This is a genomic window from Paraburkholderia sp. SECH2 (assembly GCF_030464795.1).
GTDB lineage: Bacteria > Pseudomonadota > Gammaproteobacteria > Burkholderiales > Burkholderiaceae > Paraburkholderia > Paraburkholderia aspalathi.
The window spans coordinates 1-102,357 of the sequence record NZ_JALPRH010000029.1; the positions used below are offsets into that span (position 1 = coordinate 1).

Consider the following 102,357-nt stretch of genomic DNA (forward strand, 5'->3'; position numbering starts at 1 on the left):
GGGGCAACGCTAATAGACCACTAACAAATCAAGGAAAGGCCAAAGCCCCAGGAACGTGGCCAAAAAAAGCGCCGCAAAGGCAAAAAAACCAAAATCACTTCCGTAAGGAATCCAGATCAACAACAAACCGATACTTAACATCACTCTTAAGCATCCGTTCAAAAGCGTCATTAATCCCCTGCATAGGAATCACCTCAATATCCGAAGTAATCCCATGCTCGCCGCAAAAATCCAGCATTTCCTGCGTCTCAGCAATCCCGCCAATCAACGACCCAGCCAGCCGGCGGCGCTTAAAGATCAGATTGAATACCTGCGGCGACGGATGGTCATGCTCCGGCGCTCCAACCAGCGTCATCGTCCCATCGCGCTTGAGCAGATTCAAAAACGGATTCAAATCATGCTGCGCAGCCACCGTATTCAGAATGAAATCGAAGCTATTGGCATGTGCGCCCATCTCCTCAGCATTCTTTGAAATGACAACCTCATGCGCACCAAGCCGCTTGGCATCTTCAATCTTCGACGGGGACGTCGTGAACAACACGACATGTGCGCCCATCGCACGGGCCAGCTTCACGCCCATGTGACCCAGGCCGCCAAGGCCGACAATCCCGACCTTCTTGCCAGGACCGGCGCCCCACGTGCGCAGCGGCGAATACGTCGTGATACCCGCGCATAGCAACGGCGCCACACCCGCCGGGTCGAGGTTCTCCGGCACGCGCAGCGTGAATGCTTCATCTACTACCAGTTGCGTCGAATAACCGCCGTAAGTGATTTGACCGTCAACCCGGTCCACGCCGTTGTACGTGCCGACAAAACCGTTTTCGCAATACTGCTCGAGACCTTCCTCGCAACTCGCACACGTGCGGCACGAATCGACCAGGCATCCCACGCCCACCAGATCGCCTGCCTTGTACTTCGTCACGTCCGGACCAACTGCCGTTACGCGGCCGACAATTTCGTGGCCCGGCACCACCGGGAAAACCGTGTTCTTCCATTCGTTGCGCGCCTGATGCAAGTCGGAATGGCACACGCCGCAAAACAGGACTTCCATCTGCACGTCATGGGCGCGCAGTTCGCGGCGCTGGATTTCGAACGGAGCGAGCGGCGCGGTCGCGTCGGTCGCTGCATAGGCGTAAGTCGTGCTCATGGGTAACTCCAGCAAAGAGGATGACGTCGCAAGGCGCCGGCGATGGGCGACACGCGTCGCCGATGCGGCCAAACCTTGTCATGGACCGGGATCAGGGCGCAGGCGGTGGTCGACGCTTTCACCGAAACGGTGAATGGATAACCGAGCCCGGCGCAGCGTGGAAATAGATGATCCGGTAGGGTTCCCATAGTAGGGGCCGGGAGCAAACCGGGGAATACCTGAATATCTTGAAGATTTGCCTAAAACTCCTGGCGATGAGCGCAGTAGGTCGTTTGGTGCTAAATTTCAAGCATTATTCTCTTGCGCGTCACTATACCGTCATGTCAACCCGTTCCGCTGAACCCGCCTCGGTCACTCATGATCCGGCCGAGCGCGGCCAGTCCGCTGGCGGCCCGGCCGATTCCGCCCAGCAGCGTCTGGTCGACCTGTTCGATTTGCTCGCGCCCAAACCGGGCGTGACGCGTTCGAGCTTCGAAGGCGTCAACCTGTTGCGCGCCAATAGTCCGATGCCGCGTATGCCCGTGATGTACGAGCCGAGCATCGTGATCGTCTGTCAGGGCCGCAAGCGCGGTTTTCTCGGCGATCAGGTGTTCCAGTACGACGCACAGCAATACCTGGTGCTGTCGGTGCCGCTGCCGTTCGAATGCGAAACCGAGGCGAGTCCGGAAGAGCCGTTCCTCGCGATCTCGGTGCGCGTCGATCTGACCATGGTGGCTGAGTTGCTGATGGCGCTGAACGAAACGCAAGGCGCGACGCAGAACGAGCCCCTCGGCATTTATTCGACGCCGCTCGACCCGGCTCTCTCCAATGCCGTGCAGCGTCTGATGGACGCGTTGGCCTCACCGCTCGATGCGCGGATTCTGGCGCCAGGCGTGGTCCGCGAAATCTGTTATCGCGTGTTGACGGGCGAGCAGGGCGATGCGATTCGCGCGGCACTCACGCATCAGAATCATTTCGGTCGCATCGCCAAGGCGTTAAGGCGCATCCACGCCGACTATCAGGGGCAACTCGACGTCGATACGCTCGCCTCTGAAGCGGGCATGAGCCTCGCCGTCTTTCATGCGCAATTCAAGGCCGTGACGGCGACCTCGCCGATGCAATACGTGAAGACCACGCGTTTGCATCACGCGCGTTTGCTGATGGCGCACGATGGTCTGAATGCAGGTGCGGCCGCGGCACGCGTCGGTTACGAAAGTGCGTCGCAATTCAGCCGCGAGTTCAAGCGTCTGTTCGGCCTGAGCCCGGTTGATGAAGTCAAGCGTATGCGCACCGTGTACGACGCACCGCCGCCGCCGCGCGTAGTCAAGCCGGTCCCGCGTTATGTGACCGCCGTATAAGCGCGCGTCCTCACGAAGCGTTATAGCCCGCTGAACCAGTTGTACCCCTGGTCTTCCCAATAGCCGCCAGGGTTCGTGTTGGTCACGAAAATCGCCGCGATGTGCTTCGGATTCTTGAAGCCCAGTTTGGTCGGTACGCGCAGCTTCAGCGGGTAGCCGTATTTGGCCGGCAGCGGCGCGTCGCGGAAATCGAGCGTGAGTTGGGTTTGCGGATGCAAGGCGGTCGCCATGTCGAGGCTCGAGTAATAACGGTCTGCACATTTGAAGCCGACATAGCGTGCGCTCAGATCGGCGCCGATGCGTTCGAGGAACGTGCGAAACGGCACGCCGCGCCATTGTCCGATCGCGCTCCATCCTTCGATGCAGATGTGCCGCGTAATCTGTGACGCCTGGGGCAAAGCGCGTAGTTGATCCAGATTCCACGTGCGCTTGTCCGACACCAGACCCGACACTTCCAGTTGATACGTCGAACCGTCGATATCCGGCGCGTCGAACTCCGGATAGAACGCGTTGAACGGGAACGGGTCGGTGATCTCTTTCGCCGAGTAGGTCGGCGCGAGCTTGTTGCGATCGAACAGCCACCCCTGCACCCGATCGTTCCAGCGCGACATGGCCCACAGCACCTTGTCGACCGAATCGCCGTCCTGCATGTTGCAACCCGAGAGCATCGCCAGCGCGCCGATCGAAAGCGACGAGCGCAGGAACAGGCGCCGTTGCAATCGTTCGATTTGCGGTTTGTGGTCGGCGAGGACAATGCGCGTGCCGCGCGAGTCTTTGCGTTCTGTGTCGCTCATGCCTCGCTCCTTTCGTGCGTGGACAGTGGGGCGCGGCCGGTCAACATCGGCAGCAACGTGCGCGGCACCAATAGCACCAGCGCCAGATGCACGACGACGAAACCCACCACGCCCGCCATCGCGACAAAATGCACGCGACGCGCGAAATCGAAACCACCGAATAGTGCGGTAAGCCACGAGAATTGCACCGGCTTCCAGATCGAAAGCCCCGACGCCACCAGCAGCACGCCAAGGAACAATACGAAGAGATAGAGCGCACGCTGCACCGCGTTATATTTGCCGGTATCGTGCGGCAGCTTGAACTGCATCGCCAATGCGGCATCGTGTACGACGTCGCGCGGATAAACAGGCAATAGCTTGCGACGAAAATGCCCGCGCCCGATGCCATACGCCAGATACAGCAGGCCGTTCGCGCACAGCAGCCACATGGCCGCGAAGTGCCATGCAATCGAGCCGCCCAGCCAGCCGCCTACGGTCGCCCACACCGGAAACTTGAACGGAAAGAAGGGCGACGCGTTATAGATCGCCCAGCCGCTCATCACCATGCAGACCATGGCAAACGCGTTGATCCAGTGCGTAATTCGTACGACGAGTGGGTGAACGATGAAGCGCGCTTGCGGTTCGGGCATGGTCAGAGATGATGAAACAGGGAAAAATATGAAAGCCGCGTCATTGAGGCACGCGGCTGTTCGAATGGCTAAAAAGCGAACGGTCGAAGAAACGCCGTATTACATCGGCGGCGTTACACCGTGCTCGCCCGCGGAGATGAAATTAGCCGCCATCGAGCCATCAGCTTCCTTGTGGGCGAACAGCACGACCTTCGCACCTGGCACCAGCAGCGCGCGATCACCCGGTTCGAGCGCGACGATAGGCACGTCTTGCGGAATCACGATTTTCTTTTCGCCGTCCTTGTACTTGACCGTGATCGTGCGGCCGTTGCTAACCACGAGCGAGCCCACCGTGCCGTTGGTCATCGTGCTGTTCGTGCCGAGGTCCCACGGGCGATGACCTTCGCCGGAGCCACGCATGCTGGCGGGGAATACGTGCACTTCGAGCGCCTTCAACGAGCCGTCGGGCTGCGGGATCGCGGCGGTGCCAACATAGCTGTCCGGCTTGATGTCGTTCACGTCGGCAATCGTCACGCCGCGAATCGGCGTGTCTTTGGCGAGCTTCACGTCGACGTCCTTGCCGTCGCGCGTGTGGACCTTGAGCACATCGCCCGAGAGCGATGTCACGGTGCCACGTACGCCGGTGGGCGCCGCGGTCTGAGCTTGTGCGGCGGATCCTGCTGCGAACAATGAGGCGGCGACGAGCGCGGGGGCAACGAAGGCGCGCATCGCATTAGCGGAGACAATCTTCATGAGTCTGCTCTGGGTGGGTGAAAGATAGCGTCAGGTTAGGCGCGCGATCGGCTCCGCCAAGTGACAGACGGATGACAAAAACGTCATGAACGGCGCGCCGCAGCCACGTAGAATGGCCGCCATATCCACGTCCACATTCATGACCCACGCCCACGGCGGCGCTCGGGGTCGGAAACCAGGCAATGAGCATCCTCGTCATCGAAGACGACCCGAAAACCGGCGACTACCTGAAGAAAGGCCTGCGCGAAAGCGGCTATGCGGTCGACCTTGCGCGCACCGGCACCGATGGGCTGCACATGGCGCTCGAGCACGCGTATGACCTCGTGGTGCTGGACGTGATGCTGCCCGGCATCGACGGTTGGGAAATCATGCGTGCGTTACGGGCGCGGCGCGATCTGCCGGTCATTTTTCTGACCGCGCGCGATCACGTCAGCGACCGCATTCGCGGTCTCGAGCTCGGCGCCGACGATTACCTCGTCAAGCCTTTCTCGTTCACCGAGCTGGTGTTGCGCATCCGCACGCTGTTGCGCCGTGGCGTGATCCGCGAGAGCGATGTGTTCGAGATCGCCGACCTCAAGCTCGACGTGCTGCGCCGCAAGGTGACGCGCGAAGGCGTCGAGATTCCGCTGACCAATAAGGAATTCATGCTGTTGCATCTGCTGGTGCGCCGGCAGGGCGAGGCGTTGTCGCGTACGCAGATCGCCTCGGAGGTGTGGGATATGAACTTCGATAGCGACACCAATGTGGTCGACGTGGCGATCAAACGGTTGCGCGCGAAGATCGATCATCCGTTTGAAAAGAAGCTGATTCATACGGTGCGCAGCATCGGCTACACCTTCGGCGACGGCGCATGAAACTGTGGACCGAACGTTCCTTGACGGCTCGCACCACGGTGCTGTTCGCCTCGATTGCGTGCGTGGTGATCGGCACGTTGGGCATGTATTTCTACCACTCAGCCGAGTTGTCACTGCAGCGCCGCGCGGACGTGGTGCTCACCGGCCGTGTCGAGCATTTCAGCCGCATCGTGCACGACCTCTATTCGGTCAGCGACTTGAAGAGCCGGCCGTTGCTGTTCGAGAGCATGCTTGGCGCGGAGCAGGACGTGCTGCTGTTTCGCCGTCCGGGCGAAGCGCCGTTTATCGACGTGAACCCCGGCAATGTCGCGGTGCCTGCGCTGCAGGCCGGCACCGCGGAGCACTTGCCGACGCTCTCGGACATTCGACAGACCATGCTGCCGGACGGCGTGCCGGTTCATTGGGCAATCGCTACCGTCAAAGCGCGTGAGGATGGCAGCGAAGTCGAAGTGATCGCCGCGCATCCGATGACCCAGGAAATGCGGATGCTGGCCGCCTACCGCAACCGGATTGTGCTGGCCACGCTGACCGGCATGCTGGCTGCCACGCTGCTTGCCTATTACGTGCTGCGCCGCGCGTTGCGGCCGGTGCGCGAGATCGCCACGCGGGCGGCGCAGATCAGTCCGGCAAGTTTGTCGGTGCGGCTCGACAGCGAGGCCGCGCCAGTCGAATTACGCCAGCTCACGCATGCCTTCAACGCCATGCTCGACCGTCTTGCCGATGGCTACCAGCGCCTCTCGCAGTTCTCCGCCGATCTGGCGCATGAGATTCGCACGCCGGTGGGCGCCTTGATCGGCCAGACCCAGGTCACGCTCGCCAAACCGCGCGACGTCGATGAATATCAGCAACTGCTCGAATCGAATCTCGAGGAGCTGAGCCGCCTGAGCCATATCGCGGAGAACATTCTGTTTCTCGCGCACGCGGACCATGCGGCGCTTTCCATCGACCGTGAGCCGGTCGATCTGCGCGATGAACTCGTCAGGATCGCAGACTATTTCGAAGGCCCCGCCGATGAACGCGGCATGCGCTTTACCGTCGAGGCCCAGGGCGTGGTGTCGGCCAATCCGATGTTATGCCGGCGAGCGATCAACAATCTTGTCGTGAATGCGGTGCGATACGGCGCGGACGATACGGTAGTGCGGTTGAGGGGCACACAGGACGAGCAGGGCGCGACTGTGGTGGTGGAAAACGACGGTGCGCCAATTCCCGGTGAGCAACTGGACCGCCTGTTTGACCGTTTCTACCGCGGAGATGCGGCACGCAGCGAGTTCACCGAATCGAGCGGGCTGGGGCTCGCGATCGTCAAGGCAATCATGCATCTGCACGGCGGCACGGCGCGCGTGGTGTGTCCGGTGCCGGGCGTGGTGCGCTTCGAATTGCGCTTTCCGGGCGCTTAGCTTAGCGGGTTGTTTGCGTGGCTGACGTTGGGTCCGGCGCATGGCAGCACACGCAGAGCTTGTTGCCATCGGGATCGCGAAAGTAGGCGCCGTAATAGTCCGCGTGATACTGCGGTCGCAAACCCGGCGGACCTTCGCAGGCGCCGCCGTGAGCAAGCGCCGCAGCATGCGCGCGATCGACCGTGGCGCGGTCCGTGGCCAGCAGGGCCAACATCTGGCCGTTGCCGACGGTGGCAGGACGACCGTCATGGGGCCCGCTGATCACGAACAGCGGCCGCGGCGCGTCTGCTGGCATCCAGCCGGCCCAGCACGCATCCTCATCACGGAACTTGAGCCGCAGTCCTAGTGTTTCCATCAGCACGCCATAGAAGCCGAACGCGCGCTCGAAATCCGTAATGCCGACGAATACGTGGGAAAGCATCAGTGTCGCTCCTCGTTTGTTTTGCAGGCCGACCCAGGCCGGGCCGGATACCGTTACAGCGCAAACCGGTAATGCCGATACCGGGATGATCGCGCAACTGGTTGCGGCAGCGCGCGGCGGATACGATGAAACATCTCATCCTAATCGTCGGGAAAACCGCTATGAAACGCTTCCACATTGCTTTGGCCGTTACCAGCCTCGAGGCTTCCGTCGACGATTACAGCGCCCGTCTTGGCCAGCCGCCCACGGCCGTGGTGCCGGGCCGTTACGCGATGTGGCGAACCGAACTGCTCAATTTTTCGATCAACGAGATGCCGGACAAAGGTGGGCAGCTTCGGCACGTCGGCTTCGAGGACGACTCTGTAGACGGTTACTCGAGCAGCAAGGACGTAAACGGCCTCGAATGGGAGCTGTTTTCGGCGGAAGAGCAGGATCGGCGAATCGTCAGCACTTACGGCGAGGCCGTGCGAACCGACAAAGGCTGACATGCTTTTCTGCGCGGATGCAACCTGAATGCCTGTGCCTGATGGTGCCTCGCGCGACCCGATGTGCCCCCATGCTCTTCGGCACAGCTTCACGACCGCCGCCCTATACTTGCTGAAGTGCTTGACGAGCCGATGCCTTTCACAGCGCTTTGCCGGCCCGGCAAAGCGGATCCATTGTCCTCACTTCACCCAGGGAGTCGCGCCATGGTCAAACTCGCTCTGTACGTTCGTCTTGAAGCCAAACCCGGCAAGGAACAGGATGTCGAGGCCTTTCTGCTGAGCGGCTTGCCGCTCGTCGAGGAGGAGCCTGCTACCAGCGCCTGGTTCGGTCTCAAGCTTGGACCGACCACCTATGCCATTTTCGACGCTTTCCCCGACGAAGCTGGCCGCGAGGCGCATCTGAACGGCAAGGTGGCCGCTGCGCTAATGGCGAAGGCCGGCGAGCTATTCGCCACGCCGCCCAGCATCCACAAACTCGATGTGCTGGCATCCAAATTGCCAGGCTGATTGAGCTGCCAATCCGCTGACACGGCGCGGCCTTTTCAACAATCGAATTACACCGTACCAACGTGCGAGGCCGTCGGGCGTTAGTCGCTCGACGCGTCCGCAGACGGACGGTTCGCATAGTGCGCGTGCTTTTCCTCATACATCAGCAGATCGGCGCGTTGCACACCGGCTTCGAGACGGTCGCCGCGCTGGCATGTCGCCGCACCCATCGAAAGACTCAGCAGCGAGCCCGGATAAAACTGGTTGTTCAGATCGACCAACTGGCGGATTGCATCGACCATCGCGGCGCCGCCACGCTCGTCGGTGTCCGGCATCAGGATCGCAAACTCGTCGCCGCCGATGCGCGCGGCGTGAAACGGCGCGTCCGTCGCTTTGGCGAGGACTTCGCCGGCTCGCCGTAACAGCGCGTCACCGGCCGCGTGGCCGAGCTGGTCGTTCACGCGTTTGAGGCCATTCAGATCGGCCATGATGATCGTCACCGGCCACGGACCCTTGCGCTCCAGCCGGTTCAGTTCATCCACGTAAAAGGAACGGTTGCGCAGCTTGGTCAGCACGTCATGCTTGCCAAGGAACTCCAGATAAGCTTCGGCCTTCTTGCGCGCCGTGATGTCGGTGAGGGCCACCAGCACCAGGTCCCAATTCTTTTCATGACCCGGTAGTACGGAGAACTGCAGGTGCACATGCACCTCGTTGCCGTCGAGCGAATAGTTGAGCACTTCGCGCTGCTGGAACAGCTTGCCGTCCCATAGATCGATCAGCTGCTCGCGGAAATGTGGCCGCATATCGTCGCGGAAAACGTCCGGCAGGCGCGCCAGCAGCGTTTTCTTGTCTTTTGCCACGAACATGTCGAGCGTGTGCTGGTTCACGTCGAGTACGTGGATTTCCTGCATGCAGCGCTCGACAAACTCGGGATGCACGTCGGTAAACACGCGGAAATCGCTGATGCCGGCGGAGCGCGCGTCGTCGAGCAGACGCTTGACCGCGCTGAAATCTTCCACCCACAACGAGACCGGCGAATATTCGAACAGACCGCGCACATACTGTTCGGCGAGCGCGACGCGATGCCGCGCGCCTTCGAGTTCGGTAATGTCTTCGACCGATACGAGCACGCGGTCCCAGCGGTCTTCATGACCGGGTAGCACGGCGCCCTTGAGCAGCACGTCGAGGCGGCGTCCGCCGAGCGTGTAGTTGACCGTCTGGCTCGTGAAATGCGCCTGGCCAGCCCACAGTTGACATAGCTCCTCGAGGTGAGTCTTGAGCATGTCGTCGCGGAACACGGAGGCGAGATTGCTGGTGAGCGCGTCGAAATCGGCGGCCTCGAATTGCGTCAGCGTTTTCTGGTTGACCTTGATGACGCCGATGCTATGTGCGCATTCGGCGACAAGGGCTGGATATTGGGCGAAATGGGCACGCAGATCGGTCACGCCTTCTGCCCGCCATTTGTCGAATAGCGCGCGCACGCCGCTGAAGTCTTCGAGCCAGAGCGAGACAGGCGCGAGTTCGAACATTTCGGAATCGTCGTTGGCGGGCGCTGAGCCGCTTCGGAGGGTGTCCTGCATGAGATTCCCGTGGTCGGAGTTCCGGCTATTCTAAAGCGGCTTGGATTCGGCTCAAAAGAAAGACGCATGGCGCATATTTTTCGCGCCGATCCATTCACGAAGATAACGGCGTGGTTCGCAGGGACTTTAGACTGCGCGGCGGCATGTTCGCAACAGGATCTTTTGACTGTGACCGCCCGTGATCGACCGCCAGCAGGGCCGCGGGCGGCTTGTTACACTCACTGGTCGCATCCTCCGTCCCTCGTCGTCTTAAGAAAAAACACCCGTCATGAAGCCATCCCTGCTGGTTCTGATCCCCTTGAAAGACGCAAGCCGCGCCAGCGTCGAGACTGTTTTCGACGTCGTCTATGCACCCGATGGCGCCCAACGGACCGCCGCGATCGCCACGCATGGCGAGACGATCCGCGCCGTACTGACTAACGGCACAACCGGGCTGACGGCCGCGGAAATCGACCAGATGCCGCAGCTCGAGTTTGTCAGCGCGCTCGGCGCCGGCTATGAAAACCTGGCCGTCGACCACGCCCGTTCGCGCGACCTCGTGCTCGTGAACGGCGCCGGTACCAACGATCACTGCGTGGCCGATCACGCGTTCGCCTTGCTGCTTGCGGTGGTGCGCGACGTGCCGCAACTCGATCAGGCCACCCGCAAGGGCGCCTGGCGCGACACGTTGCCGATGCACCCCAACGTGTCCGGCAAGCGGCTCGGCATAGTCGGGCTCGGCAATATCGGCGAGAAGATCGCGCGGCGTGGCGCCGGGTTCGATATGGAAATCGGTTATCACAACCGCAAACCCCGCGAAGGCTCGCCGCTGCGCTATTTCGACAGCGTGCAGGGTTTGGCGCAATGGTGTGACTTTCTGGTGGTCGCGACGCCCGGCGGCGCCGGTACGCGTCATCTGATTGACAAGCCGGTGCTGGACGCACTCGGGCCGGACGGTTTCGTGGTCAACGTCTCGCGCGGCAGCGTGGTGGATACCGCTGCTTTAGCGGATGCGCTTGCCACCGGCGCGATCGCCGGCGCGGGTCTCGACGTCTATGAGAGCGAGCCGCATCCGCCTGAGGCCTTGCTGACGCTGCGCAACGTAGTTCTGACGCCGCATGTGGGCGGCCGCTCGCCGGAGGCGATCACGGCTTCGGTCGACAATTTCCTCGCCAACGCCAGACGGCACTTTGCCGGCGAGGCGGTATTGACGCCGATCTGACATTTGAAGGCAAACTGAAACCATCAGCCCAGCGGATAGTTTCTCTCACAAATCGCGATTTCCCTTGTAGGCCCGTGGCGAATAGGATGGTCGGTATCAAACCCACCTCGCTTCGACACAGCCGGAGCCGCGACGGAGATCCCGCATGGAACACCACGCCCGCACGCAGGACGAACGGCTCGAGATCAAGACGACCACCTGCTACATGTGCGCCTGCCGCTGCGGCATCCGCGTGCATCTGCGTGAAGGGGAAGTTCGCTATATCGACGGCAACCCCGAGCATCCGCTGAATCAGGGTGTGATCTGTGCGAAGGGCGCCTCGGGCATCATGAAGCAGTACTCGCCCGCGCGCCTGACCCAGCCGTTGATGCGCAAGGCCGGCGCGGAGCGGGGCAGTGCGCAGTTCGAGCCGGTGTCGTGGGAGGTCGCGTTCGACGTGCTCGAAAAGCGCCTCTCCGCGATTCGCGCCACCGATCCGAAGAAATTCGCGCTGTTCACCGGCCGCGACCAGATGCAGGCGCTGACCGGCCTCTTCGCCAAACAGTTCGGCACGCCTAATTACGCGGCGCATGGCGGCTTCTGCTCGGCCAATATGGCGGCCGGGATGATCTATACGATCGGCGGCTCGTTCTGGGAGTTCGGCGGCCCCGATCTCGACAGCGCGAAACTCTTCTTCATGATCGGCACGGCGGAAGATCATCATTCGAATCCGCTCAAGATCGCCATTTCGAAGTTCAAGCGCGCGGGTGGGCGCTTTATCGCAATCAATCCGATCCGTACCGGCTATGCGGCGATTGCCGACGAATGGGTGCCGATCAAACCCGGCACCGACGGTGCGCTGTTCATGGCGTTTCTGCACGAACTGATCGCGGCCGACGCCTGGGATCACGAGTTCGTGCAGCGTTATACGAACGCGGCGGAGCTGGTCGATCTCGATGAAGCCAGCGAAAACTTCGGCCTGTTCGTGCGCGATCCGGATAGGCCGGTTGGCAATCCGCTGTTTCCGCAGAACCATCTCTGGTGGGATGCCGCAGCCGCGCGTGCCGTGCCGCACCATGCACCCGGTGTGACGCCCGCGCTCGACGGCCGCTATACGCTCGCGGACGGCACGCCGGTCACGCCGTCGTTCGCCTTGTTGCGCGAACGCGTGGCCGATTGCACGCCCGAGTGGGCCGCGGAGATTACGGGCATTGCCGCGGACACGATCCGGCGCCTCGCTGGCGAAATGATTCAGACGAGCCGCGATCACCGGATCACGCTGCCGATCCAATGGACCGACGCGTGGGGCAAGTCGCACGAGACCGTCACCGGCAATCCGGTCGCTTTTCACGCGATGCGCGGGCTAGCCGCGCATTCCAACGGCTTCCAGTCGATCCGCGCGCTGGCGGTGCTGATGTCGCTGCTGGGCACGATCGACCGCCCTGGCGGCTTTCGTCACAAGTCGCCGTTCCCTCGCGCGGTGCCGCCATCGGCGAAACCGCCGAACAGTCCGGATGCCGTCAAGCCGAACACGCCGCTTGCCACCGGCCCGCTCGGCTGGCCCGCCGCGCCCGAAGACCTGTTCATCGACGAACACGGCGGTCCGGTTCGCATCGACAAGGCCTTCTCCTGGGAATATCCGCTTGCCGTGCACGGCGTGATGCATAGCGTGATCACCAATGCCTGGCGAGGCGATCCCTATCCCATCGACATGCTGCTGATTTTCATGGCCAACATGGCCTGGAATTCGTCGATGAACACGATGAAGGTGCGCGAGATGCTCGCCGACAAGCACGCGAACGGCGAGTACAAGATTCCGTTTCTCGTGGTGTGCGACGCGTTCCAGTCAGAGATGACGGCATTCGCCGATCTGATCCTCCCGGACACGACCTATCTTGAACGGCACGACGCGATGTCGATGCTCGACCGGCCGATCTCCGAATTCGACGGTCCGGTGGATTCCGTGCGCGTGCCGGTCGTGCCGCCGACGGGTCAATGCAAGCCGTTTCAGGAAGTGCTGATCGAACTCGCTTCGCGCCTCAAGTTTCCGGCCTTCACGACGGCCGAGGGCACGCGCCGCTTCCGGGACTATCCCGACTTCATCATCAATCACACGACGACGCCTGATTCCGGCGTGGGCTTTCTGATCGGCTGGCGCGGCAAGGACGGCGACAAGGCGCTGGTCGGCGAGCCGAATCCGCAGCAGTGGGAACAATATGCAAAGAACAACTGCGTGTTCCATTACCGCTTGCCGGAGACGCTCCAATACATGCGCAACTGCAACGGGCCGTATCTCGACTGGGCAGTGAAAAACGGCTTCCGTAAATTCAACGAGCCGATCCTGATCCAGTTGTACTCCGACGTCATGCAGAAGTTCAGGCTTGCAGCGCAAGGCCGCAGGAGCGGCAGGCAGCCGCCTGAACACCTGCGGGCGCGGGTCGAAAAGTATTTCGATCCGCTGCCGTTCTGGTATGCGCCGCTCGAAAGCGATTCGACCGATCTCACGCGTTTTCCGCTGGCCGCGGTGACGCAACGGCCGATGGCGATGTACCACTCGTGGGATTCGCAGAATGCGTGGCTGCGGCAGATTCATGGCGAGAACTATCTCTACATGAATCCGTTGATGGCAGCCGAAAACGGCATTGTCGACGGCAGCTGGATCTATGCCGAATCGCAATGGGGCCGCGTGCGTTGCATGGCGCGCTTTAGCGAGACCGTCGAGCCGGGGACTGTGTGGACCTGGAATGCGATCGGCAAGGCGTCGGGCGCATGGAACCTCGGCGCGGGGGCGAACGAATCGCAGCGCGGCTTCCTGCTCAATCACCTCATCACCGACGAGTTGCCCGGTCGCGACGAAGCCGCCGCGCGTCTCTCGAATTCGGACCCGGTGACAGGCCAGGCCGCGTGGTACGACGTGCGCGTGCGCGTCTATCCGGCGGAAGCGGATGCGCGCCATACGCTGCCGCAGTTCGGTGCGATGCCCGCGTTGCCGGGATCGAACGGAGTGATATCGCGGGTCGTGCAGACCTATTTCGCGGGGCGCGGCGAATTCGCGGCACGGCTGCGCGGTGCGGTGGGGCGCAAGTGATGCAGGATTCGCACGCGAGCAAGGCGAAACCCGGGCACGGCAGAACCGCGGGCAGCGCGCGAATAACGCAGTAAAGCAGCAAGGAGCCTTCAATGACTCAAATGGCGTTAGTGATCGACCTGAACGTGTGCGTGGGATGCCAGGCTTGCGTGACGAGCTGCAAGGAGTGGAATACGTCGGGTGAGTCGGGCAGTCTCGCCGATCTCAATCCGTACGACGCCGATCCGTCCGGCACCTTCTTCAATCGCGTGCAGAGCTTCGAGGCCGGCAGCTACCCGAACGCCGACACGATCCACTTCCCGAAGTCGTGCCTGCACTGCGAGGACCCGCCGTGCGTGCCGGTGTGTCCGACCGGCGCCAGCTACAAGCGCAAGGAAGACGGTCTCGTGCTGGTCGATTTCGACAAGTGCATCGGCTGCAAATACTGTGCGTGGGCGTGTCCATACGGTGCGCGCGAGCTCGACGAAGCGCGCAAGGAGATGACCAAGTGCACGCTATGCGTCGATCGCATTCACGATGAAAACCTCTCCGAGCGCGACCGGCAACCCGCGTGCGTGCTCGCGTGCCCGACTTCAGCGCGACTGTTCGGCGATATTCACGATCCGGAGTCGGTGGTGTCGAAGGCAATTGAGGAACGGGGTGGGTATCAGTTGATGCCTGAGTGGAACACCAAGCCGGCGAATCACTATTTGCCGCGCATTACGACGTCGGCATCGGGTTGCGGCAGCGATGCATGCTCGTGCAAGGGCGCGGGCACGGCGCTTGAGACGCCCGAATCGCTCGAATCACTTGATGCGCCACTCGAACACGGCCAACTGCATCTTGCGTCGATGGCGACGCGTATCTAAAGGACCTCGCGATGAATCCGGCTTTTTCAGTGGTTTTTCTCACTACATTGAGCGGCGCGGCGCAGGGCCTGCTGATCGCGCTCGTCGGCGTGGAGACGGCCGCGCATCTGGGACTCGTCACGGCGCCCGCGGATGCGTTCTATGTCACTGGCGCGGGCGTGTCGGTCGTGTTGGGTGGCCTTGGGCTGATCGCCTCGTTCTTCCATCTCGGGCATCCGGAGCGCGCATGGCGCGCGGTCGCAATGTGGCGGACGTCGTGGTTGTCGCGTGAATGTCTGTGCCTGCCGGCGTTTCTCGCCTGCGCGTTTTTCTACGGCGTCGCGCACGAGTTCGGCTCGCCGTGGTCGCTGGCGATAGGTTGGCTCGGCGTGCTGGCGAGCGCCGCGCTGTTCGTCTGTTCGGCGATGATCTACGCATGCCTGCGCTTCCTGCAGGAATGGGCCACGCCGCTTACGCTGGTCAACTTCGTGCTGCTCGGCTGCGCGTCCGGCTTCACACTGGCGACGGCGCTGACCGCGTGGTTCGCGCCCGCGCTGACAGTTGGGCTCGCGGTCTGTGCCTGCGTGTTGACGCTCGCGGGCTGCGCGAGCCGCTCGGCATCGCTCGTGCGCAATGCACGCTTACGGCCGAAGTCCACCGTGCAAAGCGCGACGGGCATCCAGAATCCGAAGCTCGTGCAAATCTCGCGCGGCTTCACCGCCGGCGCGTTCAATCTGCGTGAGTTCTTTCACGGCAAATCGGCGGGGACGCTGCGCGGCGTCAAGTGGGGGTTCCTCGCGGCCGCGTTTGCCGTGCCAGTTGTGCTGATGGCGCTGGGCGCGGGCCTGCATTCGATCGGTGTCTCACTCGGCTTGCTGGCCGCCGCATGCCTGGTGCAATACGCCGGCCTCGTGGCGGAACGCTGGTTCTTCTTCGCCGAAGCGAAGCATCCGCAGAATCTGTATTACGCGCGAGTCGGTTGACGCGTGGGTTGGCGCGGCCGTCCGATATCGGCGGCCGCGTCTGCGTAGCGGCGAGCTGTCATTCACCCGCACGCGCCGACTTCACCACACGCGGTACAGAAGTCGCAGCCATCCTTGCGAATCACCGCATTCGCTCCACACGAACCGCATTTTCGACCGAGCATGGTGTGCAAGCCTTGCATACCGCCGGGTTGCAGCAAGGCGGCTTCGTTAGCCTCGCCAGGCGGCGGACGGATGCCGAAATCCGCCGGTAACGCAGTCTCGGCCTTCATCTGCCCGCGCGGCAAACGCGCCAGCATGCGCGACGGCACCTGATTGCCTTCGGCATCGAGAAAGCCGCGACGATGCAGAATCTGCTGGATCGCAAAGGCGAGCGCCGCCACTTCGGAGTCATGCCAACGCGGCGTGCGGTGACCGTCGAGACGTTGCACCTCGCCGAGCCGCACCTGCCCACGATCCCATGACACCTTGCGCATATCCTGCAGGTTGCGCGCGACAAAACCCCCGCGTGCCGCGAGCGACAGCGAACGCATCGTCGCCGTGATCCATTGCTGCGATTCGTCGCGCTGCCCGGTCGGAATGAAGAATTCGATGGGGCGTTCAATCGTGACTTCTTCACCGCCCAGCCGTCCCGTCACTTCGATGAACGACACCGCCACGTAAAGCGACTTCTTGCCGGCTTGTGTCAGGTACTCGACCTTTTCGATGATCGCCGGCAATTCACCCTTGGGCCGGTGATCGATCGCGATCCGCAGCGGATCCTGATCGGTTTCGGTCAGCGTATCGTCTGCTTGCGGCGGCGGGCTGACGCTCAGCACCGCGCCGAGCGTTTCATTCGGACGGTAGGTGGCGAGACCTTTGAGACCGTTTTTCCACGCGTCGAAATAGAGGCTTTCGAACGCTTCGAACGGATAATCCGCCGGCACGTTCACCGTCTTTGAGATTGACGTGTCCACGTACGGCTGCACGGCGGCCATCATGTCGAGGTGATCGCGTGCCGACATTTCGAGTGCGCTGACGAAGTAGTCCGGCAGGTTTTTTACATCGCCGCCGAGCTCGCGATAAAGGCGATACGCGTAGTCTTCGACATCGAACGACTCGCGGCCCCCGTCGGCCATCACCTTCATGCGCGTGTAGGTCCACGAGAAGGCCGGCTCGATGCCGTTCGAGGCGTTGTCCGCGAATGCGAGACTGACGGTGCCCGTCGGCGCGATCGATAGCAAATGGCTGTTACGGATGCCGTCCTGGCGTATCGCATCCTTGATGTCGTCAGGCAGGCGCGAGGCGAACGTGCCTGCTTCCAGATAGCGTGCGGCGTCGAACAACTCAAACGCGCCACGTTCGCGCGCCAGTTCCACCGACGCCCGATAGGCCTCGTCGCGCATCAACTGGGCGATGCGCACCGCGAAGTCGCGGCCTTCCTGCGAGTTGTAGCGCAGGCCGAGCATCACCAGCGTATCGCCCAAGCCGGTGAAGCCCACGCCGATGCGCCGCTTGGCACGCGACTCGTCATATTGCTGTTGCAGCGGCCATAGCGTGACGTCGAGCACGTCGTCGAGAAAGCGCACCTGGATGCGGGTGCGCTTGGCGAGCCCGTCCCAGTCGAACGAAGGCTTGCGGCCTTTCATTTGCGCGAACGGATCGACCACGAAACGCGTGAGGTTCAACGGTCCGAGGTTGCAGCAGCCGTAGGCCGGCAGCGGTTGTTCGCCGCACGGATTGGTGGCGCGGATGGTTTCGACGGCCCGTAGATTGTTGTCCTCGTTCATGCGCGAGATGAATACGATGCCGGGCTCGGCGACGTCGTACGTGGAGCGCATGACGCGGTCCCAGATCTCGCGTGCCGGCCGTTCGCTATAGACCCACAGGCCGTCCTCGCGTTGCCGCACATCGCCGGCCGCGCGTAGCGCAGGCGAAGGCTCGGCACGGTGCACGAGGGGCCAGGGCTGATCTTCTTCGACAGCGCGCATGAATTCGTCGGTGACGCCCACCGACACGTTGAAGTTGTTCCAGCGGCCTTTCGAATGCTTCGCCTCGATGAACTCGATCAGATCGGGGTGATTGCAGTCGAGCACGGCCATTTGCGCACCGCGCCGCGAGCCGGCGCTTTCCACGGTCCGGCACGAGGCGTCGAACACGTCCATATAACTGCACGGTCCGGACGCCGACGAACTGGTGGTATGAACGCGGGCGCCCTTGGGCCGGATCGCGGAGAAGTTGTAGCCAACCCCGCCGCCGCGGCGCATCGTCTCGGCGGCTTGCAGCAGCGCCACGTAGATGCCGGGCAGGCCCTGTTCGTCGACCCCCTGAATCGCGTCGCCGACCGGTTGCACGAAGCAGTTGATGAGCGTGGCGGCGATGCCCGTGCCCGCCGCGCTCATGATGCGCCCGGCGCCGAGCGCGCCGTGCCGCAGATTGTCGGCAAAGAGCGCTTCCACCGACTCGCGCAGGGCTTCCGGTTCCGCCTGAGCGACGCCGCGGGCGACGCGTTTGAATACGTCGTCGGCCGACTGCTCGTCGCCTTTGGCGTATTTCTCGAGCAGGACGTCCAGAGAGAATTGTTGCGGTGCAACTAGCGGGGCGGGAGAAACCGCTGCGGCGCGGGGTTCGTGCGTGTCTTCTGCCATGGTGTCGCCTCTCGTTTGCCGCGAGACGGCTGCGGCGCGTTCGAATGGGATGCGGGGCATTCATTTAACGCTGCGCGTCTGACCGGCGTGGTGGCCTGGCGCATCGAGGGTCACCTTAACGCACGTGGCCCGGGGCCGCAATCGGGCTTTTGGGGGCGGGACTGCAGAGTGGCTGCCGGCCAATGCCAGCGGCCTTTCGCAGCAGCGTTATGACATACAGGCAGTGAGTTGACGAGCGGCGCCGGGCGTGTTGGAGAGCGGCTGAAAAAGCAGATAGCGCGACGGTGAGCCTGCGCCAGTAAATTTCGAAGGGGGCCTACGACGGCAGCGGCCGTAAGCTCACGGCAGCCACATGTCGTCGAGGCAAAGGCAGAAAAACGTCAGGCTTCAACCAGTTCGCCCAACACTTCAGCACAAATCATTGCAGAAGCATTCGAAGGCGCCGGCCGTTCAGCCGGTTTGAACACCGCGTCGCCGCGGCGAATCTTGCGGCGTGTCACCGCGCACGTTCCCGACGTATGCGCCGAGCGCCGCCGCCAACGCTGCTCGCCGTAATGACAGCGCCCCGGTTCGACCCAGCGGATCACCAGCGTGGTGTCGGAGCGCTCGAGAATTTCGATGCGTACGCCATTGGTTCCGTCAAGGGGGATGGACTCTAAGGTCATCATCGTCGGCTCCGTATTGTGGTGTGCCGAATGTAGTCCCGCGCGCGGCGGATAGCCATTGTGCCGCGGTTGAAACACTGTTCCCCAAATAGCAACAATGAAACTTGACATTCGCGCTTACCCGAAACGGCGGGGCTTTGCGGGCGATATGCGCGGTGAATTTGCGATAGCGTGGATTTTTGCAACGCAGTGTTGTACGCAGTGCGACGAGCATGCGGCCTGCGAAGGGCGCCGGTGCTTCCTTTAAGATGTGGTTATTGATGAGCAACCGTGCGACGCAAGTGTAGCGGGTTTGGATTTTTCTGGTCGGCACGCGCGCATATCCACAAGAACTCAAGAGCCCACATGATTTCACGCCCCCCCGTAGCGCCACCCGAATCGCCGACACCGCCTGATTGCCTGAAAAAGCAGAAAGCGGCTTCACTCGTCCTGTATATCGCACTCGTGTTGCTGGCGCTGTGGGTCGTGCGCGAGTTCATCGCGGTGGCGGCCTGGGCGGGCGTCATTGCGATCGCGCTATGGCCGCTTTTGCAAAAGGCGGAAGGCTGCCGCTGGCTTGCCGGCCGCACGACGCTGATCGCCGCGGCGCTAACCCTTGCGATCGCATTGCTAGTGGTCCTGCCGGTGGGTATCGGCATTGCCCAGGCGTTGCGCGAAGCCCATGACATGAATGAGTGGTTCAAGGCCGCGCAGGAAAACGGTATTCCGATGCCGGACGTCATCCAACGCTTGCCGTACGGCGTGCAACAGATCTCAGCCTGGTGGCAGGCCAATCTCGCCCAGCCGCTGCGCGATTCGGCGGCAATGAAGGGGCTGCACAGCACCACGGTGATGACGCTAGGCCGCCACTTCGGTGCGCGCGCGGCGCACGGCGTGATGGTGTTCGCGTTCATGCTGGTCACGCTGTTCGTGATCTTTCAGGCGGGGCCGCGTCTGTCCGGCTCGCTGATGAAGGGCGTGCGGCGCGGCTTCGGCGAGGACGGCGCGCAGTTGCTCGCGCGCATGGCCGCGGCAGTACGCGGCACGGTGTCGGGGCTGGTGGTGGTCGGGCTCGGCGAGGGCGTGCTGATGGGCGTCGCCTATTTCGTGACCGGCTTACCGCACGTCGCGCTGCTCGCGCTCGTCACGGCGATTGCCGCGATGCTGCCGTTTTGCGCGCCGCTCACGTTCGGCCTCGCGGCCCTGTGGCTGTTCTCGCAAGGCTCGGTGGCCGGGGCCATCGGGCTTGCGGTGTTCGGCTCGGTTGTGGTGTTCGTCGCCGAACACTTCGTGCGGCCGGTGCTGATCGGCAACTCGACGCGATTGCCTTTCCTGCTCGTGCTATTCGGCATTCTCGGCGGGGCGGAGACGTTCGGTTTGCTCGGCCTTTTCATCGGGCCCGCGCTTATGACCGTTCTGGTGGTGCTGTGGACCGACCTCGTGCAATAGTTGCACGCACTTGTTGCACGCACATTGCCGGCGCAATCAGGATTGCTGATTTGCCGGCTTATTTTTCCTGATTACTTGTCCTGATCGCGCGCCGACTGTTTGACGCAGCCCAGCGTGTATTTCAGCGCGGCAGGCAGTAGTGCGCTCCAGACATCCCAGGTGTGGCCGCCGTCGATGATGCGCAGCGCCGCCGGATTCCCCGCCAGCCGAAGATGCGTGTAAAGCGATGACGCGTCGGCCTGGATCGCCAGGTCGTCGTCGCCGGCGGCGATGAACATCGGCAGACGATACGGCTGGCTCATGTAGCGCTCCCATTGCGCCGGATAGTTGAGCGCATGCCAGACGTGCGGATCGAACTGCCGGTCGCCGAACACGCCGACGCGGCGCGCCGCCGAAGCAAGCGGCGGCTCGTTCGCATAGATCGCGGGGCTCAGCAGGAGCGCACCGCAAAAGTGCTCGGGTTGGGTCATGGCGTAGCGCAACGCGCCGAAACCGCCCATCGAAACGCCGCCGATCATCCGCCCGCTTCGCTGAGTCGCGACCGCGTAGCGCGTTTCGATCTCAGGCAGCAGATCGCTGAAGAACGCCGTCTCCATCTTCTCCTTGCGATCAACGTACCAGTCCGTGCCGCCCTGCGGCATGACGATCGCGACCGGCGGCATCTCCTTGTGCTCGATCAGTGCGTCGGCGGTGGTTTGCAAATGGCCTTGCGTGAGCCAGTCGTTGGCGTCGCCATTGTTGCCGTGCAGGAGGTAGAGCACGGGAATGCGTGCGGCGTCGTGACGATAGCCGGTGGGCAGATAGATCGTGTACGCCCAGTCGCGGCCGAGCGCTTCGGAATGGAAGCTTCGGCTGATGACGGTGCTGGCGCTCGCCGGCGCGCCGACAGTGGTGCATAGCGCCAGGAGCGCGGAATGTAGGAATAGACGCATGTCAGAGTAAGAGGCCGCCGCGCAGGTCGCGCGCGGCCGTCATGCTATCAGGATCGGCAGTGAAAAATTGGCAGGCGGCAACACAGCAAAAGCTCGCGCGCGCATGCGCACGCCGCTTACTCAGGGCGACGTTCTGAGACGCAAGCTCCAGAGGTGCGTCGCGAAGCGCTTGAGCGGCTCAGATGCTCTCGCAACGGTGAACAGCGCACCGACTGCACATGCATCCGCTATCAGCCCGAGGGGATAGTTCAGATAGCCGTCAGTCGCCGCATACAGCACCGAGTCGACCACCAGCGAGATCACGGCGCCCGCGATAAAGCACAGCAGCCCTTTGCGGCCGATCATGCCGACCCACGGCATCCATTGAGCGAGCTTTCTTGCCCAGCCGAGCTGGATCAGGTTCGCGACGAGCCAGGCAATCGCCAGAAAATTGACCGCGCGCAGATAGGAGAGGTTTTGCTTGAAGCTGGCATCGAGCGGCTCCCGTTCGATAAAGAGCTTGTAGTAGGCCGCGGCGGCGACCACGGCGAACGCCAGCACGCTGACCAGCCAGCCGAGACGGTGCGCGCTGATCCGCTGATAAACCGGCTGGCAACGTGCCAGCACGCCGAGCACGAACAGCAACTGCCAGGCAAACGGGTTGAAATCCCAGTGCATGTCCGGCGCGGCGGGCAGGTAGGCGTCGATCGCCGGTGCGCCTGCCCACAGCGCAACGCTGCCGGCCAGCAGCAGCCACGGCTTGCTGCGCGCGAGCGGCAGGATCATCGGCACCAGCAGCGCGAAGAACGCGTACATCGGCAGCACGGAAGCGAGATAGGGCTGACGGCGGAACAGCAAGATGTCGCGCAGGGCGGCCACGGGGGTATCCATCAGATCGTCGAGATCCGTGGTGGCGAGATTCGGGCCGTCGATACTGAACGCGGTCAGCACCGCGCTGACCAGCAGCATCAAGCCGGCCGTGATGAGGAAGGCGCGATAGATTTCGAGCGAGCGCCGCAGGAAGCGGCTGCGCGCGGTCGCCTCGTTACGCCGTTCGGCGAGCGCCGCGTAGGCCGTCGCGGTGGCGAAGCCGCCGAGGAACACGAAGACTTCAGCGGCATCGCACAGTGCGTAGGCGTGCAGCGTGACGCGCGACAGAATGCTGCCGCCGATGTGATCGACGACGATGATCAGGAGGACCAGCCCGCGGAAAAAATCGAGCTCGATCAAGCGGGATTGCGACTTTTGCATTGTGTAGTGCCAAAAGCAGCCCCGTGCGACGGCGCGCTAGTTCAGCGCAGCAGGCGTCTCACAAAGCTTTTGAAATTGGATTAGGTGTTGCGGCGGGCGGCGGACTGATGGATGCGCGACCCGCGGGGCGGTCATCCGTGTCGCCGCTTGAACCGGCCATGCCAGGCGCGGCTTCAGAGGCCAGTAAAAATGACCCATTTGAGGGCGCAGAGTTCCGCTGCAGCGCCGCAAAAGCTTTCGATTATATTTCCTTCCATGACAAAACTGCTGCGAAACCCGCAAGGCCGACGCGCCTAATGCGGCACCCAGCTTAAGTCCCGACGGCGCGGCGCCGTTTACCTGAATAAGCGTTGCGAAAAAAGGGGCTGCCCCAGGCAGTGGAGATTTCGCAACGTTTTGAGATATGCGCGCGACACCTGATGGACGGCGACGTAACGGCGTGTGAGGATTTCTTCAAAGCGCGTCGGGGTCGCTAAACGCCTCGAGAAGCGTCAATAAGAAAGCGGTCGGATCGAGTTGTCCCATTACTCGAGCTCAGGGAGATCTTCATGAACAAGCAAGTGTTCGCGCTGGCTGTCTCCACTGCTTTGTCCGCCACTTCGTTAGCGATTTTCTCCCTGCCTGCTTTTGCCCAGACGAGCGTGACGCTGTACGGCGTGCTCGATGAAGGCATCAACTACACCAACAATGTCGGCCGCGGCCATGTCTATGAACTCGCGAGCGGCTATGCGCAAGGCAGCCGCTGGGGTTTGAAGGGCGCCGAGGAGCTGGGCGGCGGCCTGAAGGCGATCTTCCAGCTTGAAAACGGCTTCGACGTCAGTTCCGGGCGGCTCAACCAGGGCGGCCGGATGTTCGGCCGCCAGGCGTTCGTCGGTCTGAGTTCGGAGCCATACGGCACCTTGACGTTCGGCCGCCAGTACGACTCGGTGGTGGACTATCTGGCACAGACCACGGCCAACGGCAACTGGGCCGGTTCCCTGTTCTCGCACCCGTACGATAACGACAACACCGATAACTCGTTCCGTCTCGACAACAGCGTCAAGTACACCAGCCCGTCGATCTCGGGCTTCCAGTTCGGCGGCGTCTACAGCTTCAGCAACGACACCGGCTTCGCCAACAATCGCGCCTACAGTTTCGGCGGCCAGTACACCTATGGCGGACTGCTGGTTGCCGCGGCCTATCTGCAGGCCGACAATCCCGGCAACGGCTCAAACGGCGCGATCACCGCGAACGACGCCAGTTTCATCGCCGCCCGCATGCGCGTGTTCGGCGGCGGGATCACTTATACCTTCGGCCCGGCCACGGCGGGCTTCGTGTACACCAACTCGAACTATCTGGATCCGACCGGCAACGGCTATCTCGGCGTGACGCCGCTCGTGCCGCCGGGCGTGCTGTTGAACTCGCTGAAGTATCAGAACTTCGAGGTGAACGGCAAGTATCAGATTTCGCCAGTGCTGTTCGTCGGCGCGCAGTACGTCTACACGATGGAAACCTACGACGCCACGAGCGGCGGCGTGAAGCCGAAGATTCATTCGTTCGGCCTGATGGCGGACTACAACCTGTCTAAACGCACCGATGTGTACATTCAGGGCGAATACCAGCAGGTGACCGGCGACCCCACCTATTCGATTCTGGACGACGCCTTCACGCCCGGCACGCAGTCGCCGTCATCGACGTCGAAGCAGGTCGTGGTGCGCGCGGCGATACGGCATAAGTTCTAGGAGATGGCAGGGCTCGCCGGTGGTGGGCTGAATGATGACTGCTGAGCCCTGGCGCGATGGATATCGCTTCCCGTACGACGGGAGATCAATTCATCACGTAGTTCTGAATCAGAATCCCGACTGCCACGCCGGCGGGAATGCCGAACGTTCTACCGCGAATAGTCGCGGTTAGATCTTCATCGAGTACGAAACTGCAGCGGCGTTCACGCCAGACGGTCTTATAAGCCAATGGTTTTGCATCGACGATAACGAGCGAAATGAGCACGGTGAGGATGACCTGTTCCAAAGCATGCAGTTTCGCGATAAACGGCGAAAAATCACCAGCATTGCACAGCAATACCATTACGACTGCAGCGATCAGGGCGCCGAAAAAGAAGCCACCCATGAATCTGTTCGCTGAATTAAGAGAATCCACTTAAACCTCAAATCATTCGCCGGCTTTATGAAGCTGACGAAGTAAAAAAATATACTGACGGAAATGGTTTGCCCGTTCAAAGACCTGCCTCGCAATGACCGGGAGGCAGGTAGGCTTTAAAAGGACCCGTAAGGATATTTTTTTGACGTTCGCCGACATATCGTCCTTTTCCCAAAGTCGCGTGGGATTAGTCTGAAATGCCGCGGCTTGTGGCGAGGCAACGCTTACGCGCAGAACAGATTCAACTTTGCGTACTGCAACAACATGATTGTCTTCCCGTCGACGATCTCGCCGCGCTCGACCATCGCCAGCGCTTCGTTCACCGGTAGCTCCAGCACCTCGATATCTTCGCCCTCGTCGGCAATGCCGCCGCCCGCGCTGACTTTCGCCACCGCATCATATTCAGCGACGAAAAAGTGCAGCTTTTCTGTCACCGAACCCGGGCTCATGAAGGCTTCGAACACCTTGCGCACTTCATGCACGCGGTAGCCGGTTTCCTCTTCGACTTCGGCGCGAATCCGTTCTTCGGGCGAGGCTGCTTCCAGCAGACCCGCCGGCGCCTCGATCAGCATGCCGTGATGACCGTTGACGAACGCCGGTAGTCGGAATTGCCGCGTCAGCACCACCGTGCGGCGGCGCGGGTCGTATAGCAACAGCGTCGCGCCGTTGCCGCGATCGTAGGTTTCGCGGCTCTGGCGCTGCCAACGGCCGTCCGCGCGTTGGTAGTCGAAGGTGGTTTTCTTCAGCACGTACCAGTCGTCCGATAGCACTTTCACGTCGACGATCCGCACCCGCCCGGCGATTTCGTTCATGGCTCGCATCCTGTTCCATTGGGAAACGCGGTCTGCACCGCATGCAATTTATGGTATCGTGCAATATCGTGCAAAAACAAGAAATTTCGTGCAGTTAGTCAAAATGCTTCCGGGATGACCACCGTGCTCACATCGCAAAGAAAACAGTTGATCCTTGACGCGCTCAAGCGTGACGGGCAGGTGATCGCCAGGACCTTGAGCGTCGAGTTCGACGTCTCGGAGGACACCATCCGCCGCGATCTGCGCGAGCTCGCCGCCGAGGGGCAGCTTCAGCGCGTGCATGGCGGCGCCTTGCCGGCGTCGCCGGCAGCGGTGGATTTTGCCGGGCGCGAGCGCATCGAATCGGCGTCGAAAGCGGCGATCGGCCGGGCGGCGGCGGGCATGATCGCGCGTGGGCAGATTGCGTTCATCGACGGCGGCACGACGGCCGTGCAACTGGCGCGTCACTTGCCGCGCGACTTGCGGGCGACGATCGTCACGCACAGCCCGAGCATCGCCGTCGAACTGGCTGAGCACGCCGAGCTTGAGGTGATCATGATCGGCGGGCGTCTGTTCCGGCATTCAATGGTCAACGTGGGCGCGGCAGCTATCGAATCGCTCAGCCACATTCGCGCTGACTTCTACTTCATGGGCGTCACGGGCGTGCATCCGCAAGCGGGCCTGAGCACCGGCGATATGGAGGAGGCCTACGTGAAGCGCGCGCTCGCGGAACATGCGGCGGAAACCGTGGTGCTGGCGTCGGCGGAAAAACTCAATGCGGCGTCGGCGTACAAGATCGCGGACGTGTCGGCGGCCAGCACGATCGTCGTCGAGCGGAACACACCGGAGGTGCTGACCACGCCGTTCGAAGCATTGGGGATCACGATTCTGCGTGCTTAGTAGGTACGTTTTAGTAAGTACGCTCGCGACAAAATAGCGGCCATCGTTGATCAGCGACAGATAACAGAAAGTGCAATAAACCCACTGTTATAACGATTCATACCCAATCCGTTATTTGCGAGATAGCTGACAAAAAATGACGCACCGTGCGTCTAAACAGCGAGATAATCCCGGCCCTTGGCCCTCTGTCGGGCAGGGAAAAGGCAACTCACGGTAGTTCAAGGTCAATCAGATCGACTGCGGCAGCCGAAGTGATGGCTACTGCACGTCGCCGGTACGCCCGGGCTCAAGCAAGCGCCCGCGGTTCGAACACCTCCCTCGTGGTTATCGCCGTCCAGCGCAGGTTCGCCACGCGCGAGCAAGCGTGTGGTCTCGCGCGAGACCTGACGTTTTCCACGATCGTCCTGCTCACGAGTTGCCGCTGTGTTCACTAAAGGAGAAGTCCATGGGGAAACTCGACCTTTCGCGTCGTAGTTTTCTGAAGGCCAGCGTGTTGGCGGGTGTGTCGGTGTATATCGCGCCGATGGGCAGCCGCGCATTTGCTGCGTTGTTCGAAGACAAAATTCTGACGCCGGTTCAGTGGGACGCCGCCGATGGGCAGGCGAAATTCCGCATCGACGGTATCGCCAAAGTGACGGGCTCGAAAGTGTTCGCGCGCGACATCCGCGCCGCCGACATGCCGCACTGGCCGCAGCAGCAATCGCATGCCTTCATCCTGCGTACGACGCAAGCCGACCGCAGCTATGAAGGCTTTGACCTGTCGCTGCTCGGCGACGATCTGAAACCCGACCGCGTGGTGACGGCGGCCGATCTGGTGCGCGACGGCCTGATCTTCCCGGCCTTCTACGGCGACGACATGTTGCTGCCGCCGGGCAAGACGCCCGCGTATCTCGGCCAGGCGGTCGCGATCCTGATCTATCACGACTTCGCGCGCTTCCGCTTCGCAAAAGACAAGCTCAAGTTCCAGGATCAGATCATCCGTTACGGTGCGCAAACCGGGCCGCTCGAGCGCGATCCGTGGGGCACGTTCCGTTTCGTGCGCGTCGGCGGCAAGACGCCGTATGACGACGATATCTTCTCCAGTCTGAAAGACGCGCCGGTGTTCCCGAGCATGATGCGCAAGCACCAGCCGGTGTGGCCGGACGGCGTCGAACACGGCAAGCTCGACGAGCAGGGCATGTTCCACGCCGGTCAAATCCAGCAGGAACTGGATCATCCGTCGGCGGACTGGCTCGTCATGGAGCGCGAGTACAACACGCAGTCGATCGACACGGCCGCGCTCGAACCCGACAACGCGAACTGCTGGTACGACGCGGCGACGCAATCGCTGCACATGGTCGTGCCGACCCAGGCGCCGTCCGAAGTTGCCGACAGCGCGGCCGGCATGGTCGCGAAGTGCGCGTTTCCGGTGAAGAACCTGTTCATTCACCCGTGCTACACGGTGGGCTACGGTTCGAAGGATCACTTCAACGTGCCGTTTTACGGCCTCGTCTGCGCGATGTATGCGGACGGCCGCCCGGTGCGTCTTGCGAACGATCGCTACGAGCAGTTCCAGACGTCGTTGAAACGCCATGCGTTCAAGATGAACTACCGGATCGCCGTCGATAAGAACACCGGTCTGATGCAGTCGTTCAAGGCCGCGATGGAAGCGGACGGCGGCGGGCGGTGCAACTTCTCGCCGTCGGTGGCGATGGTCGGCGCGACGGCTGCGCAATCGATCTATTACTTCCCGAAGAACGATCTCTCGGCGGTGGCGATTGCTTCGCGCGCGATCGACGCTGGTTCGGCGCGCGGTTACGGCACGCTGCAAAGCATGGCCGCGACCGAGATGATGGTCGACGAAATCGCCGCGGAGCTGAAACTCGATCCGATCGACTTCCGCCTGAAAAACGCGCTGCGCTCGGGCATGAAGAACACCCAGGGCGCGGTGCCCGCAGGCGCGATTCGTGTCGACGACGTATTGCAGAAAGCGAAGGTTCATCCGCTGTGGGTGAATCGCGCGAAGCGTAAGGCCGAGTTCGAAGCCGCGCATCCGGGCAAGCGGTATGGCGTCGGTTTTGCGTGTGTGCAAAAGGACTTCGGCACGGGCGCGGAAACCTCGTTCGCCAAGGTCGAGTTCAGCGCCGACGGCAAGATCGGTTTGCAACACACGGCAGCCGAAATCGGTACCGGCATGTCGACCTCGCAGGCGATCGCGGTCGCGAAGTGGCTCGGCAAGCCGGCCACCGACGTGCATGTCGCGATCACCGATTGGCCCGATCTGCCGGTCGTCACGAGCGGCGATCCGTACATGATGTCGCAAGCGGACCAGGACAAGCTGGCCGCGAATCCGCGCTGGTCGCCCGGTTATGCGTCGCCGTCGAGTGCGACGAATTCGGCGTTTTATTTCACGCACAGCACGCGCGAAGCGGCACGCGTCGTCTTCGCGCACGGTTTGTGGCCGGCGGCGATGGCGATCTGGAGCCAGGGTGGCGGCGGTGGTCAAGCCGCGCCGCTGGTGGTGCGCATGGAGGACGCGCGTTGGGTCGACGGCAAGCTGTCCGCGGCGGGGCTCGTAGCGTTGCCGTTCGAACAGCTCGCGAAGAAGGCACACGAGTTGGGTCTGGTCACCGGCGCGACGGTGCATGTGTTCAATCGCTGGCAATGGACCGAGTCGGACTTCGAGATCGACGGCAATGTCGAGCGCTTGCCGCTCGATGGGCTTGCGCTGAGATATGGCGACAACGCTTCGGCCGATAAAAAGAAACTGCAAACCACGCCGAACCATTACCGCGTGCTCGATCGTCAGCGCGTGTTCATTCCGCCGGTTCAGCGCAACAACGCGGCCGTGACGTATTACAGCGCGGTCGGGACGCTGGTCGAGTTGTCGGTGCATGAAGCGAGCGGCAAGGTGGATCTACTCGCCCATCACTCGATCATGGAGTGCGGCAATCAGCTCTCGCCGCAACTTGTGTCGGGCCAGCTGCAAGGCGGCCTTGCGATGGGCATCGGTCACGCATTGCACGAGTATCTGCCGCTCTATGAAGACGGTCCTGGCAACGGCACGTGGAACTTCAATCGTTACCACTTGCCACGCGCGACCGACGTCGCCGTCTGGACCCAGACCGGCGAAGTGCTGCCTCCGCTCACCGAGACCGATCCGCCGAAGGGCATCGCCGAAGTGGTGATGATTCCGGTGGTCGGCGCCATCGTGAATGGTATCGCGCACGCGATTGGACATCGATTTACCGACCTGCCGGTCACCCCGCAACGTATTCAGGAGGTGCTCGCATGACGGCCCCTACTCAAACTTCCGCTAATGCTGCGAGCGCCGCTGTTGCCTCGAGCACCGTTCCTGGCGCTTCCGCTTCCGCCGCAGCTACTGCGGCCTCCAGTCCCGCGGGCGCTGCTTCTGGTGCCACGGGCATTGTCGCCAGCGCGTCAGCCGCAACCGTAGTCGAGCGTCCGTTGACGCACTTCCGCACGCTGCCGGTATCGGTCAAGGTGAACGGCGAAATCGTCGGCCCGACCGACGTGCCGGCCGGTCTGATGATGATCGACTTCCTGCACGAGTATCTGCACCTGACCGGCTCGCGACTCGGCTGCGGCCAGGGCATCTGCCACGCGTGCGTCGTGATCGTCGACAAGCCGGACGGCACCAGCGAAGAAGTGCGTACCTGCATCACGGGCGCGAATTTTTTCCACGGCAAAACCATCCGCACGATCGAAGGCCACGCGAAGCGCAACGAGGCAGGCGAGGTCGTCGAACTGTCGCCGATCCAGCAGAAGTTTCTCGAACACTTCAGTTTTCAGTGCGGTTACTGTACGCCCGGTTTCGTCAATGCGGCGACCGTGCTGATCGAACGTCTGAAGCGTCAGCCAATTGCCAAAGACAAGGTCGAGCAAACCATCACCGAGGCGCTGAACGACCATATCTGCCGCTGCACGGGCTACGTGCGCTACTACGAAGCCGTGAAGGAGGTTGTGATGACCACGCCTGGCCTCGTAAAGGACGCGGCATGATGACTCCCTCGATGAATGTGCGTCGCGCGTTGCTGCTGCTCGGCACGGCCGCTTTGCTAAGCGCTTGCGGCAAACAGGACGACTCCGCCGCAGCGATGCAGGCCGCTGCCGCAATGGGTCCGCAATCCACCGCCGCCGATCCGCTCGCACGCGGCCGTTACCTCGTGAAAGCCGCCGATTGCGCGGCCTGCCACACCACGTCGGATGGCGCGCCGTTCGCCGGCGGCGTGAAGCTGGCCTCGCCGTTCGGCACCTTCTATGGCACCAACATCACGCCGGACAAGGACCACGGCATCGGCAACTGGAGTGCGGACGATCTCTACAAGGCGCTGCACGACGGCGTCACACCGACGAAGCAGTTGTATCCGGCCATGCCGTACACGTCCTACCGCCAGTTGTCGCGCGCGGATAGCGATGCGATCTACGCATACCTGATGGCGCAGAAGCCGGCGGCCGTGGCGAACCACGAGCCCGAGTTATCGTTCCCGTTCAACATGCGCTTTGGCGTGCGCTTCTGGAACTGGGTGTTCCTGAAGGACACGTTGCCGGATGCGTCGAAAGGGCAGTCCGCAGATTGGAATCGCGGACGCTATCTGGCGTGCGCACTCGGCCATTGCGCCGAATGTCATACGCCGCGCGGCAAGTTCGGCCAGCTCGACGGCGCCAAACCGCTGACGGGCGCGGCGCTGGGCAGGATCGCCGCACCGGACATCACGCCGCATGGTTTGGCAGCACGTGGCTGGACCGCCGCGGACCTGCAGACATTCTTCGCCACGGGCATTGCGCCGCAAGGCTCGGCTTTCGGCGAGATGTATCCGGTGGTGCATCTGAGCAGTCAGTACATGACGCATGACGATCTGCGCGCGATGTCGACGTATCTGCTCGGCGATCAGGGACCGGCGCCGCAACCATTGCAATCGGTCTCCGCCGATGCCGCGCAACTCGAGGCGGGGCGCAATGTGTATCTCGCGGTGTGTGCGGGCTGTCACGGACTGAGCGGCGAGGGCAAGCCGCACGTCGCGGTGCCGATGCACGGCAACTCGACAGTGCGTCAAAGCGATGCGCACAACCTGATCGTGGCGATGCTCGACGGCATCGGAGCGCAGGATTTCCCGGGCCTCGAGCGGATGCAGGAGATGCCGGGCTTCGCCACGCAACTCAGCGACACGGAACTCGCGCAGCTTGCTAACTATCTGCGCGCGACGTACGGCGGCCAACCGGCCGATGTGACAGCCGATGCGGTGAAGGCGTTGCGTTGAAGCATGCCATGCGTTGGGCGTTGGAAATGAAGCGCTAATCGTTGTGTAAGAAAGAGCCGGTGCCGATATGGGCACCGGCTTTTTTTATGTGCTCGCCACGGGGCAACCAAACCGCCAGGCCAACGATTGACGTCTTTTCACGCCGATCCTCGTGTCTCCCGCGAATGGCGCGCAATGAACTCGCGCCTAATGGTCTGCTCAAACGGTATCGCGTCGTTGCTGTCCGGCGGCGTGCCGTACGTTTCGCCGTAGACCGATCCGATGTCCTTCACGGAGACTTCATGAGCAATCTCGCAACGCAGGTTCTTCCTCATCATAGTGACCCTCATTCGGTGGGCGCGCCGCTGGCTTGCGTACAGGGTACGATCAGCAAGGTTTTCCTCAGCCCGGAATTTCACCACGCCGCCGAACATCAGCAATTCGTCATCAAGATCGACAGTGTCGTGAAGTTCGAAGGCGGTACGCAGAACCTGGTGGGTACCGAAGTATTCGTTGCCGTACGCTACGGCGACAGCGAAGGGCTCGCGCAGGAAATTCCCGGTCTGCAGGTCGGGCAGCCAATCGAGGCGCAAGGCGAATACATCGCCCAGGCCAGCGCCTATCCCACCGCCGATAACAACAACCCCGTTCTGCCGGTGCTGCATTTCACGCATCATCCGGTCGGCTTCGTGCTGTATCAAGGTCATACCTACAGCTAGGTCGGGCCAGTCGCTGGGAGCCGGGCGGGCGCACGCCTGTCCGTCCGCTCGCCTTCGCATTTCCCCATCCCCGCTCCTCGTCTCGCATACTGGCAATTCAAGTTCTCGCAGCGTTCTGCCGATAAGCAAGCGTTATCGTCCGTTCGTCGGGTGGTGCGGCCGTTTACGGGTCTTCGCGATCATGCGCGTTGAGACGCGAGGCCGGCACCGCGCGTGAGGACTGGTTGTGGACGCAGCCGTGTCTGCATCACCGTACGTAAGGTTTGTATCTGTTTGTGTGGACCGGGACGTTTTTTGCAAAACGCACTTTACAATTCCGCGTGAATTTTAATCGGCAATCTGGCCCTTTTCGCGGAAGATCGGCTGTTTTCGGGCATCCGGCGTCTGGGCATTCAGCATCTGGGCATCCAGTAAGGCGAAAGGGATTGGGTTGGACGGCAGGGCACGGGTGGGCGCCGCACGAGGCGGCCTCGCTGTGTCGCGGCAGAAAGCAGCGCTTCGTCAGAATGCGCGCATCGCACGCGACAGGGCAGCATCCGGCTCGCCAATAAAAAGCAGGAGTCGAACATGTTGGGAAAGCGTTTCGACAGAACAATGATGGCCAGTCTGGCTGGCGTGTGGGTCGCGCTGGCGGTCAGCGGTTGTGCGAATGTGGGACAGCAGGACGCGCAAACTGGCGCGGCATCGGGCGCATCGGCTGCGTCCGGTGTGCCGGCAGCGGCTGCCGCGCCGGCCTCCGGTGCGCTTGCAGGTTCGTCGGTCCAGTCGGCCGCCGACGACGGCACGCCGCTTAAGAAGTCGCCGCCGTTGGTGTATCGCGTCAAGCGTGGCGACACGTTGGCGCGCATCGCGCAGCATCATCATTGCAGTGTCAGGCAGTTACAGGCGTGGAACGGGCTCAAGCCGTCCTCGCGATTGAAGCTTGGCCAGGTGCTACACGTCGCATCGCCGGAAACGGTGCGGGCAGCCAATGCGGCAGCCGCCGCTGCGAAGGCTGCGGCGGTGTCCGCGCCAGCTGCTCCGCTTGCCGCGCAGCAGGCGCCGGCGGCAACCACGTCGCAGACAACGGCGCAGTCCGCTACGCCATCAGCCGCGCCTAGCGCCGCCGAGGCACGCGAAGTCGCGCAGCAAACTTCGCGGCATGCGAACGGCGTGTCGCTGGCATGGCCTGCAGGTGGCCGTGTAGTCGAAGCATTCCAGCCGGGCGAAACACGCGGCATCGAAATCGGCGGCAAGCCCGGCGATCCGGTGCGGGCCGCGGCCGACGGCAAGGTGATGTACGCCGGCACCGGTTTGAACAGTTACGGCAGTCTGATCATCGTTCAGCACAACAAGGACTTTTTGACCGCGTACTCGCATAACCGCAAGCTACTGGTCAAAATCGGCGACATCGTGCGGCAAGGCCAGCAGATTGCCGAGATGGGCGATGAGAACAACTCGCGCGTCTCGGTCGGCTTCGAGTTGCGCCGCGACGGCAAGCCGGTTGATCCGATGCCGTATTTGCCGCAAGGGCGCGGTTAGGCGCGCCTAAGAATCAGCCGGCGATTTTTCGCCAACACCAAACAAGCAGCGATCCCGGCCAGTCATTTGCCGGGATCGCTGCTTCGTCACATCCTCGCATTCGAGTCCTCCGGGTCCTCCGGGTCCTCCGGGTCCACTACCGGGCAGATCAGACCGGCTACCCATGACGCGCCTTCCTTCAATCGAACCAGCGCAGCGCCGCTGCAACGATCGCTTCGGGCGCATCTTCCTGCACCAGATGACCGGCCTTGGGCACCGCCTGAAAGCGTGCCTCGGGTATGACTGCCGCCAGTTGCCGGCCGCGTTCGAGCGGAATCCATTGGTCGTCTTCGCCCCACAGGATTTGCGTCGGGCAACGCATCTGCGAATAACGTGTTTCGACCGCATCGGTATAGCGCTGATCCATCTGGGCGATCTGGCGGTAGAACGCGGCTTGTCCCGTTGCGCCGAGCCACGGCGTCACATAAGGCGCGAGTTCTTCGTCCGGAATATCGCGAGCAATCGCGCCGCGCACGTACGCTTTCACGACCGCTTCGTGGATATACGGCGGTAGCCCGGCGAACGCCGCGCCGTGTTCGCGCACGTGCTGCACGAACGGCGAACCCCATGGCGCGACTGCCACCGGATCGATCAGCGTGAGGCTTCGATAGTCGCACCCATCAATGAGATGCGCGCGCAAGGAAGTCGCGCCGCCGAAATCGTGCGCGATGATGTCCGGATTCGTCAGGTCCCAATGCGCGAGCAATTCCGCCAGCAGCACGTTCTGCACGCCGAGCGAGACGTCCTGAGCGTCGCGTTGCTCGGATTGGCCGTAGCCAAGCAGATCGTAGTAATACACGGTGCGCACTTGCGCGAGATGCGGGGCGATGCGATGCCACACATACGAAGAAAACGGTGTGCCATGAACCAGTACCAGCGGCGGGCCATTGCCGGTCACGCGAAAACGCACGGTTTGATCACGGAACGTATAGCTTTCAGGAAGCGGCCAGGTTTGCATGATGATGAGCGTCGCGAGAAAGTCTGCTTACCTTAGCAGGGTGCTCCGAAGCGCGCTGATCGGCTTTTCGTAGCATCCTCCGAGTGCCTCCCGCAAAAGCTCACCTTTGTTTTATTCAGCAAAGCCAGGCAAATTGAAAAGATTGTGAAGCACGGCGTCGCTGCATTGAATGGTGGGTGGCGCGGATATAACGCACTGTTACGAAACGCGCATAAATCACCTTGAAACAAGGTATTTTTGTGCTGGCAGGATTCGGGAAGCCTGGTAATCGTCGAGGACGCGTCGATTCGGTATTCAACGAAACGACGCGTGATTGACCAGAATGTGCGCGCAGCAATGGTGAGCGAATTCGGGAGCCGAAGCCGCAATCAATACCGGATGGCGCGCTGCTGCGTTCCACCCCAGCGACAACCTTCGGCTAACACCAACGAAGCCCAACGAGCCCCAGACGAAGTAACGCGCCGCCGGCTACTTTGCTTCAGCGCCACGCAGCAATTGCGAAACCTGGCCGTGGTGATGCAGGATCGCCGGGTCGACTTGCAGGAGGGGCAAGTAGCGCGGCAGGAATGCGTTATTGGGCTGGTCGGGAGAAAAGAGGCCGGAGACGGCTTCGGCTGCGGCGAGCCGATCGGCAGCCTCTGCTTCCTTGTCGTCGAGAATCTCGTCGACATTGGCAATGACCGTGGAGAGCGGCGTAAGCCAGCGGAACGCCGAACCGTTAATGAGCACCTGCAGGAAGGCCGCCGGAGTCACAGGGCCGAATTCCTTTTCGTACGCCGCGCGCTCGTGATCGAGAATCGATTTATGCAACGCCAGTAGCGGTTTGCGAATTTCCGAGAGGAATTGAATGCATTGCTGGTCGTTCATCTTGCCGCTCCTTCGGATAGTCAAACTAATGCCGCAATGGTAACGCATTGATTTGAATCTCGTTTCACTTCCGGCAAGCGCCGCCGCGAAGTCCTTTTCGCCGTGTGAATGCGCACGCGGACATGTCACGTTGTCGGCGAACTTCTTTATCCACGGCTACAATTTCCCGGTCCCTTCCAGCGCACGCGCGCTGCGCATCATTTACTGTACTCATTGACCTGCAATTGAACAGTAGCCGCATGACGTATTAGCACGGCGTGTCGAATAAACACGGCAAGTCTTTGCGTTTTGGTTCGACGTCTCTGTCTAAACAGCCTGACAAACAATAAACCCCACCCGGAGCCGCCCATGACAACGTTCAACATCAACGGCCAGACTCATACCGTCGACGCACCCCCCGACATGCCCCTCTTGTGGGTCTTGCGCGACCTCGTCGGCTTGACCGGCACCAAGTTCGGTTGTGGTATCGCCCAATGCGGCGCGTGCACCGTACATCTCGATGGCGTCGCGGTGCGCTCGTGCGTGCTGCCGGCAGCGGCTGTCGGCGATAAGAAAATCACCACCATCGAAGCGGTCGGCAGCACGCCAGCCGGCCAGAAGGTGCAGCAGGCGTGGCGTCAGCTGGACGTCGTGCAATGCGGCTACTGTCAGTCCGGGCAGGTGATGTCGGCGGCTTCGCTGATCGCGAGCAACCCCAATCCAAGCGATGCGGATATCGACGCCGCCATGGCCGGCAACATCTGCCGCTGTGGGACGTACAACCGCATCCGCGCGGCGATCAAGCAAGCCGCGAAGGGAGCCTGACATGTCCCAGGGATTGCTCGATTCACAAGACAGCGCGCAGCCGACGAAAGGCGGCATCTCGCGCCGCACCTTCCTCAAATTCGGCGTCACGGTAAGCGCGGCAACCGGCGGCGGCTTGCTGCTCGGCTTCAGCATGCCGGCCGTCAGTCAGGACCAGAAGGCCGGCAAATCAGTAATCGGCGGCGATGGCGATGAAGCGCCACAAAGCGGCGTGTTCGCGCCGAACGCTTTCATCCAGATCGACACCGCGGGCAAGGTCACGCTGGTGATCCCGAAGGTCGAAATGGGGCAAGGCGTCTACACATCGATCCCGATGCTGATCGCCGAAGAGCTCGAAGTGCCGCTCGATTCGGTCACGCTCGACCACGCGCCGCCGAACGAAAAGCTCTTCATGGATCCGCTGCTCGGCGGCCAGCTCACCGGCGGCTCGACGTCGATCCGCTATGCCTGGGAGCCGATGCGCCGGGCTGGCGCGACTGCACGCACCGTCTTGATCAGCGCCGCCGCGCAGCAATGGCAAGTCGATCCGGCGAGCTGTCATGCAGAAGCCGGGCAGGTGATTCATGCGGCGAGCAATCGCAGCATCGGCTACGGCCAGCTGGTGACGGCCGCAGCCAAACTGCCCGTGCCGCAGAACGTCAAGTTGAAAGATCCGAAAGACTTCAAGGTGATCGGCACTGCGGTGAAGCGCCTCGATTCACCCGAGAAGGTCGACGGCACGGCGATGTTCGGACTGGACGTGCGCGTGCCGGACATGGTCTACGCGGCCATCGCGAACTGCCCGGTGTTCGGCGGCACGCTCGCGAGCGTCGACGATACCAACGCGAAGAAGATTCCCGGCGTGCGCCAGGTCGTCAAAGTGGATAACGCGGTCGCCGTGATCGGCGATCACACGTGGGCCGCCAAACGCGGTTTGCAGGCGCTCGATATCAAATGGAACGAAGGCGCGGGCGCGCAGATCGGGATGAGGCAGATCGTCGACGATCTCGCCAAGGCCGCGCAGCAAAACGGTGCGGTGGCGCGTAAAGACGGCGACGTAAACAACGGGTTTTCAAACGCGAAGACGCGCGTCGACGTCGTGTATCAGCAGCCGTTCCTCGCGCACGCCACGATGGAGCCGATCAACTGCACGGTGCACGTGCGGCCCGACGGCTGCGATGTCTGGCTCGGCTCGCAGGTGCCGACGCGGGTGGTGGACGCCGCGGTTGCCGTCACCGGTTTGCCGGCTGACAAGATCGTCGTGCACAACCATCTGATTGGTGGCGGCTTCGGCCGGCGGCTGGAGTTCGACATGGTCACGCAGGCGGTCAAGATCGGCAAGCAGGTGTCGACGCCGGTGAAGGTAGTGTGGACGCGCGAAGAGGACATCCAGCACGACATGTACCGGCCGTATTACTACGACAAGATCTCCGCCGGCCTCGACGCGAACGGCAAGCCGATCGCGTGGCAGCATCGGATTGTCGGCTCGTCGATCCTGGCGCGTTTCGCGCCGCCCGCGTTCAAGAACGGTATCGATCCAGATGCGGTGGAAGTCGCCTCGGATCTGCCGTACGACTTGCCGAATCAGCTGATCGACTATGTGCGCCAGGAGCCGCACGCGGTGCCAACTGCATTCTGGCGCGGCGTGGGGCCGACGCGCGGCACCTTCGTGGTCGAGAGTTTCATCGACGAGCTCGCCACTCAGGCGAAAATCGATCCGGTGAAATATCGCCAGGATCTGCTGGGCAAAACGCCACGCGCGCTGAACGTGCTCAATACGGCCACGCAAGCGGCGAACTGGGGCAGCGCGGTGCCGAAGGGGCAGGGGCGCGGCGTGTCGGTGATGCATGCGTTCGGCAGCTTCTTTTCGATGGTGGTCGACGTTGCGGTCGATCAGGGCGAGGTGGCCGTCAAGCGGGTCGTGTGCGCGGTCGATTGCGGGATGGTGGTGAATCCGAACACGATCGAAGCGCAGGTACAGGGCGGCATCATCTTTGGCATCACGGCGGCGCTCTACAGCGAGATCACGATCAAGGACGGTCGCGTGGAGCAGAACAACTTCACCGACTACCGGATGCTGCGCATCGATCAGGCACCGCCGATCGAGGTGCATATCGTGAAGAGCAGCGAGGCGCCTGGCGGCATCGGCGAACCGGGTACGGCGGCGCTCGCGCCGGCTTTGACGAACGCGATTTTTGCGGCGACCGGCAAGCGGCTGCGGCAATTGCCCGTCGGCAGTCAACTACAAACCGCCTGAGAGCCCAACATGAAAAACACACTCAAGGGTTTCGGTGCAGCGCTGTGTGTGGCGTTGCCGTTCCTCACCCAAGCTCCGGTACAAGCGGCGGATCAGGCACTGGTGCAACGCGGCGCCTATCTTGCGAAGGTGGGCGATTGTGTCGCTTGCCATACGGCGCCGAAAGGCAAACCGTTTGCGGGTGGCCTGCCGATGACCACGCCGATGGGCCAGATCTACACCACCAACATCACGCCGGATCAGCAGACCGGCATCGGCAGTTACACGGAAGAGGACTTTGCGAAAGCGATGCGCGAAGGCGTCGCGAAAGACGGGCACAACCTGTATCCGGCGATGCCGTATCCGTCGTATGCGAAGGTCAACGACGACGACATGAAAGCGCTGTATGCGTACTTTATGAGCGGCGTCGCGCCGGTGTTGCAGGCGAATCGCGAGCCGGACATCAAATGGCCCTTGAACATGCGCTGGCCGTTGAAGTTCTGGAACATGGTGTTCCTGGAGAAGGGCGCCTATCAGGACAAGCCGGGCAAGGATGTCGCGTGGAATCGTGGCGCGTATCTGATTCAGGGCCTGGGGCATTGCGGCTCGTGTCATACGCCGCGCGGCATCGCGTTCCAGGAGAAGGCGCTGGACGAAAGCGGCAGCGCGTTCCTGACGGGCGGCGTGCTCGACGGCTGGTTCGCCGCGAACCTGACGGGCGAGCACAACGTCGGCCTCGGTCGCTGGAACGATCAGGATCTGCAGGCGTTCCTGAAGACCGGCGCCAATCGCCATGCGTCGGCATTCGGTTCGATGACCAGTGTGATCAACAACAGCACGCAGGGCATGAACGACACCGACATCGCCGCGATGTCCACCTACCTGAAATCGCTACCGCCGGCGGGCGGCAGTGGCTCGCCGCCTTATACGTACGATCCACAAGCGACGAAGGTATCGCTGAACCGTCCCGCGAACGATGCCGGTGCGCGTGTTTATACGGCGTATTGCATGCACTGCCATGGTGTCGACGGACGCGGCTTTGCGCCAATGCTCGCGCCGTTGGCTGGGAATCCGAACGTGCTGGAGAAGGATTCGTCCTCGCTGATCAATGTGACGCTGAACGGTACGGAGGATCTGGTGATCGGCGGCATTCCCGCGCCGTATCCGATGCCGAAGTACGCACCGGTGCTCAACGACCAGCAGATCGCCGATGTGCTGACCTTCGTGCGAGCCGGGTGGAATAACGGTGGGTCGCCTGTCACGGCGGGTGACGTAGCGAAGTTGCGAAAGTCGACTCAAGCGGCTCGATAGAAGTGTCGGGCTGACAACAAAAAAACGGCAACCGTGTAAAACGGTTGCCGTTTTTTATAAACCCGTAGAAAAGATAGCGTTAGCGGTGCTGCCCCACCTTCTGTCGCTTCTCCAGCACCCGCGCGTACCAGGTCAACGGGAAACACATTGCGAAGTAAATCATCGCGACCATGCCGTAGATCGGGAACGGGCGGAATGCTGCGTTGGTGATCATCGTGCCGGTCTTGGTCAATTCCGTGAAGCCGATGATCGACGCGAGCGCCGTGCTCTTCACCACTTGCACGAGGAAGCCGACCGTCGGCGCCACGGCGATCTTCAGCGCCTGCGGCCAGATGATGTAGCGCAGTTGCTGGCTGAACGTCATGCCCAGACTCGCGCCCGCGGCCCATTGACCACGCGGTACGGCTTCCACGCAGCCGCGCCAGATATCGACCAGATACGCGCTGGTATAAAGCGTCAGCGTGACGGTTGCCGCGACCCAGGGCGAGACATCCACACCCAGCAAGGGCAGGCCGAAGAACGCCAGAAACAGCTGCATCAACAGCGGCGTGCCTTGGAACACTTCCACATACACCACCACGATTCGCCGCAGCCATGGCAACGGCGACACGCGCATCGCGAGCAGGATCAGCCCGACAATGCCACCACCGACAAACGCGATCAGCGACAACAACACCGTCCAGCGGGCGGCGAGCAACAGATTGCGGGCGATGTCCCACAGCGTGAATTCGACCATGATCAGCGCTCCGTCGGCAAAGTGCGGGCGGCGGTGCGCCACATCAGGCGGGTGCGCCAGTTACGCGGCGCGCTGTCGCTGCTGCCGCCGCGAGCGACGCGGCCCGCGAAGAGGCCACGGCCGAGCCGGTTCATGAGTTGCCGCAATACGATCGACAACACCAGATACGTCGCGGTGATGATCACGTAGCTCTCGAACGAGCGGAAATTGCGCGACTGGATGAAGTTGGCCGCATAGGTCAGATCGGGCACCGAAATCTGCGAGACCACCGCCGAACCGAGCATCACGATCAACACCTGGCTCAGCAGCGCGGGAAACACGTTGGCGACCGCCTGCGGCAGCACGATGTAGCGGAACACCTGCCGTCCATGAAGGCCGAGCGCTTGCGCCGCCTGCACCTGACCGCGCGGGATCGAATCGATACCGGCGCGCACGATTTCGATCGCGTACGCGCCGAGATTGACGGTCATCGCCAGAATCGCGGCCTGCACCTCGTCGATATGAATGCCGAGGCTCGGCAGGCCAAAAAAGATGAAGAACAACTGCACGATGAAGGGCGTATTGCGAATCAACTCGACGTAAGTCGCGACCACCCAGCGCGCCCACTTCGGCCCGGCGACCGCAATGCTCGCGCCGCCAATGCCAACGAGACCGCCGAGAACGGTGGACACGGCGGTCAGCCCCAGCGTGACGGCGACGCCGCGCGCGAGCAGCCCCGCATAGAGGCCGAAGCCGCTGAAATCGAACGCATAAGTCATAGCGTGGCGCTCATCGTGTGGTCAAACTCCGGCGCGGGCCGGCCTTGCCGGTCCGCGCAATAAAGGTTCAGAGGTCGGCCGGCAGCGGCGCACGCAGCCATTTCTGCGAAATCGCGTTCATGGTGCCGTCCTTGCGGGCCTTGGCAATCGTTTCGTCGACTTTCTGCTTCAGACGCGGCTCATTCTTGTTCAAACCGACGTGATCCGGCGAGCTGAATAGCGAGAACTTCTGTTCGGGATCGTTCGCCGGATGACGCGCGAGAATGGTTGCGCCGACGTCGTTGCCGACTACCATCAACTGTACCTGACCAGAAAGAAACGCCGAAATTGCGCCGTTAGGATCGTCGAATCTTTTGATGTTCGCGCTGGGGGGCGCGATTTTGGTCACGCTCAGGTCTTCCAGCGTGCCGCGCGCGACCGAAATCGACTTGCCGGCGAGGTCGGCGGCGTTCTTCACGGGCAGCGTTTTCGGGCCGAAGACGGCGAGGTAGTAGGGCGCGTAGGGCTGCGAGAAGTCGATCACCTTTTCGCGTTCCGGCGTCTGGCCGACTGAAAGCAGCATGTCAGCCTTGTGGTCGGCGAGGTAGGCCATGCGGTTGTCGCCCGTCACCTGCACAAGTTCGACCTTTGCATTGAGCGACTTGCCGATCAGGTTGGCGACGTCGATGTCGTAGCCCATCGGTTTCATGTCCGGGCCGATCGAACCGAACGGCGGGTAGTCCTCGAATACGCCGATGCGAACCGTGCCGGACTTGGCGATGTTGTCGAGCGCGTCAGCATGCGCGGCCGACGAAAAGGCGCACAGTGCGCCGAGGCCAGTGAAGGCGAGTGTCGCGGCGAGGGTCGCGAAGACACGGCGCGCGTTCGATTGAGCAACTTGGGGCTGATTCATGGTCTTTCCTCTGTCGAAAACTCGGTATTGGAATGGGTTTCAGTGAACGCTTCAGCGACGCGTTTCGATGCCTTGCGTCAGCGACACGTTTCAGTGCGCCGCACGGGCGGCGATCAGTTTGCACGCGTGCGGTGGCAATTCCGCGAACACCGGCATGCCGAGCGTGAGGCCCGGCGTTTCGCGCGGCGTGGTCGCGGCAGTCAGCGTGAATCCTGCGCAATCGATCGTGGCTTCCAGCGACGCCCCCACGTCACGGATAAAAGTCACCGTGCCCGCGAGCCGGTTCTGCCCGGCGTCACCGGACGCTGTTTTGACGCACACGTCTTCCGGCCGGATCAGCAGACGGATATCGCTGCTGGACTCCGGTATCCGCGCCGGTTGCGCAACCGCAATGCGCGTTCCGCCCGGCAGGCTGACGCTGCCTGCGCCGTCGTAGCTGACTGGCAGGATGTTGCCGAGGCCGATGAAGTCAGCAACGAATTCGCTGACCGGATCGCGATAAATATCGAGCGGCTTGCCGACCTGCGCGATCCGGCCTTTTTCCATCACCACGATCTCGTCGGCCATCGTCATCGCTTCACGCTGGTCGTGCGTGACCATGATCGTCGTGATGCCGAGACGCTGTTGCAGCAGGCGAATCTCGACCTGCATCGCTTCGCGCAGTTTGGCGTCGAGTGCGGAGAGCGGTTCGTCGAGCAGCAGCAGTTTCGGTTGCGAGGCGATCGCACGGGCAATCGCCACGCGTTGCCGCTGGCCGCCGGAGAGTTGCGTGACCGGCCGGTTCGCCATGTGCGGCAACTGGATCAGCTCCAGCAATTCAGCGACGCGGCGCGCTTGCGCGTCTTTCGCCGTCTTGCGCAACTTGAGCGGATACGCGACGTTCTGCGCCACTGTCATATGCGGGAACAGTGCGAGCGACTGGAACACCATGCCGAAGTCGCGCTGGTTCGCAGGCAGATGCGTGATGTCGCGGCCGGCAAAATTGATGCTGCCCGAGCTCGGCGTTTCCAGCCCCGCGATCATCCGCAGGAGCGTGGTCTTGCCGCAGCCGGACGGCCCGAGAAAGCACACCAGCTTGCCGTCGGGCACGCTCAGATCGACGCTGTCGACGGCATAGGCCGCGTTGAAGCGCTTGGTCACGGCCTGCAAGGTCAGATGGGTCATCGAATGCTCCAGCAAAAAGGCGTCAGCGCAGCGCGAATCGAAAGGGCGGTCAAAGCGCCACCCCTTCGTCGCCGATCAGCTTTTCGAGCAGCCAGATCAGCGCGAAGTCGATCGCGACGATGAATACGGCAAAACAGAATACGGTCGGATCGAGCGACGACACCGTGCGGCTGTAGAGCCACACCGGCAGCGTCATCGTGTCGATGCCGTACAGGAAGAAGGTCACCGTGAATTCGTTGAACGAGACGATGAACGCGAACAGCATGCCGGCGAGAATGCCGGGGCGCATCAGCGGCAGGATCACGTCGATCAGCGCGCGGCTCGGGCTCGCACCCATCACGCAGGCCGCTTCCTCGAACTCCGGGCCAATCGAGGCCACTGATGCCGCGCAATTTTTCACGGTGAACGGCAGCGCCAGAATCACGTGCGCGATGATCAGGCGGAATACGCCGAGTTCGATCGGCAGCACGTTGAACACCAGCAACAGCGACAAACCGAGCATCACTAGCGGATAGACGAGCGGCAAGGCCACCAGTTGTTCGACCGCGGGTTTGCCGCGAAAACGGTAGCGGCTCAGTGCGTAGGCGGCGGGCACGGAGACGAGCGTGGCGATGACCATCGTCGAGAGCGCGACGATCAGGCTCGTGCTGAGCGCGGCGCCCATCGAGAGGGAGTCGCTTGCATCCGGCGAGACGAAGCTGTGCCACGCCGCGCGGTACCAGTGCAGGCCGTAGGCGTGCGGCGGGAATTCGAGCGTGTCGGCCGCGCTGAACGACATGGTGATCATCGTCAGGATCGGTAGTGCGGCGAGGAACAGCACGATGGCGGCGAGCAGCGCGGTGGCTTTGCCGAGCTGGCCGGGCATGGTCATCGGCAAACGCGGCAGGCGCAGGGATTGAAGTGGCGTGCTCATGCGTGAGGCTCCTCGGCGAGACGTTGTGTGCGGCGCACGAGGCGCTGCGACAGTGCCATCACGGTAAGTGTCGCGACCATCAATACGACGCCCGATGCGGAAGCGGCGGGCCAGTTCAGCAAGGGCGCGACCTGGTCGTGGACCAGTACGGCGAGCATCGGCACGCGGCGTCCACCGAGCAGCAGGGGCACGGCGAAAGCGCTGGCGTTGTACGCGAACACGAGCAGAGCGCCGGACACGAGCCCCGGCATGGCAAGCGGCAGCAACACATGACGCAGCGTCTGCCAGCGCGTCGCGCCGAGCGTGGCCGCGGCTTCTTCATACGAGCTGGAAACTGCGCGCATCGCGCTCGACAACGGCAGCACGGCCAGAGGAAACGCCGTCTGAATCAGGCCCAGCAACACGCCGTGTTCGCGATACAGCCACATCACCGGGCGGTCGACGAGGCCGCTGCCGAGCAGCGCGTGATTGAGCAGACCGGCCGGACCGAGAATGATCAACCAGCCATAACCTTGCAGCAGCAGATTGACGAGCAAGGGCAGCAACACACCCGCGAGCAACAGCCGCCGCGCGAGCCGCGACTTGGTGCGCGCCATCGCGAGAGCGACGGGAATCGCCAGCAGCACGGCGCAGACCATGCTTTGAAATGCGAGCCGCAGCGTGAGCCACAGCGACTTCAGGAAATAACCGTCGACGAGATCGGCATAGTTCTGCAGCGTGAACCCGCGCCATTCGTTGCCTTGCGTACCAAAGCTCATGCGCAGCACGACGAGCGCTGCCGCGCCGAGAATGGCCAGAAACAGCAGAATGGGCGCGAGCAGAATCCAGGGGCGGGCTTTCGCGAGCGCCGTGGACGCTTGCTCGTCCGGTGCGCGGGAAGCGGCGCCGGGCGAGCCGGAAGCCGCGCCCGACGCATCACCCGACGCAGCGTCAGACGCCGATGAGGCACGCCGCGAAAAACGCGCGAGCATCGCGGTCATGCCGAGAAAATTTCGGTGTAGCGTTTGATCCACGCAGGCTGCACGACGGCGAGCGCCTTGTCGTCATGCAGGATTGCTTTCTCGGCGATCTGTTTCGGGCTCGGCACGAATGCGCGGCTCTCGGCCGGAATCACCGCTTTCGAGTTGACCGGTCCGTTCAGCACGTCGGCAGCCATGCGGCCTTGCACGCCGGCATCAAGCGAATGGTTGATGAAGGCGTGGATCAGATCGCTGTCGGCGGGGTGCGACTTCGGGATCACCGTGAACATCAGTTGCGTGGCGAAGCCTTCCTTCATGCCGTAGGTCACGCCCATCTTGTACTCGGGCTTGCGGATCTGGTCCGGGAAGAAGGCCGGCGAATAGATGCCGCCGATATCGAGCGAGCCGGTGCGGAACAGATCGGCTACCTGATTCGGGTTCTCGCCGAGCGTCATCACGTGATCTTTCAGTTCCATCAGCTTCTTGAAGCCCGGCTCGATGTTCTGTTGCGAGCCGCCGTTCATTTTCGCGGCGATGATCGCGAGGTCCACCGCTTCGGCCCACTCGGGCGGCGGCAGGAACAGGCGTCCGGCGTACTTCGGGTCCCACAGTGCTTCGTACGAAGACGGCGCCGTCTTGACCGTCGACGTGTTGTAGATCAAGCCATCCGACCACAGCAGATAACCCACGCCGAAGCCATTCGCGCCCGTGCGGTATTGCGGCGCGACCTCCTTCAGGTTCGGCAGCTTGTCGAGATCGGGCTTCATCAGCAGACCTGCGTCGCCGAGACCCGCCGCGCCGACGCCGGCCAGCGTGATGACGTCGTAAGTGGGACGATCGCCCGCGGCCTTGACCTTGGCGACCATGCCGGAGGTGCCGTCGGCGCGGTCGGCGATCACCTTGGCGCCGGTCTTCGCCGTGAACGTGGCGGCGATGTTGCGCAAGGCGGCGGCGCCGGTGTCGTCCGACCAGGTCAGCAAGCGCAGTGTCTTGCCGGCGAAGTTGTGCTCCTGTGCCCGCAGATTGACGAACGGCATCGGCAAACTGGACGCCGCGAGTGCTGCGCCGATTGCCTTGATGGCCTGCCTTCTACCCCGTTTGATCTCTTGCATGGCGGTCTCCTGTGTTGAACGCCTGTTGCCTGGTGATATTCGCTCTGACCGCTGCCGCTGCATCGCCCATTTGCGCTGCCTGCCTTACTCGACCCCACGTACCCAACCTCACGCGCTACCGGCTGCGTTGCGTGTTGATGCACTCTAGGTTTGTCAAAATCCCTCAACAAACGAAATATGCGCATGGAGCGCATGACGGAATCTCATGGGCTGGCGCTTGTGCGACGCTAGCGGCGGCTTGGCTGCGATCCGTGGGAACGCCAATCCAGTGGCGTATCGGGGTTAACGTCCATGATTTTTTCGCGCGGGCGGCCCGCTGGGAGGTATGAGGAAAGCTCGGTTCTGGTGCGGTGTCTGGCGGCATCTGCCCTGAGTCGGTGCAAGCGAGCGCGCTCAGGCCGGAATTGACAGCCCTGTCATGAGCGAAATGCATGCATATTTGCTCGCGCGCAACGCGTGAAAAATATTCTTATCGCGTATCCTGTTGGTTCAAGGGGCGTGACGGCACGTAACGTCGTCCGCCCGCGCAATGACTTTTCCTGATCCCTGACCGGACTCATCCAGATGCGACGTCTCCCGCCGCTCAATGCGCTGCAGATTTTCGAAACCGTGGCGCGGCATCGCAGCTTCACACGCGCCGCTGACCACCTATGCCTGACACAGGGCGCGGTAAGCCGGCAGATCATCGCGCTCGAGGACTACTACAAGTTTCCGCTCTTCAAGCGCCATGCGAAAGGCCTGACGCTGACCGCCGAAGGCGAATTGTTGCTGCCCGCGGTAAAGGAGAGCTTCGCGCGTATCGAAGAGATATCGCTGCGGCTCACGCGTCAGCGTACCGATCTCGCGCTGAAGGTGCCGACCTGCGTGATGCGCTGGATGTTGCCGAAGATCATGCGCTTCCAGGCCGAGTATCCCGAGCTGCATGTTCAGATCACCACCACCTGGCAGCACGACGTCGACTTCCAGCTCGAGCCGTTCGACGCGGCGATCATCTACGGCTCGTCACCGGGCGCGGACGTGCAGGCGGTGCCCTTATTCGAGGAACGTCTGACGCCGGTGTGCGCGCCGGATCTGTTGAAAGACAAACCGTTGAAGGAGTTGGCGGATCTGGCGCGCCACACGCTGCTGCATCCAACGCGCGACCATCGCGACTGGAAGATGTGGCTTGCCAGGGTGACCGAGGTGGATGCTGCGAATGCGCCGGCGATCGACGCTGAACACGGCCCGAGCTTCGACACGCTCGACATGGCGACCAACGCCGCCTTGCAAGGCTTCGGTGTCGCCATCAGCGATCTTGCCCTGATCGACGAAGACGTCGCGGCCAAGCGTCTCGTGCGGCCGTTCGATACGGTGCTTAAGACCGGCTGGCGGTACTACTTCGTGTATCCGGATTCAGTCGCGCATCAGCAGAAGCTGAATCTGTTCCGCGACTGGATTGCGGAACATTGGGAGGAGTAAGGAGAGGGGCCGCTCGTTTGCGTAGAGCGTGGCCCCGAGCGTTATCGTCACGGCGCGAAGGACAGAAACAGATACGCCGCGAACAGCGACAGATGCACGGCGCCTTGCAGGATCGTCGTGCGTCCGGAACTGAGCGTCAGGGTGCCGACGATCAACGTGAGCATCAGCAGTACGGTTTCCTTGCCGTCGATGCCGAGAATGAGCGGCTGAGCAGTCCACAAGAACACGGCAGCGACCGTCGGAATAGTCAGCCCGATACTGGCCAGCGCGGAACCGAGCGCGAGATTCAGGCTGTTCTGCAAGCGATCGGCGCGCGCCGCGCGCACGGCGGCGAGCCCTTCCGGCAGCAGCACCAGCGCCGCGATGATAATGCCGACCACCGCCGGCGGCGCACCCGCGTTCTTGACCGCGGTTTCAACCACAGGCGAGAGCACTTTCGCGAGCAATACGACGGCGACGAGGCACACCACCAGCAAGCCGCCCGCTGCCAGCGCGACACCGATGCTCGGCGGGGCGGCGTGGACGTCCTCGTCGGGAACGTCGGCAAGAAAGTAGTCGCGATGCCGCACGGTCTGAACGAACACGAAGACCCCATACAGCACCAGCGACGACACCCCCGCGAACGCCAGTTGCGACGACGACAGAACCGGGCCGGCGCTAGTCGTCGTGTAGTTCGGCATCACCAGAGTCAATACGGACAAGGACGCGAGCACCGCCAGCGCGGCCGCCGCCCCACGACTTTGAAAATCCTGCTCGCGATGCCGGATGCCGCCCACCAGCAGGCAGATGCCCACGATCCCATTACAGACGATCATTACCGCGGCGAACACCGTGTCGCGCGCAAGCCCGGCCTTTTCCGGGCCGGAGGTCAGCATCACCGAAACGATCAGCGCGACCTCGATCACCGTGACGGCCACCGCCAGCACCAGGGTACCGAACGGCTCGCCGACGCGATGCGCGACCACTTCCGCGTGGTGCACCGCTGTGAACACGGCGGCGCACAGCGCGACGCCGATCAGCGCGAGCAGCAGCCCGTTGCCCGGCACGGCATACGCGATGCCCAGCACGATCCAGGCAACGAAGGGCGCGGCGATGGTCCAGCGGGGCAAAGCGGTCGCGGGCGTAGTCATTCAGGACTTCCTTTAGTTGCGTGTTCTTGTTGCTTGTACGGGACTCATGCGGCGTGCACGCACGGTGTTGACGAGACCTGGGAGCGAGCGAAGATACTAAACCAACTTGTCAACAACGTGCTCTAACGCATTAAATTATAAAGGATAATTCTAGGCGGTCCGGATTTTGTCATCCGGCACTACAGACGATTGTGCCGACGCACTGGCGAAGGTGACAAGGCAATCGGCGGCTGTTCCGCATCTGAAGGATTGAGTGACGCAGGATTGCGCGGACAATGCGGCGCGGTTTTGATGAGTGAAACACCATCGGCAGACTAAAACTGCCGGGTTGGCAGCGTCAGGCGTCAGGGAAGGAAACCGGATGTTTCGGTCCGGACACACCGCCTCGTGATGAAGCGGTGCGTCCGGGTATAGCGTTACGACTGACCGACGCGGTTTATTGGCCGACCGGACGGATCGAGAGGGCGTTCTTGACCGACGTCACGCCCGGCACGGCTTGCGCGGCCTGGGTTGCCAGGTCGACTTGCGGCTGCTCAGGCACCGTGCCGGCCAGCGTCACTGCGCCGCCACGTGCGCGCACGGTGATGTTGGTCACGCTCAGGCCCTTGGTCTTCGACAGCGCGCTGCGCACTTTACGACCCAGTGCACGGTTGGCCGCCTTGTCCGCCTTGGCGCTATGAGCGGACGAAGCCGCGGGAGCCGCCGGAGCTGCAGCGTCGCTGCTTTGCGCGTACGCATTGATGGACGCCAGAACGATCAGCGCACCGCCGACCATCTTGATTGCCTGGAATGCTTTCATTCAACTCTCTCCTATTGTCATGAATACGACGGCCCCGGGATGGGCCGGTGTACTGCACCAGCGGGTACTTCGGGATCAAATCTGAATGGAACGTTGCTGCGGTCGAGCGACTTCTTGCAATCTATAAGCGGATCAGGCGCGCCTAAGCACACGCATGCCGGCAAAGGCTGTCCTGCAAGCCGGAAACACACGATACTCCAATTAGTGCCATGGTGAATGCGTCGGTGCCTGGAAATGAGGTTTTGGTACAACGAATGGTCCGATGAAGGCAGGCCGATGGCGCTCTACCGCTTGATGCGGCGCGGGTGGTACGCCCGTTGGCGTGTCCGCTGCGCGGATAGGCCACGCATCTATCGAATCCAGTGCATTGCGCTTAACGACTCGTCCGGATTGCATGCTGAATCAGCCTCTACCCATCCTCCCATTGCTTCGTGACGATTTACCGCTCGATACCGTCGCGCTGGCGCGTTTCATGATTGGCAAATATCTGGTGCACGACCTTCCCGAAGGCCGTATCAGCGGCCGCATTGTCGAAACCGAGGCGTACCCGCTCGGCGATTCGACCAGCCACGCATTTGCAGGCCGGCGCCCGTATAACGGTTCGATGTTTCTCGCTCCCGGCCACGCTTATATCCGGCTCACGTATGGGCTTTCGTACATGCTGAACATGTCTGCGGAAGCGGAAGAGGTTGGCGCGGGTATTCTGATTCGCGCGATCGAGCCGCTGGAAGGTTTGCCGCTGATGGAGGCGCGGCGGCCTGGCGTGCCGCTGCGCGATCTCGCGCGCGGACCCGGCCGGCTCACCATGGCCTTGGGAATCGATCAGTCGTTTGACGGCCGCGATCTTTGCAGCGGACATGGCCTGTGGATCGGTGTGATCGAGACGGGCGATGTGCCGATCGGCGTGACGACCCGCATCGGCTTGTCGCGCGAGATGCATCGGCCGTTGCGGTTTTTCGAACCCGGTAGTGCGTTCGTCAGCGGACCGCGAAAATTGCTGCTGCCACCGCATGCTGAAGCGTTGACGAGTCCGTCAATCTGACCATCAGCGTCAGGCAATGCGGCAAAACACGTTCTGTGGAGACGCATTTTCGAACCATCAGACAGAAAGGTTACGATCCCGACAATTATTACGGTAAAACGAAGCCTTCAATCGTCTTTGGCGGTAAGTTTCGCCACACTCTTGCGTTTTGAACAATTATCTATCTCACAATTAAGGGTTTTCCCGCGATGATTGGGTGACTAGACTGAAATCACTCGCTTCTCACATGGTGTGGCAAGCGAAGCTAAAAAACAGATCTGGAGGTAAGTCATGAAATCGCTCATCAAGGCAATCGCCGTTGCAGCCGTTCTCGCCGTCCCAGTAGCTTCGTTCGCTCAATCGGGCGATCAGCCCGCGACCCGCGCAGAAGTCCGCAGTCAGTTGATTCAGCTTGAACAAGCGGGCTATAACCCGGCCGCCAGCAACGACACGAACTATCCGAGCGACGCTCAAGCCGCCGAAAGCCGTGTGCAGGCGCAAAATCCGGCAGTCGCGCAAACGCAGGAACCCGTCGCGGATACCAGCGGTTATGGTGGCGCGGTGAGCGGTTCGTCACAAGCGGGTGGCGTCTTGCAACCGACGTCCGGCCCGAAGTCGGTTTATTTTGGTAACTAAGTTTGGTAACTGAGTTTGGCAACCAAGTTTGGAGGCCGGCTGGTCCGGCCGGCAGTTGATGTGACCGAAGCGGGGCGTGCGTAAATTAGCTGAGCGCACGTTCCGCCGTTCCGCGAGCAGTCAGCAGTGTGATGCGGCGAGCCACATGCGCGCTTTATGCGGCGCGCATTCTCGCGGTCCACAATTCAGGAACCTCCGCTGCCGAAAGGTAGCTTCGCCCAACCTTTTTCAAGGATTGGGCTTTTTTTGCGCCCCGGTCAGCAGTGCGCGAAGCCCGCCGTGTGGCGCGACCTGCGATATGCCGCGAACCTCAGGGGCGTTCGCCGTGGATATAGAACTCGAGTTGCTGAATGGTGAATTGCTGTTCGGCGATGATGTTCTTCACCAGATCGCCGATCGACACCATGCCGACCAGGCGGTCGTTTTCGATGACCGGCAAGTGGCGCATGCGCCGTTCGGTCATCAGAGCCATGCAATCATCGGTGGTCTGGTCAGGGCGGACAAAGCGCACGGCTTTGCTCATGATGTCGCGCACCGGCGTAGCCTTCGACGAACGATCCATCAGGACGACCTTCCGCGCATAGTCCCGCTCCGTAACGATCCCGGCGATGCTGTCGCCGTCCGTCACGACCAGTGCGCCGATGCCTTTTTCAGCCATCAGCTTGATCGCGTCGTAGACGGAATCGTCGGCCCCGACGGTAAAGACGGTGGTGTTGTTCGGTTTAGTTTTAAGAAGCTGTGCAACGCTTGTCATGGAGCAACTCCGTTTCGCAGTGCAGCACGCCGATGCGGCGCGCTGTCGTGAGGGACAGGCTATTCCAGTATAGGCGCGGCGCGCGGCGGAAGGACCTCGGGAATACCTGTGGCGCGCAATGCGTTTAACTCAGATAGCCATGTGATGCGCGTTGGTTTGGCGCGCGGCACGCGGGCATCCGGGCGCGGTGTGCCGATTAGCGGTAAACTGCCGGTCCATACCGCATCCCAATTTTGCGGGTTCATGTCAGCACCATTGTCCAACGCCATGCTCACGTCTCACGATCCGTCGCAAGCAACAGACGGCGCACCCAGCGGCGAGTGCGTCGTCCTCGACGCTACCGCCACGCTCCCCACGCGCTACGGCACGTTTACCTCCTACGTGTTTCGCGTGGCCGATAGCGGCGCCGAACATCTCGCGCTCGTGATGGGCGACGTCGCAAACCAGTCGTCCGTGTTGACGCGCCTGCACTCCGAGTGCCTGACGGGCGACGTGCTCGGTTCGTACCGCTGCGATTGCGGCGAGCAACTCGATCTGGCGCTGCGTTATATCGCGGCTGAAGGCTGTGGGGTGCTGCTGTATCTGCGCGGCCACGAAGGGCGCGGCATCGGCCTGTCGAACAAGATCCGCGCGTATGCGTTGCAGGAGCAGGGCCGCGACACTGTCGAGGCCAATCTCGATCTCGGCTTGCCCGACGACTCGCGTGAATACGATTCCGCGGCAGGCATTCTGCGCACGCTCAAGGTCACTTCGGTGCGCCTGATGAGCAACAATCCGGAGAAATTCGACACGCTGTCGAAGCATGGCATTCCGGTATGCGAGCGGGTGGCGCTGGCGATTCCGATGCGCGAGGAAAACGAGCGCTATATCCGCACCAAACAATTGAAGTTTGGGCACTACTTCGACGAAAACGAATAATCGAGACATGCACGCCGGCCACCGTTTGTTTGCAAACGGTGGCCGGCGTTGTGGCGTCGGTTTCGTCAATGTAGTGCGGCCTTGACGCGGTGATGACATCTCTGCGGCGTGTCTACGGCGTATCGAGCCGCGAGCCGCCGCGAATCAGAACAAGCCAAAGTCGTCGTTGCTATCCGGGATTGCGTTCAGCACGTCCCGAAGCGCTCGCCAGCCTGTCAGTCCCGCAAGACTTGCCCGGATCGCCATCCAGTGGCGGGCGCTCGTGGTCGCGCGCGTTCGCGAGATTCGATGCGCCACGATCTTCCGCGATTCCATCGATGCGCGCAGCAAAGGGCAGGTATGCATGTCATTCCTCCTGATACGAGTGCCGTTTAGCGCGCAGTGGCGTTTGCATTTGCAGCTGAAGTTTCAGCGACACGCGCCAGGATCGACGCAAACACGCCCTCTAGCGCAGTCGCGCCGAAGCGCCGCTCGCTGATCTCCGTTTCGACGTCGATGCGGCCCGCGTTATGCGCGTCGTACAGATCCGTGATGAGACGCGCGTGGTTCTCGCCGAGTCCCGCACCATGAAGCATGGCGGCCCATTCGCTGCGTGGCACTTCGTAGGCCGTGATCTGGCGATGCGCCAATGCACCGAGTGTGCGTGCGACATCTAACGCGCTGATGCGCGTTTCACCTTCGATACTCACCACTCGTGGTGACACCTTCGCCGGCCTGTCGTCGAGCAATAGTTCAGCGGCCAGCAGTCCGACATCCTCTGCAGCAACCGTCGGAAACATCTTGCTCAACGGATGATGCAGACTCGGCAGCACGCCTCTCGCGAGCGCGATCGGCAGCACGCGCGCCCAGTTATGCATGTGTTCGGCTGCGCGCAGAAACGTCAACTGCGAATCAATAGGTGCGAGTTGCGTCTCGAGGGCGTGGAAGAGCGTCGTGATGCCGGTGCCGCTCGCGTGTTCCGCGCCGTAGTCGGACAGCGCGAGCACCCGTTGCGGCGGGTCGGCGCGCAAAGTGTCAGCGCTCACGTCGATCATGCGCCGCATCGTGGTTGCGGGATCGGCGTCCGCGTGCGGCACTGGACAGAGTATCTGTACCGCGTCCGCGCCTTCGATGGCGCGCGCGACCGAAGCCGGATCGAGCAGATCGGCGATGGCGATTTCACAGCCGATTTTCGCTAACACTTCGCCTTGCCTCGCGTGGCGCACGACCGCGCGCACTCCGCGGCCCGCCCGGCGCAACGCCGCCGCGCTCACTCTGCCTACATTGCCTGCTGCTCCAAAGATGACGTACACGTTGAGCTCCTTCCTGGGTCGGTATGCGGCCATCTTAGGGAGACGGCGACGGAGAAACGCGCGGGCACGGATCGTCATGCGCAGATTCGGATGATTGTTTTTCCTTGTGGCGGCGCAGCACGCGTGTTGAGGCGGTGCGCGCCAAGCGGAGGAGCGAAAAACGCAGCACAATGCACATACGTTTGCCGCCATCCACGAGGAAAAGCAATGAACGCCGTGACACCGATACCGCAGCCGCACAGTGGCTCCCGCATCGCGCTGCTCTCGAGCAAGACGCTCGGCTGGCAGGGCTTCGGCGCGGAACTGGTCAACGTGTCGGCCGGGCTGCACCGGATTCCAGCGCTCAAATATCATCGCGTGGGTGTGCATGTCGGTGCGCCGGTCAAGGCGCGTTGCGTGTGCAATGAGCGCCGCTATTCGCGGATTCAGGCGCATGGCGATGCGGATGTTATTCCCGCGGGCGTCGACGGGCAGTGGACCGATGAAGCCGCCTGCACGATTTTCAGTGTGTGGATCGGCGAAGACTTCGCGCAGCGGACCGTGGAACAGCTGGAATTGAAGACGAGCGAAGCGCGGCTTCGTCCGCAGTTCCAGATGCGTGACCCGCGTTTTCAGCATCTGGCCTGGGCGTTACGCGCGGAACTCGAAGCGGACGATGCGTCTGATCCGCTCTACGCCGAAAGCCTGTGTACAGCAATGGTGGTGCGGCTGATCGGCAACGCGCCGGCGCTCGACAAACTCGAAAACAAACGTCGCACGCTTGCGCCGAAAACTGCAGCTCGCGTGATCGAGTTTATCGAAGCGAACCTCGATCAGCGCCTTACGCTTGGCGAACTGGCAGTGCATGCTGAGTTGAGTGTCCCGCATTTCAAGGCGCTGTTTCGCGAAACGCTCGGTATGCCGGTGCATCAGTATGTCGTCCAGCGGCGCGTGGAGCGGGCGAGAGCGCTATTGCTTCAAGGCAGGTTGAGCGCGAGTCAGATCGCGCTGGAAACGGGCTTTGCGCATCAGAGTCATATGGCGCATTGGATGGGGCGGTTGTTGGGCGTTACGCCGCGCGAGTTGGTCAAGTCAAGCGCGAATCCAGGCAGCATTGTGGAGCTCGACGCCTTCAATGCCCGTCGCATTGCAACACCGCGATAGACCTTAAAAACGCACTGCAGCATAAGCAGTTTGGAGGACCGGCTCTATTGCCCTCGATCGATTTGTATAGCTAAATACGCGGACTTCGCAACCGGAGGCCGTCACATGTCGAAATCGAAGGGTTCTCGCATCGTCGCCTGGGCGATCGCGGCCGCTCTCGCCAATGCGCCGCTCGCTGTGCTTCTCACCATCGCCACTCCGGTTGCCATCGAGCGCGCAGTCGCCGCGACGTCGACCACCAGCGCCGATGATTATGCGGCAACCCGCTATCCCATCGTCCTCGTCCACGGCCTCACTGGGACCGACAAATATCTCGGCGTGCTCGACTACTGGTACGGCATTCAGTCCGACCTCCAGCAGCACGGCGCAAGCGTGTATGTGGCGAACCTGTCGGGCTTTCAGAGCGATGACGGTCCGAACGGCCGCGGCGAACAGTTACTCGCTTACGTGAAGCAGGTGCTGGCCGCGACTGGCGCGCAGAAGGTGAACCTGATCGGCCACAGCCAGGGTGGCTTGACCTCGCGCTATGTCGCGGCGGTAGCGCCGGAACTCGTCGCTTCGGTCACCACGATCGGTACGCCGCATCGCGGTTCGGAGTTCGCCGACTTCGTGCAGGACGCGTTGCAAAAAGATCCGACCGGTCTTTCGACACCGATCATCGGCGCGTTTGCGAATATATTCGGTATCCTGACGAGTAGTAATCACAACACGAATCAGAATGCGGTAGCCGCGCTGCAGACGCTGACCACGGCTAACGCCGCGGCCTACAACTTGCGCTATCCGAGTGCCGGCCTCGGTGCGCCCGGTTCATGCCAAACGGGCGCCGCGACTGAAACCGTCAACGGCAACACGCATCTGCTGTACTCGTGGGCGGGCAGTGCGATTCAGCCGACCTCCGTGCTTGGCATCCCCGGCGCCACTGACACCAGCGTCGCGCCAATCGATTCCGCCAACCTCCTTGATGCTTCGACACTCGTCCTGTACGGCACCGGCACGATCATGCTGAGCCGCCGGTCGGGGCAGAACGACGGACTCGTCTCGGTGTGCAGCGCACTCTACGGCAAGGTGCTCGGCACGAGCTATAAGTGGAACCATCTTGACGAGATCAACCAGTTGCTCGGCGTGCGCGGCGCGAACGCGGCCGACCCGGTGGCAGTGATTCGCACGCAGGCCAATCGCCTGAAGACGCAAGGCGTGTGATCGGATGCGGCGATTGGATCGGCAGCAGGGTAGCGCGCGCGGTCAGTGGCTGGTTTTCGTGGCGGTGGGTGCGGTGTCGGCCGGCGCGGCATTGTGGTTGAACCGCCCGCCGTCCGCGCATGATGCGTCAGCGTTGCACGCGGTGAATGCAGCGAGCTCTGCGCAACCCGCGCTTGCTTCGAGCAAGGACATGGTGGCCGGCACGTCGACTGCCGGCGCATTGCCCGCTTCGCTCGACGGTTCGTCGCCACCGCATCTTCCAACCGATGGCCGCGGCCACCTCGCGCGCTCGCGTGCGGTCCGCGATTTCTTCGATTATTTCCTGACGGTGCAAAACGAAATCTCCGCTGCGACGCTCGATGCATTGGTGCGTCGCCAGATCGCCGCGCAACTCGACGGCACGCCGGCCGCCGACGAAGCGGTGACCGTCTGGCAGCGCTACAACGCTTATCGCACGGCGCTCGACCAGTTGCCACAAACCTCACCGGTCCAAAGCCAGAACGGCGCAAAGCTGGACCTCGACGCGTTGCAACTCGCACTCGATCAGCGCGATGCCTTGGGCACCCGTTTGATGGGCGAATGGAACGAGCCGTTCTTCGGAGCCGAATCGCAGCAGCAACATACGGATCTGGCGCGCCTGCGCATCGCGTCAGATGATTCGTTGAGCGCAGCGCAAAAAGCGGCGCGTCTCACCGCACTAGACGCGACACTGCCGCCGGAAACGCGCGCAGCCCACGAACGAGCGCGCCAGCAACAGGCCGCACTCGACGCGATCAGTCAAGCGCAGAAGCAGGGCGGTTCGCTCGATACGATGCGTGCGCAGATCACGCAGACACTTGGGCCTGAAGCGGCGCAGCGCGTCGTGCAGATGCAGCAGGCTGACGACGCCTGGCAAGCCCGCTACGCGGACTATGCGAGCCAGCGCGCGCAGATCGACAAACAGGGTTTGTCGCGTCAGCAACGCGACGCGCAGATTGCGCAGTTGCGCCAGCAGTTCTTCACCAATCCGAGCGACGTGATGCGCGCGGCGTCGCTCGATCGCGGCAGCGGTTCGGCAAACTGAACCCGCTATCGCGACCTGACAAGGCATCTCAACCCGGCGCGGCGCCCGTCAATTGCGAGTACACGTCATGCGACAGTTGCAACAGCACCTTGCGATCGATCCCGCCTGACACCGCATAGCCGAAGTCGCCGTCGACCCAGTAGAACACGTTCACTGGCCCGTCCTGATACAGCTTGAACGCAGTGGTATTCGAATTCACCTGACGGTGCGAAATGCACAGCGTCACGCGCTCGCCATTCGGCCCGCGATACATGAACTGCGCGGTCGGTCCATCGGCGCCCGGCAACAGGCGGCCGCCCGAAAGATTGAAACCGCTCTTCGAGAGCATCGGCGGATGCACGTTGGTGCCGAGCCGGTTTGACAGCCATTGCACGAAATCCTGCTCATGATCCGCAGTCATTTCGGCTGGACGGTCGACGGCGGGCATATAGACCACATGCGCCACCGCGGCCTGCCGCGCAAACATTTCCGAACTGTCCGCACTGACCGGGCGCGTGTTCGACTGACCGGCGACCGGCGCCACGACGTCCTGCCCCATATGCGTGCCGACGCCGATGCCCACGCCCAACACCAGCGCTGCCGCCATCCCCGCAAACTGCGGCCAGTTGGCGGCTATGCGCCAGCGGCGCCCACTGGCCAGAGGCGTTTGCAGACGTTTGGGCACGGGCTCGCTCAGCACGCGGTCATAGCGGTCATGAAACATGTTGTTCAGCGAGAAATAATCGCTGACGCGTGCGGCCAACTCGGGGTTCTGTTCGAGCGCGCGCTCCACCTCGACGCGTCGTTCGTCGGACAGCGTGCCGTCCACGTACGCGTGCAGTTCTTGTTCGCCGATCGGCGTGTGTTGGTCGCTCATCGCACCACCTGTAGTTTTGCACCGGGCTGCGTGCCCGCCATCAATGCCCGAAGCCGCTCGCGCCCACGCGACAGGCGCGACATCACCGTGCCGATCGGAATGTTCAGCGCCAGCGCCACGTCGGCGTAGCTCATTTCCTCGAGACCGACCAGCAGCACGACTTCGCGCTGCTCCATCGGCAGACGCTGCAGCGCGTAGTCGAGGTCGCGCATTTCCAGTGAACGGGTCTGGTCGGACTGCACGGCAAATTCGCTTTCGTGGACGCTGTCGTCGTCGACCGCTACGTGAACCGCGCGTGCGGAAGCCTTGCGCGCCTGATTGGCGAACACGTTGTGCATGATCGTGAACAGCCATGCACGCAGGTCGGTGCCCGGCTGGAACATGCCGGTACGGCCGAGCGCGCGTTCGAGCGTGTCCTGCACCAGATCGTCGGCGAGATCGCGATTGTTGATCAGCGCTCGCGCATAGCGCCGCAAGCGCGGCACATGCTCCATCAACTCGTCACGGACATCCATTTTCTATCCCAATCGTGGGGCTTCTCGTAGGCGCCGGGTGGGCAGCCGTCGATTGAACCACCACGCGTATTCGAGGTGCAAACACACGTGGGCACATTTTATTCCGTTGTTTTTGTCGCGTTGCGCAAAAACCTGGAAAGGGCTTAGCGCATCGTCATCACGTCGGCGGCGCGCATCAGGCCGTGGGTGCGGGCGTCGCCGGCGACCACGAAGCGCTGCCATTGCACCGTCCAGGTCAGCAACCTGATCTCGCCGATGCGCAGGGCGGCCCACTGCGGCTGCGCCGGCGCCAGCGGTGCCAGCGAGGAAATCAGCACGACGGGGCGGTTGTCGCCGTTCAGATAAATGAATTCGGTGGCGCGTTGGAGTGGACTGAGCGATAGGACCCTTTGATCCACCAGTCTCAACCCGATCGCCGCGAGGTTGGGCGCGGACACGTCGGTCCGCGTCGGCGAGGCGGCAGAATACTGTGCGGTGGCGGTTTCCGCCAACGCCATCACGGCCGCATTGTTGAGTGCCTGCCGGGATACCTGGGTGGCGGCCAGCCAGCCGCTCGCGGCGATCAGCGTTAGAACGAGCGCCACGACAGCGTTCACCACCTTGCCCCGGCGTTCCCCGGCCTTTAGCCGCCCGAGTACGCCGCGCCGTCCTTCGGCGCGGGTCGAAACGGGTTCGTCAGTTGTTTGGAAGGCCTGCTGCATTTGCGCGTTGAGCCTGTCGTAGAACGCTACGCGGCGTGCTTCCGCCGGATCCTTGCCCAGATAGTCCTCCAGAAACGCAGCGCGTTCCGGCGTCAGCGTGCCATCGGCGTAGGCCTGAATGTCGGCTTCGGAAGGCGGTGAATCGGAGGGAGGAGCGGTTGAGGTCATGGTTTCGGCATTCGTCGGATTTCAGCTATCGAGTGGCGAACACACGCAGGTGTGAGTTTATTCCACGTTCGAAGTTTGTTTCTTACGAAGCGCCAAGGCAGGAATAAAAGCCGGAAACCCGTGGTTATCCCTCATGCAAACCCGCACAAAACTCTCTGGAGTTCATCATGAAGAAGATCGCTTTTGCCGCATTGTCCCTCGTCGTTTTCGCTGCTTCGTCGAGCGTTTTTGCAGAAGGCAAGACACGTGCTCAGGTGTACCAGGAATTGATCGAAGCCCAGCAGAACGGCCTTGACTATGTCACTGATACATCGTATCCGGAAGTCAACCCCATCTTCGCCCAGCAGGTCGCGCACAACAAGGAAGCACTCGCCGCCAAGGCGGCCGCCGCGAACCATGTCGCGAGCGGCGCCGCGACCGCAGGCAGCGTCAATTGACCGTATCGATAGCCGGCGCGCACACGGAACGGACGCGCCGGACGTCGAATGGAATAGATCGCCGAATTCGGTGTTTGCCGATGAGTGCATCTTTCCGAGAGTCAAGGAGTCGTCGTGACAAAACCATCCGTTCCCAACGCTGCGCCTCCATGCATGCCATGCCGGCTCGCGGCAATTGGCGCGGTCGTCGCGGTTCTTGCCGGCGGCTTCGCTTATACGGCGGGCTGGCTGACACCTGCGCGGCTCACCGCGCCCCGTATCATCAACACTTTCGAAGCGGTGGCCGGCCAGGCTCATCCCGGCTATCGCCGCAACCATGCAAAGGGCCTGTGTGTGGCGGGGTATTTCGACAGTAGCGGCGACGGTTCGGTACTTTCACGTGCTGCCGTGTTCGCGCCGGGCCGCACGCCGGTCATCGGCCGCTTCGCGGTTCCAGGGGGCAACCCGTCCGCGCCCGACACGAGTTCACCGGTGCGCAGCATGGCGTTGCTGTTCCAACTGCAGAATGGCGAGCAGTGGCGCACTGGGATGAATTCGACACCTGTGTTCGCGGTTCATACACCCGAGCAGTTCTATCAGCAACTGGTCGCGGCGAAACCTGATGCCGCGACCGGCAAACCCGACCCCGCAAAGCTGAAAGCGTTTTATGCGGCGAATCCGGAGACCAAGCCGTTTCAAGCATGGGTGAAGGCGCATCCGCCGTCGTCGAGTCTGGCGAATGCCGCGTACTACAGCATCAACGCATTCCAGTTCACCGACAGCGCGGGCAATACTCGCGCCGTGCGTTGGGCGATGGTGCCTGAAACGCCGTATGCATCGATCACCGATGCGCAAAAGGAAGAGAAGAATTTCCTCGAAGCCGATCTCGATCAGCGTCTGCAAAATGGACCGTTGCGCTGGCATCTGATCCTGACGGTCGCGCAACCCGGCGATCCCATCGACGACGCGACGATGCAATGGCCCGACGATCGTCAGCATATCGACGCCGGCACGCTGGTGATCGATCACACGACGTCGCAGGAAGACGGTGCCTGTCGCGATGTTAATTTTGATCCGACCATCTTGCCGGCCGGTATCCGGCCTTCCAACGATCCGTTGCTCGCCGCGCGCTCGGCAGCGTACGCGCTGTCGTATAAGCGCCGCACGCGCGAAGAATCGTTGCATCCCGAGGTTCATCAAACGAAGTCGAACGGAGAGCGTTCATGACACAGACGCGTACCCATTTCAGTCCGCTAGCGCGACTCCTGCATTGGACGATGGCGCCACTGATCATCGCCATGCTGTTTATCGGCGTGGGAATGGTCGCGACGGTGTCGCGGGCGCATACCACGCTGATCGCGATTCACAAGCCGCTTGGGATAGCGCTGCTGCTGTTGGTGATACTGCGCGCGGGCGTGCGTATCCGGCGCGGCAGTCCGCCATTGCCGGCCTACATGCCGGCGCCGCAGCGTTTTGTCGCCAGGCTGTCGCATCTCATCCTCTATGCGCTGATGATCGCGATGCCGTTGATCGGTTGGGGGATGCTATCCGCCGGGGGATATCCGATTACGCTATACGGTCCCCTGCATTTGCCGCCGATCGCGCCGCATAACACGGAGCTGTTCGCGCTACTCCGTGCCTTGCATACATGGCTAGCATTCGCGCTGTTCGCCACGGTGCTGTTGCATCTCGCGGCGGCGCTGTTTCATGGTCTGATCCGCCGCGATGGGGTGTTTTCGAGTATGGCGCGCGGCGGACGTTAGCCCTTCACCCGTTCCGAGCGTGGATCATAGGGCGCCTTCAGATGCACGGTCGCCGGCAGTAGATCGCCGGCTACGTCGATCATGTATTGACCGCTATTCAGATACGCGGCATCGGCGACGCCGTCCGGATTGTTGATATAGCCCATCGCCACCGGACAGCCGAGCGTGTGCCCGAACGCTGCCGAACTGACGAAGCCGACCGGCTTGCCGTCACGCAGAATGGCTTCGCCACCCCACAGCATGCGATCGGCGGCGCCGTCGGCGGTGAGCACCACCATGCGGCGGCGCAGCGGCTCGGCGCGCAATTTCAACAACGCGTCGCGGCCGCGGAACGGGATGTCCTTATCGAGCTTGCAGGCAAATGACAGACCCGCCTCGAACGGATTTGTATCCGGCGTCAGTTCGCGACCCCAGGCGCGGTAGCCTTTCTCGATGCGCAAAGAGTCGATCGCGTAGTAGCCCGCGTTGACGAGGCCGAGTGCCTTGCCTGCCTGTTGCAAGGTTTCATACACGCTGACTGCGAACTCGACCGGCACGTACAGTTCCCAACCGAGTTCGCCGACGTAGGTGAGGCGGGTGGCGCGCAGCGTCGCATAACCGAGATCGACCTCGCGGCTCTGGCCGAACGCGAACGCCTCATTGCTCCAGTCCGCCTTCGACACGCTTTGCAGCAACTCGCGTGAACGCGGGCCCATTACAGCGAGCACGGCGTACTGGCCTGTGACGTCGACCAGCGTGCAGTGTTTGTCGCGCGGAATCGCTTTTTCGATGGTGTCGAAATCGCGCGTGGTTTGCGCGGTGCCGGTGACCAGCAGGTATTGATCGTCGGCGAGGCGCGTGAGCGTGAAATCCGATTCGTAGGTGCCGCGCTCGTTGAGCATGCCGGTGTAGACCGTCGTACCTGGCGGTACGGCTACGTCATTGGCGACGATGCCTTGCAGCACGCTCTCCGCATCGCGTCCTTTGACGAGAAATTTGGAGAACGACGTCATGTCGAATAGCGCGACGCCCTCGCGACATGCGCGATGTTCGGCGCCGCTCCACGGCAGCCAGTTTTGCTGGCCGAACGCGTAATCGATCTGTGCTTCTGCGGGTGTCGGCGCGAAAAAGTTGGCACGCTCCCAGCCCATTTTGCTGCCGAAGCAGGCGCCGTCATCGCGCAGCAGCGAATACAGCGGCGAGCGGCGGAACGGCCGCGCGCTGTCGAGTTCGCGATTCGGCCACGGCATCGCATAGTGCAGGCCGAGCGTTTCCTTCACGCGATCATGCAGCCAGGTGTCGTTGCCGTTAAAACGCGCAAAGCGGCGGATGTCGACCGGCCACAGGTCCATCGTCGGTTCGCCCGCGACGATCCATTCGGCGAGCGCCATCCCCGCGCCGCCCGCCGATGCGATCCCCATCGAATTGAAACCCGCGCCGATGAAAAAACGCCGCAATTCCGGCGCTTCGCCGAGCATGAAGTTGTTGTCCGGCGTGAACGATTCCGGGCCGTTGTAGAACTGCTTTACTTGCGCCGTTTCGAGCGCGGGCACGCGCTGCAACGCGTTTTCCATCAGGATTTCGAACTGATCCCAGTCGTCGGGCAGCAACTGGAATTCGAAGTTGTCCGGGATGCCGTTCATGCCCCACGGTTTCGCGTTCGGTTCGAAGCCGCCCATCACGAGACCGCCCACTTCTTCCTTGAAGTAGATGAAGCCATCCGGATCGCGCATCACCGGCAGGTCAGGATGCACGCCGGCAATGCGTTCGGTGACGATGTAGTAGTGCTCGGCCGAGTGCAAGGGCACGGTCACGCCGCACAGGCGGCCCACCGCCTTGGCCCATTGGCCCGCGCAATTCACGACGATGTCCGCGCCGATCGTGCCTTCTTCGCCGTCCTTGTTGCGCCACGCGAGGCCGCTGACTTCCCGTGCGCCTGTCGTGCCGTTTGCCTTGTCTTCGAGCGCGGTGCGCGTGTGAATCGCCGTGACCCGGGTGTTCTCGACGATGCGTGCGCCGCGCGTGCGTGCGCCGCGGGCGAGGGCCTGGGTCAGATCAGTGGGATTCGCTTTGCCGTCGCCGGGCAGCCAGACGGCGCCGAGCAGGTCGTCGGTGCGCATCACCGGCCATAGATCGCCGGCTTCCTGCGGGCTGATTACGTCGCACGCCACACCGTAGGCGCGCGCGACAGCGGCGGTGCGCTTGAGCTGCGTCATCCGCTCGGCCGTGCGGGCCACCGAGAGCGAGCCGCATTGTTTCCAGCCAGTCGCGAGGCCGGTGTCGGCTTCTAGTTCGGCGTAGAGGGCGGTCGAGTAACGGATCAGTTTGGTCATGCTTTCCTGCGCGCGCAGTTGGCCGACGAGGCCGGCCGCGTGCCAGGTCGTGCCACACGACAACTGACCCTGTTCGAGCAGAACCACATCGGTCCAACCCAGTTTGGTCAGGTGATAGGCGACCGAGCAGCCAATGATGCCGCCCCCGATGATGGCGACACGGGCGTGGGTGGGAATGGGTGTGGACATATGTGGAAATTGGTTGAATTAACGTGCGTAGATTGCAACAAAATTTGGCAAAAAGCAACGATCGATTTGGCTGATGTGGGATCAAAGGATGTCGCGGATACGTCAGTAACAGACGGCCGCCCTACCTTTTTATAACCAAGTAGGTTAATATCAATCGGAGGCAAGAGTGGAAAAAAATACGCCTCACTGCAAGTTGGCCGATGTCCAGGGCTTGGCGAGTGCAGGGAAGATCAGAATCACGAAATCGGCCGTGATCGGGGCTGCGGCACTCGGCTTCGGGCCTGCGGCGATTGTCGAAACGGTGATGTCCCTCGATCGGCGTGCTTTCAGAAAAAGCATGACTACGTACGCGGACCACCGGGTCTGGCAGGACGTCTACTGCGCCATGACCGAAGCAGGCATGGTCTATTTGAAACTGACGGTGGTCGACGACGTCCTCGTCGTGTCATTCAAGGAGTGGTGAGCATGAAGTGCCCGAATTGCGGAGCGGCCGAACTGGTGCGGGATACGCGCAATATGCGCTATGTCTACAAAGGGGAAACAGCCGTCTTCGAGGCCGTCACCGGCGACTATTGCCCGGCATGTGAAGAGGCTGTGCTCGACATGGACGAGGCGACCCGCACGGGTCAAATGATGCTTGCCTTCAACAAGGAGGTGAATGCATCGCAAGTAGATCCCGCATTCATTGCCGCCGTCCGCAAGAAGCTTGAGCTGGATCAGCGCGAGGCAGCGGAAATTTTCGGTGGCGGCGTGAACGCTTTTTCGCGGTACGAGAATGGCAAAACCAAGCCGCCGCTCGCGCTAATCAAGCTGTTGAAGGTGCTGGATCGCCATCCCGAGTTGCTGGCGGAAGTAAGGGCAGGTTGAGTTTTAATGCTGTTTTAGCATGCCGATTGTGGATTTATATGGGAATGCGTTGAGATTTCTTGGCGAACCATGAGGTGTTTGCTAGACTGGGCACCGTCTCCCGGTCTCGATCCTATGTTCTCCACCCAACGCCAAGCTGAAATCCTGCGACTCGTCCGCGACGAGCGTACCTGCACGATCACCGATCTTGCCGGCCGCTTCGAGGTGTCTGACGAGACCATCCGCCGCAATATCAAGCCGTTGATCGCGGACGGCCTGCTCATCAAGGTCCACGGTGGCATCATGCTGCCCGAGCGGCTCGACGAGCCGCCGTTCCAGCGGCGCATGGTGGCAAGCCGCGAGGGCAAGCAGGCGATCGGCGCGCGCATCAGCGAACTCGTGCGGGACGGCGACTCGCTGATCCTCGAGGGTGGTACGACCTGCTTGCACATCGCCCAGGCTCTTACCGCGCGCTCGCGGCTCACGGTAGTGACCAATTCCATCGAAGTCGCTCGCGTGCTGGCGCCGCGCAACGGCAACCGGGTGTTCATCGCGGGTGGCGAACTGCGTGCTGACGACTCCGCTGCAGTCGGCGACAGCGTGCTTGCCTTCCTGCGCCAGTTCCATGTGCGCTACGCAATCGTGTCGGTCACCGCGATCGACCTGCAGGGCCGTTTCATGGACGCACTGCCCGCCGACGTGGCGTTTTCGCTCGCCGCCTTTGCGCAAGCCGAACGGCGCGTGGTCGCGGCGGATCACGCGAAGTTCGGCCACAGCGCGCTGGTACATGCTTTCGGCCCGGATGCGGTCGATCTGCTGGTCACCGATGAGGCGCCAACGCCGGCGCTCGCTCAGGTGTTCGCGGCAGCGGGGCTGGAAGTGAGCGTCGGGGCATCCAGCGACCCTGCACTCTGAGCGAAGCCAGGCCATCCGTCCCTTGCACTGCCTTGGAAGCCGTCTCTACAGCTAATTTCGTCCGACGCGTAAAATGGCCGGTTACCACGGGCAATCTATGCCGGGCTGAAACTGCGCGGGCAGTCGCCGTTCGTCGCCTGCCGCGCCGATTCCGCGTCCGCGCACGGTTGCCCCCGCCGGCTTGAAAAGGAATGGACCCTGATGTCGTCAGTTTTCTTCGATCGGGAAAGGATTACGGAATGGCTGGGCGACCACACCGTCGCCAAGGCACGCTCGGTCGGCGCAGTCACGAACGTGAAATGGGACGGCGCCAAGCTCAGCGGCTATGTGCAGGGCTCACGGGTGCTGCCCTACCACACGCAAGTGCGGTTCCGCACTGATGGCGGCAGACCGTGGGCGCAGAGCGAATGCAGTTGCCCGGTCAGCCGCAATTGCAAGCATGTCGCCGCGCTGCTGCTCGCCGAGCTCGAGTATCACGACGAGATGGATCACATCACCAACGTCGACACTGGCATCGACTCCGATGAGCGCCCGTCCGCCGGTTACCCTCAGGCGCCGTCCGGATCAGCGATGCAACCGCCATCCGGCGTACGTCCCGAACTGGTCAGCTGGCTCGAGCGTTTTCGCGCACGCGCCGAGGCCGCCGATGCAGTCGCCCAGAAGGCGGGCGCCGCACGCACCCAAACGCTCGCCTACCTGCTGAACTGGTCCAAGTTCCACATGCGCCACGAAGTCGTGCTGTACCGGGCGCACTGCAATCCGGACGGCACGATTGTCGAAGTCGACGAGCCCTGGGGCAATGTGGAAGCCGCCTTGCTCAAGCAACCCAAGTTTGTCTCCGACGAAGACCTGTCGATCCTGCGCGGTTTGTGGCTGGGCCGCTCGCGCGAGGATTTCGGCCAGTTCGTTCTGCGCGGCACGAGCGGCGCGGAGATGTTGCAAAAGCTGATGGCCACGGGGCGCCTGTTCTTCGAGTTCAAGCCGGCGCCGGGTCACGACGGACCGACGCCTTTGTCGCGCGGCGCCACCCGGCCCGGGCGGATCGAATGGGAACCGCTGGCGGATGAACGCCTGCGGCCAGTGCTGTGCACTGAGCCGCGCGCCACCATGGTGCTGCCCACCGAGCCGATCTGGTACGTGGACGGTGTCGCGAATGAAGCGGGTTTCGTCGAATCGTCGTTGCCGTTCCAGCAGTTGCCCGACTACCTCGCCATGCCGCCGATCTCGCTCGCCGAAGCGCCGCTCGTCGCCTCGGTGTTGCGTGAGATCGCGCCCGATTTGCCGCTGCCGCCCACGCACGACGCCTCCGCGATTCGCGTGATCGACGTCGATCCCGTGCCGGTGCTCACGCTCAATAGCCACGCGCTGCCGTCCACAGCCAAGGCGGGGCAACGAAAATCAGAGGCAGTCGAACTGGCCGGCGTCAGCTTCGATTACGACGGCGTTAGCATCAATGTCGACAGCAGCGTCACCCTCGTACCCATGCCGGGCGGCGACGTCATCCATATCCGCCGCCGCTACGAAGCCGAAAAGAAGCGCTTACTCGAACTGCGCAAGACCGGCCTGCAGAAAGTCCCGACCAGCCGCGTGTACGCGTCGCGGCTTTTGCCTGACACGATGCTCGGCCTGCCCGATGCCGAATCCTGGTCCGCCTTTGTCAACGACGCTGTACCTGAGCTCGTGAGCAAAGGCTGGCGCGTGACGATGGCGCCCGAGTTCCGCTACAACATCATCGAGATCGACGCGATCGACGGCACCGCGCAGCAGGCGGGCGACGGCTGGTTCGATCTGGAGATGGGCATCCGCATCGGCGAGCGCAATGTGCGGCTCGAGCCGCTGCTCGCCGATCTGTTCCGGCGCGACCGTCGCTGGCTCGGCGGCGCGCTTGAAGCGATCGCCGACGACGAACCGATCGAGCTGAAGACCGAAGAAAACAAGCGCCTGCGTTTGCGCGCCGACCGGCTGAAGCCGGTGGTGCGCGTGCTGGTCGATCTGTTCGACGCACTGGGCGGCACGTTGGCCGAAGGCGCGCCGCTGCGGGTGCCCTCCGTCGATGCGGGCCGCCTCGAAGCCTTGAACAGCACAGGCCGCTGGCAATTCCAGGGCGACGATTCGATTCGCCAGCTGGCGCAGCGTCTGCAGGCCGGCCCGGGCTTGCACGAGGTGCCGGTACCGCGTGGTCTGAAGGCGGAACTGCGTGCGTATCAGCAGCAGGGCCTGAACTGGATGCAGTTTTTGCGCGAACACGATCTGGCCGGCGTGCTCGCCGACGACATGGGGCTCGGCAAGACCGTGCAGACGCTCGCGCACATCCTCGCGGAGAAGGAAGCAGGGCGGCTCAACCGTCCCGCGCTGATCGTCGTGCCGACCACGCTCGTGCACAACTGGCGCGAGGAAGCGCGGCGCTTCGCACCCGATCTGAAAGTGCTGGTCCTGAACGGCCCGCAGCGCAAGGAGCGTTTTGAGCAGATCGGCGAACACGACCTGATTCTGACGACTTACGCGTTGCTGTGGCGCGATCAGAAGGTGCTCGCCGAGCATGACTATCACCTGCTGATCCTCGACGAGGCGCAGTACGTGAAGAATGCCAGTACCAAAGCCGCACAGGCGATCCGCGGATTGCGCGCGCGGCATCGGCTGTGTTTGACGGGGACGCCGCTGGAGAATCACCTCGGCGAACTGTGGTCGCAGTTCGACTTTCTGTTGCCGGGCTTTCTCGGCAGCCAGAAAGACTTCACCAAGCGTTGGCGCAATCCGATCGAGAAGAACGGCGATGGCGTGCGCCGCGCGCTGCTGGCGCGCCGCATCCGGCCGTTCATGCTGCGCCGTCGTAAGGACGAGGTCGCGAAGGAGTTGCCGGCCAAGACCACCATCGTCTGTTCAGTCGATCTGGAGGGCGCGCAGCGCGATCTATACGAAACAGTGCGGACGGCCATGCAGGAGCGGGTGCGTGCGGCGGTCAGCGCGCAGGGCCTCGCGCGCAGCCACATTATCGTGCTCGATGCCTTGCTGAAGCTGCGCCAGGTGTGCTGTGATCCGCGTCTCGTGCGGAAAATCAGGGTTGATGAGGCGCCGGGGGAATCAGGCGAACCGGGCGGGAAGCGCGGCAAAGTGGAAAAAGCGGAAAGGGTCGAAAAGGGCGCACGTGTCACGCGTTCGGCCAAGCTCGATTTGCTCCTGTCGATGCTGCCTGAATTGATCGAGGAAGGACGCCGCGTGCTGCTGTTCTCGCAGTTCACCGGCATGCTGGCGCTGATTGCCGACGCGCTCGAGGAAGCCGCGATTCCCTACGTCATTCTGACTGGCGACACGACGGACCGCATCACGCCGGTCGAGCGCTTCCAGCAAGGCGAGGTGCCCTTGTTCCTGATCAGCCTGAAGGCAGGTGGAGTAGGTCTGAACCTGACCGCTGCGGATACCGTGATTCATTACGACCCGTGGTGGAATCCTGCTGCCGAGAATCAGGCGACCGACCGCGCCCATCGGCTGGGGCAGGATAAGCCCGTATTTGTCTACAAGCTGATTGCCGCGGGCAGTATCGAAGAAAAGATCGTGGAGTTGCAGGAGCAGAAGGCGGGACTTGCCGACAGCATTCTCTCCGAAGACGCCGCCGGCGCCGCCAAGTTCTCGGACGACGACCTCGACGCACTATTCGCGCCGATGCCCGAGATTGAAAGTGGCAGGTGAGAAGTGCAGGCTGCGCGCGCCGCGGAGATTCCGACTGCGGCGTGACGCGCCTCCAAAAGCGCAAGGTTCCCCGCCAACCCGTCAATCCCCGTTTGCTCGCTTGATGAAGCATGTTGAATTCCATGTGCACTGAGGGGAATTCGAGCGACCGTATAAAAAATACTTTTCTGTTCCCCTACGTTCTTCAGCATTCCGGTGTATTCCACCAGTCTTGATGACCGGCAGGAACTGGTATTGACGATGAGTAAACGCCTACGCAAGATGCGTGTGACGGTGTTACATCGGAGCGAATCATGCCGGTTGTTCGAAGTTTCACGCGAGGGCAATGGGAGGCACTTGGACGCAGACTGGGTGCGCTCCCGGAAAAGGGCAAAGATGAACAGCACCTCAAGGTGGGAGACGGCGTTAAATCCATTCGGACGCAAATTGGCGCGGCGAGGGAGAAGGGCTACACGCTGAATGAGTTGATAGAGCAGGCAGCGCAGGAAGGCATCGACGTGAAAACGCGTCATTTTCGTCTCCGGTGACGACAAGGACGCAAAGGCAGTGGTGATCGGACTCGTCAACGATTTTGGCTACGCACCAGTGGATCTTGGCGGTCTGGTTTCGGGCGGTCGCATGCAGCAAGCGGGTGGTCCGATTGCTGGCCACGACTGGGTCGTCGCATAGGACTGCAAGGTATGCAAACCAATGTCGCGTTATGTCGGGAAGCAGAGCGGCTGGATGTCCGGTTGTCTTTGTGATCTGCCGTTGGCGGGACGCCACTTCGACTGTCGAGGCCAGAGGGGCCAGCCGCGAGCCACCTGGTCCTCGCACGGCAGATGTGTATAGATGGATTGCGGTGATAACGCGGGTTATCGCCGCAAAACTCGCCAAGGCATTGTGGAGCAGAGCGGTGGCGATAACACCCGTTATCGTGGCAAACGTCGGCGAGGCGTTGTAGAGCAGGGCGCTCTAAGCGGTGTTGGCGCGATTTTGCAACGCGCAGGGCACGGAAAGTCTGCTGGTCGGCCATTGCCGCCGTTCGAACATCTTGGCTTGCACGTCTGCTATGCGCTACTGACCGGACGCTTACAACCTAACGCCTGCCAAAGTCCTGCCGAAATTCAGCGGATGCGTGCTCTCGACCCAAACGAGATACCCCGCGAAAATCCCTGAACGACCGCTTTGGGCGAGCGGGCCGTCGCTTGAATTGACTGGATCAAACGAAGCACCGTAGCTATCTTTCTCAAAGGTCATGCCCCATTCCCGCTCGGACAGGCCTAACAACGAGCGAAGCGAGTGTCTCGGTGGCCTATCCTCCGGGGGCACCACGACGGGAGGACCAATGCGATCTATTTCCCGGGCTTGATTGGATCAAGCCCCGTCTTGCCGAATACTGCCGATGCTGTCGGCGTTCTCAGGTAAGAAATGAGGGCTGCGGCGCCTTCCCGCTCCTGCGCGTTAGTTGATAAGGCGGCGGAAATGACGCTTGCCTTCTGGACTTCTTGCGGGAGCGCCCCGACGTACTGGATCCCCTGAATGGCGCGAAGTTCACTGATCTGTTGCAATCCAAGTTCAGCGTCGCCGCGCTCAATGGCCGTTCCGACCAGTTCCTTCCCTTTGATTTGAATACTCCTGGCTTTCATTTGATGCGCGATGCCAAGCTTGGGGAACAACGTCTCAGTAATATAGGTGCCGCTAGCTCCTTCAGAGAATGCTACAGATTTTGCTGCGAGCAGTGCACTACGTAGTGCTTCCACAGTACTGACATCCGGCTTCGGCATGCCGACCTGGACCGCGACGCCAATTCGGGACGCAACGAGATCTGTGCGAGTGTCCGGGAGAAACTTGCCCTGTCTGATCTGTTCGTCCAGCGCAGGGCGGATCATGAAGCAGACGTCCATTGCTTCGCCATTCTTAATGCGCATGGGTAACGCGTCAGCGGACGTACCGTATGAAGGCCCCCACGATATGACGAGGTGATTCCCGGTCTGCCGTTCATACCCTGGTCCGAGCTCCCTAAACGCTGCTGAGAGCGCTCCAGTTGCCAGAACATGAACGTCAGCGGCATGAACCGCATTTGACAATAGTGACGCGGTGCAGAGTGCGGCAGACACGGTCGCGCGTCGGAGCTTTGCAATGTTGATGACCATCGGATTATCCTTTTCTAGTAAAGCTACGGTTTTTTCAGGTGTCGAATCTCACTGCATGTACTGACATGCAGTGGCTTCAGGGAAGATGTCGCTGGCAGGAAGCACAAATTTGCGCATGCTCCAGCAATGGGTGCGGTCGGTTGGGAACCCGGCCGGACCGAAGATCCGCAAAACCATCCGGCTCTCAGAAGAGAAGCCCGCAACTGCACAGCGATTCTGCAAATATCCACACGAAATCCAGGAGGGGTACCATCTGCTGCGCCGACAAAACGTCGCCTCCTACAGGTTGCCGCTCCGGACGCCAATCGCGAGATGATCCGCAGACTTGGCCGCGGCGCTACGATGCGGTCTGATTCGGCATCGACAATCGACCTTTTCACGTTAAGCACGGCAGACCCACTGTCTATGGCGAACCACACGAATCAACAACCGCAATCGAACGCTACCCCATCGAATCGATCGCTCGAACGCGGGCTCGAACTGCTGCGCGCGTTCGGTCCCGGTGCAACACTTCTCGGCAATGGAGAACTCGCGGAACGCACCGGCCTGCCGAAGGCAACGGTGAGCCGCCTTACGCGAACGCTCGTCGAGGCGGGTTATCTCGAGCACGATGCGGCACGCAGGGCGTACAGACTGGGCCTGCCGGTGCTCAGTCTGGCGCAGGCGTTGCGCAGCGGATCCACGGTACTGAATGCTGCAGGACCGCTAATCCGCGACACTGCCCAGGCAAAGCGCATCAATGTCGGAATCGCGGGCGCCGACCGGGAAGAGATGGTCTACCTTGAGTCCATTCGCTATAACCAGCGAGCCTCACTACGTACGATCGTCTCGGGACAACGCGTGCCGATGGAACTGACTTCGCTCGGGCGCGCGTACCTCGCAGCGCTGCCGCAGACGGAATTCACCGCCCTGATGGACGCGTTCAAGCGGCGCAAACGGAGCGGCTGGGAGCGTCTCGCGCGGGAGATCGGCGAAGCTGTAGACGATGTGCGCCGAAGAGGCTTCTGCGTTGCAAGCTGGCAACCGGAAGTGATCGCACTCGCGACACCCCTCGCCATTCCCGGACATCGTTTGCTGGTCCTGAACTTTAGCGTCCGCACGGCGGCGTCAAACGACAGCGTTGTAAGCGAACTGGCAGCGCCCCTGCTGGGTCTGCGCGACGAGATTACGGCCGCATGCGCGCGCCTGGAAGGCTGAAGACTGCAAGCTTCTCTTTCATTCCCGGCGTTCACTGATCGCGCGCGCTGGAATACCCAGCACCACCGCAAGACCGCCGAGTATGGAGACGAACGCAACCGCATAGAGGCCCACGGCGCTGCTACCGAAGTGCGTCGATGCGTAGCCGATCACCGAAGGAGCCGAAATCCCGCCGAACTGACCGAGGCTGCTAATGAGGCCGATGCCGCTTGCTGCGGCGGTGCTCGACAGGTACGCGGGTGGGATCGTCCAGAAAAGCGACAGCATGCCCAGATAGCCAGCCGTCGCGACGCAAAGCAGTGCTACCAGAATGCCTGCGTGATTGGCCGCCGCCGGCAAAAGCGCGACGCCCAGCGCGGCCATCAATGCGCTTGCCATGAAATGCCACCGCCGCTCCAGCATACGATCCGAGTTTCGACCGAGCAGATACATCGCGACTGCGCCGACCACATACGGAATCGCGGAAAGAAGCCCAATGTGCCAGTAGTTCGATACGCCGCTTTTCTGGATCACGCTCGGAGCCCAGATATGCACGACGATGCTCGCCCACGGTACGCTGAAGTATGCGAAGGTGAGGAAATAAAACTTCGGTTCCTTCAATGCGACCCAGATCGAACCATGAGCGCGTGCAGCCTTCGTTTGCGCGTCGCGGTTAAGCTCCGCGAGCAGGAGGGCTTTCTCGTCGTCCGTGAGCCAGGTCGCCTGCTCGGGGCGGTCCGTCAGATAGACATAGGCAAAGACACCGGCGATGACTGACGGGAATCCTTCGAGAAGGAACAGCCATTGCCAGCCGTTATAGCCGAGTAAGCCGGACATGCTATTGAGTATCCATCCCGACACAGGCCCGCTGATGATGCCGGATACGCAGATCGCCGTCATGAAGATTGACGTGACTCGTGCGCGGCGCGCGGCCGGAAACCAGTAGGTGAAGTAGAGAATCACGCCCGGGAAGAATCCTGCTTCCGCTGCGCCCAGCAGCACGCGCGCGATGTAGAACTGGGTCGGCGTATGCACGAACGCGGTGCCCGCCGAAACAATGCCCCATAGCGCCATGATCCGCATGAGCGTTTTTCTCACGCCGACTCGCGCGAGCCACAGGTTGCTCGGCACTTCAAAGAGCATGTACCCCACGTAGAAGAGCCCTACACCCAGACCGAATGCGGCGTCGGAAAGACCGATATCGCGCGAGAACTGCAGGTGGGCGAAGCCGATATTGGCGCGATCCAGATAAGCGAAGACGTAACAAACGAAGAGGAACGGCAGCAGCCGCCAGGTGACTTTCCGGTAGACGGCCTCTGCCTGCGGTTGCGCGACGGCGCTGACGTCGATTGGATTGGAACGGGCTGCGTGCATCATGTCTCCGGCTTGTATGGGCCGCAGGATCGTCGTGGCAAGTGTCCTGCGTTGGAATCCATTATCGGCGCCGAACGCTCGATGACAATCCGCCAATTCCATCCAGTGGAATTTATCGGGCCTTGGGATGAAATACGCTCCGTTCCACAGAGCGGAATTAACGGGGTGTCTTGGGCGGCAGGTGGGGCTAAGCTGCATTGGCAGATTGACCTTGTCAGTCGACTCCAATTCAACCATCGAGACACGCATGAGCACACCCACCATTCAAGTCACTATCGACTCGCAAGTCGCCATGATCGCGCTGAATCGTCCTGAAAAACGTAACGCCATCACCAACGAAATGCGTGCCGAACTGATCGAGGCGCTGGACACCGTTTCGCGCGACCGGGGGGTGCGCGCCGTAGTGTTGACCGGCAACGGCAAGGGGTTCTGCGCTGGCGGAGACGTCAGCGGTATGGCGCAGCGCATGGAAGCGCACGCCGGCGAGATTGCGTTCAATGGCTGGTCCCGCCAGCAACTCGTGCATCACACGGTTAATCTGCTCTACTCGATGCCCAAACCGACCATCGCTGCCGTCAACGGGGCGGCCGCGGGTCTCGGTGCCGATATGGCGCTCTCCTGCGACTTTATCCTCGCGTCCCAGGAAGCGAGCTTCACGTGGAGCTACATCAAACGCGGGCTGATTCCCGACGGTGGCGGCATGTACTTATTGCCGCGTCGAGTCGGCCTCGCGCGGGCGAAGGAACTGATCTTCAGCGGGCGCAAGGTAGATGCAAAGGAAGCGCTGGAAATTGGCATCGCGGATCGCCTGAGCGACCCGGAATCGCTCATCGCCGACGCCCATGCCTGGGCCGCCGAATTGAGCCAGGGTTCGGCCACCGCGCTTGCGCTTGGCAAGAGCATCCTCAACCAGAGCTACGAACTTTCTGCGCATCAGGTGTTTTCACAAGGTAGCCAGGCACAGGCCGTCTGCTACACAAGCAGTGAACATCGCGACTCGGTGCTCGCATTCCTGAACAAAACCAAGTGAGCACGAAGGAGATCGACGTGAATGCAATTTCAAAATTGATGCGCCCGGCGAGCGTAGCCGTAATCGGCGCATCGGCGGACGCAGCCAAGACTTCAGGGCGCCCGGTGGCTTACCTCCGGAAGCACAGCTTCGACGGCGACATCTACCCTGTCAATCCGCGTTACGACTCGATCGATGGCCTGCCCTGCTATCCCGATGTAGCGTCGTTGCCGCACGCACCGGATGTCGGCATCGTGCTGCTCGGCGCCGAGCGCGCCCACGTTGCGGTGCGGGATCTGGCAAACCGCGGGACAAGCGCTGCAATCGTGCTGGCGAGCGGCTATGCAGAAATTGGCGAGGAAGGCGCGAAGCGGCAGGCGCAATTGATCGAGGCAGCAGGGTCCATGCGCCTGCTTGGCCCGAATACGATCGGGCTCGTCAACCTCACCGATAGCATCACGCTGTCGGCAAGCGGGGCGCTGGAGACCGACACTTTTACAGTCGGCGGGATCGGCGTGGTGTCACAAAGCGGGGGGATCCTTGGCTCGCTGTTGTCGCGGGCGGCAGCAAGCGGTATTGGCCTGTCAAAGCTGGTGTCGACGAGCAACGAAGCAGATCTCGACATGGCAGACTTCGTCGACTATCTGGTTGACGATGATTCGACTTCCGTTGTCGCGCTCTACATGGAAGGGCTGCGTCATCCGGAACGATTCCGGCGTGCGGCGTTACGGGCGGCCGCCGCGGGCAAGCCGGTCGTCGTGTTCAAGATCGGACGCTCGGAATCAGGCGCACGATCGGCGGTCTCGCATACGGGCGCGCTGGCCGGTTCGGACCGCATGTATGACGCGCTTTTCAGCCAGGTCGGCGTCATTCGTGCTCAGAGGTTTTCCGATTTGCTCGACATCCCTCATGCGCTCGCTACGCGTCGCAAGCTCTCCGGGCGGCGGGTGGCGATTCTGACCTCGACCGGCGGTGCCGGCACGCTCGTCACCGACAGCCTCGGCATGGTGAACTTTGAGACCCCGCCTCCCGATGAAGCGACTGCTGCAAAGCTGCGCGCGCTCCAGACCGGCGATCATGCAGTGCTCGACCGCAATCCGATCGACGTGACGCTCGCGGGTCTGCAGCCGGCTCTGCTGCGCGGTGCGATCGGCACGCTACTCGACAGTCCGACTTACGACGCAGTCGTGGTTATCGTTGGATCGTCAGGCCTCGCGATGCCTGACCTGATGGCTAACGCGATCCGCGATTCGCTGCCCGGGAGTGACAAACCCGTGATGGCATTTGTGAGCCCTCACGCGCCGGAGATCACACGGTTGCTTAACGAGCAGGCAGTGCCGGCGTTCCCATCGCCCGAAAGCGTGACTAGCGCACTTGCGGCGATGTGGCAGCACGGCGAGTACATGCAACGCGCCGTGAATTTGGACAAACAACACTCCGAAGCAGACGTCAACGTGAGCGATCTACCCGCCGGATCACTAAACGAAGCGCAGGCGAAAGAGCTTTTTGCCCGCTTCGGTGTGACGGCGGTACGCGAGCGTGTCGTCACGAACGCGAATGAGGCCACGAGCGCCGCTCGCGAGCTGGGCGACAAAGTCGTGCTCAAACTGCTGTCGAACACGATCACCCACAAGAGCGATGTGGGTGGCGTCGCGGTTGGGGTCACAGCTGACAGCATCGGGGCGCGCCTGAACCGTATGCGGGACGACGTTGAAACCGCGACTGGCGTATCCGCGAATGCGTTTCTCGTTCAGGAAATGGTGGCCGGTGGAACGGAACTGATTCTCGGCCTTCATCGAGACCCGTTAGGCATAGCATTGCTGCTCGGCATGGGCGGCGTCACAGCGGAACTGTTCAAGGACACGACAATGCGCCTGCTCTCCACCGAAGTGCCGCTGTCGCGCGCAGACGCGCTCGCGATGATCCACGAACTGAAAACGTGGCCCCTGCTAGACGGGTATCGTGGACGGCCGCGCGCTGATATTGATGCCCTCGTAAGCGCAATCGTCGCCTTTGCGCGAATGGCGGTGCAGCTTGGCGGGCGTATTGTCGAAGCAGAAATCAATCCGATCTTCGTGCTGCCTGCGGGCCAAGGCGTACGGGCGGCTGACGGCGTTGCTGTACTCGCATCGGAGCCTCACGACGAATGACGAGGCTCTGGTCGCACTCGACGAAACATCCCCGTTCGCCGATCTTGCGCGTGCCGAGAGCGAGGTGGCAAATCCCACCCACATCGACCTCCCGATTGCCGATCGAAGGGCTCGGCGAGCGAACCATTTGCTACGTTCATTTCGACGAAGTGTGGTTCGCTCGCGTTTGAAAAGTAGGTGTGCGCGCCTACCGGTAACCAGGAAGCAAGAGCGTGAGAATGTGGCGTAGCAGAAACCTGATCTCGGCAACAGTCTGCAAGATAGCAATTCAAGAATTGCCTCAGCGCCTGGTGGATCATCGTTGTATCCCTTTCGGATACAACAGGATCGTCCTATCAGCGAAGCGGTGGAACATACCAAAATCGTAGCCAGTATCTGCGGATGATGAAATCGCGCTTCAGGTGCGCATTTCAGACGGTCTTGACTGCAGTAACGTACTAAGAAGCGGCAACCAACGGCTATGAAATGCTAAGGATCGACGAAGTCACGGATAGCGAAGGTTTCCCCGATCGATGCGATGTCGCGGTAATTGGCGGCGGCATTATTGGCGTCAGCACCGCGTATGAACTGGCGCGACGCGGCGTCCAGGTGGCTCTGCTGGAAAAGGGCGTCATCGGCTGCGAGCAGTCGGGGCGCAATTGGGGCTGGGTGCGTCAGCAGAACCGCGACCTCCATGAGTTGCCGCTCGCGATGCAGAGCCTCAAACGCTGGAGCGAACTAAGCGAAGAACTGGGCGAGGACATTGGGTTTCGTAAGGCAGGCATCCTGTACGGCACGGAGTATCAATCGGACATCGCGCAGTGGGAATCGTGGCTTGCACGCGCCCGGGAAGTCGGCTTTAACAGCGAGATCCTCAGTGCGCGCGAACTGGCAGCGCGCATTCCGTCCGGACGTGCGAAGTGGGCTGGAGGGCTGTGGTCTGGCACGGACGGCCGCGCCGAGCCGTCGAAAGCCGCGCCTGCGATTGCTCGCGGCGCGCAAGGTCTCGGCGCGATGGTGTATCAGAACTGCGCGGTACGAAGTCTCGACACGAGCGCTGGGCGTGTCTCTGGCATCTGGACGGAGCGCGGCCGGCTGGCAGCCGACACCGTCGTTCTCGCGGGAGGCGCCTGGAGCGCGTTGTTCTGCCAGCATCACGGCATCGATCTGCCCGCCATCAACGTGATGGGAACGGCGTTGCGAACCGCTGAGGCGCCGGGGGTCATTGAAGGCTGTTTCTCCGGGCCTAACTTCGCGCTGAGGAGGCGCTTGGACGGGGGCTACACCATCGCTGTTCCCGGCTACGGACGCGTGGAACTCGCGCCGCAAAACCTGCGGCATTCGGTGAAGTTCCGCACCATGTTCCGCAGCAAGCTGAAGAAAAAACTGAAGATTCGCGTCGGCGCCAGCTTCTTCCACGGACCGGAGGCAAGCGCAACCTGGCGCGACGATGAAGTCTCGCCGTTCGAAGAAACGCGGGTGCTGGATCCCCGGCCTGATACCGAATGGCTCGAACGTGCCCTGCAAAATGTGTCCAGCGTGTTTCCCGAGCTGGCGGGCTTGCGGATCGCTCATGCATGGGCGGGCGCGATCGACACGACGCCGGACCTCGTTCCCGTCATCTCGAAGGTTAATGCGAAACCCGGTCTTGTGATCGCATCCGGCTTCAGCGGACATGGCTTTGGACTAGGGCCAGGTGCAGGCATGCTCGCGAGCCGGCTGGTAATGGACGAGGCGCCGCAGTTCGACATTGAACCCTACAGACTGGCCCGCTTTTCCGACGGAACGAAACTGGGCAGCCCCGAAATGATGTGAGTCGACGCCGCGGGCGAGCCTATCGCGGCAGTCTGCCCCGGGAGATTGAACCTCCAGCACGATTCAACTGTATTGATTAGCGGCCGTTGCAGTTCGAAAAGCGGCCGGGTATCTAGATTGACCTCGTATGACGGAGAAGGGTCGCAGTACGCATTCGCTAGCGGTGGAGCCGATCATTCGCGAATGCCAACCTTCGAATGTCAGGAAAAGGATCCGTAGCGGCCAGACCGACGTCGATCCTCGAATGACGGCCAAGGCCGAACTTCAGCCGTCTGGACTACCAGTCAATGCGGTGCTTTTCATCTGTTTCGCGATGACGACGATCGTCGTCCACGTGAAGATACTGACTGGTGGTCGTGAGCGACGCATGCCCGAGGAGAACTGGTCGCGACGCTGTGGGGGAAGTCCACCACATCGGCGCAGGCGGCGCTCGAGGCTCTGCGGATTGACGCCGAGGCAGAGAAGGCCAGCGCGTGCAACGAGGCAGCATCACTGCAGGCTGAGCTTGTGCGGACCGAAACGGCGCTCGAGCAGCGCACCGGCGCGTTGCTGGCGGCACAGGTGCGCATTCAGGAGCTTGAACAGGCGCAGGCCGCCGGGGAGGCGATGCGTCAGGCGCTTGAGGCTGAAGTCGCGCGACAGCAGGACGAGATCGGTGCGCGTGACCGGGCACTGGTGCAGGCGAGGGCCGATTTTTCGGGCGAACTCGACAAACTGCGGAGCAGCGCCGAACTCGCGGAAGGGCGTTTACGGGCAGCCGAGAAGCGGGCGCTCCTTGAGATCGAGCGTGAGCGGGGCGTGAGCGCGCGGTTCCAGAAGGAGCTTGAAGCGGCCGCGCGCAGGGCGGAGCAGGGCGAGGCCCGGCACCGGGAGGAAATCCGGGCGCTGCAGGTTCAGCTTGGCGACGCGCGTCATCGCGCAGGCGTCGTGGAGGGAAATCTGGAAGCGCTTCGCAGCTCGAATGTGGCATACGTCAGGGAACTCGACGCGCTGAGATCGCAACTCGCGACCACCGTCGCAAACCAGGCGGCGACGCGGAAGCGCCCGCTATCCTCTCTCGAGACCACCAAGCCTCGCCGCGCTGCACCTAAGGTCGCGACGAGGAAGCGATCGCCATCCTGATTTTTTGCAGTTTTCTTCGGCAACTTGATGAATAACAAGAGTGAGACCGCTAGTACATGGCGCTTACGACGGCCGAACTGTCGCCAGGCGCGTGCCAGCGAACGGATCCCGACTCCAGTCAATCGCCGGACGTCCGCGGCTAGTCGATGTAGACGACTTCTCGACAGCAAAGTGTGCCAGTGACTGCCCGGCGCTTGTGGCTTGCCTAAGCCACTGAGGCATATCCCCCTTGCCATCCCAAGTGTCGCCGAAAGCACTGCGGTAACGTGCCGACTTTCGGTGCGCTCTTTCTTCGGCGATGGCCAACGCGACGTCGCCGACCTTGATGCCAACCTTAGCCATCTTGCGACGAAGGTATGCAATCATACTTTGGCGTTTTTGCTCATCCATGTCTGTTTCCCCTTCGAAATTCCAGCCTCGTAGCGGCCTCGTGTCGTCTCGACGACGCGCGCTGCCACCAGATGATTTGGACATGCGAAGTATCCTGTTGAGAAAAGCTGCCGTCGATGTGCGATTCCTGAAAACACTGTTGCAGACAGAGTGGCAAAACCGGCTGGCTCGTTCGTCTCAACCAGTTTGATGATGAAGCGTACCGAGACCGCGGCATCTGTGCCGGTGGATGTAACTCGTTGCTGCTGGTGCTACTGATGGGCCTTTCGACTGCGTTGTTACGCGGTGTCTACTCTCGATGTCTCGTCCACAATGAGAAGCAGTCGTCACCCTTCTAGGGGCGCAGGCTTTGTCGCGACAGTCGCGCGGCGATGATGCCGCCAATCGCGCCACCAAGATGGCTTGGCCATGATACGCCCGGGTAGAGGGGCAGCGCGCCGAGCAGCATACTCAGTCCGTAGCTACTGGCCACGAATAGGGCGACGAGAATCGAGATGATGCTGCGCGTGTAAACACCGCGTGCGACGAGATACCCTGCGTATCCGAACACCACGCCGCTCGCGCCGATGTGCACAGAATAGGGCGCGCCCAGCAGCCATGCACACAATCCCGCGCCGAGGATGGCGCCGGCGGTCGCCTGCCAGAAATTCGCAATGCGCGGCCACATCGTGAGCCAGCCGAGCACCAGCAGCCCGCCTGTGTTGGCGGTGATGTGCCACAGCCCGGCGTGCAGCCACGGCGCAAACAGGATGCCCTGCAGGCCGCTTAGCGTGCGCGGGACAACGCCATGCCGATTCAGATGCAGGAAAGGCATCGAAACCGACAGGAAGAACGTCGCCCAAATGGAGCCAACAAAGACGGCGAGCAGCACGACCCGGGCCTTGAGCTGGTCGACGAATGAACCAGCGGCTCGCGATGGGGCGAATGAAACACCGGGTTGCGACATGTCCGATTCTCCAAAGATTTCGGCTCAGCCTCATTTGGTAAAGGACTACCGCGGAACTCGGAGGAAAGCCTACGTCTGATCGATACACTGTTAAAAGGCCAGTTCCTCACGGCGGCCGGCCAGCTTCGTGAGCCACTCTCGCTTTTCGGCATCGTAGGTATAAAGGTTGTAGACCCCCACGATACCCGGCTTGATGCGTCCAATTATCTCTTCAGCGACCTCGTTTGCGCATCCCATCGCGCCGAGCATCGTGCGCGCGGTACGGCGAAGATCGTGTGGCGTCCATCCCGTCACAGGGATTGGACGATCAATCACCAGCTTGTTGTTTCCCTTCCAGTAGGGTTGGCAGCGGGCAATGATCTGCCGGACACTCGCCTGAGTAATGCATTTGCGTGACTTGGCTGGGCGGCGTCCCGGTTTCGGCGCAGTGTAAGGAAATAAATAGCTGGCGCCGTAAATCGCTCATCGCCTCCGGACGATCAGCTCAGCCCGACCGACGAGCGGTACGCGATGCGCAGTCGCACGTTCTATGCGCTTGTTTTTCGTAGCAGTGATCTCGGGGCCAGTCAGTCACCGAACGGTATATGCACTGAGACCATGTTTGGCGCCCAGTACGGCGACGTGCCTCCTGGCCCGGCGTCGCGCGAGGGCGGGATCTTCGCCAGTATCACGGATGCCCCGTTTTGTCTCCCACTGAACGACTGCGGCGGCGAGAGGCATTGCTGGCCAATCCCCGAGCTTGATTTGTCGCATGTTACCGTCGAGAGGCGATCGGTATCGGTACGTCCAAGTGCGTCGCGTCGCCGTAGCTTCGAGTCGTAGGCCGGGGAAGTCGTCGAACGCTATGTGTTGTTGCGGCTGGAGGAGCTTGGCCCGTCTGGCGTCGAACTTCATCTTCGGTCTGATGTCGGTTTTCGGACTACTTTCAGTTGCAAAAAAACCTACGCTAAACGTTTCGCTGGCCGCGAAGTTTTGCAACGCGATAGCGCACGTCGCCACTACGTTGATTGATCCGATTTTTGTCATAAGCGATTGTTTTTAAAGTTGTTTTTGTGGTGTCTGTGTGTTTCGATATATATCTGCAATCGCACCCTCAAACCGATCTAACAATTCTTAAACGATTTATTTTGAGACTGTTCCTATACTGACTCGCAAATTGTCAAATCGCTGTTTCCTGAACGCCGGGGGCACAGCCCGATAGGACAAAAGGCAGACGGGGCCAATCACCGTGCGAGCGAGACCAACTGACTCGAATAACGACCCATCGAGGTCGATTTCAATAACAGGCAGAACCTGAGAGACGTCGGGGAAAATCCCATAGAGCGGCCCGCAGTGGCCGAGCCGGGCCGGATAGCTGCATAAGCGCATAAGTGCATCCGGGAAAAAGAACGGCCGTTTTCGATTATGATGATCTGCCCCTTCGGTAATCAGCGCGTTAAAGCCAAAAAATGCGCGCTAATTTCGAGACAGTGGGCGGCAGAGCTGAACAGGGCGCGAGGCAAAGGACCGTTAATCGAAAAAGAGTGCAGCCGAAGATGAAAACAGGAAGCTGGATCGTCGGTGTTCGCACCGCCATCCCGGCCATCTGCCGGCTCACCGGCCAACAGTTACGAAGGACGATGTCGCGTTGCGGGGTTTTATGAGAATTGCAGTCCTGGATGACGATTCGGCTCAAGCCGATCTAGTTTGCCAAACGCTGTCGGCGGCCGGCCACGTCTGTCATGCTTTCGGCGCGGGCCGTGAACTGGTACGGCAACTGCGGCGCCAGACCTTCGACCTGCTCGTGCTCGACTGGAACGTGCCCGACATGTCGGGCGAAGAGGTGCTGCGCTGGGTGCGCGAAAGCCTCTCCGAGCGCTTGCCGGTCCTGTTCATGACAAGCCGCGGCCGCGAAACTGATATCACCTCGATCCTCAACACCGGCGCGGACGATTACGTCGTCAAGCCGGTCTCTGCGGCGGTCCTGCTGGCGCGCGTCGGCTCCTTGCTGCGCCGGGCGTATCACCTGAAGCCGGCTGCGGCGAAAGAAGTTTTCGGCGAATTCGAATTCGATCTGGGCGCGAAGCACGTAGTGGTGCGCGGCGCGACCGTCGCCGTGACGCAGAAGGAGTTCGAGCTCGCGCTGCTGTTGTTCCAGCATCTGAGCCGGCCGCTCTCGCGCGCGCACATTCTCGATGTGATCTGGAAGCAGGCGACGGACATTCCGTCGCGCACGATGGACACGCACGTGTCGATGCTGCGCAGCAAGCTCGGCTTGCGCCCGGAGCATGGCTATCGTCTGACGCCGATCTACGGCTATGGGTACCGGCTCGAACGGATCGAATCCGGCTCGCCGCCCGCGGCGACCGAAGAACGCCCCGAAGCGGGGGATGCGTGACGGTTGCTTTCGATGGGGTAGTGTCCGGCCGTGCAGGTTCAGCGGGCTGGCGCGCCGGCGCGATGCTGGCCGCCGGTCTGATTGCAATGACGTGCTTCGCGCCGGTGTCGGCGGATGCGCAATCGTCGCGCGCGCCGAAGCCACGAAGCAAAACGACCGCGCCCGTCTATGTGTCCTACGTGACTCACGATGGCGACACGTTGTACGAAATCGCCGGCCGCTATCTGCGCGACTCCGGCGATTGGGCCATGTTGAGCCGTCTGAATCATGTGCCCGCGCCACGCCGCATGCCGGCCGGGATCACGCTGCGTCTGCCGGCCGACAGGCTCAAACAGGACCCCGAGTCGGCGCGCGTGATCGCGACGAGCGGTCCGGTGGAGCACGCTTTCGGCAAGAATCCTTTTACGCCGCTCACTGCGGGCACGACGCTCGGCGAGGGCGACCGCATTCGCACCGGCCATAACGGCTTTGTCACGCTGGAGTTGCCGGACGGCTCGCACATCACGGTGTCGCAGGACGGTGTGCTCGATATCGGCACGCTGCGGCGTACCGTGTTGACTGGCTCGGGCGATCGCGTACTCGATCTGCGGCATGGCGAAGTCGAAAGCCAGGTCACGCATGCCACCAAAAAGGACGACCGCTTCCAGATCCGCTCGCCATCGGTTGTAGCGGGCGTGCGCGGCACGCGCTTCAAGGTCGCCTACGACGGCGACGCCCAAACGACGGCGGTGGAAGTGCTGGACGGAGCGGTCGGCGTCGACCCGGCGGCCGTCAATGGCCGGATCGCCGCGCCTCCACCCGGCGTACCGCTGCAGGCGTCGGCGCAACTCGTCAAGGCGCGCTTTGGCAGTGTCACGCGGGCCGGCGGCGCGATCGGCGGTCCGGTGGAATTGCTGGCCGCGCCGTCGCTTACCGACCCGGCCAAAGTGCAGGACAGCAAAACCGTCGCGTTCGACCTCGTCCCCGCTGAGCGCGCCGTGGCCTATCGCGTCCAGATTGCGCGCGATGCCGATCAGCTCGACCTGATCCGCGATCTGCGCGTGAACGCGCCGCATGCCGACTTCGGCGATCTGGCCGACGGTACATATTTCGTGCGCATTGCCGCGGTCGACTCGAACGGCCTCGAAGGCCTGCCGCAGGTTTACGGTTTCGAGCGGCGCCAACTGGGTCTGAATGCGTCGGCGGGCCCACGCGCCGGCAGTCGCGATTACGAGTTCCGCTGGTTCGTCAGCCGCTCCACGGTCGAGACGCGTTTTCGCTTTGTGCTGGCCACGACTGCCGACCTGCGTCACCCGCTTGTCGACAAGACCGATCTGACGGGCGGCCAGATCGTGGTGAGCGATCTGCCGGGCGGCGTCTACTACTGGACGATCGTCGCCGAGCAGTTCGAAAACGGCCGCTTCTACGAGAAGAGCAGCGCGGTCCGCTCGTTTACGCTTGCACGCTGACGCTGGTAGATTCACGGGGCCGGGTCGACAACCGACCCGTTCCTTAGCTCTCAACCACGCCACGCCTTGCCGACCACACACACGCGCCTGAGCCTCGACCCGCGCGCCCGTCTCGGACGGCGCGCCGGCCGCCGCTTCCTGCTCGAGTGGGTGGCGATCGGCTGCCTGGGCATTGTGGTGATTCTGCTCAGTTCGCTCGGCCGGCTGACCGCCGGCGTCGATCATCTGGTCTACGACCGCTTTCTGAGTCTGCGCGCGCAACCGTTGCTGCGCGATATCGTAGTGCTCGAAATCGACAACGCCAGCATTGCGCAGCTTGGCCGCTGGCCATGGCCGCGCAGCGTCCACGCGAGGCTGCTCGAACAGATTGCGAAGGCGAAGCCCGCCGCGGTGATCTACGACGTGCTGTTTACAGAAGCCAATGCTGAAGACGCCGAGCTCGCGCGCGCGGTCGCCCTGAGTCCCACCTATCTGCCGATGCTGTTGACGCCGCCGGACAGCGCCGGTCAGCGCGTCGCGGTCGAGCCGGTGGCGCCGCTCGCGCATGCGGCAGCGGGGCTTGGGCATATCAACCTTGAAGTCGATAGCGACGGCATTGTGCGCAGCGTCGCGCGGTTCGAGGGCGACGCAAATTCGCGCTGGCCGCAATTGATGGTGCCGGTCGCACAGGCCGTCGAGCGTGGCGCTCTGCAATTGAACGAGCGGCCGCCCCGGCCGTCTTCCGGCGAGGCGGCGGCCCAATCAGATGACCATGACGAAGGCGAGGGCCGCTTCCTGATTCCTTTCGGTCCGAACGCGCAGAGCTACGCGAAGCTGAGTTTCGCCGATGTGCTCGCCGGCAACGTCGCCGCGGACAAGCTGCGCGGACGCATCGTGCTGATCGGCGTGACCGCGTCCGGCTTGTACGACCGTTTTGCCACACCGGTGTCGGGTGAGCTGGGGCCGCTGCCCGGTGTCTATATCCACGCGAACGTGCTCGATACGCTGCTGACCGGTCGCGAGCTCGAACCCGCCAGGCCGTGGGTGCTGTTCGTGGTGTCGCTGGTGCCGCTCGCCGCGCTGCTCGCAGGCTTTCTGGTGCTTTCGCCGCGACGGTCGTTGCTGCTGACCGTCGCGTTGGGCGCGCTTGCCACCGTCGGCAGCGCGGCGCTGCTGTACGGCGCGCGGCTGTGGATGTCGCCGGTGCCGGCGATCGCCGGATTGATCGTGGTGTATCCGATCTGGAACTGGCGGCGCCTCGAAATGACGATGGCTTATCTGCGCGAAGAGCTGCAGCGCCTCGCCGACGAACCGCACCTCCTGCCGGAAACGCCACAGCGCCGCCGCGAGTTCGGCGGCGACGTGCTGGAGCAGCATATGGCGCTGATGGCGCAGGCTGCGCAGCGCGTGCAGGACATGAAGCGTTTCGTATGGGACAGCCTCGACAGCATGCCCGAGCCGATCCTCGTGAGCGACGTGGAAGGCATCGTGCTGATTGCGAACCATGCCGCCAAGGCGCATTTCGCGCGGCTTGGCGCGCCGCTGCCGGAAGGCCGGCCGATGCGGGCGGTGTTGGGCGGACTGACGCTGGTCAAGACCATCGACAGTGGCGCAGCGTCGGACGCCGAAAACAATCTCCTCGCCCATGCTCAGTGGCCGGCGCTGCTCGATCCCGCGCGCAGCGAGTTCGCCGAGCTGATGGCGCAAGGCGTCGAGGTGCGCGACGCCGACGAGCGCGACCATCTGCTGCGCTATGCGAATTGCACGAACGAACAAGGTGAGACAACGGGCTGGATCGCGGGCCTCGTCGACGTATCGGCCTTGCACGCCGCCGAGCGTCAACGCGAAGACGCGTTGCGGCTGCTGTCGCACGATATGCGTTCGCCACAGGCTTCGATTCTTGCGCTGGTGGAGATCGAGCGGGCGCGCAGCGAGCCGGTGCTCGCGCGTGGCCTGCTGGAACGCATCGAGCGTTATGCGCAACGCGCGCTGACGCTCGCCGACGATTTCGTGCAACTCGCGCGCGCCGAATCGCAAACCTATGTGCTCGAACCGGTGAGCATGACCGAGCTATTGATCGACGCCAGCGACGAAGTCTGGCCACAGGCCCACGCCAAGCGCATCACGCTGCAAACCGATACGGCCGACGGAACCGATGCCGACGACGGCCACTGGATCTGCGCCGACCGGTCGCTGATGACGCGCGCGCTCGTCAACATTCTGAACAATGCGGTCAAGTACAGTCCGCCGGATACGCAGATCACGTGCAGCCTGAAGAGCCTCGGCGGTCCCAGCGCTCCACGCGGCCTTGCGCAAATGGCCGCGCCCGCTGCGGCAAAACGTGTATCGTGCACGATTCGCGACGAAGGCTATGGGATTCCCGAGGAGCAGCAGGCGGGCCTGTTCGAGCGCTTCCGGCGCTTTCACGAGACGGAGCGGCCGGAAGTGGGCGGCGCCGGATTGGGTATGGCATTCGTCAAGACGGTCGTGACGCGCCATGGCGGCGATGTCGAGGTGGTCAGCGCGCCAGGCAAGGGGACTGCATTTACGATTTCCCTGCCGGCACTCGACGAAGCGCAAGCCGACGTGTCCACAACGCCACGCTTATGACTATGAACACTCATCTTATCGAAGCGAGAAGCCGGTGAAAGCGATATTGATCTGTGCCGCGCTCGCCGCGGCGAGTCTGACCGGATGCGCGGGTTTGAACGCCGACGTGCACACGGCGAATCCTTCGGCCGTGCTGCAGGGCGAGCGCACCTATACGATTGCGCGCATGCCGTCGCAGGATTCCAGTGCGGATCATCCGCAATTTGAAACCATGCTGCGCGATGAGCTGGCGAAGAACGGCTTCACCGATTCGGCGGCCAAGTCTGCGCACTATTTACTGTCGATTGCGTATGACACGCGGCCGGCCGCGATCGGCGTGGGCGCGACTGACTGCGCGCCCGGTGCGTGCGAACGCTCGCCCGAACCGCCGTTTTCGCTATTCGGCGGACGCGCTTATCAGCACGCGCTGACGCTGCGGTTCTTCGAGCAGTCGAGCGGACAGGAAGTCTACAAGGTGAGTGCGGCCAGCAGCGATCGAGATCCCGACCCGTTGCATGCGATGCCGGTGCTCGTGAAAAGCGCGCTGGCAAAATTTCCGTTCGATGCGCCGCCGGACTGGCGCGTGAAACTGCGGGCCGATCAGGCGGGCGGCGTGCCGGCTGTGGTTTCGCTCAAGCCTCTCCAGCCATAGCAGTCAGACTTCTGCGCCCGCATTTACTCCGGCGCTTTGTCGTCTTCCGGCCAGCGATTTTCGAAAACGCACTCGGCAAGCGGCATGCGGCTCGCCCAACGCTCGGTTTCCAGCATCGGCTCGCTGTAGAACTGATCGACGTGGCCGAGACACAGAATCGCCACCGGCCGTGCGCCCTCGGGCATATGTAGCAGCGTGCGCACCGTGTCGACGTCGAATAGCGACACCCAGCCCATTCCCAGACCTTCCGCGCGCGCGGCCAGCCACATGTTCTGGATCGCGCACGCTACGGAAGCCAGATCCATTTCCGGCAAGGTGCGGCGTCCGAAGATGTGACGCTCGCGGCCGTCCATCAGCGCCATCACCAGCAGTTCGCCGCATTCCAGCATGCCTTCCACTTTCAGCTTCATGAACTCTTCGCGACGCTTGCCGAGTGCATCGGCAGTGGCGAGGCGTTCGCTTTCGACGGTTGCGTGCAGCGCGCTGCGCAAGGCCGCGTCGGTAATGCGCGCGATGCGCCACGGCTGCATGAAGCCGACGCTCGGTGCGTGATGCGCTGCATCGAGCAGACGTTGCAATACGGCAGGCTCAACCGGGTCGCGCACGAAATGGCGCATGTCGCGCCGCTCGTAAATCGCGCGGTAGACGGCTTCGCGCTCGGAATCGTTAAAAGGCTTCGCCATGGAACAGGGCGGCCGTGAAGGCCGGGTTGGAGGGCCAATAAGCATGCATATAGGTTGCCACGATCGAGCCTGCGCGGAACACGGCCTCGCCGGGGGCATCGAGATTTGGCCGGGTGGCTGTACGCAGCGGCGTGAGCGGCGTCGTCAGCTTCGAGTAGTGAAACGTGTGGCCGGTCATTGAACCGTGCAGACTGTCGATCTGTTGCATGCCGAGCGCGGTGAAGCGCTTTTGCATTGTTGCATGGCCGGGCAGGAGGCCTAGCATCGGCGTTGTGGTGCCGCCCGTGTCGGTCAGCTCATCGAGCAGGTAGAGCATACCGCCGCATTCGGCAACGACCGGTTTGCCTGCTGCAGCGTGTGCGCGGATCGTTGCGGCACTGCGTGTGTTGCCAGCGAGCAATTCAGCATGCAGTTCGGGATAGCCGCCTGGCAGGTACAGGGCGTCGGCGTGCTCCGGCAACGCTTCGTCGGCGAGCGGTGAGAAGTAGTCGATGCGCGCGCCGAGTGTCTCCAGCAGCGTGACGTTGGCCGGATAGATGAACGAGAACGCGGCATCGCGCGCAATGGCGATGCGCTTGCCTTCCAGAAGACGCGGCGGCGCTTCTTCTATCGGCGTGCCGAATTCGACCGGCGGCGGCAATTCGGCCAGCGCGGTTTGCGCGAGCGCATCGGCGGCACGATCCAGACGCGCGTCCAGATCGTCGATTTCCGCCGCCTGATGCAGGCCGAGATGGCGATCGGGCAGTTCGATTTCGTCGTTGCCGCTGATGTGTCCGCACCAGCGCAGGTCTGGCGGCAAAGCCTCTTCGAGCATCTGCGCGTGCCTTGGCGAGCCGACGCGATTGGCGAGCACGCCGTAAAACGGTACCTCCGGCTTGAATTGCGCAAGGCCGAAAGCGACCGCGCCGAAGGTCTGCGCCATCGCTTTCGCCGAAATCACCGCGAGCACCGGCACGCCGAATGTGGTTGCCAGATCCGCGCTGCTCGGTGTGCCGTCGAACAGACCCATCACGCCTTCGATCAGGATCAGATCCGCTTCGGCCGCCGCCTGCGCGAGCAGGTTGCGACAGGCGGTTTCGCCCACCATCCACAGATCGAGCGACAGGACCGGCGTGCCGCTGGCACGCGCGAGGATCATCGGGTCGAGAAAGTCGGGGCCGGTTTTGAATACGCGCACGCGTCGCCCCAGCCGCCGATGGTAGCGCGCGAGACCCGCGGTAATCGTGGTCTTGCCTTGGCCCGACGCGGGAGCGCTAATGAACAGGGCGGGGCAAGCGGACATCGCTCAGAACTCCACGCCGCGCTGCGCTTTCACGCCTTGCTCGCGATACGGGTGTTTGACGATGCGCATTTCGGTGACGAGGTCGGCGGCTTCGATCAGCGCGTCCGGCGCGTGACGGCCGGTCACCACCACGTGCAGCATCTCCGCGCGCCCGGTCAGTACCGACAGCACTTCGTCGAGCGGCAGGTATTCGTACTTCAGCACGGTGTTCAGTTCGTCGAGGATCACCATCTGATAGTCGCCGCTTTCGATCATGCGGCGTGCTTCGTTCCACCCTTTGCGCGCGGTGGCGATGTCGGCGTCGCGATTCTGCGTGTTCCAGGTATAGCCGTCGCCCATCGTGACGAAGTCGCAATTGGCGATCGCGCCGAGAAAGTCGCGTTCCGACGTATGCAGCGCGCCCTTGATGAACTGCACGACGCCGAGGCGCATGCCATGCCCAAGCACGCGCACGGCCATGCCGAACGCTGCGGTGGTTTTGCCTTTGCCGGTGCCGGTATTGACGATCAGCAGACCTTTTTCGACGGTGGCGCTGGCCTGCTTTTTCTCGTGGCCCTCGCGCCGGCGTTCGGTCATGCGTTGATGCGATTCGGGATCGGTCTTCATGGAAGGTCCTGTTCTTGAGTGTCGTTGTTTGCGTGTTCGCAGGCGAGGCGGGCGGTGGTCGATGCTATCGCGACGGTGATGCCGGCATGTACGGTTTTGCGCACGAGTAGCCGTGCGTTGGCGGTATCGGCTGCAAACGAGGCAACTGGGGTCATTGAGCTAATTGAGGCATGGGCCGCATCAGATTCGGTCGCCGCAGCGAGCAAGGCGCACGGCTCGCAGACGCCGTCTATGCCGAGGTGCTCGCGTGCGGCCGCCGACGGATCCTCCACGGAGATCGCCGCAATCTGCTCACGGCTGAACAGCTTCAACGGCAGCGCATGACGTGCGCAAAATTCGAGCAGGCCGGTTTCGTGGGCTTTGACGTCAACCGAGGCGATCGCGCTGATTTCGTCGAATGAATGCGAGCCGAGCGTGGCGCGCACAGCCGTTTCGATTTCCTCGGCGGAGCTGTGCAAACGACAACCGATGCCGACGGTTAGCGTTTTCCTTGCGTGGCGCTGGGATTCGCTGCCGACTTTCACCGCATCCCGCGCCAAAGCCAGCGACGCCACACCGCCGATCACCACGATCGCCGGCGACCCGAGCCCGGCGCGCGAGACCGTATCGGCGAACTCGCCGAGCCGCGCGAGCGCATGCCGTTGCTCGGGGCGCGTGGCCGATTCGATCGCGGCGCACGGCGTATCGGCGCTCATCCCGGCTGCGAGCAATGTGTCGACGATTTCGTTCAGTCGCCGCATGCCCATGTAAATCACCAGCGTCATTCGCGTAGCGACGAGCGCGGCCCAGTCCGGCTCGCCGCTGCCGGCGCCGTGTCCGGTGACGAACACCACGCCTTGCGCGTGATCGCGATGCGTCACAGGAATGCCGATTGCCGCGGGCGCCGCAATCCCGGCGGTGATGCCGTTGATCACGTCGACGCTAATGCCTGCGGCATGGAGCGCTTCTTGTTCTTCGCCGCCACGGCCGAATACGAACGGATCGCCGCCTTTCAAACGGGCGACGCTGCGTCCCGCCCGCAAATGCTCGAGCATTTGCGCGACGATGCCGGCCTGCGGCGTCGACGGATGGCCGCCGCGTTTGCCGACATACACGACCAGTGCGTCGGCGCGCGCAAACTGCAGTACCTCAGGATTCACCAGATCGTCGACCAGCACCACATCGGCTTGCGCCAACGCGCGCGTCGCTTTGAGCGTCATCAGTTCGACGTCGCCGGGGCCGGCGCCGATCAGCCAGGCGCGGCTCATCGCGGCGTGCATGGCGCACGCCATGTCGTGACAAGCGGGAGCGGGCGAGGCGCGAAGATGCCGGAGGCGGCAGAAATTGAGGTCATGCGGTGCAACAGATTACGCGCAACGAAAAACGCCGCTCGCCGCGTTTCCCACAGGAAAACGCCAACGGCCGCGCCACGTCGTGCTTCAGCGCCTTCACATCCGTCCCTCGCGGATTCCGGCGGCCGGCAGCGTGACGTTCGCTGCCTCCGCGTCTGGCCGGTATCCGGGCTGGCGGCCTCATGCGTTTTGCCTTCCCGTCCGGATTCGTCGGACAGTGGCATCAAAAACGCATGCGCGATGCGAAAGCACCGCAGGTCGCTTACCGTTGCGGGGACAGCACAGGTTGAGCGCAGCGAGCGCGGCCTGTTTCCCGTTTAACTGCACATGCGATCGCATATGCGGGCACCAAACGCGCGCATACGATAGCACACGGCAGGCCGCGCCGGCACTGTGGAAAGGCCTTGCCGAAGCCCGCGTTTCCTTGACGGCAGGGGGCGCTCGGCCTAAACTCGCACGCACTTTGGTGCTCGTGTGCGCGCTCGTGCGCATGCAGTTAAACGGGAAACAGGGTGCCCACCTGCAATGGACCGGGTCAACCTGTGCTGCCCCCGCAACGGTAAGCGAAAAGCGGTGCGTTCTTGAGCGCCGCGGAGCCGGCTTCGATGTCCACGCGCAAGGCCGCGTCGGCATATAACCACTGGGCGAGAAACCACTCGTCCGGGAAGGGGAAGCGGCGCTTTCGCCAGCCCGGATACCGGCCAGACTACGAAGAACGACCATCGCGGGGATGCGGTGGCGCGTTCATGACCTCATTCTCGTTTCCAGTTTTTGGTTGCCTCGGCAACGCCGTTGTTCGTCCCCGTGTTTTGTTAATGTCGTGGTTTGGGGTATGTGCCCCGTTTGCCCGGCCTATACACGATGCCTCGGCGTGCACGAGCAACTCCTACGGATGGACCTCACGATGCAAACTCAAATGCGCAAGATCCCCGTCACCATCGTCACGGGCTTTCTCGGCAGCGGCAAGACCACGCTGCTGCGGCACATTCTTCAGCATGCGGGCGGCAAGCGCATCGCGGTGATCGTCAACGAGTTCGGCGAACTCGGCATCGACGGGGAAATCCTCAAGGGTTGCGGCATCGGTTGTGATGAGAACGGCGTTGAGGCCGAAGGGCAACTGTATGAACTCGCGAACGGCTGCCTGTGCTGCACCGTGCAAGAGGAGTTTTTCCCGGTGATGGAAAAGCTGGTGGAGCGCCGCGAGCAGATCGATCACGTGCTGATCGAAACGTCAGGTCTCGCGTTGCCGAAGCCGCTGGTGCAGGCGTTCAACTGGCCGCAGATCAAGAATAGCTTTACCGTCGACGCGGTCGTCACCGTGGTAGACGGCCCGGCCGCGTCGAGCGGCCAGTTCGCCGACAACCCGGTCGCCGTCGATGCGCAACGCAAGGCCGATCCGAATCTCGATCACGAATCGCCGCTGCACGAATTGTTCGAAGATCAATTGTCGGCCGCTGATCTGGTGATTCTGAACAAAACGGATCTGCTCGACGAAGCGCATCAAGCTTCTGTCGAAGCCATCATCCGCGAAGAAATTCCACCGCAAGTGAAGATCGTGCGCGCGCAGATGGGGCAACTCGACCTGCATACGTTGCTGGGTCTCGAAGCGGCCTCGGAAGAGACAATCCATCTACGCCACGACCATCACGGTTCGGCCGAAGACGCCGATCACCATCACGACGAGTTCGATTCGGTGGTGGTGCACGCGAATGTTTCGTCGCGCGAAGCTGTGATCGCCGCGTTGCAAGGGCTCGTCGAAACCAACACGATTTACCGCGTCAAAGGTTTCGCGGCGCTGCCGGGTGCGGCGATGCGTCTGGTGATACAGGGCGTGGGCCGCCGATTCGATAGTTACTTCGACCGGCGCTGGCAAGCGGGTGAAACGGGCGCCGAGCAACAAAGCCGCTTTGTGCTGATCGGCGAAGACCTCGACCAGGCCGCGTTGCAACAGGCATTCGACGCCGCCTTGGGCGCCGTGGCGAACGCTCAGCCGCAACAGGCGTAACCGGTCATGCATCTGCTGCGCACCACGCCGGGCGGTTTTGTCGACGATACACAGGGCGTGATCCGGATCGATCAGCAGCCCGCCGATATCGTGGTGCTCAGTTCCGCGGATACCACGCTGTCATTGCTCGCGAGCGTGTTTCCGCGTCTGGGCGAGGGTTTTCCGAGCGTGCGGCTTGCGAACGTCACGTATTTACGGCAACCGGCTTCGGTCGATTTCTATGTCGAAGACGTGTTGCAGCATGCGCGTGTCGTGGTGGTCGATCATCTCGGCGGCGAGGCGTACTGGCCGTACGGCATCGAGCAGGTGGTCGCTCTCGCCGAGCGCAAGCAGCAGACGCTCGCGATGTTCTCCGGCGATCTGCAGGAAGACCCGAATCTGCTGGCGCGCAGCACCGCCGACGCCGAACTGTGTCATCAGCTATGGCGCTATCTGCGTGAAGGCGGCCCGCAGAATGCCGAGGCCTTCCTGCGTTTTATCGCGTACCGCTCGCTTGGCTGGGGGCGCGAGCCCGCGCTGCCGCGCGCGTTGCCTGCCGCGACGCTCTACCATCCCGAACGGGACACGCCGACCATTGCCGACTGGCAGGCGCGCTGGCGGGAGGGTGCACCGGTTGCCGCGATTCTGTTCTACAAGGCGCATCTGCAGGCGGCCAACACAGCGGTGTTCGACGCCCTGATCGATGCGCTCGAAGCACAAGGCCTGAATCCGTTACCGATCGCAATTACTTCGCTTAAAGACGCGATGAGCCGCGACGTCGTACAGCAGTTGTGCGCGCAACATGATGTCGCGCTGGTGCTGAATACAACCGCATTCGCCGCGTCTGCTATCGACGACCCCGAGCCGCTCGCGCTCGCCGGTGACGCGCCGGTGCTCCAGGTGATCCTTAGCGGCGGTAATCGTGAAGATTGGGTCAAGGACAATCAGGGGCTCAACTCGCGCGATATCGCCATGCATATCGCGCTGCCGGAAGTGGACGGCCGCATCATCACGCGGGCGATCAGCTTCAAGGGGCTCGCCTATCGTTGTCCGCATACCGAAGTCGATGTGGTCCGCTACCAACCGGACCTCGAACGCGTCGGCTTTCTGGCCGAACTGAGCCGCCGCTGGTGCCGCCTGCGCACGCTCGATAACGCGGACAAGAAACTCGCGCTGATCCTTGCCAACTATCCGATGAGCGAAGGGCGCATCGGCAATGGCGTGGGGCTCGATACGCCGGCCTCGGTGGTCGGACTTCTGTCAATGTTGCGTGATGAGGGATATCGCGTGGCTGAGCTGCCCACCGACGGCGACGCACTGTTGAAGAAGCTGACCGAAGGCGTGACCAACGATCCGGTCGTGCGTGATTTGCGGCCTGCGTTGCAAAGCCTCGCGCTCGACGACTATCTTGTGTACTTCAACGCGTTGCCGGCGGAAGCTCGCAATGCGCTGAACGCGCGTTGGGGCTCGCCCGAGCAGGATCCAACGTTGCGGCGCGGCCGTTTCATGATCGCGGGCTGGCGTTGTGGGCAGGTGTTCGTTGGGATTCAGCCGTCGCGTTCACGCGAGCAGGGCGATTACGCGAGCTATCACGACGCCGAACTCGTGCCGCCGCACGCCTACCTTGCCTTCTATTTCTGGCTGCGTCATCAGTTCGGCATCGATGCGGTCGTGCATGTCGGTAAGCACGGCAATCTCGAATGGCTGCCGGGCAAGAGCGTCGCGCTGAGTTATGCCTGCTGGCCCGATCTAATTCTCGGTCCGATACCGCATCTGTATCCGTTCATCGTCAACGATCCGGGCGAGGGCAGTCAGGCGAAGCGTCGCGCGCAGGCCGTCATCATCGATCATCTGATGCCGCCGCTTACGCGCGCCGAAAGTTACGGGCCGTTGCAGGACCTCGAGCGCCAGGTCGACGAATACTATGAAGCACTGATGGTCGACCCGCGCCGTTCGAAACTGTTGAGGCGCACGATTCTCGCGACCATCGTCGAGCACAAGCTGCATGACGAGTTGAGTCTCGCGGAGCCGAACGGTCTGGACGATGAAGATGCGCTGCTGACGCGCGTCGATGCGTGGCTGTGCGAGTTGAAGGAGGCGCAGATTCGCGACGGCTTGCATACGTTCGGGCAGTCGCCTGAAGGTGTGCAGCGGCGCGATACGTTGCTGGCGCTGGGGCGTTTCCCGGTCGGCGATGGCCAGGGCGGCAAGGCTGGTTTGATCGACGCGTTGGCGCGTGACCTGCTGATGGACCATCTATTCGATCCGTTGTCGGTGGATTGGGCTGCGGCGTGGGACGGTCCACGTCCCGAGGTATTGCAGCGGGTGAGCGATGCGCCCTGGCGGCATTGTGGCGATACACGCGAGCGTCTGGAACTGCTGGCGGCTGAGATGTTGCGTGAAGTGTGCGGCGATGAAACGTCCGGGACGGCGCCCGCAAGCGGGACTTTGCCGCAAGCCGAACGTGTGATCGAACGCCTGCGCAACGACGTATTGCCCCGGCTCGACGCCTGCGGTTCGCAGGAAATGCTGCATCTGAAGCGCGGCCTTGAGGGGCGTTTCGTGCCGCCGGGGCCGAGCGGTTCGCCGTCGCGCGGACGGCCTGACGTGCTGCCTACCGGCCGCAACTTCTATTCGGTCGATACGCGCGCAGTGCCGACGCAAGCGGCATGGTCGCTCGGTTTGAAATCCGCGCAGCAGTTGATCGAACGGCATTTGCAGGAGAAGGGCGATTATCCGCGCGCGATCGGCCTCTCGGTATGGGGCACCGCGACCATGCGCACCGGTGGCGACGATATCGCCCAGGCACTTGCTTTACTCGGCGTGCGGCCGAAGTGGGCGCCGGGCAGTCATCGCGTGACTGACTTCGAAATCATGCCGATCGAAGCCTTCGATCGGCCACGTATCGATGTCACGTTGCGCGTATCCGGATTTTTCCGCGATGCCTTCGCTAACGTGATGCATCTGTTCGACGCCGCCGTGCAGGCCGTGGCCGAACTCGACGAACCCGAGGACCTGAACCCGATCCGCGCGCGTGTGCTGCGCGAACGCGATGCCCTGATTGCACACGGCATGGATGCCGCCGAGGCGCGCAAGCGCGCCGGCTGGCGCGTGTTCAGCGCGCGGCCCGGCGCGTATGGCGCGGGTCTGCAGGACATGATCGACTCGCAGCAATGGCAAACCGACGCCGATCTCGCGAATGCCTATCAGGCGTGGGGCGGTTACGCCTACACGCAGAAAAGCGCCGGCGAAGAAGCGCGCCAGGCGTTCGGCACACGCCTCGCCGCGATGGACGTCGTGCTGCAGAACCAGGACAACCGCGAACACGACCTGCTCGATTCGAACGATTACTACCAGTTCCAGGGTGGCATGGTCGCGGCGGTACGGCACCTGGCTGGCACTCAACCGCAGATCTATCACGCGGATCACAGCAATCCGGCCGCGCCGCGTGTGCGTACGCTGCACGAAGAGATCGCGCGGGTGGTCCGCTCGCGCGTGGTCAATCCGAAATGGCTCGATGGCGTGAAACGCCATGGCTATAAGGGCGCCGCTGAAATTGCGGCGACGGTCGATTATCTCTACGGCTACGATGCAACCGCGCGGGTGATCGCCGATCATCAATATGCGCTTGTCACCGATGCTTATCTGAACGACCCCGACACACGCGAGTTCTTGCAGCGACACAATCCGCACGCCATGCATTCGATCTGCGAGCGTCTGCTCGAAGTGATGCAGCGCGGTTTGTGGCAGGCGCCCGGCGACTATCGCGCGCAAGTCGAACAGCATCTGCTCGCGAGCGAGCAGCAGATTGAAGGAATGCAAACATGAACGCTGCGACCCAACGGCCCGCCTTTCCCTTTGCCGCGCTGATCGGCCAGACGCCATTGCAGCAGGCGCTCCTGCTCGCTGCGATCGATCCGGGTCTGGGCGGCGTGCTGGTGAGCGGGCCTCGTGGCACGGCGAAATCGACCGCGGCGCGCGCGCTTGCTGAATTGTTGCCCGAAGGGCAATTGGTGAATTTGCCGCTCGGCGCAAGTGAAGACCGCTTGATCGGCACGCTCGATATCGAAACCGTGCTGCGCGACGGCTCGGTGCGTTTCTCGCCTGGCTTGCTCGCGAAAGCGCATCGCGGCGTGCTGTATGTCGATGAAGTGAATCTGCTGCCCGACGCGCTTGTCGACGCGTTACTCGATGCAGCGGCCAGTGGTGTGAATACCATCGAACGCGATGGCGTCTCGCATAGCCACGATGCGAGCTTCGTGCTGATCGGCACGATGAATCCGGAAGAAGGCGAGTTGCGGCCGCAACTGATCGATCGCTTTGGTTTGATGGTCGGGCTGCAGAACTGTTTTGAGCCGCAGGTGCGTCAGCAGATCGTCAAGGCACGTCTGGCGTTCGATTTCGATCCGCAGGGTTTTCGCGCGGGATATACGCAGCAACAGGAAACCTATGTTCAGCGGATTCGCGCGGCGCGTGAGGCGCTGCCGCAACTCGACTTCGACGACGCCGTGCATACGCATGTCAGTGCGCTGTGCATCGATGCGGCGGTCGATGGACTGCGTGCCGATCTCGTGATGCTGCGCGCTGCGCGGGCATTGGCGGCGCTGGAGCAGGCGGATGCGGTGACGACGGAGCATGTCGAGCGGGTCGCTGAGTCGGTGCTGATGCATCGGCGCCACGATCGCGAGGCGCGTGCAGGTGGCGACGCACGTGAGAGCGAAGCGTCGCGGCAGCCTGCCGACGACGCGGATGCAGCGTCCTCGTCATCTTCGCTGGATGCAACGCCAGGCGCTGCCGCCGGCGATGGCGATTGGGGTTACTTGCCACCGCAACCTGCTGGCGTCGCGCAGGTGAAAGGCGTCATTCCGCTCAACGCAAAAAAACGCTGAGCCATCGGAAGGGCGCCGCCGCTGACTCGCGCAGCGGTTTTCGATGGCGGCAAGGTGCCGGCGCAGGTCCGCGTAGCCGCTTACAGGGCGCGCCGGGCAAGCGCATTGCTTGGCTGCCGACGTTCGTCGCAAAGCGTCAGGACACGTTGCGGGCCGAGCATCTGCGTTTCGCGCGAGAGGCACCGCGGAGCGGTGTGCTGCATTGCTTCGTGCTCGATTGCTCCGGTTCCATGCTCGGCGGGCAACGCCTCGCGCTCGCCAAGGGTCTGTTGATCGCGCTGTTCGATCGCGCAAGCGCCGCTCGCGCCGAGGCGGCGCTGGTGTGTTTTGGCGGGGCTGGCGCCGATCTGCGTTTCGGTCCGGCCGTGCCGCGCTGGTGGAACGAGCGGTGGCTAAGACCGGTGGGCGGGGGCGGTGGGACGCCGTTAGCGTCCGGTGTGCGTCAGGCTGCGCAGGTGCTGGAGCGCAGCGCCCGACGCAAGCCCGCGCAGCAGCGCTGGCTGTGGATCCTGACTGACGGTCGCAGTGGCGATCAGCCGGTGCGGCCGCGCCATGCGGACGAGGTGGTATTCGTTGACTTCGAGCGAACGGCGATACGGCTGGGCCGTTGCCAGACGCTTGCCGATGCATGGGGCGCGGCCCTGTTTACGCCGGACGAGCTGATCGCCTGAGTCTGAGCGTCACAGGCGACGTGCTGCTGCACGTCCTTTTCATGCGCTTATTTTAAACCGTTGGACCAGTACTGCACATCGTCCTGGCGGTCGAATACGAAGACTTTCATCGCCATCTGCTGCGCGGCGTCGAGTCGATCGAGTTCGAGGCCGTGAGTCGACGGCTCGCCCGGCGCACTGCCTTTCTGCAGGTTGCGGATGACTGCGGTGGTTTCGATCTCCGTGTGCATTTCCGCCGATTTGAGGCTGAAGGCGATGCGCAGTCGTTCGCCGACTGCACCCAGCGTCCATGAAGCGGCCAGCGACATGCCGAGTGCGCTGATGCTTTTGGCGAGGCCCAGACCGTCATATGAATCCCCGGTTTCGCCGATGCCGAAGCGCACCGGGAGGTGCGCGTGGACGCGGATCGACTTGCGTTCGCGCAGGCGGCGGATCACGCCAGGCTTTGATAGCACCACGTAGTCGAATGGGGCGCGGCACACGGACTCGACCGTGCAGACGAAACGAAACACGGCATGGCTCGCTATGGCGACGATCTCGATGTTTTCACCGAGGCGCAGCGGGAGGATGCGGCCGTCTTGCAGCGGCGGCGTGACGAAGAGCGCATGGTTGGGCGCGAAGCCGATGATGCGGCATGGATGCATCGGGGCGCCGCTGCCGAGTTGGGAGCGCACGCCGACTAATGCACCTATTGTCAGGTGCATGTCTTTTAGTGTGAGGTTGGCGGTTGTGGGTTGATCAGCCTGGGGCTCTGGTTGTGGGGCCTTTTCCAGCAGGTCGCCGCGGTGCGGGTGGAAGTTGGCGAAGAGGAATTGGCGCTCGTCCGTGGTCGCCAGGATGGTGCCGGCGGCGAAGAGGAGTGTGCCGTTGGAGTCTGCGATCGGCCAGTCGAGAGGGGTGCCTACCGGTACGGCTTCCAGAGTCAGTGACGGTGTTGGGGCCGTCGCTTGGGCTTCGGCTTCGGCTTGGGCTTCTGTCTGGTTTTCCATGGTCGGTGGCTAAATATGTGGCGGGATTACTTGTTTACGGCTGTGGTGGCTGGGAGCTTTAGGGGTTGTTTGCTTAGGGCTTGTGGTTTTCCTTGAATTGTTAGTGGTCTATTAGCGTTGCCCCTGTGCGGGGCGGCACTTA

The 102,357-nt window shown here is 62.3% G+C and carries 89 protein-coding genes, 1 pseudogene and 2 riboswitches; of the genes and pseudogenes, 48 read left to right on the forward strand and 42 right to left on the reverse strand.

What is annotated here, in order from left to right:
• Positions 1 to 94: 94 nt before the first annotated feature.
• Positions 95 to 1,147 (reverse strand): NAD(P)-dependent alcohol dehydrogenase, encoded by a 1,053-nt coding sequence (locus M0D66_RS32160; protein WP_093638487.1) that lies wholly within the window; start codon positions 1,145 to 1,147, stop codon positions 95 to 97.
• 320 nt (positions 1,148 to 1,467) lie between these two features.
• Between M0D66_RS32160 and M0D66_RS32165 the strand changes: the two genes are divergently transcribed.
• Positions 1,468 to 2,484, forward strand: coding sequence for an AraC family transcriptional regulator (locus M0D66_RS32165; RefSeq protein WP_093638830.1), 1,017 nt, complete (start codon positions 1,468 to 1,470; stop codon positions 2,482 to 2,484).
• A gap of 20 nt (positions 2,485 to 2,504) precedes the next feature.
• Here the strand turns inward: M0D66_RS32165 and M0D66_RS32170 are convergent, their stop codons facing one another.
• The 3 genes from M0D66_RS32170 to M0D66_RS32180 form a co-directional block, all read right to left on the reverse strand.
• Complete coding sequence (locus M0D66_RS32170) at positions 2,505 to 3,278, reverse strand: molybdopterin-dependent oxidoreductase (protein ID WP_093638490.1); 774 nt, start codon at positions 3,276 to 3,278, stop codon at positions 2,505 to 2,507.
• Entirely contained in the window at positions 3,275 to 3,907 is a 633-nt protein-coding gene (locus M0D66_RS32175) for a cytochrome b/b6 domain-containing protein (RefSeq protein ID WP_093638495.1), read from the reverse strand. Before M0D66_RS32175 ends, M0D66_RS32170 begins: the two co-directional genes overlap by 4 nt.
• Before the next feature lie 99 nt (positions 3,908 to 4,006).
• Entirely contained in the window at positions 4,007 to 4,639 is a 633-nt protein-coding gene (locus M0D66_RS32180) for a hypothetical protein (protein ID WP_054036450.1), read from the reverse strand.
• Between the two features lie 182 nt (positions 4,640 to 4,821).
• Between M0D66_RS32180 and M0D66_RS32185 the strand changes: the two genes are divergently transcribed.
• The gene (locus M0D66_RS32185) at positions 4,822 to 5,493 is read left to right on the forward strand and encodes a heavy metal response regulator transcription factor (protein WP_093638501.1); all 672 of its coding nucleotides are present in this window, start codon (positions 4,822 to 4,824) and stop codon (positions 5,491 to 5,493) included.
• Positions 5,490 to 6,890 carry a heavy metal sensor histidine kinase gene (locus M0D66_RS32190; RefSeq protein WP_266212547.1) on the forward strand — a complete coding sequence of 467 codons (1,401 nt, stop codon included), beginning with the start codon at positions 5,490 to 5,492 and terminating at the stop codon, positions 6,888 to 6,890. Before M0D66_RS32185 ends, M0D66_RS32190 begins: the two co-directional genes overlap by 4 nt.
• A 1-nt stretch (position 6,891) precedes the next feature.
• Here M0D66_RS32190 and M0D66_RS32195 read toward each other — a convergent pair whose 3' ends face one another.
• Positions 6,892 to 7,311, reverse strand: a complete 420-nt coding sequence (locus M0D66_RS32195) for a VOC family protein (RefSeq protein ID WP_266212548.1) — start codon at positions 7,309 to 7,311, stop codon at positions 6,892 to 6,894.
• A gap of 161 nt (positions 7,312 to 7,472) precedes the next feature.
• Between M0D66_RS32195 and M0D66_RS32200 the strand changes: the two genes are divergently transcribed.
• Positions 7,473 to 7,796: a hypothetical protein gene (locus M0D66_RS32200; protein WP_266212549.1), complete on the forward strand. Its 324-nt coding sequence runs from the start codon at positions 7,473 to 7,475 to the stop codon at positions 7,794 to 7,796.
• Positions 7,797 to 8,000: 204 nt separating this feature from the next.
• Positions 8,001 to 8,303: a putative quinol monooxygenase gene (locus M0D66_RS32205; protein ID WP_093638511.1), complete on the forward strand. Its 303-nt coding sequence runs from the start codon at positions 8,001 to 8,003 to the stop codon at positions 8,301 to 8,303.
• An 80-nt stretch (positions 8,304 to 8,383) separates the two neighbouring features.
• Here the strand turns inward: M0D66_RS32205 and M0D66_RS32210 are convergent, their stop codons facing one another.
• Positions 8,384 to 9,862 carry a diguanylate cyclase gene (locus M0D66_RS32210; protein ID WP_266212550.1) on the reverse strand — a complete coding sequence of 493 codons (1,479 nt, stop codon included), beginning with the start codon at positions 9,860 to 9,862 and terminating at the stop codon, positions 8,384 to 8,386.
• A 268-nt stretch (positions 9,863 to 10,130) separates the two neighbouring features.
• On the opposite strand from M0D66_RS32210, the gene M0D66_RS32215 reads away from it, so the two are divergent.
• The 4 genes from M0D66_RS32215 (at position 10,131) to M0D66_RS32230 (ending at position 15,940) form a co-directional block, all read left to right on the forward strand.
• Positions 10,131 to 11,063 carry a 2-hydroxyacid dehydrogenase gene (locus M0D66_RS32215; RefSeq protein ID WP_266212551.1) on the forward strand — a complete coding sequence of 311 codons (933 nt, stop codon included), beginning with the start codon at positions 10,131 to 10,133 and terminating at the stop codon, positions 11,061 to 11,063.
• Positions 11,064 to 11,208: 145 nt separating this feature from the next.
• Positions 11,209 to 14,130: a molybdopterin-dependent oxidoreductase gene (locus M0D66_RS32220; RefSeq protein WP_266212552.1), complete on the forward strand. Its 2,922-nt coding sequence runs from the start codon at positions 11,209 to 11,211 to the stop codon at positions 14,128 to 14,130.
• Between the two features lie 92 nt (positions 14,131 to 14,222).
• A complete protein-coding gene (locus tag M0D66_RS32225) occupies positions 14,223 to 14,978 on the forward strand; it encodes a 4Fe-4S dicluster domain-containing protein (protein WP_266212553.1) in 756 nt (251 codons plus the stop codon).
• Positions 14,979 to 14,989: 11 nt separating this feature from the next.
• Complete coding sequence (locus M0D66_RS32230) at positions 14,990 to 15,940, forward strand: DmsC/YnfH family molybdoenzyme membrane anchor subunit (RefSeq protein WP_266212554.1); 951 nt, start codon at positions 14,990 to 14,992, stop codon at positions 15,938 to 15,940.
• A 62-nt stretch (positions 15,941 to 16,002) separates the two neighbouring features.
• Here the strand turns inward: M0D66_RS32230 and M0D66_RS32235 are convergent, their stop codons facing one another.
• Together M0D66_RS32235 and M0D66_RS32240 are read right to left on the reverse strand one after the other, a co-directional pair.
• The gene (locus M0D66_RS32235) at positions 16,003 to 18,567 is read right to left on the reverse strand and encodes an adenosylcobalamin-dependent ribonucleoside-diphosphate reductase (RefSeq protein ID WP_266212555.1); all 2,565 of its coding nucleotides are present in this window, start codon (positions 18,565 to 18,567) and stop codon (positions 16,003 to 16,005) included.
• 380 nt (positions 18,568 to 18,947) lie between these two features.
• Positions 18,948 to 19,232, reverse strand: a complete 285-nt coding sequence (locus tag M0D66_RS32240) for a DUF3331 domain-containing protein (RefSeq protein ID WP_028197253.1) — start codon at positions 19,230 to 19,232, stop codon at positions 18,948 to 18,950.
• 345 nt (positions 19,233 to 19,577) lie between these two features.
• Between M0D66_RS32240 and M0D66_RS32245 the strand changes: the two genes are divergently transcribed.
• Complete coding sequence (locus tag M0D66_RS32245) at positions 19,578 to 20,660, forward strand: AI-2E family transporter (RefSeq protein ID WP_266212556.1); 1,083 nt, start codon at positions 19,578 to 19,580, stop codon at positions 20,658 to 20,660.
• Positions 20,661 to 20,731: 71 nt separating this feature from the next.
• On the opposite strand, the gene M0D66_RS32250 is transcribed toward M0D66_RS32245, so the two are convergent.
• Both M0D66_RS32250 and M0D66_RS32255 read right to left on the reverse strand, forming a co-directional pair.
• Complete coding sequence (locus M0D66_RS32250; RefSeq protein WP_266212557.1) at positions 20,732 to 21,592, reverse strand: alpha/beta hydrolase family protein; 861 nt, start codon at positions 21,590 to 21,592, stop codon at positions 20,732 to 20,734.
• A 120-nt stretch (positions 21,593 to 21,712) separates the two neighbouring features.
• On the reverse strand, positions 21,713 to 22,822 hold the full coding sequence (locus M0D66_RS32255; RefSeq protein WP_266212558.1) for an OpgC domain-containing protein: 1,110 nt from the start codon (positions 22,820 to 22,822) through the stop codon (positions 21,713 to 21,715).
• 548 nt (positions 22,823 to 23,370) lie between these two features.
• On the opposite strand from M0D66_RS32255, the gene M0D66_RS32260 reads away from it, so the two are divergent.
• A complete protein-coding gene (locus M0D66_RS32260) occupies positions 23,371 to 24,543 on the forward strand; it encodes a porin (protein ID WP_200619212.1) in 1,173 nt (390 codons plus the stop codon).
• An 85-nt stretch (positions 24,544 to 24,628) separates the two neighbouring features.
• Here M0D66_RS32260 and M0D66_RS32265 read toward each other — a convergent pair whose 3' ends face one another.
• Positions 24,629 to 24,928 (reverse strand): hypothetical protein, encoded by a 300-nt coding sequence (locus tag M0D66_RS32265; protein ID WP_234486661.1) that lies wholly within the window; start codon positions 24,926 to 24,928, stop codon positions 24,629 to 24,631.
• A gap of 254 nt (positions 24,929 to 25,182) precedes the next feature.
• Positions 25,183 to 25,770 (reverse strand): NUDIX domain-containing protein, encoded by a 588-nt coding sequence (locus M0D66_RS32270; RefSeq protein WP_200619213.1) that lies wholly within the window; start codon positions 25,768 to 25,770, stop codon positions 25,183 to 25,185.
• A gap of 123 nt (positions 25,771 to 25,893) precedes the next feature.
• Between M0D66_RS32270 and M0D66_RS32275 the strand changes: the two genes are divergently transcribed.
• The 6 genes from M0D66_RS32275 (at position 25,894) to M0D66_RS32300 (ending at position 34,129) form a co-directional block, all read left to right on the forward strand.
• A complete protein-coding gene (locus M0D66_RS32275) occupies positions 25,894 to 26,649 on the forward strand; it encodes a DeoR/GlpR family DNA-binding transcription regulator (protein WP_093638836.1) in 756 nt (251 codons plus the stop codon).
• Positions 26,650 to 27,094: 445 nt separating this feature from the next.
• Positions 27,095 to 29,923 carry a xanthine dehydrogenase family protein molybdopterin-binding subunit gene (locus tag M0D66_RS32280; protein ID WP_266212559.1) on the forward strand — a complete coding sequence of 943 codons (2,829 nt, stop codon included), beginning with the start codon at positions 27,095 to 27,097 and terminating at the stop codon, positions 29,921 to 29,923.
• Positions 29,920 to 30,651, forward strand: coding sequence for a (2Fe-2S)-binding protein (locus M0D66_RS32285; RefSeq protein WP_211707501.1), 732 nt, complete (start codon positions 29,920 to 29,922; stop codon positions 30,649 to 30,651). The genes M0D66_RS32280 and M0D66_RS32285 overlap by 4 nt, the downstream gene beginning before the upstream one ends.
• Positions 30,648 to 31,910 (forward strand): cytochrome c, encoded by a 1,263-nt coding sequence (locus M0D66_RS32290; RefSeq protein ID WP_266212560.1) that lies wholly within the window; start codon positions 30,648 to 30,650, stop codon positions 31,908 to 31,910. The genes M0D66_RS32285 and M0D66_RS32290 overlap by 4 nt, the downstream gene beginning before the upstream one ends.
• A 281-nt stretch (positions 31,911 to 32,191) precedes the next feature.
• Positions 32,192 to 32,608 carry a hypothetical protein gene (locus M0D66_RS32295; protein ID WP_200619216.1) on the forward strand — a complete coding sequence of 139 codons (417 nt, stop codon included), beginning with the start codon at positions 32,192 to 32,194 and terminating at the stop codon, positions 32,606 to 32,608.
• 567 nt (positions 32,609 to 33,175) lie between these two features.
• Positions 33,176 to 34,129: a peptidoglycan DD-metalloendopeptidase family protein gene (locus tag M0D66_RS32300; RefSeq protein WP_200619217.1), complete on the forward strand. Its 954-nt coding sequence runs from the start codon at positions 33,176 to 33,178 to the stop codon at positions 34,127 to 34,129.
• Between the two features lie 178 nt (positions 34,130 to 34,307).
• Here M0D66_RS32300 and M0D66_RS32305 read toward each other — a convergent pair whose 3' ends face one another.
• Complete coding sequence (locus M0D66_RS32305; protein WP_200619218.1) at positions 34,308 to 35,126, reverse strand: alpha/beta fold hydrolase; 819 nt, start codon at positions 35,124 to 35,126, stop codon at positions 34,308 to 34,310.
• A 468-nt stretch (positions 35,127 to 35,594) separates the two neighbouring features.
• The gene (locus tag M0D66_RS32310; protein WP_200565940.1) at positions 35,595 to 35,993 is read right to left on the reverse strand and encodes a hypothetical protein; all 399 of its coding nucleotides are present in this window, start codon (positions 35,991 to 35,993) and stop codon (positions 35,595 to 35,597) included.
• Positions 35,994 to 36,341: 348 nt separating this feature from the next.
• Between M0D66_RS32310 and M0D66_RS32315 the strand changes: the two genes are divergently transcribed.
• From M0D66_RS32315 to M0D66_RS32325, 3 genes are read left to right on the forward strand one after another with little or no spacing between them, the layout of a single operon-like run.
• A complete protein-coding gene (locus M0D66_RS32315) occupies positions 36,342 to 36,797 on the forward strand; it encodes a (2Fe-2S)-binding protein (RefSeq protein ID WP_093638590.1) in 456 nt (151 codons plus the stop codon).
• A 1-nt stretch (position 36,798) separates the two neighbouring features.
• Positions 36,799 to 39,033, forward strand: coding sequence for a xanthine dehydrogenase family protein molybdopterin-binding subunit (locus M0D66_RS32320; protein ID WP_266212561.1), 2,235 nt, complete (start codon positions 36,799 to 36,801; stop codon positions 39,031 to 39,033).
• 9 nt (positions 39,034 to 39,042) lie between these two features.
• Positions 39,043 to 40,323 (forward strand): cytochrome c, encoded by a 1,281-nt coding sequence (locus tag M0D66_RS32325; RefSeq protein WP_093638596.1) that lies wholly within the window; start codon positions 39,043 to 39,045, stop codon positions 40,321 to 40,323.
• A 79-nt stretch (positions 40,324 to 40,402) separates the two neighbouring features.
• Here M0D66_RS32325 and M0D66_RS32330 read toward each other — a convergent pair whose 3' ends face one another.
• The 7 genes from M0D66_RS32330 to M0D66_RS32360 all read right to left on the reverse strand — a co-directional run bounded on the left by M0D66_RS32330 (position 40,403) and on the right by M0D66_RS32360 (position 46,857).
• Positions 40,403 to 41,059: an amino acid ABC transporter permease gene (locus tag M0D66_RS32330; protein ID WP_093638600.1), complete on the reverse strand. Its 657-nt coding sequence runs from the start codon at positions 41,057 to 41,059 to the stop codon at positions 40,403 to 40,405.
• A 2-nt stretch (positions 41,060 to 41,061) separates the two neighbouring features.
• On the reverse strand, positions 41,062 to 41,817 hold the full coding sequence (locus M0D66_RS32335; RefSeq protein WP_200619219.1) for an amino acid ABC transporter permease: 756 nt from the start codon (positions 41,815 to 41,817) through the stop codon (positions 41,062 to 41,064).
• Positions 41,818 to 41,884: 67 nt separating this feature from the next.
• Positions 41,885 to 42,709 carry a transporter substrate-binding domain-containing protein gene (locus tag M0D66_RS32340; protein WP_054036414.1) on the reverse strand — a complete coding sequence of 275 codons (825 nt, stop codon included), beginning with the start codon at positions 42,707 to 42,709 and terminating at the stop codon, positions 41,885 to 41,887.
• 90 nt (positions 42,710 to 42,799) lie between these two features.
• A complete protein-coding gene (locus tag M0D66_RS32345; RefSeq protein ID WP_266212562.1) occupies positions 42,800 to 43,873 on the reverse strand; it encodes an ABC transporter ATP-binding protein in 1,074 nt (357 codons plus the stop codon).
• A gap of 49 nt (positions 43,874 to 43,922) precedes the next feature.
• Positions 43,923 to 44,786 (reverse strand): ABC transporter permease, encoded by an 864-nt coding sequence (locus tag M0D66_RS32350; protein ID WP_093638616.1) that lies wholly within the window; start codon positions 44,784 to 44,786, stop codon positions 43,923 to 43,925.
• Positions 44,783 to 45,766 carry an ABC transporter permease gene (locus M0D66_RS32355; protein WP_211707496.1) on the reverse strand — a complete coding sequence of 328 codons (984 nt, stop codon included), beginning with the start codon at positions 45,764 to 45,766 and terminating at the stop codon, positions 44,783 to 44,785. The genes M0D66_RS32350 and M0D66_RS32355 overlap by 4 nt, the downstream gene beginning before the upstream one ends.
• Positions 45,763 to 46,857: a PotD/PotF family extracellular solute-binding protein gene (locus tag M0D66_RS32360; RefSeq protein WP_093638626.1), complete on the reverse strand. Its 1,095-nt coding sequence runs from the start codon at positions 46,855 to 46,857 to the stop codon at positions 45,763 to 45,765. Before M0D66_RS32360 ends, M0D66_RS32355 begins: the two co-directional genes overlap by 4 nt.
• Positions 46,858 to 47,421: 564 nt before the next feature.
• Here M0D66_RS32360 and M0D66_RS32365 point away from each other — a divergent pair.
• Positions 47,422 to 48,315: a LysR substrate-binding domain-containing protein gene (locus tag M0D66_RS32365; RefSeq protein ID WP_211707495.1), complete on the forward strand. Its 894-nt coding sequence runs from the start codon at positions 47,422 to 47,424 to the stop codon at positions 48,313 to 48,315.
• 47 nt (positions 48,316 to 48,362) lie between these two features.
• Here the strand turns inward: M0D66_RS32365 and M0D66_RS32370 are convergent, their stop codons facing one another.
• Positions 48,363 to 49,445 carry a calcium:proton antiporter gene (locus M0D66_RS32370; protein ID WP_211703772.1) on the reverse strand — a complete coding sequence of 361 codons (1,083 nt, stop codon included), beginning with the start codon at positions 49,443 to 49,445 and terminating at the stop codon, positions 48,363 to 48,365.
• 436 nt (positions 49,446 to 49,881) lie between these two features.
• Entirely contained in the window at positions 49,882 to 50,244 is a 363-nt protein-coding gene (locus tag M0D66_RS32375; RefSeq protein ID WP_266212563.1) for a BON domain-containing protein, read from the reverse strand.
• Between the two features lie 394 nt (positions 50,245 to 50,638).
• On the opposite strand from M0D66_RS32375, the gene M0D66_RS32380 reads away from it, so the two are divergent.
• Positions 50,639 to 51,286 carry a DNA-3-methyladenine glycosylase gene (locus M0D66_RS32380; RefSeq protein ID WP_211703773.1) on the forward strand — a complete coding sequence of 216 codons (648 nt, stop codon included), beginning with the start codon at positions 50,639 to 50,641 and terminating at the stop codon, positions 51,284 to 51,286.
• 270 nt (positions 51,287 to 51,556) lie between these two features.
• Positions 51,557 to 51,901 carry a DUF4148 domain-containing protein gene (locus M0D66_RS32385; protein WP_093638649.1) on the forward strand — a complete coding sequence of 115 codons (345 nt, stop codon included), beginning with the start codon at positions 51,557 to 51,559 and terminating at the stop codon, positions 51,899 to 51,901.
• A 310-nt stretch (positions 51,902 to 52,211) separates the two neighbouring features.
• Here the strand turns inward: M0D66_RS32385 and M0D66_RS32390 are convergent, their stop codons facing one another.
• Positions 52,212 to 52,655 (reverse strand): CBS domain-containing protein, encoded by a 444-nt coding sequence (locus tag M0D66_RS32390; RefSeq protein ID WP_054036399.1) that lies wholly within the window; start codon positions 52,653 to 52,655, stop codon positions 52,212 to 52,214.
• A gap of 267 nt (positions 52,656 to 52,922) precedes the next feature.
• Here M0D66_RS32390 and ribA point away from each other — a divergent pair, with 267 nt between their 5' ends.
• Positions 52,923 to 53,573, forward strand: a complete 651-nt coding sequence (ribA, locus tag M0D66_RS32395; protein WP_054036395.1) for a GTP cyclohydrolase II — start codon at positions 52,923 to 52,925, stop codon at positions 53,571 to 53,573.
• A gap of 144 nt (positions 53,574 to 53,717) precedes the next feature.
• Here ribA and M0D66_RS32400 read toward each other — a convergent pair whose 3' ends face one another.
• Both M0D66_RS32400 and M0D66_RS32405 read right to left on the reverse strand, forming a co-directional pair.
• Entirely contained in the window at positions 53,718 to 53,918 is a 201-nt protein-coding gene (locus M0D66_RS32400) for a hypothetical protein (RefSeq protein ID WP_200652818.1), read from the reverse strand.
• A 26-nt stretch (positions 53,919 to 53,944) separates the two neighbouring features.
• A complete protein-coding gene (locus M0D66_RS32405; RefSeq protein WP_211708749.1) occupies positions 53,945 to 54,865 on the reverse strand; it encodes an NAD(P)H-binding protein in 921 nt (306 codons plus the stop codon).
• 207 nt (positions 54,866 to 55,072) lie between these two features.
• Here M0D66_RS32405 and M0D66_RS32410 point away from each other — a divergent pair, with 207 nt between their 5' ends.
• From M0D66_RS32410 to M0D66_RS32420, 3 genes are all read left to right on the forward strand, one after another.
• Positions 55,073 to 56,008, forward strand: coding sequence for an AraC family transcriptional regulator (locus M0D66_RS32410; RefSeq protein WP_211708748.1), 936 nt, complete (start codon positions 55,073 to 55,075; stop codon positions 56,006 to 56,008).
• Between the two features lie 105 nt (positions 56,009 to 56,113).
• Positions 56,114 to 57,208, forward strand: coding sequence for a triacylglycerol lipase (locus M0D66_RS32415; RefSeq protein WP_211708747.1), 1,095 nt, complete (start codon positions 56,114 to 56,116; stop codon positions 57,206 to 57,208).
• Positions 57,209 to 57,212: 4 nt separating this feature from the next.
• Entirely contained in the window at positions 57,213 to 58,271 is a 1,059-nt protein-coding gene (locus tag M0D66_RS32420) for a lipase secretion chaperone (protein WP_211708746.1), read from the forward strand.
• 28 nt (positions 58,272 to 58,299) lie between these two features.
• Here the strand turns inward: M0D66_RS32420 and M0D66_RS32425 are convergent, their stop codons facing one another.
• The 3 genes from M0D66_RS32425 to M0D66_RS32435 form a co-directional block, all read right to left on the reverse strand.
• Positions 58,300 to 59,127: an anti-sigma factor gene (locus tag M0D66_RS32425; protein WP_093638673.1), complete on the reverse strand. Its 828-nt coding sequence runs from the start codon at positions 59,125 to 59,127 to the stop codon at positions 58,300 to 58,302.
• Complete coding sequence (locus M0D66_RS32430) at positions 59,124 to 59,642, reverse strand: sigma-70 family RNA polymerase sigma factor (RefSeq protein ID WP_093638677.1); 519 nt, start codon at positions 59,640 to 59,642, stop codon at positions 59,124 to 59,126. Before M0D66_RS32430 ends, M0D66_RS32425 begins: the two co-directional genes overlap by 4 nt.
• A 143-nt stretch (positions 59,643 to 59,785) precedes the next feature.
• Positions 59,786 to 60,511 carry an anti-sigma factor gene (locus tag M0D66_RS32435; protein ID WP_093638682.1) on the reverse strand — a complete coding sequence of 242 codons (726 nt, stop codon included), beginning with the start codon at positions 60,509 to 60,511 and terminating at the stop codon, positions 59,786 to 59,788.
• Between the two features lie 167 nt (positions 60,512 to 60,678).
• On the opposite strand from M0D66_RS32435, the gene M0D66_RS32440 reads away from it, so the two are divergent.
• From M0D66_RS32440 to M0D66_RS32450, 3 genes are all read left to right on the forward strand, one after another.
• On the forward strand, positions 60,679 to 60,948 hold the full coding sequence (locus M0D66_RS32440) for a DUF4148 domain-containing protein (protein ID WP_093638685.1): 270 nt from the start codon (positions 60,679 to 60,681) through the stop codon (positions 60,946 to 60,948).
• 114 nt (positions 60,949 to 61,062) lie between these two features.
• Positions 61,063 to 62,154: a catalase family peroxidase gene (locus M0D66_RS32445; protein WP_280519188.1), complete on the forward strand. Its 1,092-nt coding sequence runs from the start codon at positions 61,063 to 61,065 to the stop codon at positions 62,152 to 62,154.
• Positions 62,151 to 62,690 (forward strand): cytochrome b, encoded by a 540-nt coding sequence (locus M0D66_RS32450; RefSeq protein WP_200652812.1) that lies wholly within the window; start codon positions 62,151 to 62,153, stop codon positions 62,688 to 62,690. The genes M0D66_RS32445 and M0D66_RS32450 overlap by 4 nt, the downstream gene beginning before the upstream one ends.
• Here the strand turns inward: M0D66_RS32450 and M0D66_RS32455 are convergent.
• Positions 62,687 to 65,191 (reverse strand): FAD-dependent oxidoreductase, encoded by a 2,505-nt coding sequence (locus M0D66_RS32455; RefSeq protein ID WP_266212564.1) that lies wholly within the window; start codon positions 65,189 to 65,191, stop codon positions 62,687 to 62,689. The two genes, M0D66_RS32450 and M0D66_RS32455, sit on opposite strands and share 4 nt — an antisense overlap.
• Positions 65,192 to 65,357: 166 nt before the next feature.
• Between M0D66_RS32455 and M0D66_RS32460 the strand changes: the two genes are divergently transcribed.
• The 5 genes from M0D66_RS32460 (at position 65,358) to M0D66_RS32480 (ending at position 71,166) form a co-directional block, all read left to right on the forward strand.
• Positions 65,358 to 65,654 (forward strand): type II toxin-antitoxin system MqsR family toxin, encoded by a 297-nt coding sequence (locus M0D66_RS32460; RefSeq protein ID WP_200619233.1) that lies wholly within the window; start codon positions 65,358 to 65,360, stop codon positions 65,652 to 65,654.
• Between the two features lie 2 nt (positions 65,655 to 65,656).
• Positions 65,657 to 66,058: a type II toxin-antitoxin system MqsA family antitoxin gene (locus M0D66_RS32465; RefSeq protein WP_093638698.1), complete on the forward strand. Its 402-nt coding sequence runs from the start codon at positions 65,657 to 65,659 to the stop codon at positions 66,056 to 66,058.
• A 114-nt stretch (positions 66,059 to 66,172) separates the two neighbouring features.
• Complete coding sequence (locus M0D66_RS32470; RefSeq protein ID WP_211708743.1) at positions 66,173 to 66,952, forward strand: DeoR/GlpR family DNA-binding transcription regulator; 780 nt, start codon at positions 66,173 to 66,175, stop codon at positions 66,950 to 66,952.
• 201 nt (positions 66,953 to 67,153) lie between these two features.
• On the forward strand, positions 67,154 to 70,639 hold the full coding sequence (locus M0D66_RS32475; protein WP_211708742.1) for a DEAD/DEAH box helicase: 3,486 nt from the start codon (positions 67,154 to 67,156) through the stop codon (positions 70,637 to 70,639).
• Positions 70,640 to 70,932: 293 nt separating this feature from the next.
• A complete protein-coding gene (locus M0D66_RS32480) occupies positions 70,933 to 71,166 on the forward strand; it encodes a hypothetical protein (RefSeq protein ID WP_234486665.1) in 234 nt (77 codons plus the stop codon).
• A gap of 807 nt (positions 71,167 to 71,973) precedes the next feature.
• Here M0D66_RS32480 and M0D66_RS32485 read toward each other — a convergent pair.
• Positions 71,974 to 72,774, reverse strand: a complete 801-nt coding sequence (locus tag M0D66_RS32485) for a substrate-binding domain-containing protein (RefSeq protein ID WP_211708552.1) — start codon at positions 72,772 to 72,774, stop codon at positions 71,974 to 71,976.
• Between the two features lie 405 nt (positions 72,775 to 73,179).
• Between M0D66_RS32485 and M0D66_RS32490 the strand changes: the two genes are divergently transcribed.
• Positions 73,180 to 73,971 (forward strand): IclR family transcriptional regulator, encoded by a 792-nt coding sequence (locus tag M0D66_RS32490; RefSeq protein ID WP_211708553.1) that lies wholly within the window; start codon positions 73,180 to 73,182, stop codon positions 73,969 to 73,971.
• Between the two features lie 18 nt (positions 73,972 to 73,989).
• On the opposite strand, the gene M0D66_RS32495 is transcribed toward M0D66_RS32490, so the two are convergent.
• Positions 73,990 to 75,324 (reverse strand): MFS transporter, encoded by a 1,335-nt coding sequence (locus M0D66_RS32495; RefSeq protein WP_211708561.1) that lies wholly within the window; start codon positions 75,322 to 75,324, stop codon positions 73,990 to 73,992.
• A gap of 247 nt (positions 75,325 to 75,571) precedes the next feature.
• Here M0D66_RS32495 and M0D66_RS32500 point away from each other — a divergent pair, with 247 nt between their 5' ends.
• The 4 genes from M0D66_RS32500 to M0D66_RS32515 all read left to right on the forward strand — a co-directional run bounded on the left by M0D66_RS32500 (position 75,572) and on the right by M0D66_RS32515 (position 81,399).
• Positions 75,572 to 76,354 carry an enoyl-CoA hydratase/isomerase family protein gene (locus tag M0D66_RS32500; RefSeq protein ID WP_200654911.1) on the forward strand — a complete coding sequence of 261 codons (783 nt, stop codon included), beginning with the start codon at positions 75,572 to 75,574 and terminating at the stop codon, positions 76,352 to 76,354.
• 17 nt (positions 76,355 to 76,371) lie between these two features.
• Positions 76,372 to 78,483 carry an acetate--CoA ligase family protein gene (locus M0D66_RS32505; RefSeq protein WP_208620701.1) on the forward strand — a complete coding sequence of 704 codons (2,112 nt, stop codon included), beginning with the start codon at positions 76,372 to 76,374 and terminating at the stop codon, positions 78,481 to 78,483.
• A 465-nt stretch (positions 78,484 to 78,948) separates the two neighbouring features.
• Complete coding sequence (locus tag M0D66_RS32510) at positions 78,949 to 80,277, forward strand: FAD-binding oxidoreductase (protein WP_093638758.1); 1,329 nt, start codon at positions 78,949 to 78,951, stop codon at positions 80,275 to 80,277.
• Between the two features lie 507 nt (positions 80,278 to 80,784).
• On the forward strand, positions 80,785 to 81,399 hold the full coding sequence (locus M0D66_RS32515; protein WP_211708554.1) for a hypothetical protein: 615 nt from the start codon (positions 80,785 to 80,787) through the stop codon (positions 81,397 to 81,399).
• A gap of 63 nt (positions 81,400 to 81,462) precedes the next feature.
• Here M0D66_RS32515 and M0D66_RS32520 read toward each other — a convergent pair whose 3' ends face one another.
• The 4 genes from M0D66_RS32520 to M0D66_RS38000 form a co-directional block, all read right to left on the reverse strand.
• Positions 81,463 to 81,789, reverse strand: a complete 327-nt coding sequence (locus tag M0D66_RS32520; protein ID WP_200619255.1) for an H-NS family nucleoid-associated regulatory protein — start codon at positions 81,787 to 81,789, stop codon at positions 81,463 to 81,465.
• A gap of 334 nt (positions 81,790 to 82,123) precedes the next feature.
• A complete protein-coding gene (locus M0D66_RS32525) occupies positions 82,124 to 82,735 on the reverse strand; it encodes a rhomboid family intramembrane serine protease (RefSeq protein ID WP_093638770.1) in 612 nt (203 codons plus the stop codon).
• A gap of 90 nt (positions 82,736 to 82,825) precedes the next feature.
• On the reverse strand, positions 82,826 to 83,050 hold the full coding sequence (locus M0D66_RS37995; protein WP_307857214.1) for a hypothetical protein: 225 nt from the start codon (positions 83,048 to 83,050) through the stop codon (positions 82,826 to 82,828).
• A 255-nt stretch (positions 83,051 to 83,305) separates the two neighbouring features.
• Positions 83,306 to 83,761 (reverse strand): Arm DNA-binding domain-containing protein, encoded by a 456-nt coding sequence (locus M0D66_RS38000; protein ID WP_307857216.1) that lies wholly within the window; start codon positions 83,759 to 83,761, stop codon positions 83,306 to 83,308.
• Positions 83,762 to 84,374: 613 nt separating this feature from the next.
• Here M0D66_RS38000 and M0D66_RS32535 point away from each other — a divergent pair.
• The 4 genes from M0D66_RS32535 to M0D66_RS32550 all read left to right on the forward strand — a co-directional run bounded on the left by M0D66_RS32535 (position 84,375) and on the right by M0D66_RS32550 (position 89,780).
• A complete protein-coding gene (locus tag M0D66_RS32535) occupies positions 84,375 to 85,112 on the forward strand; it encodes a response regulator transcription factor (protein ID WP_093638774.1) in 738 nt (245 codons plus the stop codon).
• Between the two features lie 62 nt (positions 85,113 to 85,174).
• Positions 85,175 to 86,560: a FecR domain-containing protein gene (locus tag M0D66_RS32540; protein ID WP_211708562.1), complete on the forward strand. Its 1,386-nt coding sequence runs from the start codon at positions 85,175 to 85,177 to the stop codon at positions 86,558 to 86,560.
• 66 nt (positions 86,561 to 86,626) lie between these two features.
• Positions 86,627 to 89,149: a CHASE2 domain-containing protein gene (locus M0D66_RS32545; RefSeq protein WP_256458025.1), complete on the forward strand. Its 2,523-nt coding sequence runs from the start codon at positions 86,627 to 86,629 to the stop codon at positions 89,147 to 89,149.
• 34 nt (positions 89,150 to 89,183) lie between these two features.
• Complete coding sequence (locus M0D66_RS32550) at positions 89,184 to 89,780, forward strand: DUF4136 domain-containing protein (RefSeq protein ID WP_244869920.1); 597 nt, start codon at positions 89,184 to 89,186, stop codon at positions 89,778 to 89,780.
• A 23-nt stretch (positions 89,781 to 89,803) separates the two neighbouring features.
• Here the strand turns inward: M0D66_RS32550 and bluB are convergent, their stop codons facing one another.
• The 5 genes and pseudogenes from bluB to cobA all read right to left on the reverse strand — a co-directional run.
• Entirely contained in the window at positions 89,804 to 90,463 is a 660-nt protein-coding gene (bluB, locus tag M0D66_RS32555) for a 5,6-dimethylbenzimidazole synthase (RefSeq protein WP_093638785.1), read from the reverse strand.
• A complete protein-coding gene (locus tag M0D66_RS32560) occupies positions 90,447 to 91,745 on the reverse strand; it encodes a cobyrinate a,c-diamide synthase (RefSeq protein ID WP_211708557.1) in 1,299 nt (432 codons plus the stop codon). The genes bluB and M0D66_RS32560 overlap by 17 nt, the downstream gene beginning before the upstream one ends.
• Positions 91,746 to 91,748: 3 nt before the next feature.
• Positions 91,749 to 92,351: a cob(I)yrinic acid a,c-diamide adenosyltransferase gene (gene cobO, locus M0D66_RS32565; RefSeq protein ID WP_093638791.1), complete on the reverse strand. Its 603-nt coding sequence runs from the start codon at positions 92,349 to 92,351 to the stop codon at positions 91,749 to 91,751.
• Entirely contained in the window at positions 92,348 to 92,905 is a 558-nt protein-coding gene (locus M0D66_RS38005; protein ID WP_307857217.1) for a cobalamin biosynthesis protein, read from the reverse strand. The genes cobO and M0D66_RS38005 overlap by 4 nt, the downstream gene beginning before the upstream one ends.
• Positions 92,882 to 93,598 (reverse strand): annotated as a pseudogene (gene cobA / locus M0D66_RS38010) (uroporphyrinogen-III C-methyltransferase); the annotation flags it as partial. The pseudogene cobA and the gene M0D66_RS38005, both read right to left, overlap by 24 nt.
• Before the next feature lie 223 nt (positions 93,599 to 93,821).
• Positions 93,822 to 94,050: riboswitch (cobalamin riboswitch) on the reverse strand.
• 79 nt (positions 94,051 to 94,129) lie between these two features.
• Positions 94,130 to 94,403, forward strand: a riboswitch (cobalamin riboswitch).
• A 183-nt stretch (positions 94,404 to 94,586) separates the two neighbouring features.
• Between cobA and cobW the strand changes: the two are divergent.
• From cobW to M0D66_RS32590, 4 genes are all read left to right on the forward strand, one after another.
• On the forward strand, positions 94,587 to 95,687 hold the full coding sequence (cobW, locus tag M0D66_RS32575) for a cobalamin biosynthesis protein CobW (protein WP_280530055.1): 1,101 nt from the start codon (positions 94,587 to 94,589) through the stop codon (positions 95,685 to 95,687).
• 6 nt (positions 95,688 to 95,693) lie between these two features.
• Positions 95,694 to 99,494 (forward strand): cobaltochelatase subunit CobN, encoded by a 3,801-nt coding sequence (gene cobN, locus M0D66_RS32580; RefSeq protein WP_211708558.1) that lies wholly within the window; start codon positions 95,694 to 95,696, stop codon positions 99,492 to 99,494.
• Positions 99,491 to 100,555, forward strand: a complete 1,065-nt coding sequence (locus M0D66_RS32585) for an ATP-binding protein (RefSeq protein WP_211708559.1) — start codon at positions 99,491 to 99,493, stop codon at positions 100,553 to 100,555. Before cobN ends, M0D66_RS32585 begins: the two co-directional genes overlap by 4 nt.
• Positions 100,556 to 100,659: 104 nt before the next feature.
• Positions 100,660 to 101,226, forward strand: a complete 567-nt coding sequence (locus tag M0D66_RS32590; RefSeq protein ID WP_244869922.1) for a VWA domain-containing protein — start codon at positions 100,660 to 100,662, stop codon at positions 101,224 to 101,226.
• 47 nt (positions 101,227 to 101,273) lie between these two features.
• Here M0D66_RS32590 and M0D66_RS32595 read toward each other — a convergent pair whose 3' ends face one another.
• Positions 101,274 to 102,215 (reverse strand): flagellar brake protein, encoded by a 942-nt coding sequence (locus M0D66_RS32595; protein ID WP_211708560.1) that lies wholly within the window; start codon positions 102,213 to 102,215, stop codon positions 101,274 to 101,276.
• Positions 102,216 to 102,357 lie beyond the last annotated feature (142 nt).

Coding starts and splice junctions, on each gene's coding strand:
- M0D66_RS32160 (WP_093638487.1), bottom strand. CDS start 1,147: ATGAGCACGACTTACGCCTATGCAGCGACCGACGCGACCGCGCCGCTC.
- M0D66_RS32165 (WP_093638830.1), top strand. CDS start 1,468: ATGTCAACCCGTTCCGCTGAACCCGCCTCGGTCACTCATGATCCGGCC.
- M0D66_RS32170 (WP_093638490.1), bottom strand. CDS start 3,278: ATGAGCGACACAGAACGCAAAGACTCGCGCGGCACGCGCATTGTCCTC.
- M0D66_RS32175 (WP_093638495.1), bottom strand. CDS start 3,907: ATGCCCGAACCGCAAGCGCGCTTCATCGTTCACCCACTCGTCGTACGA.
- M0D66_RS32180 (WP_054036450.1), bottom strand. CDS start 4,639: ATGAAGATTGTCTCCGCTAATGCGATGCGCGCCTTCGTTGCCCCCGCG.
- M0D66_RS32185 (WP_093638501.1), top strand. CDS start 4,822: ATGAGCATCCTCGTCATCGAAGACGACCCGAAAACCGGCGACTACCTG.
- M0D66_RS32190 (WP_266212547.1), top strand. CDS start 5,490: ATGAAACTGTGGACCGAACGTTCCTTGACGGCTCGCACCACGGTGCTG.
- M0D66_RS32195 (WP_266212548.1), bottom strand. CDS start 7,311: ATGCTTTCCCACGTATTCGTCGGCATTACGGATTTCGAGCGCGCGTTC.
- M0D66_RS32200 (WP_266212549.1), top strand. CDS start 7,473: ATGAAACGCTTCCACATTGCTTTGGCCGTTACCAGCCTCGAGGCTTCC.
- M0D66_RS32205 (WP_093638511.1), top strand. CDS start 8,001: ATGGTCAAACTCGCTCTGTACGTTCGTCTTGAAGCCAAACCCGGCAAG.
- M0D66_RS32210 (WP_266212550.1), bottom strand. CDS start 9,862: ATGCAGGACACCCTCCGAAGCGGCTCAGCGCCCGCCAACGACGATTCC.
- M0D66_RS32215 (WP_266212551.1), top strand. CDS start 10,131: ATGAAGCCATCCCTGCTGGTTCTGATCCCCTTGAAAGACGCAAGCCGC.
- M0D66_RS32220 (WP_266212552.1), top strand. CDS start 11,209: ATGGAACACCACGCCCGCACGCAGGACGAACGGCTCGAGATCAAGACG.
- M0D66_RS32225 (WP_266212553.1), top strand. CDS start 14,223: ATGACTCAAATGGCGTTAGTGATCGACCTGAACGTGTGCGTGGGATGC.
- M0D66_RS32230 (WP_266212554.1), top strand. CDS start 14,990: ATGAATCCGGCTTTTTCAGTGGTTTTTCTCACTACATTGAGCGGCGCG.
- M0D66_RS32235 (WP_266212555.1), bottom strand. CDS start 18,567: ATGGCAGAAGACACGCACGAACCCCGCGCCGCAGCGGTTTCTCCCGCC.
- M0D66_RS32240 (WP_028197253.1), bottom strand. CDS start 19,232: ATGACCTTAGAGTCCATCCCCCTTGACGGAACCAATGGCGTACGCATC.
- M0D66_RS32245 (WP_266212556.1), top strand. CDS start 19,578: ATGATTTCACGCCCCCCCGTAGCGCCACCCGAATCGCCGACACCGCCT.
- M0D66_RS32250 (WP_266212557.1), bottom strand. CDS start 21,592: ATGCGTCTATTCCTACATTCCGCGCTCCTGGCGCTATGCACCACTGTC.
- M0D66_RS32255 (WP_266212558.1), bottom strand. CDS start 22,822: ATGCAAAAGTCGCAATCCCGCTTGATCGAGCTCGATTTTTTCCGCGGG.
- M0D66_RS32260 (WP_200619212.1), top strand. CDS start 23,371: ATGAACAAGCAAGTGTTCGCGCTGGCTGTCTCCACTGCTTTGTCCGCC.
- M0D66_RS32265 (WP_234486661.1), bottom strand. CDS start 24,928: ATGGGTGGCTTCTTTTTCGGCGCCCTGATCGCTGCAGTCGTAATGGTA.
- M0D66_RS32270 (WP_200619213.1), bottom strand. CDS start 25,770: ATGAACGAAATCGCCGGGCGGGTGCGGATCGTCGACGTGAAAGTGCTA.
- M0D66_RS32280 (WP_266212559.1), top strand. CDS start 27,095: ATGGGGAAACTCGACCTTTCGCGTCGTAGTTTTCTGAAGGCCAGCGTG.
- M0D66_RS32285 (WP_211707501.1), top strand. CDS start 29,920: ATGACGGCCCCTACTCAAACTTCCGCTAATGCTGCGAGCGCCGCTGTT.
- M0D66_RS32290 (WP_266212560.1), top strand. CDS start 30,648: ATGATGACTCCCTCGATGAATGTGCGTCGCGCGTTGCTGCTGCTCGGC.
- M0D66_RS32295 (WP_200619216.1), top strand. CDS start 32,192: ATGAGCAATCTCGCAACGCAGGTTCTTCCTCATCATAGTGACCCTCAT.
- M0D66_RS32300 (WP_200619217.1), top strand. CDS start 33,176: ATGTTGGGAAAGCGTTTCGACAGAACAATGATGGCCAGTCTGGCTGGC.
- M0D66_RS32305 (WP_200619218.1), bottom strand. CDS start 35,126: ATGCAAACCTGGCCGCTTCCTGAAAGCTATACGTTCCGTGATCAAACC.
- M0D66_RS32310 (WP_200565940.1), bottom strand. CDS start 35,993: ATGAACGACCAGCAATGCATTCAATTCCTCTCGGAAATTCGCAAACCG.
- M0D66_RS32315 (WP_093638590.1), top strand. CDS start 36,342: ATGACAACGTTCAACATCAACGGCCAGACTCATACCGTCGACGCACCC.
- M0D66_RS32320 (WP_266212561.1), top strand. CDS start 36,799: ATGTCCCAGGGATTGCTCGATTCACAAGACAGCGCGCAGCCGACGAAA.
- M0D66_RS32325 (WP_093638596.1), top strand. CDS start 39,043: ATGAAAAACACACTCAAGGGTTTCGGTGCAGCGCTGTGTGTGGCGTTG.
- M0D66_RS32330 (WP_093638600.1), bottom strand. CDS start 41,059: ATGGTCGAATTCACGCTGTGGGACATCGCCCGCAATCTGTTGCTCGCC.
- M0D66_RS32335 (WP_200619219.1), bottom strand. CDS start 41,817: ATGACTTATGCGTTCGATTTCAGCGGCTTCGGCCTCTATGCGGGGCTG.
- M0D66_RS32340 (WP_054036414.1), bottom strand. CDS start 42,709: ATGAATCAGCCCCAAGTTGCTCAATCGAACGCGCGCCGTGTCTTCGCG.
- M0D66_RS32345 (WP_266212562.1), bottom strand. CDS start 43,873: ATGACCCATCTGACCTTGCAGGCCGTGACCAAGCGCTTCAACGCGGCC.
- M0D66_RS32350 (WP_093638616.1), bottom strand. CDS start 44,786: ATGAGCACGCCACTTCAATCCCTGCGCCTGCCGCGTTTGCCGATGACC.
- M0D66_RS32355 (WP_211707496.1), bottom strand. CDS start 45,766: ATGACCGCGATGCTCGCGCGTTTTTCGCGGCGTGCCTCATCGGCGTCT.
- M0D66_RS32360 (WP_093638626.1), bottom strand. CDS start 46,857: ATGCAAGAGATCAAACGGGGTAGAAGGCAGGCCATCAAGGCAATCGGC.
- M0D66_RS32365 (WP_211707495.1), top strand. CDS start 47,422: ATGCGACGTCTCCCGCCGCTCAATGCGCTGCAGATTTTCGAAACCGTG.
- M0D66_RS32370 (WP_211703772.1), bottom strand. CDS start 49,445: ATGACTACGCCCGCGACCGCTTTGCCCCGCTGGACCATCGCCGCGCCC.
- M0D66_RS32375 (WP_266212563.1), bottom strand. CDS start 50,244: ATGAAAGCATTCCAGGCAATCAAGATGGTCGGCGGTGCGCTGATCGTT.
- M0D66_RS32380 (WP_211703773.1), top strand. CDS start 50,639: ATGCTGAATCAGCCTCTACCCATCCTCCCATTGCTTCGTGACGATTTA.
- M0D66_RS32385 (WP_093638649.1), top strand. CDS start 51,557: ATGAAATCGCTCATCAAGGCAATCGCCGTTGCAGCCGTTCTCGCCGTC.
- M0D66_RS32390 (WP_054036399.1), bottom strand. CDS start 52,655: ATGACAAGCGTTGCACAGCTTCTTAAAACTAAACCGAACAACACCACC.
- ribA (WP_054036395.1), top strand. CDS start 52,923: ATGCTCACGTCTCACGATCCGTCGCAAGCAACAGACGGCGCACCCAGC.
- M0D66_RS32400 (WP_200652818.1), bottom strand. CDS start 53,918: ATGCATACCTGCCCTTTGCTGCGCGCATCGATGGAATCGCGGAAGATC.
- M0D66_RS32410 (WP_211708748.1), top strand. CDS start 55,073: ATGAACGCCGTGACACCGATACCGCAGCCGCACAGTGGCTCCCGCATC.
- M0D66_RS32415 (WP_211708747.1), top strand. CDS start 56,114: ATGTCGAAATCGAAGGGTTCTCGCATCGTCGCCTGGGCGATCGCGGCC.
- M0D66_RS32420 (WP_211708746.1), top strand. CDS start 57,213: ATGCGGCGATTGGATCGGCAGCAGGGTAGCGCGCGCGGTCAGTGGCTG.
- M0D66_RS32425 (WP_093638673.1), bottom strand. CDS start 59,127: ATGAGCGACCAACACACGCCGATCGGCGAACAAGAACTGCACGCGTAC.
- M0D66_RS32430 (WP_093638677.1), bottom strand. CDS start 59,642: ATGGATGTCCGTGACGAGTTGATGGAGCATGTGCCGCGCTTGCGGCGC.
- M0D66_RS32435 (WP_093638682.1), bottom strand. CDS start 60,511: ATGACCTCAACCGCTCCTCCCTCCGATTCACCGCCTTCCGAAGCCGAC.
- M0D66_RS32440 (WP_093638685.1), top strand. CDS start 60,679: ATGAAGAAGATCGCTTTTGCCGCATTGTCCCTCGTCGTTTTCGCTGCT.
- M0D66_RS32450 (WP_200652812.1), top strand. CDS start 62,151: ATGACACAGACGCGTACCCATTTCAGTCCGCTAGCGCGACTCCTGCAT.
- M0D66_RS32455 (WP_266212564.1), bottom strand. CDS start 65,191: ATGTCCACACCCATTCCCACCCACGCCCGTGTCGCCATCATCGGGGGC.
- M0D66_RS32465 (WP_093638698.1), top strand. CDS start 65,657: ATGAAGTGCCCGAATTGCGGAGCGGCCGAACTGGTGCGGGATACGCGC.
- M0D66_RS32470 (WP_211708743.1), top strand. CDS start 66,173: ATGTTCTCCACCCAACGCCAAGCTGAAATCCTGCGACTCGTCCGCGAC.
- M0D66_RS32475 (WP_211708742.1), top strand. CDS start 67,154: ATGTCGTCAGTTTTCTTCGATCGGGAAAGGATTACGGAATGGCTGGGC.
- M0D66_RS32480 (WP_234486665.1), top strand. CDS start 70,933: ATGCCGGTTGTTCGAAGTTTCACGCGAGGGCAATGGGAGGCACTTGGA.
- M0D66_RS32485 (WP_211708552.1), bottom strand. CDS start 72,774: ATGGTCATCAACATTGCAAAGCTCCGACGCGCGACCGTGTCTGCCGCA.
- M0D66_RS32490 (WP_211708553.1), top strand. CDS start 73,180: ATGGCGAACCACACGAATCAACAACCGCAATCGAACGCTACCCCATCG.
- M0D66_RS32495 (WP_211708561.1), bottom strand. CDS start 75,324: ATGCACGCAGCCCGTTCCAATCCAATCGACGTCAGCGCCGTCGCGCAA.
- M0D66_RS32500 (WP_200654911.1), top strand. CDS start 75,572: ATGAGCACACCCACCATTCAAGTCACTATCGACTCGCAAGTCGCCATG.
- M0D66_RS32510 (WP_093638758.1), top strand. CDS start 78,949: ATGCTAAGGATCGACGAAGTCACGGATAGCGAAGGTTTCCCCGATCGA.
- M0D66_RS32520 (WP_200619255.1), bottom strand. CDS start 81,789: ATGGATGAGCAAAAACGCCAAAGTATGATTGCATACCTTCGTCGCAAG.
- M0D66_RS32525 (WP_093638770.1), bottom strand. CDS start 82,735: ATGTCGCAACCCGGTGTTTCATTCGCCCCATCGCGAGCCGCTGGTTCA.
- M0D66_RS38000 (WP_307857216.1), bottom strand. CDS start 83,761: ATGACAAAAATCGGATCAATCAACGTAGTGGCGACGTGCGCTATCGCG.
- M0D66_RS32535 (WP_093638774.1), top strand. CDS start 84,375: ATGAGAATTGCAGTCCTGGATGACGATTCGGCTCAAGCCGATCTAGTT.
- M0D66_RS32540 (WP_211708562.1), top strand. CDS start 85,175: ATGCTGGCCGCCGGTCTGATTGCAATGACGTGCTTCGCGCCGGTGTCG.
- bluB (WP_093638785.1), bottom strand. CDS start 90,463: ATGGCGAAGCCTTTTAACGATTCCGAGCGCGAAGCCGTCTACCGCGCG.
- M0D66_RS32560 (WP_211708557.1), bottom strand. CDS start 91,745: ATGTCCGCTTGCCCCGCCCTGTTCATTAGCGCTCCCGCGTCGGGCCAA.
- cobO (WP_093638791.1), bottom strand. CDS start 92,351: ATGAAGACCGATCCCGAATCGCATCAACGCATGACCGAACGCCGGCGC.
- cobW (WP_280530055.1), top strand. CDS start 94,587: ATGCAAACTCAAATGCGCAAGATCCCCGTCACCATCGTCACGGGCTTT.
- cobN (WP_211708558.1), top strand. CDS start 95,694: ATGCATCTGCTGCGCACCACGCCGGGCGGTTTTGTCGACGATACACAG.
- M0D66_RS32585 (WP_211708559.1), top strand. CDS start 99,491: ATGAACGCTGCGACCCAACGGCCCGCCTTTCCCTTTGCCGCGCTGATC.
- M0D66_RS32595 (WP_211708560.1), bottom strand. CDS start 102,215: ATGGAAAACCAGACAGAAGCCCAAGCCGAAGCCGAAGCCCAAGCGACG.